This window comes from Rhodophyticola sp. CCM32 (genome assembly GCF_004751985.1).
Taxonomy (GTDB): domain Bacteria; phylum Pseudomonadota; class Alphaproteobacteria; order Rhodobacterales; family Rhodobacteraceae; genus Rhodophyticola.
Genome location: NZ_CP038492.1, coordinates 914,866 through 1,026,837, shown reverse-complemented (window position 1 = coordinate 1,026,837; position 111,972 = coordinate 914,866). Strand labels below are relative to the sequence as shown.

Sequence of the window (111,972 nt, the reverse complement as noted above, 5' to 3'; positions counted from 1 at the left end):
AGGCATGCCCGGCAATCACCGGGTACAGCAACCCGTCGATGAAGAAGAACCAGGCCAGAAAGGTGAACGGGTCAGCCGCCGCGCGGATGCCATAGGCATCATAGGTGGTGTAAAGCGCCACGAAGAGGCCGGTCAGAACCGCCAGCCACAGGGCCGGGACCAGACGATCCCGATCCACGGTGATCGTGCGCATGTTGTAGATCGCCAGCCCGTATATGCCGGTCAGCAGCACCCCGACGCCCAGCCATTGCAGCAGGCTGAAGCTTTCGCCGAACACAAGCCCGGCGCCGATAACCGTGAAAAGCGGGCCGGTGCCGCGCATCACCGGATAGACCACCGTATAGGCGCCGCGCCGATAGCTGGCCAAAGCCGCCCATTTATAGAGCGCATGGATCACAAAAACGCCTGCGAAAATGGGCCACATATGGGGTTCGGGCCAGGGCACGACGAACAGCGCCACAGGCGCGGCCATCAGCCCATAGCCTGCATCAATCGCGCCCCGCGACAATAACGGATCATGGCGCCCCTTCTGCAACGCGCCAAAGACCGCATGCAGAACCGCCGCCAGAAGCGCCAGGCAAAGCGCCAGCCATTCGCCCGCCGCCGTGCCTTCAAGCGAAAGGAACCAGGTGCTCATTCCTGCGGCGCGGCGCTGCGGTCCATTCCCCGGCAGGGTTGGAAACCGAACCGGGTGTAAAGCGGCGCGGCGCGTTCGCTGGAGACAAGGCTGACATGGCAGCTGGCAGGCAGATGCGCTTCGCACCAGGTCATCAGCCGGATCATGATTGCGCGGCCCAGCCCCTGCCCCTGCGCATGCGGATGCACCGCCACATCAACGATCTGCACAAAGGCGCCACCATCCCCCACGACACGGCCCATGGCGATCAGATCACCGTCATCGCGGGCGGTCACGGCGTAAAGCCCATGGGCCAGCCCGATCCGCGCGGCGTCTTCACAACGAGGCCCCAACCCGCAAAGGGCCCGCAATGCACGGTATTCCCCGGATTCCGGCGCGGTTTCGAACCAGAGCGCTGTCACGCTTCCGCCCCTGTCAGGGCCTGTGCGAATTCCTCAGGATCGAACGGGGCCAGATCGTCAATCTGTTCCCCCACACCGATCGCATGGATCGGCAGCCCGAACCTGTCGGCCAGCGCCACCAGCACCCCGCCTTTCGCGGTGCCATCCAGCTTGGTCATCACCAGACCCGTCACATCGGCCATCTTCTGGAAGGTTTCGACCTGGCTAAGCGCGTTCTGCCCGGTGGTGGCGTCCAGCACCAGCAGGGTGTTATGGGGCGCATCGGGGTCTTTCTTGCGGATCACCCGCACGATCTTGGCCAGTTCCTCCATCAGATCGGTCCGGTTCTGCAACCGCCCCGCCGTGTCGATCATCAGAAGATCGGCGCCATCAGCCTCGGCCTTCGTCATCGCATCAAAGGCCAGGGCGGCGGGGTCTGACCCCTCGGGCGCGGTCAGAACCGGCACGCCCGCACGCTCCCCCCAGACCTGCAACTGTTCCACCGCCGCCGCCCGAAACGTATCGCCCGCCGCAATCACCACCTGCTTGCCCGCGGCCCTGAACTGGCTGGCCAGCTTGCCGATGGTCGTGGTTTTGCCCGAGCCGTTCACCCCCACCACCAGCACCACTTGCGGGGTCTTCGGGTAAATCGGCAGGGGCCGCGCCACAGGGTCCATCACGCGGGCGATCTCGGCGGTCAGCAAGCCCTTGATATCGGAGGCCGTCATCAGCTTGCCATACCGCCCCTCGGACATGTTCGCGGTTACCCGCAATGCCGTATCCACGCCCATATCCGCCGAGATCAGCAATTCCTCCAACTGCTCCAGCATCTCATCGTCAAGCGCCCGACGCGGCTCGGCACTCCGCCCCATGAGGCGGCCCATGAGGCCGGGTTTCGGTGCCGTATCCGGGGCAGGTTCGGGTGTCAGGTCCACGCGCAACGGCTCAGGCTCAGGCTCAGGCTCAGGCTCAGGCTCAGGCTCAGGCTCAGGCTCAGGAATTGCTTCTGTTACCGGATCTGGCAACCGCTTTTCCTCCGGTTCCGCGGGGGTGCCCGCCTGCGGCTCTGCGTCACCCGGCGCGGCCACCGCCCCGTCCTCGATGATCGCCTCCAACCCTTCGTCGATCTTCGACGAGGATTTGAACATCCGATCCTTCAGCTTCTTGAAAAACGACATCTCTGACTTCCCAAAATCCTCTCTTCACCTATGCGCAACCGCGCCGGGATGGAAGCCCGCCGGCCCCACGAAACGGGAGGATATCTTCACCCATACCGCCCGCGTGCTGAGCGATCTGCACAAGGCCGACTGAAACTGGGAGCTTACCAGAAAGCGGTGCAAACACCTGGCCTGAACCTACTGGGCCAGAAAACCATTTCAGGCAATGCGCCCGGGGAAAGCCGAATGAATTCAGGGCTTTCCCCCTGACGCCTCGCAGTTTTGGCGCGATTTAGAGACCCGGGCCTCAGATCTCCTGCGGGAAATGCTTCATCACCAGACGGATCGGGTTCGGCGCCGCCTGCCCCAGCCCGCAGATTGAGGCATCCTCCATCGCCTGGCACAGGTCTTCCAGCAGCGGCTGGTCCCAGGCATCCGCCTGCATCAGCTTCACCGCCTTCTCACAGCCGACCCGGCACGGCGTACATTGGCCGCAGGATTCCGCCTCGAAGAAGCGCAGCATGTTCAGCGCCGCGGCTTTCGCGGAATCCTGATCGCTCAACACCACCACCGCCGCAGAGCCGATGAAACTGCCCAATGGCTGCAATGTGTCGAAATCCAGCGGCACATCATCCACCGAGGCGGGCAACAGCCCCGAAGATGGCCCGCCCGGCTGATAGGCCTTGAACACATGGCCCCTGGCCATGCCGCCCGCCGCCGCGATCACATCCGCTATCGTCGAACCCGCAGGCAGCAGATACACACCCGGCGCAGCCACGCGGCCAGAGACGGAATAGCTGCGCAACCCCACACGCCCGTTCTTTTCCGTCGCGTTCAGAACCTCCGGCCCCTCACGACAGAGCTTCGCCACCCAATGCAAAGTCTCGACATTATGCACCAGGGTCGGGCGGCCAAAGACCCCCACCTGCGCCACAAAGGGCGGGCGATGCCGGGGCAGGCCGCGTTTGCCCTCGATCGATTCGATCATCGCGCTTTCTTCACCGCAGATATAAGCGCCCGCACCGCGCCGCAGATCGACAAAGCCGGGTGCCACCAGCCCCGCCGCTTCCAATGCCGCGATCTCGCGCCGCAAAATCTCCAGCACCGCCGGATATTCGTCGCGCATATAGATGAAACAGGTCTCTGCCTCCACCGCCCAGGCCGCGATCAGCATGCCTTCCAGAAACAGATGCGGCTCCCGTTCGAGGTAATAACGGTCCTTGAAGGTGCCCGGTTCCCCCTCATCGCCATTCACCGCCAGATAGCGGGGCCCGGCATTGGCCCGCACAAACCCCCATTTCTTCCCCGAGGGGAAGCCCGCGCCCCCAGACCGCGCAGACCAGAGGCCAGCACACGTTCCTGCACCGCCTCCCAGTCGCCATTGTCGCGCAGGGTTTTGAGCGTCTCATACCCGCCATCGGCGACATAGGCCTCAAACCGCTGATACTCCGGTATCACGGCATGGGTTTCTTCCCCTGCAATCGCGGCCTCGACCCTGGCCAGATCCGCGTGATCCACATGGTGATGCCCCAGTTCCAGCACCGGTGCGGTATCGCAGCGCCCCATGCAGGGCGCGGTCACAACCCGCACCTGTCGCGCGTCCAGCCCTTCCTCCAACGCCGTTTTCAACGCCGCCGCCCCCGCCAACTCGCAAGACAGGGAATTGCAAACCCGGATTGTCAGGTCAGGCGGCGGCGCCTCCCCCTCTTTCACCAGATCGAAATGGGCGTAAAAACTCGCCACCTCCCAGATCTCGGCCATGGGCAGGCCCATCTCTTCGCCCAGCGCCCGCAAATGCCGGGCCGACAGATGGCCATGGGCATCCTGAAGCAAATGCAGATGCTCGATCAGCAAATCCCGCCGCCGGGGCCGGTCCCCCAGCAGCGCCTGGACATCCTCCAGCGCCGCATCTTCATATTGGCGGCCCTTGGGCCCGGTCCGGCCCTTGCCACGACCCGATTTCCAAACGCCCGTCCCGTGGCTTTTTTTCTCATCCAGCGCCATAGCCGATCCTCCACATTCGTCTTATATCCTGTCTTATCGCGATGCGCGCGCCTGCGCCTGCCAAAACCGACATGGTTTTGCACTAAAATGCAGACCGGATATGCTCCGGCCCTGCATCGCCAACCGCAAGGAGGCCCCATGCCGGTGATTGCCCGCTACGCCCTGGCCACGCTGACGCCCCTGCTTCTGCTGATCCTTGGCAGTCTTTTCGCCCTGCCCTTCGGGCTGGCCGCGCTGATCTGGCTGACGCTTCTGGCAGCCTTCCTTGATCAGGTTCTGGCGCCCCCGGCCCATGATCCCGACAACCAGAGCCCGTGGCCCGATCACCTGTCACTTGTGCTGGCGCTTGGCCATCTGGCGCTGATCCCTCTGGTTCTGACGGCCCTGGCAGGGCCGGTTCTGGATTTCGGCCAGAAACTCGCGCTTCTCTTCGCCACCGCGTCTTTCTTCGGTCAGGTCAGCCACCCGAATGCCCATGAGCTGATCCACAGGCGTCCGCGCTGGCTCAGCGGGTTTGGCGGGCTGGTCTATATCTCGGTCCTTTACGGGCATCATGCCTCGGCCCATCGTCTGGTCCATCACCGCTATGTGGGCACCGATCAGGATCCGAACACCCCCCTGCCAAGCGAAGGGTTCTGGGACTATGTGCCCCGCGCCTGGAAAGGCGAATTCGAGGCGGGACTGATGGCCGAAAATGACCGGCTGTCACGACGCGGCAAACATGCCTGGTCACCCTCAAACCCGTATATCTATTGGGTAACCGGCGGTATCCTGATGTTGTTTGCGGCAGTCTATATAGCCGGGCTCCCCGGCCTGCTGGCTTTCCTGACGCTTGCCGCGCTGACCCATCTTCAAATCCTGCTCAGCGATTATATCCAGCATTACGGGCTGCAAAGGTTGGAGCGACCGGATGGCCGTCTGGAACCCGTCGCCCCCCATCACAGCTGGAATGCACCCAAAGGCTTCTCCAGCTATCTGATGATGAACGCACCCAGCCATTCCGAACACCATATGCACCCGGACCGCCCCTATAATCAGCTCGACACCGGGGCCAGAGTGCCAATACTGCCCTATTCGGTCCCGATCATGGCGATGCTTGCAACCCTGCCTCCGGTCTGGCATCGGGTCATGGACAAGCGCGCATTACGGGTGATGCAAGCCGCCGAAGCCCGTCTTCATGATCGCAGCCCTGAACCGGAAACCACCCGGATAAATCCGGCTTCATGACGCGAAAGCGCCCCTGCCCTTCTTCTTGTCTTAAATACGCCGGGGGTGTGGGGGCTGGCCCCACGTCTTTCACAGTGTCACACCCCGGCGGCCCGCCAGATCGGTGAAATACTGCCAGGCCACCCGGCCCGACCGTGCCCCGCGCGTGGCCTGCCATTCAATCGCCTCGGCCCGCAACGTCTCTGCATCCATCACCAGTCCATAGGCCGCACAATAGGCTTCGATCATCGCCAGATACTCATCCTGCGAACAAGGGTGAAAGCCCAGCCACAGCCCGAACCGGTCGGACAGGGAGACTTTCTCCTCCACCGCCTCGGACGGGCTGATCGAGGTGGAACGCTCATTCTCGATCATATCGCGTGGCATCAGATGCCGCCGGTTCGAGGTGGCGTAGAAAATCACATTGTCGGGCCGCCCTTCAACCCCGCCATCCAGCACCGCCTTCAGGGATTTGTAATGGGTGTCATCATGGGAAAAGGACAGGTCATCGCAAAACAGCACCACCCGCACATGCGCGGCCCGCAAGAGGGTCAGCAGCCGCCCGATCGACGGCAGATCCTCGCGCTGCACCTCGACCAGCTTGACCGCCAGCCCCCGGGCCAGAACCTCCGCATGCACCGCCTTGACCAGCGAGGATTTTCCCATCCCCCGCGCGCCCCAAAGCAGTGCGTTATTGGCGGGCAACCCCCGGGCAAATTGCAGCGTGTTGTCCAAAAGCGTATCACGCGCCCGGTCAATGCCCAGAAGCAGGGGCAGATCGACCCGGTTCACCTCAGCCACCGGGTCCAGCCGGTCCGGCGCGGCATGCCACACAAACGCCTCTGCCGCATCCCAGTCCGGGGCCGCCGCCGGGGCCGGTCGCAACCGCTCCAGCGCCTCGGCAATCCGGGTCAGCACCGCGTCATTCATGCTGTCCGGTCTTCTTCATCCTCATCATCCAACACCCCCTCGGCCCTGAGCCGGGCATCACGGCGCCTTTCAACCATGCGGACCAGCTGGATGGAAATTTCATACAGCCCGTAGACCACAACAAACAGGATCAGTTGCGTGATCACATCGGGCGGGGTGACCAGGGCCGCCAGCGTCAGAATGGCGACAACGGCCCATTTGCGCATATTGCCCAGACCTTCGGCGCTGACCAAGCCGGCCTTGCCCATCAGGGTCAACAGCACCGGCAATTGGAAACACAGGCCAAAGGCAAAGATGAATTTCATCGCCAGATCGGTCGATTCGCGGATCGAGCCCAGAAAAACCGTGCGCAGTTCCGTCGTGCTGTCCGACAGGGCGGGCGGCTCGGCGCCCGTGAAATACGCCGTCAGCATCGGGATCGCATCGGCAAAGCCGATAAAGAAATTCATCGCCAGCGGCGTCACCACGAAATGGGCAAACGCCGCGCCCAGCAGGAACAACAGGGGCGAGGCAAGGATGAACGGCAAAAACGCATTCTGTTCAGACCGGTACAGCCCCGGCGCCACGAACCGCCACAACTGATGCGCAATGACCGGGAAAGACAGGGCAAACCCGCCGATGACCGAAATCCGCACCAGCACGAAAAACTGCTCCTGCGGGGCGGTGAAAATCAGCTCTGGGCTTTGACCACGGGCAATCAGCACCGCAATCAGGGGCTGTTGAATGAAACTCAGCAAGGGCTGGGCCACGGTGAAACAGGCCACCATCGCCACAACAAAAGCCAGAACCGAGCGGATCAGCCGGGTGCGCAATTCCGCCAGATGTTCGATCAGCGGCGCGGCGCTGTCCTCCATGTGCTCTTCGCTGCTCATCCCTGGTCGGTTCCGGTCCGTGGTTCGGCCGCTGCCTCAGGGGCCGGTTCTGCCGCCACCGGGTCCGCAGTCGCGGCGGGAACGGGTGTCGCGCTTGCTGAGGCATCGCCCGGGGTCACGGCGGCCAGTTTGGCATTGCGGATGTCATCCTCGCGCGCCTTGCGCAGCGCATCGGCCTGTTCGCGGGCAGCCTTGCTGTCCGCAAGACGTTTCTCGGCCATCGCGCGGGTTTCCGAGCCTTCCTCGAACTGTGTCGGATCAATGTCCTTTTCGATCCCGTCAAAGGCCTTGTTCACCGCGTCCATCCCCATCTTCTTGGGGTTGGCCATGGCGCGCAGATCCTTGCCGAGATCTTTCATCCCGGTTTCCCCGGCAGCCTCATCCATCGCGCGGCTGAAATCCTTGGCCATGCCGCGAATACGGCCCGTCACCTGACCAAAGGTGCGGAACATTTTCGGCAGGTCTTTGGGACCGACGACGATCAACGCCACGATCCCGATCACCAATAGCTCCATCATGCCGATATCTGGCATTACCCTGCCTTATTCCTGATCCACTTAGGGATGCATGGCGACCTGCGCCTTTCAGGCGTTGTCACGCTCCCGCTCGGGCGTCACGTCACGTGCAGCCGCCCCGCCATCCTCACTGGTCGACGCATTCTCGATCTCTTCGGTGCTGTCTTTCACACCACGTTTGAACGCGGTGATCCCTTTGCCAACCTCACCCATCAGGTTGGCGATCTTGCCGCGCCCGAACAGAACAAGCACGACAACGGCGATCAAAAGCAGACCGGCAGGTCCGATATTGTTGAGCATGTTTATCTCCCTTGGCGTCTGGCAGGCCAGATCCTGGCCCACACCGCGCAATCACATCTACGATCCATACCTAGGATCATCCGGGGCGGGTTCAAAGCCCCAAAGCCCGTGCCCGGGTTGGTTTTGGGCCGAATTGTCAGCCGGGGCAAGGCATTTCCCCGGTTTCGCCCCGATCAGACGCCTATCTGCGACGCGGGAAGACGAAACACCGGTCGCGGCGGACCGTCAGCCACAGCGCCGTGCCGGGCTTTGGCAGAAACACCGCCGGAACCGTCGCGCGCAACACCTCGCCATTGAAATCCATCCGGAATTCCACAAGGCTTTCATGGCCCATGAACCGCGCCCGTTCGACCACGCCGCGCGCCGGCACCCCATCTTCCGGGGTCGGGTTCGGGCCCCGCCCGCCCCGGTCGAAATCAATCTTCACATGCTGGGGGCGAAAAATGATCTCCACCTCTGAGCTGTCGGGATAACCCGGCGCCAGAAACTGACCAAAGGCCGTGTCGGTCAGCGCCCCGTCGACCCGGCCCCGGATCACATTCACATCGCTGAAAAACGCCGCCGCCGCCTGATCACAGGGCGCATTATAGATGTTATAGGGGGCGCCCTGCTGAACGATCACGCCATCGCGCATCAGGGCGATCTGATCGGCCATGCGCATCGCCTCTTCCGGCTCATGGGTGACCAGAAGAACGGCGGTGCCTTCCTCTTTCAGCAAGTTCAGGGTTTCATCACGGATGCCATCACGAAGACGGTTGTCGAGCCCCGAGAATGGTTCATCCATCAGCATCACCTTGGGACGGGGTGCCAGCGCACGGGCCAGGGCCACCCGCTGCTGTTCACCGCCAGACAGCATATGCGGTGATTTATCCCCATATCCATCCAGATGCACACGGTCCAGCAACTCATTGACCCGCCTCATTTTCTCGGGTTTTCCACCGGTTATCCCAAAGCTGATATTCTGCGCGACGGTCAGATGCGGAAACAGGGCGAAATCCTGAAACATCAACCCGATGCCCCGCGCCTCGGGCGGCAGATGGGTTGTATCATCCGACACCGTGAGGCCATCCACCGCCACCTGCCCCGCGCTTTGCCGTTCCACCCCGGCAATGACCCGCAAGGTGGTGGATTTGCCGCAGCCCGACGGGCCCAGAAGGCACATGATTTCCCCGGGGCCACCCCAAGCGACACATCGCTGACCACCGCGCGCCCATCGAAATGGCACGAGACATGATCGACCTGCAGGCGGAGGGGTGGCGGAAACGTCATGAAAACCCGATCAGTTTCATCGGATTTGGCAGGTAGCAGGGCAGGTAAAGGGTTTCAAGCCTGCCCGGTCTCGCCAGCGGTCAGTGCAAAGCCCATCTCACCCAGTATACGCCCATTGACTTGTGCAGAGATCCGATGCGGGCCCGGATGCAGGGTGAAGGTCGTGGCATTGCCTTTGAAGACATGGGTTTTTGACAGGCGAAGCGGCGCATCAGGTGTAAGAACCGCCTGTTTCAGCTTGAAAACCTTGCAGCTTTCCGCCCCGTTGGGTTTGTGAAACCAGATCAGATAATCCACCAGAACCGGCGTTGCCTCGGCAGCGCTGAGGACAATTTCGATCACCGCCCGGCCGCCGATGGCCACCGGATCGGGGGTAATCGTGATCGCCTCCAGTGTCACCGGCGCATCGGCGCGATAGCCCAGCATCTCCATCGCGCCCGGATGTCCGTCCTTGATCAGCGTTCTGAGCGCATGTTTCGTCATCCAGGCCAGTTCCCTGGCATCCTGCCGGCCCGCCTTTTGCCATTTGCGCAGCCGTTTCAGAACCCGGTCCGGGTCAAGTTTGCTGATATCGTTCAGATGGTTGGCAACCGACCGCGTCACATAGCGTGCCGGGTCTGCATGCAACCGATCCAGAAACCGCAGCGGCACCATCGGGTCCAGCGTGATCGCCTTTGCCCAGGGCAGGCGTGGCCTTGTGCCTTCGCTGACCAGACGGCGCAGATGGTAATTGGAACTGAGGCACCATTGATCCAGCCGGGCAAGGGTTTCCCCGGGCCAGCGGTTCAGAAACGGGCGCAGGTAGAATTCCATCGAAAACCGCTTGGTGGCCGCCTCCAGCAGGTCCAGCGCCCGGTCCCGGTGGTGTTCCAGCCCGTGGCGCACGGCCAGTATGCCCGGCACCGCATGGATGAACCGGCCAAAATCATCATCGGTTTTCGTCGGGTCCAGTTCCGGCGGCATCGCGGCCTCCAGCGCTGCGGCCATGGCGGGGAAATCCTCTGGCAAGCGGGTCTGAAGACAATCCGCGATCCAGTCGAGCCTTTGCATCAGTTCCCGCCCCTGCAGACCCGGCAGCACCTCGGCCAGAAACCCATCGGCGTCGAACCCGGGCAGACCGGCGGCATATTCCGCCGCCAGATCGCCCAGGGACTCTGCGTTAAACAGATGGTCTTTCAGAGAAAACTTCGCACTCATATGGTGAAGTTTGTGCCGCCGCCATCCAGCAGAATATTCTGCCCGACGATAAATCCGGCCTGTTTTGAGCAGAGATAGGCGCACATCTGTCCGAACTCCTGTGCCGTGCCATAGCGCCGTGCCGGGATTGTCGCGATCCGGCGTGTGCGCGCTTCCTCCATGGTGATGCCTTGTGCTTTCGACACGCCACCATCCAGCGCATCGGCGCGGTCGGTCGCATGAATGCCCGGCAGAAGATTATTGATCGTAACACCATGCTGGGCAACCTGTCGCGCCGTGCCTGCCACATAGCCGGTCAATCCGGTCCGGGCCGAATTTGACAGACCAAGTTGCGGGATCGGGGCCTTCACGGATTGCGAGGTGATATTCACCACCCGCCCCCAGCCACGATCGGCCATTCCCGGCATCAATGCGGTCATCAGGGCAATGGGCGCCAGCATATTCGCATCCAGCGCGGCAATGAAATCATCGCGCCCCCAGTCTGACCACAGACCCGGCGGCGGGCCGCCCGCATTGGTGACCAGAATGTCGATCTGGCCCGCAGCCTCCAGCAGCCGGGCGCGGTCATCTTCGCGGCTGACATCTGCGGCAACGGTGGTCACCTCCACCCCATGTGCTGCACGGATCGCCTTCGCTGTCTCCTCCAGCGCATCGACACCGCGCGCATTCATCACAAGATCGCAACCCGCCGCCGCCAGAGCTTCGGCACAGCCACGCCCCAGACCCTTTGATGATGCGCAAACCAGCGCCCGTTTCCCTGCTATTCCCAGATCCATAACACCCTCTTTATTCCATTGGCTTATTCCACTGACGCGACCCAACTCATCCGGCCCGCAAGCCATCGCCGATCTGCCTTGACCGTTGCAACGCCCTGCCTACGCATTTAAGTCAGAGGAGAGATCATGACCAGACGCACCGCACAATTCACCTTTCCCACCTATCCGGCGACAGCCTTCAAAGTCTCTACCGGGGCCCATGAAGGCGACGCGATCGGGTTGATGAAAGATGTGGTGCCGGGGGATTCGTATCGTCTGTCCCGTCAGGTGGCCGCCCGTGATCTGGCAATCTGCGACGGGCCGCAGGGGCAGGAGGTGGCCGATGGGTCCGATATCGGAACGCCCGGTAACAATGTGGTGCTGGATTTATGCCATACCCTTATGGCGCCAGACGGATCCATGGTTGATCTTTTGGTCCTGACCCTCTGGTCTGATGCAAGAACCACGCAACATATCCTGCCGCTGACCCCCCTGCATACCGCCGTTGATTATGAACTGGTCGCCTCGGAAACCGACAGCGTGCCGCGCCGGTTTGCCGATATCGCCAGCGTCAGTTTCATGGCTGGCACCCATCTGACACTGGCCAATGGCAGTCAGAAAACGGTCGAGGAATTGCAGGTCGGCGACAAGATCCTGACCCGCAATAACGGGGCGCAGGGCATCAAGTGGATCGGCCAGCAAACCATGCGCGCCACCGGTGCGCTTGCCCCGATCCGCATCACCGAAGGCACGCTGAACACCGCCCGCGACCTGCGTCTGTCACCCCATCACCGCCTGTTCATCTGGCAGCGCACCGATGAGGTTGGCACCGGGCGGGCGGAACTGATGGTCAAGGCGGGCTATCTGGTGAATGGCGACACGGTGCTGCGCGAGGAAGGCGGCCATGTGGACACTTTTCACATCCTGTTTGACGGCCATGAAATCATCTATGCCGAAGGGATCGCGGTTGAAAGCCTGCTGGTCACCGGCCAGACCCGGGCCACCCTGCCCGAAGATCTGGATATCGCCCTGTCGGAATCCGATCGCCTGAATGCGGCCGAGATCGAAGTGTCACGGGCCGCCCTGGACGGGGAGGATGACGCCGTCGAACGGCTGACCCGGGCCAGCAAGGGGGCCAGCAAAGACTGACACCCCTATAGCTTTTCGGGTTTAATCCGTGCCGAAAAACTCCTCTCTCACGATCTTGCCGCCGGAGACGTGATAGATCGCCAGTTCTTTCATTTTGGTGCGCTCACCGCTTTGCTTATGGGTCGCGTCAATCTCGAAAATCACACCGAATTTGTCGTCACCATGCAAAAACGGCCCCTGCACATCGCCGCCATGCACCTCGAAATTCTCGGCCCACCAGGCGTGTTTGCCCTTGATGGCCTCGATGCCCTGCGCCTCTCGCCCCATGCCCGAGAAATCCGCCGCCTCCACCGAGGCCGCATCGGGGGCATAGTTCTTATCAAGATTGGCTGCTTCATTCTGGGTTTTGCAGGCCTCTACCAACTCATTGGCAATCTGTTCCAGACTCATTGCGTTTCCTTCAATTTGTTCACTCTATGTTCTTTGCATACCCTGAGTCGCATCACAGAGTCACGACAGGGATGCCGATGATTGCGCATAGGCCAAGCCTCGCCTATATCCCGCCCCATGTTGGATAGCCCGAAAAACCGCCCCGATCTTCCGGCCGAGATTGCCCGCCGCCGCACCTTTGCCATCATCTCGCACCCGGATGCGGGCAAGACCACACTGACCGAGAAATTTCTGCTGTATGGCGGGGCGATCCAGATGGCCGGGCAGGTGCGCGCCAAGGGCGAGGCGCGGCGCACACGGTCGGATTTCATGCAGATGGAAAAGGACCGGGGCATTTCGGTTTCCGCCTCGGCCATGTCGTTTGATTTCGGGGAGTACCGGTTCAACCTGGTGGATACGCCCGGCCACTCCGATTTCTCGGAAGACACCTATCGCACGCTGACCGCCGTGGATGCGGCGATTATGGTGATCGACGGGGCGAAAGGCGTGGAAAGCCAGACCCGGAAACTGTTTGAGGTTTGCCGGTTGCGCGACCTTCCGATCTTGACCTTTTGCAACAAGATGGACCGGGAAAGCCGCGATACATTCGATATCATTGATGAAATTCAGGAAAATCTCGCCATAGACGTCACCCCGGCAAGCTGGCCCATCGGCACCGGGCGTGCGTTTCTGGGATGTTATGATCTGATCCGCGACCGGCTGGAGCTGATGGATCGCGCTGATCGGAATGTGGTGGCCGAAAGCATCTCGATCGAGGGGCTGGATGACCCGGTGCTGGCCGATCATGTGCCTGCGGACCTGCTGGAAAAGCTCCGTGAGGAGGTCGAAATGGCGCGCGCATTGCTGCCGCCGCTGGATCGGCAGGCCTTTCTTGACGGCACGCTTTCACCGATCTGGTTCGGGTCGGCAATCAACTCCTTTGGCGTCAGGGAGCTGATGGACGGCATCGCAGGCTATGGGCCGGAGCCGCAGATCCAATCGGCTGAGCCCCGCAAGGTTGCCCCGGAAGAGAGCAAGGTTGCCGGGTTCGTCTTCAAGGTACAGGCCAATATGGACCCCAAGCACCGCGACCGGGTGGCCTTTGTCCGCGTCGCCTCGGGCCATTTCAAACGGGGGATGAAACTGACCCATGTGCGGTCGAAAAAGCCGATGGCGATCAGCAATCCGGTGCTTTTCCTCGCCTCGGACCGGGAACTGGCCGAGGAAGCCTGGGCCGGGGATATCATCGGCATCCCGAACCATGGCCAGTTGCGCATCGGTGATGCCCTGACCGAAGGCGAGGCGCTGCGCTTTACCGGCATTCCCAGTTTCGCACCGGAATTGCTGCAAACCTGCCGCGCGGGCGACCCGATGAAGGCGAAACATCTTGATAAGGCACTGATGCAGTTTGCCGAGGAAGGGGCGGCAAAGATTTTCAAACCCGATATCGGGTCCGGTTTCATTGTCGGCGTTGTGGGCGCGCTGCAATTCGAGGTGCTGGCCAGCCGGATCGAGATGGAATACGGGCTGCCGGTCCGGTTTGAAGCATCGCAATTCACCTCGGCCCGGTGGGTGCATGGGGACAAGGACAAGGTCGATGCCTTCGCTGACGCCAATAAACAGCATATGGCCACCGATAATGACGGCGCCTCGATATATCTGACCCGCCTGCAATGGGATATCGACCGGGTGGGCCGCGATTACCCGGACATTACCTTGAGCGCGACCAAAGAGCTGATGGTTTAACCCCCGATTAACCCTCTGACCCGCAGCATTGCAGCCATGCGGGTTTTCCGGGCTCTTTCCTTTTGCATTCTTGTGACCGCCTGCAATTACGGCGGCACAGGCGGCGCCCTGACCAGTCATGATCTGGGCATGTCCGGCGTCTATTCCCGGCAGGTGCTGATAAGCGATGACATGCATCATGTGCTGATGGGGCATGTGGCCATCGTCACCCGGAATGAGGATGGTGAAACGGAAGCCGGATTGATCATTCATCAACGCCGCGACGGGGTGCATCGGCTGCACTATCGCGCGGCCTGGAGGGACGGGGTTGAGCTGCCCTATACCAGCCTCAGCCACCGTGACAACGGCTGCACCCATGGCCATTGCCTTGATAATGCGGTTGGAATGATCGCGCTGTCCTCCGAAATGATGCGCCATGCGGCGGTCCACGGGTTCCGCGCCCATCTGAGCGGCTGGTCCGGCACAATCGACATCGATGCCCCGCCGGACCTCTTTGTCGAAGCGCTGCACCGTGCGGCGGATATGTAACGCCCGCCGGGCACGCCGCAGCGCGGCATTTGACCTTCGGACAGGATTGCACTATCTGCGCTCTGGATCATGCGGCAGGCGTGTGATCACGCCGCAGAGCGCGCTGATGGATATGCGCTCTATTTTTTGGTCCCGGCCTCTATGGCTGGCGAAATTTGGACGCGTATGACAAAGTTTTCCGATCTCAGCCTTAGCCCCAAGGTTCTCAAAGCCGTTGACGAAGCCGGCTATGAAACCCCGACCCCGATCCAGGAAGGGGCCATTCCCCCGGCCCTTGAAGGGCGTGACGTGTTGGGCATCGCCCAGACCGGCACCGGCAAGACCGCCAGTTTCACCCTGCCGATGATCACCATGCTGGCCCGTGGCCGCGCCCGCGCCCGGATGCCGCGTAGCCTGGTCTTATGCCCGACCCGCGAACTGGCCGCCCAGGTGGCCGAGAATTTCGACACCTATGCAAAACATGTGAAACTGACCAAGGCACTGCTGATCGGCGGGGTCAGCTTCAAGGAGCAGGATCAGCTGATCGACCGGGGTGTGGATGTTCTGATCGCCACACCGGGCCGCCTGCTTGACCATTTCGAACGCGGCAAGCTGTTGCTGACCGGCGTGCAGATCATGGTGGTGGATGAGGCTGACCGGATGCTCGATATGGGGTTCATCCCTGATATCGAACGGATTTTCGGGCTTGTGCCCTTCACCCGCCAGACCCTGTTTTTCTCGGCCACCATGGCGTCCGAGATTGAGCGGATCACCAACACCTTTCTCAGCAACCCCGCCAAGATCGAGGTTGCCCGCCAGTCCAGCGCGTCGGACACGATCGAACAGGTGATGGTCAGCTTCCGCCCTACCCGCCGCGATATGGCCGCGAAACAGAAACGCGACATGCTGCGCGCGGTGATCGAGGGCGAAGGCGAGGCTTGCACGAATGCGATCATCTTCTGCAATCGCAAGGTTGATGTGGATATCGTGGCGAAATCGCTGAAAAAACACGGGCTGAATGCAGAACCGATCCATGGCGATCTGGATCAGTCACAGCGGATGCGCACGCTGGACGGGTTTCGCGATGGCACGATCCGGTTTCTGGTGGCTTCCGACGTGGCCGCGCGTGGCCTCGACATCCCGAATGTCAGCCATGTGCTGAACTATGACGTGCCCAGCCATGCCGAGGATTATGTCCACCGGATCGGGCGCACCGGCCGCGCCGGGCGCAAGGGCAAAACGATCATGTTGCATGTCCCGTCAGATGACAAATATCTGGGCGCCATTGAAACCCTGATCGGCACATCAATCCCCCGCACAGACCCGCCGATCCAGATCGGCAGCACGGCGAAAGACGCGGGGCCCGCAGAAAGCGGCGACAAGCCCGAACGCAAACCGCGCCGCAGCCGTCGGGACGACCGGCAGGAGCAGGACACGAAACCTGCGGAAACCGCTGCCAGTGAAGAGGCTGCAACACCGCATGGGCGCGCGAACGGTGCTGACCGCAGCACCCGCAATGAGCGCAGTGGTGGCCGAGGTCGCGGCGGACGTGACCGGGGGGATCGTGGCGGCAATTCTGTAGTCGGCATGGGCGATCACATGCCTGATTTCATCTCGCTCAGCTTTGACGAACGCCGGGGCGGCCCGGCCCGGCCCGATCAGGATGAGACAGTCTCGAACACACCCGAACCAGCACCTGCTGAGGCAGAGGCAGACGCAACGGATGCACAGGCGCCTGATACACCCGCAGAACCCGTGGCCGAGGAAAAGCCCAAACCCAAACGCCGGCGGGTCAAAAAGGTGAAAGAGACCGAGACCACAGCCGAGACCAGCAGCGAAGACGCAACCTGAAGCGTTTCGGCTAAGCCTTGGATCGAAAAAAGCGGCCTCTCGCCTTTGGCCCGAACGCGTTTTCGATACCGTCTGTTTTATAGCGTTTCGACTTTACATTGAAGCAGTAGAACGGCTTTCGCGTTTGAGCCAAAGGCGAAAGGCAGCGAAAGGCGTTTCAACAGTAAGTCGAAACGCTTTAGGGTAAACCCGAAAAGCTACAACATCCGGCGCGGTTGAAAAGCCGCTCCTTATAGCACTTCCAGCCATGATGCCGGGCGGATCGGTCTTATTCCGCCATCAGGCGGCTGACCAGCACGCTGACCTCGGGTTTCTTGCCAATCTCACTGACACAGACCTGCCGGGCGGCGCGTTTGATCGCCTCTTCCAGCTTGTCATCATCGCCCACGGTCCGGTCATCCAGACGTGGTAACAGCCCGGACAGATCATCCTCGATCATCTCGGCCAGATCCGCCCCGTTATTGGCCAGTTCCGGCAGGCCCCGCAGGGCGACCCAGCTATCCTCCAGCACCTGATCGTTTTCATCCACAATCAGCGCCACGATCACCAGCCCGTTGATCGCCAGTTTCATACGGTCGCGGATCACGCCGTCAAAGGCGCCCACCAGCGCGCTGCCATCCAGATAGGTGCGCGCCACCTCGATATGTTCCACCACCCCGGGCCGGTTGCCTGACAATTCCACCATCGTCCCGTTGGGGGCCACAATGCCCTCAAGGCCCTTTTCCAGCGCCACCCTTGCATGTTCCCGCAGATGACGGAATTCGCCATGGTTCGGCAACAGGATTTGCGGGCGCACAAGATCATGCATCGCCTCCAGATCCGGGCGGTTGGCATGGCCGGACACATGGAAAAAGCCGGAATTTTCATCCACGACCTGCACACCCTTTTCGGCCAGCGCATTCTGGATATAGCCAACCGACACTTCGTTTCCGGGGATGGTTTTGGACGAGAAGAGGAACATATCGCCCTCGGCCAGTTCATGGCCCAGATATTTCCCCCGCGACAGGGCGGCAGAGGCCGCCCGGCGCTCCCCCTGGCTGCCGGTCACGATCAGCATCAGGTTTTCCCGTGGAATATCAGAGGCTTCCTCGGGGCTGACCGTTGACGGGAAATCCGTCAACACGCCGGTTTCCACCCCGGCGGTCACCATGCGTTTCATCGCGCGGCCCATCAGGCAGATGGTGCGGCCATTGGCCTGCCCCGCTTCGGCCAGGGTTTTCAGCCGGGCGATGTTGGAGGCGAATGTGGTGGCCACAACCATGCCTTTGGCGCCCGCGATCAGCGCGCCGATCGGGTCGGGCAACTGGCTTTCACTGCGGCCGGGATTGCGGTTGAACACATTGGTGCTGTCACAGATCAGCGCCCGCACCCCATCCTTGCCGACCTCGCGCCACATCGCCTCGTCAAACGGTTCCCCGACCACGGGCTGATGGTCGATCTTGAAATCCCCGGAATGCACGATCCGCCCCCCGGGCGTGTCAATCACCAGGGCCGAGGCTTCGGGGATAGAATGGGAGATCGGGGCGAACTGCACGCGGAACGGCCCCGCCTCAACCGTCTCGGGATAGGCTTCGACCACCTGCACCATATCCGGGTCCTGCCCGGCATCCTCCATCTTCCGGCGGGCATGCCAGGCGGTGAAGACACGGGCATAGACCGGCGCTTTCAACTGCGACCAGAGATGGCCCACCGCGCCCACATGATCCTCATGGGCGTGGGTGATGAAAATCCCGTCCAGCCGGTCGGCACGTTCCGCAAGCCAGGCGATATCGGGCAGGATCAGATCAACCCCCGGCTGGCCATCCATATCCGGGAACGCCACCCCCATATCCACCAGAATGAACCGTTCCGCCCCTTCCGGCCCATAGCCATAGAGATAGCAGTTCATCCCGATCTCCCCCGCGCCACCGAGAGGGAGGTAGATCAGCCTTGCGCGATCGCTCATATGCTGCCCTGGTCCTTGTTATATGTGTATATGACCGTCAGGCCATGCATGGTGAGGTCATCTTCGATCAGGTCAAATAACACATCCCCGGTGGAGAACAACGGCGCAAGCCCGCCGGTGCCCACAACCCGCATGGGCCGGTCATATTCGCCACGAATCCGTTCGAGTATGCCGCGCACAAGGCCCACATAGCCCCAGAAGATACCCGATTGGATGCAGGCCACCGTATTGGTGCCGATCACCATCTGCGGCCGGGTGATATCAACATGGGGCAAGGCTGCGGCCCCCTGATGCAGGGCCTCAAGGCTCAGGTTCACGCCGGGCGCGATGACCCCGCCCAGATAGGCACCATCCTGGGCCACCACATCGAAATTGGTCGCGGTGCCGAAATCGACGACAACCACATCCCCGCCGTGACGGTCAAAGGCGGCGGCGGCATTGGCCAGCCGGTCGGGGCCCGGGCGCACGCCCTCCTCCACCCTTGGCGGGACGGGCAGCAGGCAATCGGGTTTGCCCACCACCAGCGGCCGTGTCTCGAAATACCGGTCGCAAAGCACACGCAGGTTGAACACCACGCGCGGCACGGTGGAGGCGATGATGCAATCGGTGATCTCCACATCCAGTTTCTGGTTCTGCATCAGGGTCGAGAACCAGACGAAATACTGATCCGCCGTGCGCTGATGTTCCGTCGAGGTGCGGAAGGTGGCCAGAAACTGCCGCCCATCCCAGACCGAGAAAACCGTGTTGGTGTTGCCGCAATCAATGCAGAGAAGCATCTGTTCGCTCCTGTCAGAAATAGATCTCGGCCGCCGGGATCGCCCGGCGGCCCTTGGGGGTCTCTAGGACAAGGTTACCTGTCTCGTCCACCGTGTCGAACACGCCGGTGATCTCATCCTGCGCGGTACGCGCGGTGATAGCCTCGCCCAGACGCGCCGCATGGGCCAGCCATTCGGTGCGGATCGGGGCAAACCCATAGGTGATGAACTGCGCCTCGATCCGGGCGAAGGCGCTGGCCAGAAGGGTCAGAAACGGCTCCGGCGTGATCTCGATACCGGTATCCGCTTTCAGGCTCACCGGTGGGGTGGCACGGGGTTCGACATCGGATGGGTCAGGGGCCGCGGCCAGATTGACCCCGATACCGATCACCAGATGCGACAGCCCCCTGCCCGCCCCATGGCTTTCCAGCAGGATACCCGCCACCTTGCCGCCATTCAGCAGCACATCATTGGGCCATTTCAGGCTGATTGCCTGATCGGCGGCGCCTGCGGCCAGAAACGCCTCCCTGAGCGCGAGCGAGGCCACGAAGGACCGCAAAGCCGCCTCTGCCGGGCCACCACCCTCGGGGCGCATCACAAGTGAGGCTGCGAAATTCCCCTCAAGCATCACCCAATGCCGCCCGCGACGGCCTTTGGCCGCGGTTTGGGACAGGGCCAGAACCCATTCAGGCCCGGCAAGGGTGGGCGCCAGCCGCGCGGCTTCGGCCATTGTGCTGTCCGTCTCGGCCAGCCTCCGGCGGCCAATGCCGTCCGGCCAGTCTGGGATTTTAACGGACAAGTGTTGCAGCAGCGGCTTCGGCCAGACCATCAATGCCGAACAGGTTGATCACCCCAAGCAGCATGATCGCCGCTGACACCATCAGACCGGCCCAGGGCAGCGGCCCCATTTTGCCATCCAGCCCGTCAACCTCTTCCCCGAAATACATGAAATAGACGATGCGCAGGTAATAGAACGCCCCGATCACCGAGGCGATCACACCGGCCACCGCCAGCCAGATCAGCCCCGCATCCACCGCCGCCAGAAGCACGGCGTATTTCCCGAAAAAGCCCAGAAGCGGCGGCACACCCGCAAGGCTGAACATCAGCAGCAGCAGCGCCAGCGCCTTCAGCGGCTCTTTCGCCGAGAAATTCTTGAGCGCCGAGATATCAGTGACCGGGTGGCCGTCTTTCTCCATCGTCAGGATGAAGGCGAAGCTGCCGACATTCATCGTCACATAGATCGCCATATAGACCAGCATGGCGGTCACGCCCTGTTCGGTGCCCGCCGCTAGACCCATCAGCGCAAACCCCATATGCGAGATCGAGGAATAGGCCATCAGGCGTTTGATATCGGTCTGGCCGATGGCCGCGATGGCGCCCAGGAACATCGACAGAACCGCCAGTGCCGCCAGAACCTGCTGCCAGTCGGCCACCGCATTGCCAAAGGCGTCATGCATCACCCGCGCGAACAGCGCCATCGCCGCGACCTTGGGCGCGGTCGCAAACAGCGCCGTCACCGCCGTGGGGGAGCCTTCATAGACATCCGGCGCCCACATATGGAACGGCACGGCGGAAATCTTGAACGCAAGCCCGGTGATCAGGAACACAAGACCGATCAGCAGGCCGATCGGCAATTCGCCATCCATGGCCGTCTCGATAATACCGGAAAACAGCGTGGTGCCTGCAAAACCATAGATCAGCGATGCCCCATAAAGCAGCAGGCCGGAAGACAAGGCGCCAAGAATGAAATATTTCAGCCCCGCCTCGGTCGACCGCACACTGTCACGACGCAGGGCTGCGATCACGTAAAGCGACAGGGATTGCAGCTCCAACCCCATATAAAGGGCCATCAGATCGCCTGCCGAGACCATGACCATCATGCCGATGACCGCAAGTGTGACCAGAATTGGAAACTCGAACCGAAGCAGATCGGACTTCGCCATGTAATCATGACTGATCAGCAAGACCGCGGCGGCGGCCAGAAGGATGGCGCATTTGGCAAACCGCGCAAAGCCGTCCGCAATGAACATACCGTCAAAGGCGATGCGCGTGCCGGACCCGCCGCTGACCCCGATATAGAAGGCCATGGCCACGAACAGCAGCGCCGTGACATAGGTCAGCATCGAGGCCAGCCCGTCCTTGCGGGTATAGACCGCTGCCAGAAGCCCGGCCATCGCATAGATGGCCAGAACGATCTCGGGGATCAGAATGGACAGATCCGTACCGATCATGGCGTTACCTCAATGGCTGGCGACTTGCGCATCGGGCACGTGATGTACCAGCGCAAAATCGTAATTGGTCAAAAGCATCTCGACCGAGGGGCCGATGATATCGGTCACAAGGCTGGGATAGACGCCCAACAGAAGGGTCATGACGATCAGGGGCGCAAAAATCGCGCGCTCGCGACCTGTCATATCGGTGATGGATTTCAGGCTCTCCTTGATCAGATCGCCGAACACCACCCGGCGGTAAAGCCAGAGCGCATAGCCCGCCGACAGGATCACACCGGTTGCGGCCAGAACCCCGATCCAGGTGTTGACCTGAAAGACGCCGATCAGCGTCAGGAATTCGCCGACAAAACCCGAGGTGCCGGGCAGGCCCACATTGGCCATGGTGAACAGCATGAAGACCGCCGCATAGGCCGGCATCCGGGTGACCAGCCCGCCATAGGCGGTGATCTCCCGGGTGTGCATCCGGTCATAGATCACACCCACGCACAGAAACAGCGCGCCCGAGACAAAGCCGTGGCTGATCATCTGGAAAATCGCCCCGTCGACACCCTGTTGATTGGCCGCGAAGATGCCCATGGTGACAAAGCCCATATGGGCGACCGAGGAATAGGCGATCAGCTTTTTCATATCCTCCTGCACCATCGCCACCAGCGAGGTGTAGATGATGGCAATGACCGACAGCCACATGACAAACGGCGCCATGATGTCGGACGCCACCGGGAACATCGGCAGCGAGAAGCGCAGAAACCCGTAGCCACCCATTTTCAGCAGGATCGCCGCCAGCACGACAGACCCCGCCGTGGGCGCCTGCACATGGGCATCGGGCAGCCAGGTATGGACCGGCCACATCGGCATCTTCACCGCGAATGAGGCGAAGAAGGCCAGCCAGAGCAGCATCTGCATGCCGCCTGCAATCTGCCAGCCAAGCAGGGTGATCGGCCCGGCACTGAACTGATGGGTCAGCAGGGTCGCGATATCCGTGGTGCCCGCATCCACATACATCGCGATCATCGCGACCAGCATCAGAACCGAGCCGAGGAAGGTATAGAGAAAGAACTTGAAGCTCGCATAGATCCGGTTCTTGCCACCCCAGATACCGATGATCAGGAACATCGGGATCAGCCCCGCCTCGAAGAACAGATAGAACAGCACCAGATCCAGCGCCACGAAAACACCGATCATCAGCGTTTCCAGGATCAGCAGCGCGATCATGTATTCCTTGACCCGGTGCGTCACATCCCAGCAGGCGGCGATGACAAGCGGCATCAGGAAGGTTGTCAGCATCACGAACAACACGCTGATCCCGTCCACGCCCAGCTTATAGGTCAGGCCGAACAGCCAGTCATGTTCCTCGACCAGTTGAAACCCGGTCTCACCGGCGTCGAATTCCCAGAGGATGGACAAAGACAGCAAAAAGGTCGCACCAGTGGCCAGAAGGGCCAGCCATTTGGCATTTGATTGCGCCGCGTCATCATCCCCGCGCAGGAACAACGCCATGATCAGCGCCGCCACCAGGGGGATGAAGGTCACAACGGAAAGAAGGGAATTGAAATCCATACTGCTCTCTTAACCCCCGACCGACAGGGAGGCCCAGGTGATCAGGATCACGATCCCCAGGACCATCGCAAAGGCATAATGGAAGATATAACCTGACTGGGCCCGCCCGGCGAGCCGGGTAAAGAAGGGGATGATCCCCATCGCCAGCCCGTTGATGCCGCCATCAATCACATCGCCATCGCCGCGTTTCCACAGGAACCGGCCCAGCCACCGGGCAGGGCGGACAAAGACGGCGTCATAGATTTCGTCAAAATACCATTTGTTCAGCAGGAACAGATAAAGCGGGCGCATGACCTCGGCCCATCTGCCCGGAAGGCCCGGGGCCACCAGATAGAACTGAATCGCCACAACCAGCCCGGCAATCATCGCAATGAAGGGGGAAAGTTTCACCCATTTCGGCACTTCATGGGCCATGTTCATCACGGTGTTATCGGGCGCCATATGGATCGCCCCTTCCCCCGGCGCGCCGGTGAAGACATAGTGATGCTCCCCCTCTTCGCCATGGCCAGAATCTTCGCCATGGGCGGCCTCAGCGGCATGGGCATCAGCCTCCCCATCATGGGGGGCCTCAGAAGACGCATCCGCATGGCTGTCCTCCGCGCCATGGCTGTCCTGTGCCGCGCCATGCGCATCCTCTTCCCCGTGATGCCCGGCCTCGGCGTAAGAGACACCAAAGAACTCCGCCACATGATCGGTATGGCCGAAAAAGCTGTTATACCAGACAAAGCCCGAGAATGTGGCCCCAAGGGCCAGCACCCCAAGCGGGGCCAGCATGGTCCAGGGGCTTTCATGGGCATGGTCATGGGTATGTTTGTCACCCCGCGCCGTGCCGAAGAAAGTCATGAAGATCAGCCGCCAGCTATAGAAACTGGTGAAGGCCGCCGCGATCACCAGCATCCAGAACGCATAGGCGCCAAGCCCGTCGCCAAAGGCAAAGGCGCTTTCGATCACAGCATCTTTCGAGAAGAACCCGGCAAAACCGATATGGGTCAGCGGAATGCCCACACCGGTGATTGCCAGCGTACCCACCAGCATGGCGGCAAAGGTATAGGGAATCTTTTTCCGCAACCCCCCGTAGTTCCGCATATCCTGTTCATGATGCATCGCATGAATGACCGAACCTGCGCCCAGAAACAGCATCGCCTTGAAAAACGCATGGGTCAGCAGGTGGAACATGGCCACCGAATAGACGCCGACACCCGCCGCCACGAACATATAGCCCAGTTGCGAGCAGGTCGAATAGGCGATCACCCGTTTGATATCATTCTGCACAAGCCCGATTGTGGCCGCGAAAAACGCCGTGGCGGCCCCCAGAATGATGATGAAATTCGTCGCGAACGGCGCGTATTCCAGAATGGGCGACATCCGGCAGACCAGAAACACACCCGCAGTGACCATGGTGGCCGCGTGGATCAGGGCGGAAACCGGTGTCGGGCCCTCCATCGCGTCGGGCAGCCAGGTGTGCAGGAACAGTTGCGCCGATTTCCCCATCGCGCCGATAAACAGCAGCATGCCAATCGTGTTGGCCGCGTTCACCTCATAGCCCAGAAACCCGAATGTGGTTTCCGCCAGTTCCGGCCCCTTGGACAGGATCACATCGAAACTGATGCTGTCGGCCATCCAGAACAGCGCGAAAATACCCAGCAGGAAGCCGAAATCCCCGACCCGGTTGACGATAAACGCTTTCATCGCCGCCGCCCCGGCAGAGGGTTTGCGATAATAGAATCCGATCAAAAGATAGGAGGCGACACCCACCCCTTCCCAGCCGAAGAACAGCTGAAGCAGGTTGTCAGCGGTCACCAGCATCAGCATCGTGAAGGTGAAGAAGGACAGATAGGCAAAGAACCGGGGGCGATAGCTTTCCCCCTCTTTGAAATGATCGTCATGGGCCATGTAGCCAAAGCTGTAGAGATGGACCAGGGCCGACACCGTGGTGATCACGATCAGCATGATCGCGGTCAGACGGTCGATGCGAATGGCCCAGTCGACGGCCAGTGAGCCGCTTTCGATCCAGGCAAAAAGCGGGTGAATGACGGTTTCCCCGTCAAAGCCCAGAAACACGATCCAGCTTAGCAGGCAGGATGCGAACAAAAAAACGGTCGCGGTGATGCAGGCCCCCTGCTCTCCGATCAGGCGCCAGGAAAACCCGCAGATCAGGGCCCCGACCAGTGGCGCGAATAAAAGGATCGTTTCCATGGCGCGCTAGCCCTTCATCACATTGACATCTTCCACCGCAATCGTGCCGCGGTTGCGGAAGAAACAGACCAGAATGGCCAAGCCGATGGCGGCCTCGGCGGCGGCAACGGTCAGCACGAACAGGGTGAAGATCTGGCCGGTCTGATCACCCAGAAAGCTGGAAAACGCGATGAAGTTGATATTCACCGACAACAGCACCAGTTCGATCGACATCAGAATGATGATGACGTTCTTGCGGTTCAGGAAAATCCCGAAAATGCCGATGACGAACAGCGCGGCGGCCACTGTCAGGTAATGTTCCAGTCCGATACTCATCTCGTCCCTCCGGGGCGCATCGCTCGACCCCAAATGTTCATTCAGCTTTGCCGCTTATGGGCGGCAGGCGAGGTCTTACAACCCCTGCCCCGGTTTCACGTCTTTGAGTTCCATCGCCTTGGCCGGGTCGCGCATCATCTGGGCGATCACGTTCTGGCGCTTGATGTCCTGACGGTGGCGCAGTGTCAGCACAATCGCCCCGATCATCGCCACCAGCAGGATCAGACCGGCCAGCTGGAACAGCAGGAAATACTTGTCATAGAGCAGAAGCCCCAAAGCCCGGGCGTTATGAACCTCGTCCATCGGCGGGATCGGATTGCCCAGCCGCGCGTCGATCCCGTCAGAAAACTGCCAGGTGCCAAAAGCCATCGTAAGCTGCATCAGCAGCACAACACCGATCAGCCCGGCAAGCGGCACATATTTTGCCATTTCCGCCTTCAACTCGGCGAAATCCACATCCAGCATCATCACCACGAACAGGAACAACACCGCCACCGCGCCCACATAGACGATGATCAGCAGCATCGCGACAAATTCGGCCCCCAACAGCACGAACAGACCGGCCGAGGACAAAAAGCACAGGATCAGCCACAAGACCGAATGCACCGGATTGCGTGACACCACGACGAAAAGCGCGGCCGTCACAACCGTGATCGCAAAGACATAGAAGGTGAAATCGGCAATGCCCATGGGTTATTCCTCAGCCTCGTCGATGGCGGATTTGGCCCATTCCATCGCCTTGTTCATCGCGGGCACACCGGCAAAGACCGCTGCGTGACCGATGGTCTCGGCAATCTCCTGCTTGCTGGCCCCGGCCTCGACCGCGTGGCGCACGGTCAGGCGGATCTGCGGCTCGGCCACGGCGCCCTGAATGGTCAGGCCCTGCAAGGTCAGCAGCAGCCGGGTTTTCGCATCCAGCCCGTCGGGGTTGAACTGCTTGCCCCAGAACGCCTCCAGCACCTCGGAGGGGATCGTGGGCCAGATTTTGTCAAAGCCCTGGGGTGTGAAATGCGCCATGGCCGGATTCATCGCCTTGACCCAATCCTGGGCCATTTCCTGGGTCTGGGCGAACATCGCCTCGAACGGGTTTGGGGGGCTGTCACTCATCTGTAGGGCGCATCCAGTTCCAGATTGCGGGCAATCTCGGCTTCCCATCGCTCGCCGTTTTCCAGAAGCCTGGCCTTGTCATAGAACAATTCTTCCCGGGTCTCGGTGGCGAATTCGAAATTCGGCCCCTCGACGATGGCATCCACCGGGCAGGCTTCCTGGCAGAACCCGCAATAGATGCATTTGGTCATGTCGATGTCATAGCGCGTGGTCCGGCGGCTGCCGTCTTCGCGCGGCTCCGCGTCGATGGTGATGGCCTGCGCCGGGCAGATCGCCTCACACAATTTGCAGGCGATGCAGCGTTCTTCGCCATTGGGATAGCGGCGCAGCGCGTGTTCACCGCGGAAACGCGGGGAAAGCGGGCCCTTTTCATGGGGGTAGTTCAGCGTGGCCTTGGGGGCGAAGAAATACTTCATCCCCAGTTTGAAGCCTTTGAAGAAATCCACCAGCAGGAAGTATTTGGCCGCGCGGGTATAGTCGATCTGGGTCACATTAGCCTCCAATCGCCCAACGGGCATAGAAACTGCCAAACACTTCGAATTTCGCCATGAAAGCCACGAACACCACCCAGAACAGGCTGAACGGCAGGAACACTTTCCACCCCAGGCGCATCAGCTGATCATAGCGGTAGCGTGGCGTGATCGCCTTCACCATCGCAAATAGGAAGAAGAAAAAGCTCATCTTCGCAACCATCCACAGCGCCCCGTCGGGCAGGCCCGGGATCGGGCTGAGCCAGCCACCGAAGAACAACAGCGTGATCAGTGCGCACATCAGGAAGATCGCGATATATTCACCGGCCATGAACAACAGGAAGGGTGTGGCGGAATATTCCACCTGATAGCCCGCAACCAGTTCCGATTCCGCCTCGGGCAGATCGAAGGGCGGGCGGTTGGTTTCCGCCAGAGAGCTGATGAAGAACAGGAACACCATCGGCAGATGCGGCAGCCAGTACCAGTTGAAGAACCCGGCAGCGCCATCCTGCGCCCGCACGATATCCCCGAAATTGAGCGACCCCGTGGTGATGATCACCCCGATGATGATCAGCCCGATCGACACCTCATAGGAAATCATCTGCGCGGCAGAGCGGAGCGAGCCCAGAAACGGGTATTTCGAGTTCGAGGCCCAGCCCCCCATGATCACGCCATACACCTCAAGCGAGGACATGGCGAAGACATAGAGAATGGCAATGTTCAGATCCGCCAGAACCCAACTGTCATTGAAAGGGATCACCGCCCAGGCCAGAATCGCCAGCACGAAAGAGGTCATCGGCGCCAGCATGAAAACGGCCTTGTCCGCCCCGGCGGGCACCACCACTTCCTTGACGATGTATTTCAGCGCATCGGCCACCGATTGCAGCAACCCGAAAGCGCCCACCACATTGGGGCCCCGGCGCATCTGCACAGCGGCCCAGATCTTGCGGTCGCCATAGACCAGGAACAGCAGCGAGATCATCACGAAACCGATGATCAAAAGGCTTTGCGCAGCCATGATCAGAATGATGCCAGGAGTGGTAGAAAAGAAGCCGTCCATTGGTCCTCACACCGTCGGTATACCTTGCTCGGCGCAGGCCGCTGCCACCACTTCGGCGTCAAGCGTCTGCAACCCTCGCGGGAGCGCCGGTGAGATGGTGTAAACCGCATCTCCACGCCAAACGCCACCCTCTTCCTGCACATTTGTGCGCACATGTCGCGCAAAACCATAGCCCCGGATCAGGGCATATTGCGCTGCGGCACATTTGGCATAATCCTCAACATCCGCCCGGGTTGCCATGCCGGTCATCTGTACATGAAAGTTCACCAGATCGTCATCCAGCAACCGGGTCTCGACCCCGTCATAGAATGCCGCCCGGTTCGGGTCGTCGACCGGAAAACTGCTGACGCATCCCGCCAGCCCGCAACAGGCGACAAAACCCGACAGAGGAAGACAGCGGCGGTTCATGCCCGGCGGGCCTTACTCTGCCGCGATCGGTGGGGCGGCCCGTGCCTTCGCATTGGCGCTTAATTCGGCCATCAACACGCTGGCCCGGGTGATCGGGTTGGTCAGATAGTGATCACCGAACGCGCTTGCGAATACTGCCCTGCCAAGGGGTTTCACCTCTGGCAGGTGCCACGGGTTTTCCGGCACCATGTCGATCTTCGCCAGATGCGGAACCTCGGCCACCAGCGCCATGCGCAGCGCCGCCAGCGTGTCAAACGGCAAGACCGCCTCCATCTCGGCGGAAAGCGCGCGCAGGATGGCCCAGTTTTCTTTCGCCTCGCCCGGTGCAAACCCGGCCCGAAGGGCCAGTTGCGGACGGCCTTCGGTGTTGACGAACAGGCCCTGTTCCTCGGTATAGGCCGCGCCCGGCAGAATGATATCGGCCCGATGCGCCCCCCGGTCCCCATGGGAACCCTGATAGATCACAAACGGACCAGCGGGCAGATCACATTCATCGGCGCCAAGGTTATAGATCACCTCGGCCCCGTCCAGCGCCGCTGTCATGCCACCTTCGGTCACGCAGCCTGCATCCATCGCGCCAACGCGCCCCGCCGCTGAATGCAGAACCAGAAGGCCCGCGCCCGCTTTCTCGGCGATATCCATCGCATAGGCCAGAACGGCCTCGCCATCGGCGTCACGCAACGCCCCCTGCCCCACAATCACAAGGCCCGGCCCGCTGGCCTTCAGATTGTCGATGGCGCAGTCACGATTGGTGGTCAAAGCGTCCCGACCGGGGCCGAAATGCGCATAGTCATAGGTCAGATCGACCGCCGGCCCGACCAGCCCCACAGACGCCCCGCCCAGCCAGGCCTTGCGGATGCGCGCATTCAGCACCGGCGCTTCAAGGCGCGGGTTGGTGCCGATCAGCAGGATGGATTTTGCATCGTCGATAGCTTCAATCGCGGCAGTGCCCACATAGGCCGACCGGTTGCCCGCAGGCAGTTTCGCCCCATCGGTGCGGCATTCCACATGGCCGCCCTGCCCCTCGATCAACTGTTTCAAGGCAAAAGCCGCCTCAACCGGGGCCAGATCGCCCACCAGACCGGCCAGTTTCCGGCCTTTCATGGCGGACGCGGCGGCTGTCAGTGCCTCGGCCCAGCCTGCAGGGCGCAATTTGCCGTTTTCGCGAATATAGGGCCGGTCCAGCCGCTGCCGGCGCAACCCGTCCCAGACATAGCGGGATTTGTCGCTCAACCATTCCTCGTTCACCCCGTCATGATTGCGCGGCAGAATCCGCATCACTTCGCGGCCCTTTGTGTCCACACGGATGTTGGACCCCAATGCGTCCATCACGTCGATGGTTTCGGTCTTCGTCAGTTCCCACGGGCGGGCCGTGAACGCATAGGGTTTCGAGGTCAGCGCCCCAACAGGGCAAAGATCGACGATATTTCCCTGCATTTCGCTGTCAAGCGTCGCACCCAGATAAGAGGTGATCTCGCTATCCTCGCCGCGCCCGGTCTGACCCAGTTCAGGAATGCCCGCGACCTCAGTGATGAAGCGCACGCAGCGGGTGCAGGAAATGCAGCGTGTCATGGCGGTGCCGACCAGCGGCCCCAGATCCATGTTGTCCACCGCGCGTTTCGGCTCCCGGAAGCGCGAGAAATCAACGCCATAGGCCATGGCCTGATCCTGAAGGTCGCATTCGCCACCCTGATCGCAGATCGGGCAATCCAGCGGGTGGTTGATCAGCAGAAACTCCATCACCCCTTCACGGGCCTTCTTGACCATGGGGGAGTTGGTTTTCACCACCGGTGGCTGGCCTTCGGGGCCGGGGCGCAGGTCTTTCACCTGCATCGCGCAGGAGGCGGTTGGTTTCGGCGGGCCGCCCACAACCTCGACCAGACACATCCGGCAATTCCCGGCAATCGACAATCGCTCGTGATAGCAGAACCGGGGGATTTCCACCCCCGCCTGTTCACAGGCCTGGATCAGGGTCATCGCCGGATCCACTTCAACTTCATTTCCGTCGATGACGATGGTGCGCAGGTCGCTCATGGCTACGGGTCCTTCACTGTCCGGGGGCCGGTTCGCTCTGCCCTCCGGTGTGCCGTTCCATGCCTTCTAACCCTCTCGAAGCAATCTGCCAATTGGAGAACCGGCGGAAATTTCGTCGCGCCCCACCTGACAGATGGTTTCCGGCGCGGATTCCGAGGCGCCACGCTCCGCCAGCCATTGCCGTGCCTGGGCGCGGACCCGCTCTTTTTCGGTCTCATCGTCGATATAGGCGAAAATCTCGGAGCGCGAATAGCCCAGCGATACAGCCCGGTTATAAATCGGAATGACCGCCAGCCGCGCCCGCCCGTTGCGGCGTTCAATATCAGTGCAATTATCCTCAACAATCCGCCCGATGGCGGCGACCAGAACCCCGCTTGCGATCTGTGGATCGTCGCGCAGACCCTGCCAGCGTTCATTCTGTGCCATCGCCATCGAGGTCAGCAGGCCAAAGCCGGACACCAGCAGGCAGACAATCAGCACTTTCCCATAATGTCGCATTTCAAATCCCTTACAAAATCGGGTCTTACCACTGCTCTGATCTGGGTGTCGGGGGGCATGATATTCAATAACACGCCCCGGCCAAAGCAGGATCAGGCCTGAAATTGCTCCTTGTAAGGGAACAGGCCTGAACAGCCCGTGAAGACAAGTCACCACCGCCTTTCCCTGCCCGAAAAGGGCATTCGCGCCAAGATGGGATGCAGGCCGCCGGCACAAATATATGTGTGCCAGACAGCTCTGCCCGACTGCCTGTTTACAGCGCGCCAGCAGGCCAAAAACCTGTGACTCAGATGCCGCGCCCGGCACAGGGGCGAATCAATTTACAGGCCACATGCCGTCCCTGACATCCGCATGCTGTATCCGGTATTTATTATTCGAAACGCTATGGGGGTGAGCTTACCATGGCAGACGGATGTTATTCCGCCGCGATGGCCGCCCCGCGTTTATGCCTGATCCGGTCTTCGATCTCGTCCCGGAAATGGCGGATCAGCCCCTGGATAGGCCAGGCCGCCGCATCGCCCAGGGCGCAGATCGTGTGACCTTCCACCTGTTTGGTGACGTCCAGCAGCATGTCGATCTCTTCAACCTCTGCCTCGCCTCTGACCAGCCGGTCCATGACCCGCATCATCCAGCCGGTGCCTTCCCGACAGGGCGTGCACTGGCCACAGCTTTCATGCTTGTAGAACGCCGCCAACCGCCAGATCGCCTTGATGATATCCGTCGAGTTGTCCATCACGATGACCGCTGCCGTGCCAAGGCCCGAGCGTTGTTCGCGCAGCCAGTCGAAATCCATGATCGCATCCTTGCGCATCACCTCACCGGGCAGGCAGGGCACCGAGGACCCGCCGGGGATCACCGCTTTCAGATTGTCCCAGCCGCCGCGGATACCGCCGCAATGGCGATCAATCAGTTCATCAAAGGGGATGCTCATCGCCTCTTCGACGACACAAGGGGTGTTCACATGGCCCGAGATCGCAAACAGCTTGGTGCCCACATTATTGGGGCGGCCAAAGCTTGAAAACCATTCGGCCCCGCGCCGCAGGATCGTTGGCACAACGGCAATCGATTCCACATTGTTCACTGTCGTCGGGCAGCCATAAAGCCCCGCGCCGGCAGGGAATGGCGGCTTCATGCGCGGCATGCCCTTCTTGCCTTCCAGGCTTTCCAGAAGTGCCGTTTCCTCGCCACAGATATAGGCCCCTGCCCCATGGGCCAGATAAAGGTCAAAATCCCAGCCCGATCCGGCGGCGTTTTTGCCAAGCAGCCCATTGTCGTAACATTCGTCAATTGCGGCCTGCAGCGCCTCGCGTTCGCGGATATATTCACCCCGGATATAGATGTAGCTGACATTGGCCCCCATCGCGGAACTGGCGATCAGACACCCCTCGATCAGCGTATGGGGGTCATTGCGCATGATCTCGCGGTCCTTGCAGGTGCCGGGCTCGGATTCATCCGCGTTCACAACCAGATAGGACGGGCGACCATCGCTTTCCTTGGGCATGAACGACCATTTCAGACCAGTCGGAAACCCGGCTCCGCCGCGCCCGCGCAGCCCGCTGGCTTTCATGATCTCCACAATCTTGTCCCGGCCAAGCTGCACGATCTTGTCGGTGCCATCCCAATGGCCCCGCGCCCTGGCCCCTGCCAGCGTCCGGTCATGCATGCCGTACAGATTGGTGAAAATCCGGTCTTTGTCCTGGAGCATCTATTTGTCCTTGTCTGTCGCGCCCTGCGAGGTTTGACCGCGCCGCGCCTTATGCACCTGATACGTCACAAACATAGCCCAGACCAGAGCCGCGATTGCCGCAAGGTCGAACAAAAACACATAGCGCACGGGCAGGCCCAGATTGCGGCCAAGCAGTTGCGCACCCATCCAGATCACCATGGTTGCAGCCATGACAATCGCCGCCAGACGAATCTGGCGCAGATTGCGGCGGTCGGGGTCAGGTTGGCCTTGCATGTGTCACGTGACCCCGTTGCGCTTTTTCCATTCCTTCACAACGTCACCCATTGTCTTGTCCGTCCCATCCTTGATCCAAGACATGAATGGACGGTCAAATTTAAAATCACCCCCACATTCCGAAATGAGAAACCGGCGGACATTTTGAGTATTCCTGTAGTGAACGGTTACAGATGTCTCACGGAAAATCGGGTCGGAATGCCAGTCAAAAGTCATAGCACGCTCCTGATCCGCTTGGTGCGGGGTCGTATCCCCGGGCCGTTGATGCAAGCTCGGGTATGGCATGGGGGGCCTTGCGACCCCGCCAATATGTGAATCACCCTGCCGTCAGATCTTTGGCCTGCCCGATCAGATCGAACCGCGCCACAAGCGCCTTGAAACCCGATTGCTGATTGTTCAGCCAGTCGATGCCCGTCTCATCCAGCGTGGCGATCTGGTCATAATGATAGATGCCGAATTCATTCAGCGTCAGGGCCAGTTTCGCACCAATGCCTGAAATTGATGTCAGATCATCGGCAACGCCGCCCCGGGGCGCATCCAGAAGATGCGGGCTGGACATGGCCACCGGCTCAGGCATCGGGGGGGATGGTGCAGCCTCTTCCGGCGGGGCTGTGTCCAGCGGGGTTGTGTCCAGATTGGCTTCCCGGGGCGCATCGACCCGCGACAGGGCGGACCAGAAATTCAACGGGGCGCTTAAGCCCAGATTAAGCCCCTGCAAGGCCGCCGTGCCATAAAAGGCGCCGGAAAAGTTGACGATGTGAAGAAGGTTTTGCTGGGCCGTTAACGCCCCCAGCCACAGGTTTTCTGCCATTTTCATAGCGCTCTCCTAAAGCGGTGGTCACAGATACCCTCCCATAGCAGCCTAGTATACATCCCCTTCGTCAACTTTCTTAGAGAATTCTGTCTCACCCCCTGCGGCCAACAGCGTCGCCTGTTCAACCCAGTTGTCGCGGCTGACCCGGCCCTTGAAGCCTTTCAGATTGTCATCGACCCAGGCGACCTCTGCTGCGGTCCAGGCGGCGATCTGGTCGAAATGGTGAAAGCCCAGCGAAAACAGTTGCTGCTCCAGCTTCGGGCCCACCCCCTTGATCCGTTTCAGATCATCAGGCTGGCCACCGCGTGCGGTATCCATACCAGCGGGGCGTGTGCCAGCTTCGGCAGGATCAGGCGCAGAACTCGCAGCCGGTGGTGTGGTGGCTGCAGGCGCCGGTGCAGGTTCAGGGGCCGACGCGGGAGGAGGCGGTACCGGCGTTTCCGGGGCAGGCATTGGGGCCTCGGATGCGGCTGGTGTTGAGGTTTCGCCACAGAGGAACATCATGAACCCGATGCCCAGAACCGCACCGATGACAATCGCGACAAGAAGGGCCGACAACAGCCTCCAGTCACCAAAAATGATCAGCAAGACACCCAGGGAAAGCCCGATCGCCCCACCGATTATAAAACTCAAGACCGGGCAGCTCATACCGCTGTCTTTTGAAGTCATCCCATCACTCCTCGCAAATATGATCCGCCATCATGCGATCACGGGTTTAATACAGGAAGTTTGAAGCGTCTTCTATGCAGATGCAAGGCTTTGGGCCTGAGAGACCCAATCATCCCGTTCGATCCGGCCTTTGAAGGTCAGCCGCGCATCGACCCAGGCGATCTGTTCCGGGGTCCAGGCGGCGATCTGGTCGAAATGCCAGAACCCCATTTCGTTCAGCAGTCCTTCCAGTTTCGGGCCAACGCCGGTGATTTTCTTGAGATCATCGGCCACACCGCCCCGGGGCGCTTTCAGAGTCTCGGGCGCGCTTTCTGCCACACTCGCAGGCGCAGCAGGCTTGGGCGCAGGTTTTGGGGCCGCTTTCCGTTTGGTTGCAGGCTTCGCAGGCGCGGGTGCAGTGGCCACATCCCCGGACTGGCGGCCCCAATTGGCGATCAGCGGCACTTCGGTCCCGTCGATCCGTTTGATCGTGTCGCCGATATCCGTGGCCCGTCTGGCCGAGATGTTCAGGCTGTCCCGGCCCGTCTCATGGGCTTTCAGCGAGGTCAGCCCGCTGGCCGGTTCCGACGCGTAGCGCCCGTTCTGCGGCCCCGGTGTGGGCACCCGGCCTGCGGCCATCTCGTCAAGGATCCAGACCAGTTTTTCAGATGTCAGATCCTCGTAATAATCCTTGCCGATCTGCGCCATGGGCGCGTTGGTACAGGCGCCAAGGCATTCCACCTCTTCCCAGGAGAACCTACCATCAGCAGACAGTTGATGGGGCCGTTTGGCGATCTTGTCCTGGCAGGTGCCGATCAGGTCTTCGGCGCCGCAGATCATGCAGGAGGTCGTGCCGCAGATCTGGATATGGGCAACAGATCCAACCGGTTGCAGCTGGAACATGAAGTAGAAGGTCGCAACCTCAAGCCCCCTTATATGGGCCAGCCCTAGCATATCGCAGACATGTTCGATTGCGGGCCGGGTCAGCCAGCCCTCCTGCTCCTGCGCGCGCCAGAGCAGCGGAATGATCGCGCTGGCCTGACGGCCCTCGGGGTATTTGGTGATCTGCGCCTCGGCCCAGGCCTGATTGGCGGGCGTGAAAGCAAAACTCTCGGGCTGATCCGGGTGAAGACGACGGAGCATGTCAGGCGCGGTCCTTATGCATCAAGCCGGGGCTTGCGTGGCATGCGCAGATGCCTCCGGCGGGGATATTTATCAAGCAGAGAAGCATGGGGAATATTACCGATCCACCTCGCCAAACACGATATCGAGCGAGCCCAGCACTGCCGACACATCCGCCAGCTGGTGCCCCTTGCAGAGGTAATCCATCGCCTGCAAATGCGGATAGCCCGGCGCGCGCAGTTTGGCGCGGTAGGGTTTGTTGCTGCCATCGGCCACCAGATAGACGCCAAACTCGCCCTTGGGCGCCTCGACGGCGGCATAGACTTCCCCCTCGGGCACGTGGAACCCTTCGGTGTAGAGTTTGAAATGGTGGATCAAAGCCTCCATCGAGGTTTTCATGTCGCCGCGTGTGGGCGGGGTCATCTTGCCGCGCGCCATCACCTCGCCGGGTTCATTGCGCAGTTTCTCGCAGGCCTGATGGATGATTTTGATCGATTCCCGCATCTCGGCCATGCGGCAGAGATAGCGGTCATAACAATCGCCGTTCCTGCCCACGGGGATCTGGAAGTCGAACTCGTCATAACATTCATAGGGCTGCGCGCGCCGCAGATCCCAGGCCAGGCCCGAGCCGCGCACCATCACCCCCGAGAAGGCCCAGTTCTGGATATCCTCTTCGGTGACAATGCCGATATCGGCGTTGCGTTGCTTGAAAATCCGGTTCTCGGTCAGAAGCTCATCAATATCATTCAGCACTCTGGGGAATTTTTTCGCCCAGCTGTCAATATCCTCCACCAGATCCGGCGGCACGTCCTGATGCACGCCACCGGGCCGGAAATAGGCCGCATGCAGCCGGGCACCGCTGGCGCGTTCATAGAACGTCATCAGCGTTTCGCGTTCCTCGAACCCCCAGAGCGGCGGGGTCAGCGCGCCCACATCCATCGCCTGGGTGGTCACGTTCAGCAGATGGTTCAGAATCCGCCCGATCTCGCAATACAGGACCCGGATCAGTTGCGCCCGGCGCGGCACCTCGGTGCCGGTCAGCCTCTCGATGGCCAGACACCAGGCATGTTCCTGGTTCATCGTGCCCACATAATCCAGCCGGTCGAAATAGGGCAGGTTCTGCAGATAGGTCCGGCTTTCCATCAGCTTTTCGGTGCCCCGGTGCAAGAGGCCGATATGGGGATCGCAGCGCTCCACAATCTCCCCGTCCAGTTCCAGCACCAGCCGCAGCACACCATGGGCCGCCGGGTGTTGCGGCCCGAAATTGATGTTGAAATTGCGGATCTGCTGTTCACCGGTCCGCGCGTCCTGATAGCCGCGCCCGATATCCTTGCCGCCATCCATCATTTCGCTGCCTCCTCGGATTTCTCATCGCCGGGAAGGATGTATTCGGCCCCTTCCCAGGGGCTCATGAAATCGAACTGCCGGTATTCCTGCACCAGGTTCACCGGCTCATAGACCACGCGTTTCAGCTTCTCGTCATACCGCACCTCGGTATAGCCCGTGGTCGGGAAATCCTTGCGCAGCGGATGGCCGCGAAAGCCGTAATCGGTCAGAATCCGCCGCAGATCGGGATGGCCTGAGAACAGGATGCCGAACATATCGAACACCTCACGCTCATACCAGTCGGCCGAGGGGTGGATACCGGTGATCGACGGCACGATCTGATCGGCGCGCAGCTGCGCCGTCACCCGGATGCGGTGGTTTTGATACATGGACAGGAAATGCCAGACCAGATCGAACCGTTTGTCCCGGGTCGGATGGTCCACCGCGGTGATGTCGATCAGGGTGGAAAACCCGCAATTCCGGTCGGCTTTCAGAAACTCGATGAATTCATCCGCCTCGGTCGCGGTGATCTCGATCGACAATTCCCCAAAGGCAATCGACGTCCCGACCACGGCATCGGCCTGTTTCTCGGCAATATACTCGGCCAGTTCGCGCAGGGCATCGCTCATATCAGTCATTCCTCAGAGGCGTCAAACGCCTTAACGCGTGATGGTTCCGGTGCGGCGGATTTTGCGTTGCAGTTGCAGGATTCCATATAGAAGCGCCTCGGCGGTCGGCGGGCAGCCGGGCACATAGATATCCACCGGCACGATCCGGTCGCAGCCCCGCACAACGGAATAGCTGTAATGGTAATAGCCGCCACCATTGGCACAGGACCCCATCGAGATCACATAGCGCGGCTCGGGCATCTGGTCATAGACCTTGCGGAGTGCCGGGGCCATTTTATTGGTCAGCGTGCCGGCCACGATCATCACATCGGACTGGCGCGGGGATGCCCGCGGTGCGATCCCGAACCGTTCCGCATCATAGCGCGGCATGGAGGTGTGCATCATCTCGACCGCGCAGCAGGCCAGCCCGAAGGTCATCCAGTGCAGCGAGCCGGTGCGCGCCCAGTTGATGATATCCTCGGTCGAGGTCAGCAGAAACCCCTTGTCCTGAAGCTCCCGGTTCAGATCCTGGGTCGCCACCTCGCGGTCGCCGCCCGCCGTATTCGCGCCGGTCATCACTCCCATTCCAGCGCTCCTTTCTTCCACTCATAGGCAAAACCGATGGTCAGCACCGCCAGAAACACCATCATCGACCAGAACCCGACCATCGAGATATCCGCGAAGGCCACCGCCCATGGGAACAGGAACGCGACCTCAAGGTCGAAAATGATGAACAGGATCGCCACAAGATAGAACCGCACGTCAAATTTCATCCGCGCATCGTCGAATGCATTGAAACCACATTCATAAGCGCTGACCTTTTCGGGGTCCGGGTTGCGAACGGCAAGAACCACCGCAGCCAGAATCAGCACAATCCCCAAACCGATGGCAAGACACATTAAAATGAGGATCGGGGCATAGTCTCTAAGCAGGTCTTCCACCTGTGATCTCCTGGGCCGTTACGCACGCCTGAGGACCATCGGTCCGGTTAGGGTCACGTCTATCCCCGGCACGCAGGCCGGTCAACCAAAGGAGCTGCGGCAAAGGCGCGTTTCCCGGAGGCAGGTTTGCGGCATCACGGCCTCCAGCGATCCAGTTTTGGAATTGTGCGCGTAAAGGCCCAGGCCATGATGCGCGGCATGCCCTTGGCCGTAAGTGCATCGACACAATGGGCCTGAAATTCCTCAACGGAGACATCGGGATGCCGAAAAGAGCCTGCGTCATAGCATAGCGAGCAATATGTGGCACTGCGGCGGCCATCCGCCTCGCGCCCCCCACCTTCGGGGTCTTTGTTCAGGGGCATTCCACAACTCTGGCACCGCTGTCCCACATATCTCTCCTTGATCCGCTGCTGCAAAACAGTAAACTATAAACAATGGACAACAGTCAACGGTTTTAGACATGCGGATCGGCGAACTTGCAAAACGCAGCGGATTCAGCCGCGATGCCATACGGTTTTATGAACGCAATGGGCTTATCAGCGCTGACACACGTGAGGGTGAGAACAACTACAAGTCTTATCCCGAAGAGGCGGTTCTGACTTTGGAGGTCGTGCGTGATGCACAGGCCGCAGGCGTAAGTATCGGGGATCTGTCGATCATTCTATCTCAACTGGCGGCCGAAGATTCAGACAGTTTCGATGGCGACGCCTTTCTTGCGGACAAGATTGCCGAGGTGGAAGACCGCATTGCCGCGTCCCAGAGATTTCTGGAAACACTGCGCGTGACCCGCAAGGCCCTGTCGATCGCCCCGTTAAATACCCAGACGTCTCACATTACAGCAAGATAGAACCTGAACAGAGCCAACTGAAGACCGCGGGAACTCAGGAGGCAGGTGGCTTTGTTGCACAAATGGCTTAGGGGTTCACTGTATGAAGCCAGCATGATAGCTGGGGATCATGAGCAGTTGGGTCCCGTCGACGTACAAGCCCAAGAACTGGCCGTCGTATAACGCAGCTTTGAAGCAACGCGGATCGCTTTCGATCTGGTTTGACCCTGAGATGATCCGGATGCTGCCACCGAGTGGTAAGCACCTCGACAACGGTGCAACGCGCCTTTGTTGGTAGTGTATGAATATCCATTTGACCTTGACTTAAGTCAGAACTCGAGTGGACACTCACACAGTGTCGCTGTGCCGTATCATCCAGCCAGAAAGAACGTGCAGGCTTAATTTTAGACCGAAAAAATGGAGAGCATTCATGGCCCTTAAACCAGGACCAAAGCCGATAGCAAAATCAACAGGGAAACCAGATCAGCGCCGTCGTGACAACAAAACCACACCAGGGAATACACCGTCTCTCAAGCCTAGCAAATCTAGCAAGCCGCCAAAAAAGAAATGAAAGAGGACCCTCGCTAATTTGGACTTCTAGGCAGCGTACTTACAAAGAGCTTCACGTTTCCAGCCTGTTATGATTCATTTCCCGCAAGACAATATGCGGAGCAGTGGAATGGCGCGGTCAGATTTGAGCGATTTGGAGTGGGAGTTCATCAAAGCAGTGCTCCCAAATAACAGCCGAGGGGTTAAGCGTGTCGATGATCGGCGTGTGATCAATGGCATCTTCTATGTCTTGCGCACAGGCATCCCGTGGCGCGATTTGCCCGATCAATACGGCCCCTACACAACGATCTACAACCGTTTCAACCGATGGACTTATGCGGGCATTTGGGATCGGGTAATGGAGGCGGTCGCCGATGCGCACAATATCGACACCGTGATGGTGGATGGCACATCGGTTCGGGTTCACCATTCTGCAGCGACGCTCAAAAAAACGACCCGCGTCGTTGCATGGGCCGGTCGCGGGGTGGGTTAACCACGAAAATACATGCACTTACCAATCAGGACGGGTTGCCGATCCGCTATGAACTGACGCCGGGCCAAGCCCACGATGCACCCCCATGCGAACAGCTTTTGGACGGGCTGCAACCTGGCCAATACGTTCTGGCTGACAAGGCATATGACGCGGATTCGATCCGCAAGATGATCTGGGAACAGGGCGCCATCGACGTCATCCCGTCCAAATCCAACCGCAAACTGCCCGCCGAGTTCGACGTCGATATCTATCGCGAGCGCAACAAGATCGAGCGGTTCTTTGGCCGCCTCAAAGCTTCCTTCCGCCGCATCGCAACCCGATACGAAAAGACATCTGCCAACTTCTTGGCGATGATCAAACTCGCATCCGTCAGGCTATGGTGCCAGTTTTATGAGTCCGCTGCCTAAGTCAGGGCCTCATATCAGCGCTCTTCATATTCCTAATTGGACTGGGAATACGTAATACGCTGAAATACCACGGGTAGCATTAGTTACTGTTCCCAGCATTTAGGTAAGCGACTCCAAAAACTCCAACAGCCCCGGCATCTGCCGCTCCCAGGCGATGACCTCAGGGTCGTGCCGGAGGCATGGCTGGCGGGCGGCGGCAATCAAAGTATCGAGGAAACCTTCGAGGTTTGGTGGGGCTGTCACAACATTTGGCAATGAGAGAACGTGTCGATGTTGGGATTTGTCGGTGGTGACCAAGCGGGTACCCGAGGCGTATTGATCTGAGACGACGCCGCTGGCGTATGGAGAAGACGGCGCATCGACCCAGCACCAAAGGAGATCGCACGCGCGAAGGCGGTCGAAGCGCTCCTGGTCGCTCCATTTCTCGTAAGCTAGATTAAGCCTACCAGGGTGCGACTCGCAAAGTACAACAAGCTTTTCTAACAGACCAGGAGAGGGCAGCCTCCAGGGGCTAAGTACGAGAGAAACAGCGACCTCCGGGAGAGCTTTCAGCACTGCCGCGGTAACTATATCGAAGCTACGTTCGTACTTTAGGAATCCGTTGGTTCCAAGGATCAGCTTTTCCTTGGGCAAGCCATACCTTTCGCGCAATTTGGAGCGGGCGGTTCCCGTCCGGAATGTCTCGGAGGGATGCGGGAACCAATAGGATCGTTTGGCCCCGGCGATGAGTTCGGGCGTGAGCGCAACGACGGCAGAAACATCGCCATAAAGCGACCCGCACGTATCGTCGTGCGGCATTAGGACGACCGGCGCGCGGGCTTGGTAGGCAAATGCGCGCAATGTGGCACTTGGCACGAGTTCGCCGTGGTGGTGGACGATAATCACATCGGCTTGCTGTTCGACGAAGCCGTCGACCGTACGCACTTGTGCACCCGCTTTGCTGAGCGCAGTCCCCATCCGCTGCGCGAAATAGCCGATGCCGCAGGGCTCATGCAGCGTTGTAGCGATTTGCAGGATGCGTAACGACGGGGTCATAACCTTTGACCTGAAGGTAGGTTTGCGAATGGCTGAACAACGTTGCCACCGCTGCCTCTCGCGGTGAGATCGAAGGCGAGCGGGGTAACGGCAACGCTCCGCTGGCGCCAGAAAACGTCCAGATCGGAACCTTCCACGATCTGGTCTTCGGTGTAGGCCGCGGCGAAGGTGAATTGGTGCGGCGCAGCCAGATCGCGGACGCCTGGTGCTTGTGGGCGGTAAGGGTCCATTGAGCTTTGCGGACAGACACGCCAGCCGGCACTTGCTTCGGCGTCGCTCGGGATGTTGACGTTAAGGCAAGAGACGCCCGGGCCGAGTCCGTGTTTTAGTGCCAAGAGTACAAGCTCGGTGGTAACGTCAATAGGGTAGGCCCAAAGGGAGTGGTCCAATGCGACCCCGAAATGAGCGCCATCGTCTCCCAAGCTCACGGCCAAGCCGGGCACGCCGTGGTTGGCCGCCTCTGCCGCCGCCGCGACCGTCCCGCTCAAGTGCACTGTATAGCCCAGGTTCTCGCCTTTGTTGATGCCACACAAGCAGATATCTGGCTGACGTGGCGCTAGTTCTATAAGTGCGTGCGAGACGACCTGACAAGGCGCGCCCGAAACAGTATAGCCAGCTACGTCACCGCCCGAAGTTGGGAAGTGGTGTGGGTTGATCGCGCCCGCATTCGGATGCCGCAAGTATGCGCGCGACATGCAAGTCTGGTTCTCGGTTGGGCAGACAACCAGCGGCTCACCCAACCGCCGCGCTACCTCGACAGCGGCCAGAAGACCGGGCGTATCCGGCCCATCGTCGTTCGTCACAAGGATGAGCGGCGGGTTAGACGGCATGAGATTCAGGCCGAACGAAGCTCAATGCCTGCCTCAGTGCTTCGGTCACGTCTTGCGGCCAGATTTGAAGCAGCCCTTTGTCCGTAGTCTCTCCATAAGGATTATTCTCCTGCCCGGTCCAGAGCGTCATGTGTTCTGTGCATTGCGCCGGGGGACCCCAGCAGGCAGGCGGGACTGGGCCGAAAAGCGTCACTGCACGGGTGCGCAGGGCAGTAGCCAAATGCGCTACGCCGCTGTCGACTGAGACGACACAGGTGGCACCAGCGACAAGGTCCAGCATGCCACAGGCCGTCGTTTCGCCCGCAGCAATGCACTGCTCACTCAGCAGCGCAAGTTCTGCAATTCTGGTGATGCGCGCCCTTTCGCGCTCGGTACCCGTGAGTAAGACCCCCCAACCGTCCGCGGCAAGCCATTGGATGACCTCAGCCCAACGATCCTCCGGCCACAACCGGGCGGGGCTACCAGCGCCGGTATGAATAATTACAGGAGCGCTAGGATTGAGCGGCTGCAGTTCACGTAAAAACAGTTCTTTAGGATTCGGATGGACATCCCACTTGATCAACAGCCGTGCCCAGCGAGTATGAATGGGGTCGGCAAAATCGAGGTCAGGAGAGGTCCGAGCTTGGGGTAACAAGGGGTAACGATAACTCAGAACGTGCTTAGGTGAGACTGCATCGATCAGCGGCAACAATTCGGGCCCAGGGGTGCGGAGCGAGACAAGCCGGTCCACTCGGCCCTTAAGCGCGGAAACTTTTGCTAGGATTTCGGGGTCGGCAGCCTGATGATCGGTCGGACCGATAGTGCCTTTATGCGGTTGGTCTTGAATGAACTCATCCGCGCACTCTAGGCGCCGCGCCAAATCGCATAGCCAAGATGGGCAGGTCGTAACGAGCCAGTGGTTTGGGTAGGCGCGCCGCAACGCCCGCAGCGCCGGTTGTGCCGTCATCAGGTCACCCAAGCCATGGTGGCGAATTACCAGCACGATATCGCGGTCGCCCATGGCTCAGGAAGATCCTTTGGTAAACGCAAAAGGAGCGAGGCAAACCTGCCGCACGATCTGCGCCACCTGGTGTGCTCCACGGGCTCCATCGCGGTCGAAGAAAGTGCAGGTGTGACCTTCGGCTTGAATCGGGTTGAATGCGCTACGCAGGTATTCAGTGGTCTCATTACTAAGCAACTCATCCCGCCGAGCCTTGGAAAGGGCAGAGTAGATGGCATGAACGACGGCTTCTTCGCCCATGGGTCGCAGCGCGGCAATTGAGGGCATCGAGAGCACGCTTTCGGGCCACGAAAAGGCAGTGCTGTCGGCCCTAAGGTAGAGCTGCGCGTTCAGTATTTGGCTGAGATTCTGCGGCGGAAGAAGCAGTGTAGGCAAGTCGATCTGCATCGCATGCAAGACAGTGGTACTGCCGGGCGATGTCACCAACAAGTCGCAGCTCTTGAGAAGACGCTCAAAGACAGAACCGCTCTGCACGCCAGTGGCGACAGCATTACCGAAGCGCACTTTCACCTCAGCCTCCCAGTCGCCACCGATGTTGCCGCACACACCAGCCACCTGCACCCCGGCTTCCGCGAGACCGTCGAGGACACCAGGCAACACAAGCTCCACATAGTCGAACGTGTTATCTCCCGAAAGGTGGCTGTGCACCCCGCCAACGTTGACCAACACTCCTGCTCCGCCCGTCCGGCGGTGCGAGCCTGGGACTATAGGATCAACCCAGCGCAAATCTGGCCGTGAGGCAAGGCAGGCGGCGAGCGGCAGCACATCCTTCGGGTATCGCTGCGCGCAGTAGACAACAGTGGTACCGGCCGCGGGCACTTCATCCACGCTCGCCCACATATAAGGCAGACTGTCGACGTAGACGACAGCGAGGCCAAGGCCGACCAAAGCATTGGCCTGGCCTGGATCATTAATGACGAGTGCAGCGTCAGCTGTCGCGGGCGGACTGCTGACAATCTCGTGGTGCATAGCTTCTAGCGAAAGGATTTTTGTGGTCATCGGCGGCATATCGTACAGTATCAACCGATGCGGCGGAAGCTCTTCGAGTATCAGCCTGAGCTTGCCAAGACTGCCCCAGCCAAAGTGGCAGGCAGCAATGACGAGTGTCTTAGCAGTGCGTGATAGGGGGCGGGACATAAGGGTTTACGAGCCCGAATTGGCAAAGTGGCGCCAGACTTTGAGTGCTCCTTCGCAGCTTACGGCGACCTCTGGAGGAGGAAGATGGGGCCCTGTTTCGAGCTCGATAAGGCGGGGATGGGCATCACGAGCGATCGGGCAGTCGTCAGCAGTCATCAAGGCACCTTTTTCTTGAAGGTAGGCATTCAACCATTCAATCCGGAAAAGCGGGCGGTGCGGGATGCGGCAGCTAATGTTCTCAGCACCAATGGCCTTGACTAGTTCCCCGCGGATTTTCTTTGCGGAATCCGGCACCATGACCGGACACTTGAAAAAAGCACTTCTACCCCAGGCTGGGTCGACCACAGGCTCCAGCCCTTCGCGGGGCAGAACTTGGGCGTAGCAATCACCGGCATATTGACGCGCAGCGATCTCGTCATCGAGGCGCGCAAGTCCATCTAGGCCCACAATGGCTGGAAACTCCGCCATTCTGTAGCTGAAACCGGCGCTGTCGTAGTCATCCCAATCTGGACCCTTGCCGTAGTTAGCCAGCACGCGCAATCGCTCGTGATGCGCTTCGCCATTGCACATGACCATGCCGCCTTCGCCGCAAGAGATGTGTTTGCGCACCGAAAAGGCGTAGGTTACGAAATCACTAAAGGTGCCGACAGATTGACCAAGAACCTGCGCGCCGAAGGCCTGCGCACAGTCTTCGATTAGGTTCACGCCATTATCATGGCAGAGCTTGGTGATGGCATCCATCTCTGCAGGGTGGCCCCAGAAGTGTACGACCAGAACGGCTTTAGTACGCGGAGTAATCAACTCCTTGATCCGGTCGGCGGACATTGTCAGTGAAGCGGGTTCGGCATCGCAGATCACAGGAATAGCGCCATTCTGGACGATGGCTGTCACCGCCGCGACGAAACAGAATGCCGGGACGATGACCTCATCACCCGAGCCAATGTCCGCAGCTGTCAGTGCAAGGTGCAGCGCCGATGTGCCGGAGTTGACAGAAACGCCTCGATACTCCGGACCAAAATAGGCAGCAAAGGCACGTTCAAACTTTCGCGCCCATGGACCAGAATAGTAATTCGAAAGTAGCCCCGAGTTCATCATCTCAGCAACCTGAGCGCGCGCATTATTTGATGGCCAAACACCGGTAAAGATTGCCTCGGCACGTGCGGGAGTGCCCCCATGAATTGCAAGACCTTCATCGGCTTGGAAAATTGGGTCGGTGGTCTTTTGTCGCATCGAGTGTTTTCCCAGAATTTTTGGTTCAGAAGGCGAGGTCCGCTATCTCGTCGCCCGTATCTACCGCATCGCTATAACCTGCCGCCGTTGTTGAGCAGCCCTTGCAACCACGGTGCCCTGTCGAGGCGTAGTGGCTCACATGATCAAGCCAAGCCGAAGAATTCAGAGACCAAGCGCCATCCGGAGTACGAATGATCGCGCCATTGGCCTTACCGTCTCCTGTGCGGTGCGGCAGCAAGCTGCAGCCAAAGGCACGGTCTACTTTGGGGTCGAAGTAGATTACGTCGCCCATTAGGTTGCACCGCTGACCGCTAGGCTTCGGGCAAGTGCCGAGATTAAAGAAGGCGTTTTGTGCTTCGCGGGTCTCGCCGTAGAATCGGTGACCGGTCGGTACCAGCAATCCAGGGGGAGATTTGTAGATTGGCTCACAAACGGTGATGACGTCCTGCCTATCACTGTAGGCAATGTGCCGATCCAACTTAATTGCGGAGAGTTCCCACTGATCGACGCCGAGATCGGTCAGAATACGTTGCAAGGCCGGCATGTCGCGGTAGTTGTGCGGGCCCACCACGGTGTTCACCCTCGTTCTCATACCTAATGACTTGGCTTTCGTCAGGCCTTCCGCGCAACGGTTGAAAAGGCCAGCGAAACCGCGGATATCGTCATGAGAGCTGTCGAGCCCATCAATGCTGACGATAATCTGGTAAAGCCCGCTCTTGGCAAGTGCGTTTATTCGAGACGGTAATGCGGAGCCATTAGTAATTATCGAACTCTTCATACCAGCACTGGAAATGATCTCGACCAACTCGCAAATGTCTGGATGAATAAGAGGTTCGCCACCGGTCAACCTGACATATTTTACCCCGTATCGCTCTGCTTCGACCAGGAACGTTGAGAGCTCCGCTGGAGTGAAGCGGTAACGGTCTTTCGACAAGGCAAAATCGCACATGAAACAGTTGGCATTGCAGGCCTCAAGGATTCGGACGAAGAGATACTTCTCCCTCATTGCACCGGGTCCCGCGGCGGCTCTACCGCCACCCGCGCCACGCTCTCTATCGCCGAAACGGCAACCTCGGGGTCTTGCAACACAGTGGAGAGAGCAATCTCCTCCACCCGCGCAACTGAACCTAAGCCCTTAATTAAATGGCTGTGCCCAGTGTCGAGGTCACGCACGATGATGATGGGGCGTCCAAGAGACGAAGCCCAACCAAGTTCGACGCAAGTGCCGTCAGTTCGTATAGACACGCCAGGCGCTTCGTTCGGCAAGATCGCCATGAATACATCGCACGACTGCATCCACGCAAAATCGCGTTGCGTGACCTCAAAGTGTTGGCCGTCGACATCAAGTTCGCCAAACTTCTCGAAGCGATGCGCAGAGAAGACCTGGTATCCAGCGCGCTCGATGGTGCTCAGGACCTCTTCAATTAATACTTTCAACTCGCGCTGGAATTCGCCGCCAGCAATGGCGTATTGAATTGGCCCGCCAATAAAAACCTTTAAATCCAATTCCATACTCCTGAATATGCAATTTAAAGACAACCTAAGTCTTCGCAAATTTGCAATTAGTTGTCATAACAGAATACACCTAAAAGTGTTTCTTGGCTAGGTTCTGGACCTATTAATTTGGTTGCCGTCATCCCGCCTGCGTGATTCATACCCGTGAGTTTCAGGGGTATAACATGAGCAATCTATTCTGGTTGACTGACGAGCAGATGGCGCGGCTTCAGCCTTACTTTCCAAAGAGCCATGGTAAGCCGAGGGTTGATGATCGACGCGTTCTGAGTGGAATTATCTTCATCAATCGCAATGGGTTACGTTGGTCCGATGCGCCGCGCGAATATGGGCCGCCAAAGACACTGTACAATCGCTGGAAACGATGGAGCGATATGGGTGTGTTCGCTCGGATCATGAACGGGCTGGCTGCGCAGGGAACCGATCATAAGGCCATCATGATTGACGCAACATACCTCAAAGCGCACCGCACGGCTTCCAGCCTGCGGTTGAAAAAGGGGGGCGTGGCAGGCTGATAGGGCGCACCAAGGGTGGTATGAATACGAAACTGCACGCTGTTACTGACAGTCTGGGACGCCCCATCCGCTTCTTCATATCCGCTGGGCAGGTGAGCGATTACACGGGCGCCAGGGCTCTGGTGAACAGTCTGCCATCGGCTGACTGGCTGCTGGGAGATCGAGGCTATGACGCCGACTGGTTCCGCGAAGCCCTTAATGACAGGGGAATAAAGCCCTGTACCAGTTGATCGATTGCTCTCTTCTTTTCGGTTCGATCTGGCTTGGTTTTGAGCAGCCTTTTGATCTCTTCACTGATCTGGGTTTCTGAGGAGTTATTGTCGATGCCGCGTACGCGTGCGGGTTCGGAGAGCCGCGAGGCTCTCATTGATACAACATTCATAATGGTTCCTGTAATGGCCCTTTTGGGACCGTTAAAGATTGAAATTTCAGGAAAAACATGGGATATTAATCCCATAAGTTCCTGTACTAAACGGGTGCGGCTGTTTGGTTGGGCCGCGCCCGTTTTTCTTTTTTATGATAGATTCTGGAAATCCAATAAAGGTAACGGGTCATGACCTAAATTGGGTGCCGATCAAATGGCGTCGGCAACTGATTTCAGATGGTCTGACAGAAGTGCTTGCGGGACATTGAGGAAAGCGCAGTCACCTTCCAATGCTGTGTACCAGCGCGCGTCACCAGCCTGATGAAAGCCCGCCATTTTTGCCGCGACCACCGCTGCTTCGGTTCCACAGCCCAGCGCTGTTTCAAGCTGTGCCATAGCTATTTCCACCCCCTCGACATCCGTGTCGCTAAGGGCCTCATACACTGCGTCTTGCAGGGCCTCTGCGCACGTCAGAAGCTCCCAAAGTACGGTACGATGGTCATGCAGAGCGCATTCAAAGGCGCGGGTGTGTGCGGGGTCTGTTGGTTGGTATTGTGTCATTATACTTCCATGATGATTACTCCTGTTCGTCGGGTCCAAGGATATGGGGAAGGCGCTAAATCGGGACCCCAGCGCACGCGCCATTAACGCTGGGATATTCAGTTGTGAGGGAAGTCGGCAACAGGAAGACCTCACATTGGAAGCAAGCCCAAGTCCACCTGTCGCCGGGCCAAGTAGCCATGACCTTTGACGGTCGCACTCGGCTTCCCTCGCATCGCCCAGCCGTCGGAGAAAGGATCAACTGGGCTATTCTTCAACTAGGCAGCGTACTTACAAAGAGCTTCACGTTTCCAGCCTGTTATGATTCATTTCCCGCAAGACAATATGCGGAGCAGTGGAATGGCGCGGTCAGATTTGAGCGATTTGGAGTGGGAGTTCATCAAAGCAGTGCTCCCAAATAACAGCCGAGGGGTTAAGCGTGTCGATGATCGGCGTGTGATCAATGGCATCTTCTATGTCTTGCGCACAGGCATCCCGTGGCGCGATTTGCCCGATCAATACGGCCCCTACACAACGATCTACAACCGTTTCAACCGATGGACTTATGCGGGCATTTGGGATCGGGTAATGGAGGCGGTCGCCGATGCGCACAATATCGACACCGTGATGGTGGATGGCACATCGGTTCGGGTTCACCATTCTGCAGCGACGCTCAAAAAAACGACCCGCGTCGTTGCATGGGCCGGTCGCGGGGTGGGTTAACCACGAAAATACATGCACTTACCAATCAGGACGGGTTGCCGATCCGCTATGAACTGACGCCGGGCCAAGCCCACGATGCACCCCCATGCGAACAGCTTTTGGACGGGCTGCAACCTGGCCAATACGTTCTGGCTGACAAGGCATATGACGCGGATTCGATCCGCAAGATGATCTGGGAACAGGGCGCCATCGACGTCATCCCGTCCAAATCCAACCGCAAACTGCCCGCCGAGTTCGACGTCGATATCTATCGCGAGCGCAACAAGATCGAGCGGTTCTTTGGCCGCCTCAAAGCTTCCTTCCGCCGTATAGCCACCCGATACGAAAAGACATCTGCCAACTTCTTGGCGATGATCAAACTCGCATCCGTCAGGCTATGGTGCCAGTTTTATGAGTCCGCTGCCTAGTTGAGGCGCTGGGCCTGCCTGTCTGCAAGTCCCTCATCCACCTTCTTCTGCAAGTGAGAAACGAGCTTGCCGCTCCGTTCCATGGACATGCGCATATGTGCCGGAAGCTCTGACAGTGCATTCGCCTCAAGTTGCCGTTTCAGCTTCTCGTTCTTACTGTCAATATACGCGCCAAGCCACGGCTCGCTGTCCGCCAATTGCTGGGCCGTGTCTTCAATTGCACAGAGGGGTGTTGCACCCGCTACGCGGGCTTGTACGTCGAGATTGATCGCTGCCCTTGCTTGGATATTGGAAACAACCAGTTCATCAATCTCCCCGTACAGTTCGGCGAGCCTTACCTTGATATCGCTGAAAGTTGCATCGAACTTTGCCCGCTCAGACGGACCCATAGAAGCAAGCTTTTGGCGTCCGCGTTCTGCGTCGTCACTGCGCATCGGCATGCTCCTTCGTCCCAGACATCAATTGGTCAACGATTTCTTCGCCGATACCCCGCTCACGCAACGCGGCCACAATATCGACGAGGCGGTAAAATCGCACTTGGCCCGCTTTGTCTGGGTTCAACCTAAATTCCAGCGCTCGCAAAAGGCCGGAAATCCAATCATTGCGCCGGGGGACAACCCCAGCGATCTGTTCCCGCGTGATAGTAAATTCGCTCGTCAATTTTCTGCTCTCTTTGCCTGTTTTTGCTCAGCACCAGTATAGCACAAGCAAGAGACAGCACCGAATCGCAAAGGGCCATTTCAAGCATATGCTTGTCTACTTTGAAGGCAGTGAAACGCGGCTTCGTTGACGGACGATCCTTGCTCTGCAACAATCAACCCTGAATTGATTTCGAGTTTTTAGTCCATTGCCCAAGACAAAAAGTTATTCCCTCTATCTCGTGAAGGCAGACATCGAGAACTTTGAAGACGTGTTCACCGAGTCCGCCAAAGAGAAAATCCAAGCTGGCGACGCTGTTTTGAGCGACTCCGATGATCTCGGCGACGAAGCAACCGTCTATATCTTTCCTAGCCCACCAAAGCCGCCAAGTTGGTTGGCAGACATCAACACCGTTTTCGCTGGCACTCCTGCTCTGACAAACCGGTCTTCGTGCGCTGTCGTTGTATTCAAACATGTTGATCGTTTATTCGTCACCGCCTTTGCCCATGGATGGCAGTATCTAGACGACACCAAAATCGAGTCCGATTTCGGGTTGAAGGTTGCAATCAATTCGCTTGATGACTCGAAGGTCAAAAGGATCGACAGCAGCCATCTAGGAGAAGCGATCAAAGGTGTTTCTCAGTCGGCATTTCAGCGTGATCTACAAGCGTTCGGCGTGGATGAAGCCCTTGATCTTGTCAGGCGTATTTCGGGCCGTGTCGAAGACGATGAATTCGCAAATAGCATCTCTGGCGCTACTGGTTTGAAAATAACCAGAGAGATGGAGTTCGGGGACCTTCCAGAAACGGCAGAAGAGGCGCTGACGCGCTCGCAGTCCACAGACTACCAAAACACCGGCTTCTACATAATCGACAAGGTACGCCCTATCTTGGACAAGCTTGTGCTTGCAGCGCTCGACCAGAAGGCAGTCGATATCATCAAGGCCGGTGCCGACAACTTCGAACTATCAATGCCCGGATGGTCTGAGGATGACGTGGTGTATTTTGGGCTTCATGGCCCGGGGTTGAAGGGCCGATTTCCGGACCTGCTGATGTCCAATTACCGAGATGCGCTGGGCGCTAAACTCAGTGATCTCGACGTAGAAACCATTCGGAAGCACGGTGTTGTTGCTGAGTTTAACAACGATGCTGCTGTCAAAAAACGTTGGAGCGTGAAGAAAGCACTTGTCGGCTCGGTTGTGGAAGACGGTGGCCTGTACGCAATCAGCGAAGGGGAATGGTACCGCTTAGACCAACAATTCAAGACGGACGTCGATGCGGGCTTTGCGACCCTCAAAGAGGATTGGCCCGACCCGCCTTTGATGATCATCAAAAAGGTATCGGATGACGGCAAGAAAACCGGTTTCGAGAGCGAGCTTTCATACAACGAACGTTGCGCGGAAGAGTACGGTCAGGTTCTTCTTGACCAGAAAATATTGACCGTACCCGCCACACCTTACGGCAAATTTGAAGCTTGCGATCTGCTCGACATCGAAGGCAAGCGCTTGATCCATGTGAAGAAAAGTTCGCGTCAGTCCAGTGTACTGAGCCATTTCTTCAAACAGGGCAGCAACTCGGCTCGTATATTGAAGACCATTCCGGAGGCGCGAGCAGCACTCGTCGAAAAGGTGAAGGATTTGACTGACGAACCGACCGGAAACGCGCTGGAAGCCGCCATGGGCGACGCCATGAACGACTGGAAGGTTGAGTTCCATATTGTCGACGCGCCACGTAACGACGGGACGTTCATGATCCCGTTTTTCAGCCGGATCACGCTGCGAGATGAAAGCCGCACCTTGCGGGGTATGGCTTACAACGTGTCCCTTCGCTTCATACCAACGCCAGCAGCATAGGTTCAGTCAATATCAAGACGCGGCAAGCTTTCGACGATATCCAGCGTGCGAAGGCTGACCGTGATGACGCGTTGGAAGAGTTTGAGCGGATAGGCTGGGTTCGCCCGACAGAGTCGCGCCTGTGGTTCTGTGTGCCTCGTCGCAGATAATCAGGTCGAATTCTGGCAGCCCGTGAACTTGCTGAGCCTCCGAGATCGTCTGGATAGACTGATAGGTTGAGAAGACGACCGTCATCTTGTCTTTGTCGGCCTCGCCTACCTGTTCGGCAATTTTGGCTGGGTCTGTGGTCGCTGGAAAAGCAAGGTCGTGAACTGTGAATTGAATGGCGTCGCCACTCTTCTGGCGCTTGCCGACTTTAACGTCGGAACAAACTGAGAAAGCTAGGAACTCGTCGGCGCAATCGTTTTTCCACTCTCTAACGGACTGGGACATCAGAGCCAGAGATGGAACCATAAAGAGAACGGTCTTGCCTTTGCCTGCAAGGTCTTCCGCTATTTTTAGGCCCGTGAACGTCTTGCCGGTTCCACAAGCCATGAGAAGCTTGCCGCGATCATCCTCAGCAAGCCCAGCGCGGACAGCCTCAAGCGCTTTGACTTGATGGTCGCGCAAGGTCTTGGGCTCAGCGAACGCGATCCGCTCCTCGCGAAGATATGTCGCCCAATCTATCCGACTCTTTTCGAGGTCAGCGAGCGCGATCCGGTGGTATTCGCGATCCACGTTGTCGAAAACCGCTTGAGCATTTGGACTTAAATCGCGAAGCGTTGTGTCCACCAGAACAAGACTTACGAAGTCTTTCGTCGAAGCCGCCGACACAAATGAATCTATGTCAGTTTTTTGGATGCTGTGGTCAGGCGCGTAGAACTTACATTGAACGGCACAGAAACCAGAACCATCCGCGTGGCTTGCGACGAGATCGATCCCGATATCTTTTGCGGGCAGGCCTCTCTCGGTCGCCCAGTCTCGGTAGTGCCAAACCCTGTCATAGAATTGGCTTTGAAGGTCATCGTTTTCCAAGAACACCTTCACGAGGCGTTCAAAATACTCGCCCTTTTCAAACTCGCTTTGCGACCGTAGCCGCATTTGTTCCAATACGTTTGATAAATCAGTCACCACAGAATTCGACCGCTCCCTTTTTTCTTCAATCATTACGCGATGATCCGTGGTTGCGCCACCTTCGCAGCACCGAATTCGCTGCACCCAAGCTTGTGTCGTAGTATTTCGCCAAAACGGAATGACATTCGGCTTAACGAAGGGCTATCGGTAATGATTCGCCCCCTCAAATGCCCCCTCTGGGCGGAAAAAATTCAATAAAATCAGTGTAAATGGTGCCCGGGGGCGGAATCGAACCACCGACACGAGGATTTTCAAACCTAGGCTTTTTGAGAAATCTCAAGCGCTTAAGACTGGGAAATCTGTCAAACCCACAACGGCGCGTCAAGCACTTAACGGCGAATTGTCAAACCTTGTCCCCGCGGCCATCCGATGAGCTGGCGTGTGGCGAATGCGTGTGCGGAACGGAAGTTCGGGAGTGCGACACGCAAGCAGATCATTATGTTTCTGGCGGACAAGGCGTCGGATGATGGCTCGGGCATCTGGTGCTCGAAGGGGACGATCCAGCGGCACACAGAGTTGGGCGGGACGACGGTCAAGCGGACGATGCGGGACTTCCTGAAGGAGGGCATCCTAGTTGAGACCGGAACGCGGAGGAGATGCAAAAACGGCTTCACCGTCGTGTACCGGATCGATTTGGCTCAAATTGAGTTGCTGGAGACCATAGCGGAACCAGACTTTGAGACCGGGGCCATAGTGGACCCGGTCCAGACTGGACCCGGAACGGGGACCACAGTGGCCGGGGTACCGGGGCCACCACGGCCCCCAAACCATCCTAAAACCATCCATAAACCTCCTACGCGCGAGTACGCGGTGGCGGAGGTTGAAGAGGCTGAGAAGATCCTGACCGCCTATCCGCCCGACCGTCTGCGCGGGAAGGCGGCCTGTCTCAGGTGGATTAATGAGGCGTTGGACAAAGGTGTTAGCCCGGAAGACATGGTGCAGGCCGTGAAGGCCTACGCAACCGAGAGCGCGGGTTTCACCCGGTCTAAGGTCTGTTTCTCGGACAACTGGTTCAAGTCAGGACGCTGGCGCAGCTACGTCGAGGACATCGCCATGAACCGGGAAGAGACCAAGACCAAAGAAGCCGAGATGCTGGCGGGCTTGATGAATTGGGTGACGGATCGCCACCCTCTTTGCCGCCACATCACGCCCAGCCAGGTTGATGCGCTCTTGGCCGCAGAACTGGTCACACCGGCTCAAATCCAAGCCGCAGGTCTAAGATCATGAGCCGCGCACCTTCCAGCGATACGCAAACAGCAAGGCGACCCAGTTCTAGGTCTGCGACCTGCGAACCGGGACCTTGCGAGGGGCGGCACGCCTCCCCTTCGAACCCCAACCAGACCGCGCCCGGCGCGGTTTCGGAGAAGCAAGAAGCGGTGTTCTTCTATTGCTCCTCCGAAGAAAAGGCGTTGATCCGGCAGGCGGCTGCGGACCGCGGGCTGTCAATGTCCGCTTTACTTCGGCAACTCGCCACGGGTGCGGCTCCAAAGCGACGAAAGCTTACACCTCGTGTCGATCCCGCTCTCGTGCTGGCCGTGTCCCGCTATGGCGGCAACCTCAACCAGATCGCACGGTGGCTCAACACGGCGACCCGCGCCGGTCGCGCCAACGACATCGAGGCGATACGTGTCGCAGCGGCGCTCGTGGGCATCGACCGGCGGTTGGCGGAGATCGTCGCGCAGTATCGGAGGCCGCGCGGATGCTGATCAAGTTCTTCCCCAACGGCAAAGGCGGCGGCGCAGGCCCGGTCGAGTATCTGACCGCTCGCACCGTGCTTGCCTATGACGACAACCGCGACCTGATCCGCGATGCAGCGGGCCAGCCGATAACCGTGACGCGCGAACCGCCGCCGGAGGTAGTAAGGGGCGACGCCGACGGCATGATCGACCTAATCGACGCATGCCCGCACAAATGGACCTATCGCGCTGGCGTCGTCAGTTTCGCCCGCGAAGACGCCCCGACCGAAGATCAGCAGCAGGAAGTGATCGACCGTTTCGAGGAGATTGCCTTCGCGGGTCTCGATGCTGACCGCTGCGCCTGCCTCTGGGTCCGGCACACCCACGAGGACCGGGTTGAGCTGCATTTCTGCACGCCACGGATGGAGCTTCAGAGTGGGCGGAGCCTCAATATCGCCCCACCCGGATATGAACGCGCCTTCGACAGCCTCCGTGACCTGATGAACAAGATGCACGGCTGGGCCGACCCCATGGACGTCGAACGCTCGGCCGAGGTGAAAACCGTCACCGAAGCCCCCACTCGGGCGCAAGGTCGGGACGAACTCCACGGCTGGATCCGTGATCAGATATCTTTGGGTCTGATCACGGACCGTGCCGTGATGACCGAAGCACTCAAAGAGGCAGGCTTCGAAGTGCCCAGAGCGGGCAAAAACTATCTGACAGTGAAAGACCCCGACACCGGTGAGAGGTGGCGATTGAAGGGAGAGATTTTCAATGAAGAGTGGACCGCAGAAACCACGGCTGAGCGAGAAGCTGGCAGCCGACATGGAGCAGATGCGCACAGAGAACGCCGCCTTGATCGCCACTCAGTTGCAGAGCTTCAGGAACGATTTGAAGATCACTGCCGAAAGCGCGTTGGCTACAATCAAGACCGATACGGAAGGGTATCTGCTGCGCGTGAGGAAACACCTGCTGCGGCAGAGCGCGAACGCGGCGCGTCCGGAGTGGACGGCGATGATTTATCCAGTGCTGCTGGCCTGCGCGCTGATGATCAGCAGCTCGCTTTCAACCTGGACCGTTCTGAATTGGCTGACACCGAGCATGCAGTCTCTGGGGATCAAGATGATCGAGCGACCAGAAGCGACTTACTTGATCCCTTTCCGGGATACGACGACGCTGACCCGCTGCCGTCTTGGGACGCAGACAGTCGATTGCCTGATGATCGAGGAGCAGTAGGCGATGGATGGTCTGACAGCGTTAGAGCGCGAGTTGCTGAGCTACGTGGAGCGGTTGACCGAAGCGTCGGAAATGTCCGCGCGAGCTTTGAAGGACTTGGAGCAGCACTCCGTCAAAGAGACCCAAACGGACATCGCTTCATTGAAATGTTCAATGGTTTCGCTCGCGCGTTCTCAACAGTCGTTGGTGGTGTCGTTGAAAGGCTGGATCGAGCAACAGATCAGCTCAGAGCAGTTGTCGCCGAGGCTCGCAGAGAGCGCACGACATCTGGATGGGATCAAGATGGACTAGACGACCAGGACGAGACGCGACTGCATCAGGAGGAGCCCCATGGGTTGCGACATTGATGTAGACTTGGTCGATGATCCGTGGGGCCGTTGGTACCCCGGCATCGATCCAGCAACGGACGTTTTGGAACGCGTTTCTGTCCTGATCCGCTCCCGCGAGACTTTGGCTGGTGACTACGCGTTCGAACTGGGAACTCAAATCAGACGCATCGCCAATCAGTGTTCGCCTGGGATACGGATGGGGATTGCCATGATTCTTAACGAACATGGCGATCCTGACGCGATCAGAGGATGGCAGAACGGCGAACACCATCGCCGCACGATCTACGCACTTCACGACAATCAGGATGAGGATGAATAGGATGAGAGCTTTGATCGTAGTATTTTTGTGCATTTCAAACAGTGGCTTGGCGCAGGGTGCTGAAGTGGGTCGCTTTGGATGCGAAATCCTCGACCGACCGGCGGAGCTGACTTTCAACGGCTTTTCCGACGCTTGGCGCAGCATCGCTGCCGACAGGCTCTACAGTCTTACGCGGCATCAGAACGCCGTTGAAGTTGGCACCTGCGACTGTGGGGTTTTGCGTCCAGATTGGACCGAAACGTTAGAGATGTTCGAAGCGCTTGGGTTTTCGACTGGCCCGTCATCGGCCTATCGAGACTGGTCATCTGAAGTCTACAGCCCGCAGATCGCTGACCTCCGCAGAACCGTTCAAGACATGTGTGGGGGAGCAAACTGATGGGAACTGTATCCTTCATCGTGGAAAGAGCCGAAAGCGCCTTGTCCAGCATGGCCTCAAGCCAGTTCGCTCTTGTTGCGGGCAGCATCGGCACAGTCGTAATGCTGGCAGCTACAATTGCTCTGTTGTTGATCATCGCAAACATGATCTTGCAGGTGCATCCGGTTGATGTAGCCACCCTGGTTCCTTTGCTGATCAAGATCGGCCTGATCATCATCTTCGCATTCAACTGGGTACAGTTCGACAGGCTCTCAGGGGCGATCATCGACGGCCTCGACAATATCGCCGGGATGTTGATCGGTTCGATCACTGGCGAGACAGGTTCAGGCCCCACGTTCTTTGCTGCCCGTTTTGATCAACTGGCCGATGACCTCGCTGATCATGCGAATGCCATCGGCGAGAACCTCAATTGGGTCGGCGGTGCCGTGATGAGCGTGTTCATGGCGGCGCTCTTGGCCGTGTTCAGCGGTTTCGCGGCACTGATGTTGGTGCTGTCCAAGATGGTCGTGACGCTCTTGATCGGTCTTGCACCCATCATGATCAGCCTGACGCTCTTCCGGGCGACAGAAGGGTTTTTCCAACGATGGCTGTCTGCGCTGATTGCCTGGTCCTTATATCCTGTCGTGATCGCGGGAGTCTTTTCCATCACGTTCGGGCTGTTGAACCAAATGCTTGCCGCGGTTGGTGATCCCAGCGACATGCAGAACATCGGTGCCGCCTTGCCATTTCTGGCCATGATCATGCTCTCACTCGCACTGATCGCAGGTATCCCGGTGATCGTCCGGACGATTTCCGGCGACATCAATTCTGGTTTCGCGGCGGTTGCGACCGGTGCAATCATGCGTGGGGCCTACCAGCGCGTGACGCCATTCAGCAACTTAAGCCGGACGACACGATCTGCGCCTCGCGAGGTTCAACAGCCGCCTCGCCAGCCAGAAAGCAACACCAACATGGGACAAGTCTACCTCCAACAATTAGAGAGGGTCCGACGGCTGAGCCAGAACCGTTGATGTCGTCCGGGCATTTTCATCTTGCCCGAAATATCCTCGGGGGAGCGCCCGCAGGGCGCGGGGGCGGATAGCCCCCAACAAAGTGGTTGTTTGCTTGGATGGCGGGCCATTTACATGCGGCTTCTTGGCCGAACATCACTGGTAGGAAAAGGCGATGACAAAGCTCAGAAACCGAGTGCACCCTGGCGAAATCATCAAGGACGAGTTCGTCATTCCACTGGCGCTCGACGTGACGACTCTCGCCCAAGATTTGGGCATATCTATTGCTGACTTCTGGGATGTTCTGGATGGCCAGCGGGCCTTAACTGCCGACCTATGTCGTGCCCTTGGTGGCCGCTTCCGCACGACCCCTGAATTCTGGGAACACTTGCAGGCCACATACGATGCGCCCGTACTCGACAAGAAAGCCGATGACCCGGCCTTTGCGAATGACCTTGAGGCGCAACTGGAAACGATCACGGACGCATACGCAAGCGGTGACGCTCATGAGATTGATCAGGCGCTACAGCATGTATCCTCGATCCGCCGGATGAAGAAGCAGGGGATCCTCGATCTGCTTAACGATTTCGACGATCCCGCCGAGCCGGACTGACTCAACCCCGGGGCGGTGAACATACCATCCGTTCAGCGACGTGCGCATTTCGTTAAGGCTGTGCCAAACATTCATGGGTTGCGATGATCCGGACGCTGTAACGGAACCGCAGCGCCCGGATTGACGTCAAATTCCTAGCTGTCGTCTTCTTTAGTTTCAGCGAGCGACTTGTCCATGGCCTCGAAGAGGAGCTGCTCCATGCGGAGTGGCATTTCATAGACGCTCCAGGCTCGCCGCGGGTCTGGCCAAAGCTCGTCAAACAGTTCCTCGGTCATAACCACATGGGTCACGCGCCCTGCGTGGCGCAGGAAAGTCGGACCATCATTTGCCTGTTTCATCAGGCTTATCGCATTGTACTGAAGCGTTTCGAAATCGAAGCGTTTGCCTTGGATCGGGGGTGGTTTGGAAGTTTCATATGTTTGCCTTTCATTTGCGCAACCCAAGCGTCACGGAGACCTCCGTGTTGAGTGCGGCTAGAAGGAGAACAGTCAGATCATGGCTTCAGTTAGCATGTTGATTTGTGGCTGTCAGCAAGCTTCCAGGAACTCGTAAACCCGACATTGGGTCGGTCTCAACGAACTGCTGCAATGCGGGACTTTGCTGCCGTTCAATCCCGAAAGATCAACGCCCGCTTTCAGTCAGTAGTTTTCACAGCATCGACAAACCGAGCGATCTCATCGTGTGTGTTGAAGTAATGCACCGAGGCCCGGATCATTGCCGGGAGGTTCCGGGCTTCGAAATCAAGACGAGCTGCGGTGACTGGTGCGACAGATACGTTTATCGTCTGTTCTCTGAGGTTTGCGGCAATCGCTTTGGAGTCGGTGCCATCTTTCGTGAATGTGACGATGCCTGATTTATTTTGGCCCAGGTCATGCACCGCAATACCTTTGATCGTTGAGAGTTCATCGCGGAGATCTTGCGCAAGTTCGGCAACGTGAGCCTCAATATGAGCCACGCCTACGGCGCGGGCGTATCGCACGGCTTCCATCAGACCAACGCGACCCGCGACGTAGCTTTCCCAGTTCTGGAACCGCCTCGCATCTTTCGCCAGTTCGTATCCGTTTGTCTCGGTCCAGGTCGCGGAATGCAGATCAACAAATGGCGGGTCGATCTGATCGAGGATGTCCTGTCGGACGTAGAGAAACCCCGTCCCTCTGGGGCCGCGCAGAAACTTGCGTCCGGGGCCGGAGAGAATGTCGCAGCCGATCTCTGCGACATCGACCTTGATCTGCCCGACAGATTGACACGCATCCAGCATGTAGAGGACGCCATGCTTCTTTGCGACCTTCCCGACTTCGACAGCAGGGTTCACCAGACCGCCTTGCGTCGGCACATGGGTGATCGCGATGAGTTTTGTCTTTGGACCGATCATTTTGTCCAAAGCCGCAACGTCGATCTGGCCTGACGCATCAGACGGTACAAGATCAATTTCGAATCCAAGACGCCGTGACTGTTGCAAAAAGGCGAGATAGTTGGACGCATATCTGCCAGAGCTGAGCAAAGCGTTTCGGATCATTTCGCGATCAACCGAAGTGATTGCACCTGCCTTGACCGGTCGAAAGCTTCAGATTGGCATTGGTGACGATCTGCGGGGCTACCTGCCTGAAGGCTGGCCGCGAGGCTTTGCTGACCTTCACACTCACATCGCGCTGCCTGTGACCTCGAACGATCCAGAGGACGTCCGCGCAGGGAAGCTGGACGGGCTTCTTCTTTTGCAGCAGGTTCACGCCCCCGGGCTGAGCAACGAAGCGGTTGCAACGATCGTTTCGGGCGATGATCGGCAATACATATACTTTGTGTGTTCCGTGGGGCTGGCTGGGTGCAGACAATCCCGTGCTTTGGCAAATGGCCTAGCGGCGATCTTTCTCCCTAATGCCTGACCGGAGGACAAGTGTATTGCGGGCATGCTCGACCCGATGCAAACGCTGAGCGGACGTTCGTCGATGGCGCAGCATTCGGGAGGTAAGGGTTCGAAGCAGATGTCCAATGGATTTACGTTACGGTTAGCGGAGGGTAGCCTTTTGTTATAGGCACTCTCTCGGTCATGCTGAGCCAGCAGTTCCAGCAGTTAGGGGCTGTCTGCCCCCGCGCCCTGCGGGCGCTCCCCCGAGGATGTTAGGGCAAGATGAAAAACCCGGATGGTGTCAACGGTTCTAGCAAACTGACTATAGAATAGGATACGGATGCCCAAACAGTCTGAAAGCGCAAAGTTGGATGGGGTACCTTGGTTCGCTGAAACTCAGGAAGAGCATCTTCGTAAACTGCAGTCTGAAGGCGCTCATCTGGTCCAGAGACGCGAAGATGGAGAGTGGGTCAGGGTTGCGCCCGATGGCACTGAAACACTATTGGGATATCGGGACATCTGACATTCTGAGCATAGAAAGCTTCTATTGACCAAGTGGCTCCCTGCAAGATAGGGTGTGGAAAGTTAAGAACAAATAGAGAACAAATTGAGACGTTCAAGACAGACTTTACAAGATGTGTCAGTCCACGAGAGCTGCCTACGTGTAGCACTCGCGCTGAAAATGAAGCAGCGGTTCTATGGCTATGGGACTGTTTTTGCTAGTGAAGTGCGATACGGGCCGATAGACCGAAGAGCTGACTTTCTTGTTGTTGAAGAATCCAGCCATGCTTTTGAAATCAAGTCGGATTTCGATAGCTTGAGCCGCCTCCCTGACCAAATATCAGACTACGTTTGCACTTTTGATTTCGTATCTGTCGTTACCACCAACCGTCACCTTGGCAGCGTGCGCAGTATTGTTCCGCCAAAAGTTGGGCTTAATGTCCTCAGCAAGGGAGAGCTTACCCAAGTCCGACAACCGAAGAGATTTGCTAGGTTATCAAAAGTGCACTTGGCGATGGGCTGCGACAAAGGCGGGCTCTTACAACATGTCCCAAATGCAAGATCATCTTCTTCCCTTCGTGACCTACAGATTGCCGCAATCAAAGTCCTTAGCGCCACTGAACTGAGAACGGTGTTTCTGAATGGACTACGGGAACGCTACAAACGCTCATCCGAAGCTTTTTTGGCGGAAACAGACGGTAAATTGAATAGAGAAGACCTGCTTCTACTCAGGCGGGTTGCAAAAATCGCAGCCTAGTCAAATCGGGTCCAGCTGCAAGTGCCTCAACAATCTCACAATGTGAATTTCCATTCGCACTGATATCCAGTGTGACGGCGAATTGCTCGGCACATCGCCCAAGGCGGCGGCTTTTATCTCATCACATCCCCAAGACATTGGTAGATCCTCGTAGTAAGGGCTGTGCTGACGGACTTTTCCCGCCACTGAACGGTAGTGCCGCGAGTACGGAGCAAGAATGTTTTTTCGGGTTCGCGGGTCCTTACCCAAGACGTCGCGCTTCTCTCGAAAATAGTAGGTCTGTAGACCCTCGTGCGCCGATACGTAGTCAATTCGGGGGCGCCAACCTTGAGTGATGATAACTTCATCGTTTCTAATTGGGTTGATCGAGCCGTAGTCACCATATTGCACGTTTTCGTGTTCACTGGCGATCATATTGTAAAGGTAGCTCTCCTCAACCGGAAAGATATCGTAGTCCTCATCTCCTATGTCCGTCACCGATTTTGGAAAAGAAGTTGCAAGGCAAATTATCTCGACGCTTGGGGCGGCCTCCAAGACTGAAGTGATAATCTGCGAGGTCCGTTTCGCGTGGACCTGGCCATTTCTCGGCCGTATATATTCGTGATCGAGGGCAACAAAAAACGTACCGCCGTCCTCTACAAATGAGCTGATCTTATCGCTCAGCAGCCTAATATCATAGATGAATTCACTGTCTTCAAGAACTGACACGCGGTAGAGGATCTTCCCAAATGCAGCAGCGAGTGCGTCGAACTGGCCAGCGAGGTTTTCCCCATACTGGGCTTCATCTTCGTCCTCAGAAGGATTCACAATCAGCGTAGGAACAACGTTCGGCCAATCGTTCTGCAAGTTTGTCAAAAACTTCACCCAAACGGCATATCCATCTGCTGATAGACTAAGTTTATCCGTTTCGAAACAACTCAGGCTGGGTTCGCGAGTAAGGTCGACGAAGACCTCCTCACAAGGTTTCATCAAATCGAGTGTGGAACGGTAATTCTTCTCGAAACCATAGATATTCGCAGTGTTGCGAAGCTCTTCAGCAGTTAGGGGCTTACCATCAGCGTCTTTGCCAGCACCCCGGTTCTGTTTGCCGCGTGTGAGCTCGATGATGGGGAACAGCGCCTTCTTCCGCTCTTGAGCTAGGTTTCGCCATGCCCGCTTTTCTGCGTCGGCAGTCTTGAACAACAGAAAGTAATTTTCAGACACCGTGCCCTCTCATCCCGAGGTTCTTAGCCCGATATCTTAGTGCAAGTGTTGAGACACCAAAGCGCTTCGCGAGTTCATCAACATCGCCGCCCGTGCGCCGGACCTCTTCACGAAAATGATCCTCAGGCATCAAAATCTCAGCTGCAAAACTATTGGCCTGCTGTTCCAAGATATTCCACTCGTCCGAGCGATGGAGGATACGTTCACCTTCAGCCAAGGCAGCCAGGTTACCTTGATGCAACCTATAATGAGCATACTCGTGAGCCATCGAGAACTTTTGCCTCGTGGCGCTGTGCTTTGAGTTCACGCCTATCTGAAATTTGCCGGGGGTGGTTTCCTTAATGAAAGCATCAACGCCATCTGGAAGTGGTACCTTTACCAGTTCAAGGTTAGGGTCCCGTTCAATAAGACCTTCTATGTTTGTGCTGACGCCATCGATCAGTCCATTCTGAACGCAAAAATCAATGACTCGCTTTGTGGTATCGAGTGCGTCAATGTCCAGCGGTGGCGTGGATGCTGCCGCTTGAGAAATCGGTCTTCTGGGAGCTTTTCTCATCATTCAATTTTTCCCTCCGCTGCCGGTTCATCGTCCTCAATCGTTTCTTCGGGTGCCTCATCGTTAAGTTCCGCAACAACCGCTCTCAGAGCCTCGTACTCACCCTGCAACCCATAAAAATTCTCCTCGAGAGTTGAGAGCTTATCTTGAAGCTCAGTTGTCCGCTGGACGACTGCTTGCTCGATTGCAGTCCCGCTCACTTGGCCGACAACAACCTCGATCTCCGAAGCTGCCTTAGTCGTTCCGAAATATGCTGGAAGCTGGATCTCAACTTCGTCTTCAATGGCTCTTCGATTTGTGCTCCGAACGAAGACAAAGGCTAGCGTCGAGACTAGAGCTTGGACCGCTACCAAAAACCCGATAACAGTCGAATAAAACCCGCTGACGGCCGACAGATACGTGGACTCGTCCCAATCCTCTCCATAGAAGCAGTAGGTGTACGCAGACCTATTTCCGGTCGCATCAATGTGGCGGCAGGAAGCCTCCGACAAGAAACTGATGTCCACGTAGTGCAAGAACACTAGAGCCAAAAGGCCAAGCAGTAGGATTGAAGTCACCACCGCGCACAGTAGATACCCAAAAAATACCGGCCGCGCTGGCGACGAAGAATTCTGAGGCCGTTCGTTCAAAAGAAATTTCCTTGAGCCGCAATCAAAACTGACGCTCATCTTCAGGAGTGATCGAAGTAAAACGGAGATGAAGTCTTCGGACGCACCGAATAACTGTTGCCAGGCCGAGACACAGCACAAAAACGATCAAAAGAAATCCGGCCGCAAATCCGGCGTCCGAGTGCTCCGATTGATGTAGTGCTAGAGAAGCAGGCAATGCAATCCCGCCAGCAACAACCGCCCCCAATTCAAGCCGTGTGGTGTTTCGTGCTAGTTGGCGATCACTCTCGCGTCGCATTTCGTTTGGCTCACTTAGCATTTTCACTCCTAATCAACTCAAAGACTGCTCTTGCTTCATGCGACGGGATCGAAACCTTTACTCGGCTTTGATCAAGAACGTACTCAAAGAATTTGACGTAGCGTTCTATGCTCATGGGCTTCTCTTTGAGGTCCGTTGCCAGCGCATACGTTGCCTCACTGGTTTGTACCGCCAGATTCATTAGCTTTGCGTCTTTTGGTTGCATCTGATCTCCAAAAACTAGCCAATCGAACTCAACTTCGAACTCTTGAGCGAATTTGATCAAAGTCGACAACGGGACCTCTCGTTTACCTAGCTCATAGTTTTTGTATGCGCGATCAGACAGCCCCAGCATGGCTGCAAATTTGCTTTGCGAATGTCCCGTTCCTTCACGTGTTTCGCGCATCCGCTGCCCTATGGGGACGTTTTGGCTTGTCATGGTAACATACGTGCCCTACTATTGGTAACGTTCGCGCCTTGCTGCATTCTGAACAAATGTTACCGCCTTGTGCCGAGAAGAGGAAGTGAAATGTCCAATTGTGCACTACTTTCCCCAAAAGAACTTGCCGAGAAAAGTGGTTGGCCCGAACGTCGCATCCGTTCGTTGATTGCCTCTAAGCAGATCAAACACCTAAAGATCGGATCCACGTTTTTCCTACCTGAAGATGCCGTTTCTGACTTCGTGCAAAGAAACATGGTCGTACCCGGGCAGCAGAACGCTGAGCGGTGAGGATGCCATTCGCTACAACTCAAGCGCAGCTGGAACAGGTTGATGCAGATACGTGGAGTAGGGAGGTCAACTAATGCCGACGACGAATCTCAATATCAGTGTGATCGACAAGCGTATGTTGAAGCAGTCTGAGGCTGCGAGCTATGCCGGCTTACCAGTAAGGCATTTCAAAGCCACCTGCCCGGTTCGACCGGTGGAGTTGAAGCAAGGTATGCAACTCTGGGATCGCCGCGATCTCGATCTCTGGATCGATGATGTTAAATCCGGGGCTGTGACCGAGACGCGCGACACTATTCTGGGTCGCCTTTGATGACACAGGTGCGGGTCAAAGGGTTCAAGATTTTCAAGGACCGACATGGGAAGCAAAGATGCTACCATCGCAAAACTGGCCACAAGGTGGACCTGACCCACGCGCCTGTCGGCTCAGCCGAGTTCTTCGCCGAATGTGATACAATCCGAGCTATTGCCGAGGCACAGAGAGCGAAAGCGCCCAAAGCCGGAACTCTTGGCGGGTTGATCCAGTCCTACTTCGAGACAGAACACTACCAGGATTTGGCCGAAGCCACCCGGCGCGACTACCGCAAGTGCGCCGACTTCCTAGAGCCAATCCGCGACACGCCGATCCACGTGATCGATACACCCTTAATCGCAGGTATCCACGACAAAGCCGCAAAGAAGATTGGTTGGCGACGGGCAAACATGGTCCGCACGCTTCTGAGCGAGGTTTTTCGCTACAACATCCCTAAGGGTCTGATCTCTGCCAACTTTGCCAAAGATGTCATTCCAAAGCGCCGCCCGCGCGGCCGCGCTTATGCCAACCGCCCGTGGACGATTGAGGAACGAGACACCGTCTTGGGGAAGGCAAAGCCTCATGTGCGCGTCGCCCTAGCCTTGATGATGAACACCGGCCTCGATCCATCCGACGCCCTGCGATTACGGAAGGATCAGGTCGATGGGGGTACGATCTGGGGGGTGCGCGGCAAGACGGGCGAGGAAGTCGCGATTCCGGTCAGCCCGACGCTTCAAGCGGCTCTTGACCGCATGCCTAACCACGACGCCGCAACCGTGCTTTCCAATTCTCGCGGCGAGGCGTGGACGTACAACGGCTTTTCAACCGTTTGGCACCGCTTCAAATCCGTCCTTGAGAAAGAAAGCCTCATCGAAAAAGGCTTGACCCTCAAGGGCTTGCGGCACACGGTCGCCACGACTTTGCGCGAGGCGGGGCTGGATGAACGGCGCATCGCGGACCTTCTGGGGCAGAAAACACCGTCCATGGCGCGGCACTATTCGCGGTCAGCAAACCTTGCCGACAAGAACCGCGAGACGATGGCGACATTGGAAGAAGAGAACCGAAGACGGGCGGAAAGTGTCAAACCTTCGCAGAAAAGCGTCAAACCTGACCGAAACGAGGATCAGTCATGAGCAGAAAACACATACATATCAGCTTGTTAAGTGGTGCCCGGGGGCGGAATCGAACCACCGACACGAGGATTTTCAATCCACTGCTCTACCCCTGAGCTACCCGGGCACGGGTTTGGCGGATCAGCCCGCCAAGGGTGCAGGCGTTCTAGGGGTTTGGGCGGGGGCTGTCCATAGGTTGGGGGGCGTTTTTTTCGCCTCTTGGGCCAGGTCGTCAATGAGGGCGGTCGGGAGAGGATTTTGCTGCGTTTTCCATGGCCTCGGGCAGGTCATCCGCATCTTCCGGGTCGGTCGAGGGGATCGCATAGCCACCAGTCAGCCAACGGCCCAGGTCAATATCTGCGCATCGGCGTGAGCAGAAGGGGCGGTATTTCGGGTCGGTCTTTTTTGTACAGATCGGGCAGGTCATCCGGGCCAAAGCTCCGTCAGCGGCCATCGGTCGCGTTTGCGTTGCAGTTCAAAATGGCCCAGCGGCGTCCAGCCGGCAAGGACCGTGTCGGTGGCATCGCCGCGAAAGGCCCGGCGCAGGGCATCCTCGAACTGGCGGCGGTCCTTCTTCGGCATCGGGGCTACATCCAGGGTGATCTGCCCGGCCAGCCCGCGCAGGCGCAATTGCCGCGGCAGGTCGCGGGCCAGGGCAAAATTGGCCTTCAGACCGGCCGCCAGCGAGGTATCGGGGCCGGTATTCACATCGACAGCGACAAGTGCCGAGGTTGGTTCAACCATTGCCGAGGCGCCGCCGGGCAAGGGCATCTGCGGGACCAGCAAAGCCTCGACTGCTTCCAGAACACCGGCATCGGCGAAACAGCCGGGCTGCTCCAGCACGTCGTCCGGGTCAGGAACAGACCAGTCCCGCCAGGCGGTCAGATGGGCGTCTGGCGCATCCAGCAGGCATTCCGGCGGGCCGTCCCTGTCATCCAGAACCGCCTTGGCCAGACCCGCCATGGCGGTGATGTCATCGGCGAGAGCCTCCTCGGCCACGCCCTCCGCCGCGCTGCGCAGGATCAGCCCGAGGTCTTCACCGGCTTCCATCGAGGCATGGGCAATCTCCAGCAGCCGGTCCCGCTCTGCCTCATCGCGGATCGAACGGGCGATGTTCAACCCCGGCGCCCCGGGCGTCACAATCGCATAGCGGCTTTTGAACAGCAGGCGGGTGGTGACCGGCGTGGCTTTGCCATCCTCCCCCAAACCGGTCACCTGCACCAGAACCGGCTGACCGGGCCTGAACCCCTTGCCCTGACGCAGAAACCCCGCGCCATTGGGCAGTTTGAGGATCATCCCGCCCTGTCCTTTCAAGGGACGGTCACAGATCGCGCGCAGGATGGTTCCGGGGGCTGGCGGCGCCCCTTCCGTTGGGTCCAGCGCAAATTCCTCCAGCCGCCCATCGACCATCAGCGCGGCGGCCTTACGGCCCGCCACCTCATCCAGCAGAACAATCCGGCCTTTCATGCCTGCCGCCAGACCGGCCAGCCCGCCGCCTGTAGCAAAGCGGCGGTTTCAGCCAGGGGCAGGCCCATGATCGCCGAATGGCTGCCGCTGATCCAGGGAATGAAGGCACCCGCAGGTCCCTGGATCGAATAAGCGCCCGCCTTGCCCTGCCAGTCATTCGTGGCCAGATACCCGTTCAGTTCCACATCGCTGAGGCGCTTCATCTGCACCCGGCTTTCCACATCCCGTTCCCAAAGCCTGTCGCCCTTGCGCAATGCCACAGCGGTGATCACCCGATGCCGCCGCCCGGAGAGCGCCAGCAGAAACGCCGCCGCGTCCCCCGCATCGGAAGGTTTGCCGATGATCCGGCGCCCCATGGCAACGGTGGTATCGGCGCACAGCACCATATCCTCCGGCCCCGCGGCCACTGCCAGTGCCTTTTCACGCGCCACGCGGCGACAATAGGGGCGTGGCAGCTCACCCGGGTCGGGGTCTTCGTCGATATCCGGCGGGGCGATGGCATCGGGCGTCACACCCAGAACCGCCAGAAGCTCTTTCCGGCGAGGGCTGCCCGATCCGAGGATCAGTTTCATGGTCCGATCCCACGACATATTCCAGAACCAAACCCCAGTTTACGGGCCACGGTCATGTTTATTTAAAGCGATAGTTGATGCGGCCCTTGCTCAGGTCATAGGGCGTCATTTCCACCTGAACCTTGTCGCCTGCCAGAACCCTGATCCGGTTCTTGCGCATCTTTCCTGCCGTATGTGCGATGATCTCATGGCCGTTTTCAAGCTCGACCCGGAATGTCGCATTCGGCAGGAGCTCCTTCACGACGCCGGGAAATTCGAGCATTTCTTCCTTGGCCATAGTCTCTCCATACATATCGACCCGCCAATTTTGCGGGTAGCGGCTAAATGCGCCCTGAGCGTCCGGTTTTCAAGGCAAATCTGCACCCGCGTCGGGTTTGGCCTGCTGATCACCCTGTAGGTCGCACGCTCTGCCCAAGCATGTATGAAGGTGGCAACGGGATGAACAGGGGGATCACAGCCATAGCGCGCAGCTTGTCGCGCGTCCCATGGCAGGACCCGGGGGCCTTCCTTGAAGCGGTTTGCCTTTGAACTGCATCGCAAACCGCTGCCGCTCAAGCGCCCGCCCCAAGTTTTGAAACGTATACATATATGCATTGCGCAGAGGGCAGCGCCCGCCCCGTGGGGGCGGTACGGGCGCTGCCCGGCGGTGCCGCCGGGCGGGAAGATGCTGCGGGTTGGCACGGAATTTCAGTCCGAAGCCATCACCTTCGGTTCAAAGGCAGTTTTAAAGATGGGACTGCCTCATATAAAAACGCAAACCGCTATCGTCAGAGAGCCCGCAGTGCGGTCAAAGATCACTCTGAGGTCTCTTCCACCTCGGTTGGCGGGCCGAACCGGTCCTGCATGCAGGTGACGATCTGGTCGCGGGTCTGACGGTAGGCATCCAGTTTCGCCTCGCGACTCTCCCCCAGCCCGGTCGGGTCCATGATCGGCCAGTATTCGACATGCAGATGGTAATGGCGCGTAAACTCAAGGGCTTTGCGTTGACTGGCAGGCGACAGCGCAACCACCAGATCAAAGCCGGACAGGTCATCGCCCCATTGCTGCATCTCGTCAAAGCTGCGCACCTGATGGCGGGCCAGTTCGATCCCCAGTTCCTGACTGACAGCCACGGCGAAACCGTCAATCTCCAATTCATGTTTCACCCCGGCAGATTGCACATAGGCCCGGTGGCCATAGAATTTCTTCATCAGGCCTTCGGCCATGGGGGACCGGGTGGCGTTGTGGTCGCAGCAGAACAGAACCGAATTTGGGAAGCCCGCAAACACCGCGTCCTAGACCCCGAAATGCAGAACACAGATCAGCGTGAACAGGCGTCTTGCCGTGTCCATATCCACATCCGCCTTGCCTTCCAGCCGTTCCTGCAGCACACGCGCACCTTCGTTGTGGATACCGCGCCGCGCCATATCAATGGCCTCGATCTGGCTGGGAGGCAGTTTTTTCACTGCATCGAAATAGCTTTCGCAGATCTGCCAGTAATCCTTGACCACCTGCCGGAACGGGCTGAGCGACAGGTGAAATTCGCTGGCAGCCTGACCGTCATCGGTTGTCACACCGAAGACCAGCCGCCGCTCGCGGATCGCCAATACCAGACGGTAAGGCCCGGCAGGAACCGCACGGTCCTCACGGGTGGGCAGATTGAAGGAGTTTTCCTCCAGCAGGTCGAAAATCGCGACTTTGCGCTCCTGCTCGATCTCGGGCGTGGGAGCGGGCAAGCCGGTGGTATCAATCTCGATATGTGTCAAATGCATTGTCATCACTCTCGGCCTCTGTCCTGGGGGCCTTCATTCAAACGGTCCAGCCGCGCCCGCACGGACAATCCATGCGCCTCCAGGCTTTCTGATCGTGCCAGAAGCTCGGCCGCCGGGCCTATGACGCGCAAAGCCGCAGGTGTCATTTCTGCCAGAGTGGTGCGTTTCAGGAAATCCATCACGCTCAGACCTGACGAGAACCGGGCCGAGCGCGCGGTGGGCAGCACATGGTTCGGCCCGCCGATATAATCGCCAATGGCCTCCGGCGTCCATTGCCCCAGAAAAATCGCGCCCGCATGTCTGATCTGCGCCAGCAGCGCATGGGGGTCGGCCACGCAGAGTTCCAGATGTTCAGGGGCGATGCGATCAGACAGGGCGGCGGCCTCGGCCAGATCGCCCACAGTGATGACCGCCCCATACTCGCGCCAGCTTGGACCGGCGATAGCCCGCCGCGTCAGGGTTTGCAGCCGGGTTTCAACGGCTGCCGCAACCGTCCGGCCAAATTCCGCATCATCGGTGATCAGGATCGCCTGTGCGCTTTCGTCATGTTCTGCCTGGCTCAACAGATCGACGGCAATCCAGTCCGGGTCATTGGCTTTATCCGCAATCACCAGAATCTCGGACGGCCCGGCAATCATGTCGATCCCGACCTTGCCGAAAACCCGGCGCTTGGCGGCGGCCACATAGGCATTGCCCGGCCCGGTGATCTTGTCCACAGGCGCGATCGTTTCCGTGCCATAGGCCATGGCGGCAATGGCCTGCGCACCGCCGATGCGATACACGGTGTCGACCCCTGAAAGACGGGCGGCCAGCAGCACCAGCGGGTTCACCGCCCCATCAGGTGTCGGCGCAGAAATCACCAGATTTTCCACCCCCGCCACCTGCGCCGGGATCGCGTTCATCAGAACCGAAGACGGGTAAGAGGCAAGCCCCCCCGGCACATAAAGACCGGCCGCGTCCACCGGCGTCCAGCGCCAGCCAAGGGTGGCGCCCTGCGCGTCTGTCCAACTGGCATCACCGGGCATCTGACGCGTGTGATAGGCGCGGATCCGGTCCGCCGCCAGTTCCAGCGCCGCCCGTTCATCGGCGGGCACATGCGCAATCGCCTCGTCGATCTCGGCACGGGTATAGGCCAGCGTCCCGGCGGTCAGTTTCAGCCGGTCAAACTGCTCGGTCAGCGCAATCACTGCTGCATCGCCCCGCGCCCGGACATCCGCAATGATGCCGGCCACCACATCATCCACCTCGGGCGCATCTTCGCGCTTCATCTCAAGAAGTGCTGCAAAGCGCGCCTCAAACCCGGCATCGCCACTGTTCAGAAAAACCGGCATCTCAACGCCTCCTGACCGCCCGCGGGAGCCATACCGCGCCGCAGCAGCAGCCTCAACCGCTTAACCATTGGCCTGCCGATGGTCGGATGTCTTGCCCCTCTCATCGCTCACGCGCGGGGCAGAAGCGTCTCGGCACCGGGCTCAAACAGCTTCTGCATCATGATCTTGTCGGAATAGACCCCGTCATGGCAGAGCGCCCGGGGGCAGCGGCCCAGTTCGGTATAGCCAAGGGCCAGATACCCTGCAAAAGCGGCGGGTTGGCTGACCGAGACATCCAGGTCCAGTTGCAAGACGCCCTCGGCCCGGGCATCCGCCTCAAGGGCGGCCATGATCTGCCGGAACAGGCCCTGACCGCGTGCTTCCGGCCGTGTATAGACCGCAATCACATGGCCCCGGTGGCTGACAGTATCGCCCTTGAAACGATGCCATGCAGCCGTGGCCAGACATTGATCCCCCTCCATCGCCGCGAAAAGATGCATCATCTCGATCCAGGCCTTGATCTCGGCCATGGGCTTGGCGGCCCAATCCGCATAGGTGGAGCCAAAGGCCGCGGGGTCGGTCTGAAGCATCAGCAACCGGATGTCGCGGAACGCCGCCGCATCCGCCGCTGTCAGCCGCCGGATTTTCATTCCGGGTGGGTCGGCATCTTTTTCGAGGGTGCGCCATAAGGCCGGGTCACGTCTTTCAGCGTGACCTCCAGCGCTTCAACCTCGACCGCGACAATCCCGTCACCGGCCAGCACCAGTGTTATACGGCCCATGCCATCTTCGCCCGGGGTCCAGTCCAGTGACAAAAACGACAGGATCAGATCATGATCGCTCTGGTCCAGATCCTGGCTGCTGACCGCCATCACATCCTCGAAAACCAACACTGCCTGCACCCGTTCCGGTGCCCGGGCGCGGCCCCTGTCTTCCCAGCGGAACCGGTTGAGCAGAACCGCGAAGCGGCGTTTGCTGCGGTCCCAGGTCATCTCGGTGATCGGGAATACCGCATCCTGCACCAGCGCCGAGATCACCTTGAGATCCTCCGCATCCAGCGCTTTCAACGCCAGCGGCATGTCCCCGCCATCTTCAAACCGCGCATCTTCACCCATCAGACCGCACCCGCTCAATTCTGGCACCCACGGCTGACAGTTTCTCTTCAATCCGTTCATACCCGCGATCAAGGTGATAGACCCGCGCCACCGTGGTGTCCCCCTCTGCCGCCAGACCCGCAAGGATCAGGCTGACACTGGCCCGCAAATCAGTCGCCATCACCGGCGCGCCGGTCAGGCCCGCGACACCGGTCACCGTCGCGGTGCCGCCATGAACATCAATATCGGCCCCCATGCGGATCAATTCGGGCGCATGCATGAACCGGTTTTCAAAGATCGTCTCTTCCAACACGCAAACCCCTTCAGCGGTACACATCAGCGCCATGAACTGCGCCTGCAAATCCGTCGCGAACCCCGGGAATGGCGCCGTTGTCACATCAACCGCTTTCACCGGCCCGTTTTTGCGGGCGACTTTCAGGCCCAGGTCAGTCTCGGCAATCTCGATCCCGGCGGCTTCCAGCTTGTCACAGAATGCCGATAGCAGATCGCGCCTGCCGCCGATCAGTTCCACCTCGCCACCGCAGATCGCCGGGGCAATCATGAAGGTGCCCAGCTCAATCCGGTCGGGGATCACCTGATGGGTGGCTGCATGCAGCCGCTCCACCCCTTCAATGGTGATTTCGGAGGTGCCCGCCCCACTGATCTTCGCCCCCATCGCGCTCAGGCATTTCGCCAGATCGACCGTATCGGGTTCCCGCGCGGCGTTCTTGATCACCGTGGTGCCCTTGGCCAATGTGGCGGCTGTCAGCGCGTTTTCCGTGGCCCCGACAGAGACAAACGGGAAGTCGATCACCGCCCCGGTCAACCCGTTTGGCGCCGTGGCATGGACATACCCCTCTTCCAGCACAATGCTGGCGCCCAGTTTTTCCAGCGCCATCATATGCAGATCAACCTTGCGTGCCCCGATGGCACAGCCGCCGGGCAAAGACACAATCGCCTCCCCCTCGCGGGCCAGAAGGGGCCCAAGCACATTGAAGGACGCGCGGAGCTTCCGCACAATCTCATAATCCGCGCGCCGGTTGGTGATCTGCCGGGCGGAAAGTGCCATCACCCGACCGTCCTGCAGCAGCGCCACCTCGCACCCATGGGAGGCCAGCAGCGTGCTGAGCGTGCGGATATCGGACAGGCGGGGCACATTGGTCAATGTCAGCGGTTCCTCGCTGAGAAGCGCCGCCGTCATCAGTTTCAGACAGGTGTTCTTGGCGCCCGAGATTGGGATCTGCCCTGAAAGCGGCCCGTTGCCCTGTACAACAATCGAATCCATAATGTCCTGCCTCTAATCTTTGGTGTCCTGCTCCGCCGCGGTGATACGCGCACGCGACTGTGCCTTGCGGCGCTGAAGGTTTGCTTTCAACGCCGATTTCAACCTGTCTTCGCGGGTCTTGCCTGTGGATTTGGCCCTGTCGGACCGCCCGGGTTTTGAGGTCTTCCGCTCCATAACCTTTCCTCTACCGCAGCCGCGCGACAGGGTCCAGATTGCGCTTGCGTCATTGGGCAATAGCGTCTAATCCACCGCCCACACGAGGCAGCGCCGCAGTAGCTCAGTGGTAGAGCGCGTCATTGGTAATGACGAGGTCGGGAGTTCAATCCTCCCCTGCGGCACCATTCTTCAAATCACTCCCAATTCGGTCGTGTGCAATGGGGCTCTGGAAGGCGCGTTTGAGCACCAATCGCTTCGTTGCGACGTGATCTCTTTCCCAAAGTTTCCAAGGGTTTGAGAGGAATTGCAGAGCGAGTTCTAGTTTTTCTTCGAACGCTCCCTGAGGTGGCCGCTGATTTGTCAGAGTGTCGCCTGACCGTTACATCCGAAAACTGCTGATCATCGGAATGACGTCGCGCGCACTCATGGCCAAGAACAGCCCGGAGAAAGCCGACACCTGGACGGCGAAGCTTCTAGACGAAAAGCCGTTCCGGCTGGCGACAGTCGCCATGGCCAACAAATCCGCCCGGGTCATCTGGGCGCTACTGACGAAACAAGAGGAATAACCCTATTTGGACCCATAGGCGCTGACGGCAGACAATTCAAATAGCTACAGCACCCCGCCTTGAACCTGCATCCCCAATACCCTGCCACGCCCTCGCGTTCCGGGGCACATTGGCGATACGTCATGGCTCAAGTTCAAGGCAGGTCGTTGTAAGAAATAGCGCTCTGCGACAGCATGACATGTAAACATAAGCCCGTGTATGATCTTTCAGGTCAAATCTCAGCTTTTTGATGTCAGCCTGCTTACCAATTCCATTTCATGCGCATCATAGGGTGACCCGTCTTCACGCAGGACATCATGGAACCAGGGGCTTGTCGTCGCGTCGAAATTCCGGATTTTCGCTTTCAGGTTCGGCCAGGGGATATTTGTCTGGCTGCGCCCGTTCACAAAACCCCATTGATAGGCACCGATCCGGTGGTCATGCATCAGCGGCAATTGTTCCGACATGATGCTGCCAGCGGGGCGTGCCAGCCATTCGGTACACATGATGGGCCGACCGAATTCCTGCAGGGTTCCGATGATTTTGGTGAACCAGGGAAGCGGGCAATAGGCATGGAAGCTGATGATATCAGACGCATCCAGAAGGAACTGGTCAATCTCGTTCTGATAGGCCGTGCCGATGCCTTCTTCGTTTTCCCAGGCATGCTCCAGCATCCAGGCCGCCGATGTGACCGGCTGGCTGGGGTTGATCGCACGTGCCTCGGCAAAGACCTTCTTGCATAGGGCAAAGGATTTGGCCCAAAGCGCATCGCTATACCGGTCTTCGGTCACATCAGTCAGAAAAATACTGTCATTGCCGGGCTCGTTATACAGATCCCAGAACAGAATACGCGGGTCATCGGCAAAGGTCGTGACCACGTCTTTCACATAATCCAGATAATCCGGCCATTGGGTCTCATCCAGCACCGCATCGCGCCCGGGGCTGGCAAGCGCGCGACTGTTATGTTTATCTGGTACCGGGTCCGGCTGCACCCCGGCAGTTGGTTCCACCCCGGAAAACCCGCAATCGTCGAACAGGCACAGAACCGTTGAAACGCCATGTTTCGCGGCGATGTCCATAAAGCGATCTACCCGCGCAAGTACCCCTTTCGGGTCTGTCTTCCACTGAATGAACTGGATATTCACCCGCGCCGAATTATAGCCAATGGCCTCGGCCCAGCCCATCTCTGTCGCGATGCGATCCGCATCAAATGTTTCAGCATGCCACATATCGGCGAAATTCACCGCTGTACTTGGCATGTAATTGAACCCGCAGGGCCAGTCCTGGGCATCATACCAGGCATTTACCCGATCAGCAGACCAGCGGTTCGTCTCCAAAACTGTCATATAAACTCTTCCTGATTATCTGTGTCCAACCCGACCTGTCAGATCGGTCGCGTATGGGGGCAATTCATTGTGGCGAAGCTGCAAGTCTGCCCCGAAAAGTGCAAGGCAAAACTGAGGCCTACAGCACCCCGCCTTGACCCTGCCTCCCCAATACCCTGCCCCGCCTTCGGCGCTCTGGGGCACATTGGCGATACGTCATGGTTCAGGTTACAGGCGGGGGGCTGCAAAGCCGAACGCCCAATCCGCCACCACCCCCTTGCACAGATGTGACCGCCTGTGAAAGATGCGGCATCTGGAACATTAGAACCTCGCATCCGGTCTGGAAATGACGTGATCGTTGCGGCGACTGGAAGCTTTTGCATGACCGACAAACCAAACATTGTTTTCATCATCACCGATCAGCAAAGGCTGGATACGATCGCGGCCAATGGCTTTGACCACATGACCACCCCGCATCTGGATGCGCTGGTGCATCAGGGCGCGGTCTTTGAAAACATGTATGTTACGGCGCCGGTCTGTTCCCCGTCCCGCGCCTCGCTGTTCTCCGGCACTTATCCGCACACAAACGGCGTGTTCCGCAATGATGAACCCTGGAATTATTCCTGGGTCGGCGCGCTGGCCGATACAGGCTATCACTGCGTGAATGTCGGCAAGATGCATACCTGCCCGATGGAGGCATCCTTTGGGTTCCACGAACGTCATGTTGTCGAAAACAAGGATCGTGATCATCCCGGGCTGCCCTTCTTCCTCGACAATTGGGACAAGGCGCTTCAGGCGCGCAAGGCCTATAAACCCTCGCGATATGTCCATTACCCGGATCTGCCGGATTATGAGGAACGGCTTGGCGCCTTCATCTGGGAACAGGATGAGGATCTGCACCCGGATGTGTTTGTGGGCGAAACCGCCTGCTGGTGGCTGGATCGCTTCCGCGGCGACAAACCGTTCTTTCTGCAGATCGGGTTTCCGGGGCCGCACCCGCCCTATGATCCGACGCAAGGTTATGTCGACCTATATGAGGGCCGCGACCTGCCCAAACCGATCCGCGATTATGATCTGGACACGCAGCCTGCGCCGCTGCGTCAATTGCGCAAAAACCACACGCTGCATGCTCATGACGCCGTGGTTCATCTGGAAAATCCCACAGATGAGCAAATGTACCGGCAACGGCAGTATTACTATGCCAATATGACGATGATCGACACACAGGTCGGCCAGATCGTGGCAAAGCTGAAGGCCATGGATGTGCTGGACAATACGGTCATCATCTTCACAACAGACCATGGCGATTGCCTGAATGATCACGGCCATTCGCAGAAATGGAACATGTATGAACAAAGCGTTCATGTGCCGGCGGTCATGTGCTGGCCCGGCAGGATCTCCGGCGGGGTGAAGGTGCCTGAACTTGTGTCGCTGATGGATTTCGGCCCCACCATTCTGGAGATTGCAGGCTGTGACGTACCAGACTGGATGGAAGCGCAATCACTCTATGATGTGGTATTTCGGGAGCGCGATGTTGACCGCCCCCGCGTCTTTACCGAAGCCGCCGATGACGGGCTGCTGAATGGCACCAATTTCATGACGATGGTGCGTGAGGGGCCCTGGAAACTGGTGCATTTCGTCGATCACGAGGATGGCCAGTTGTTCAATCTGGAGGATGACCCGGGCGAGCGTGTGTCGCTTTGGCATGACCCGGAATATCAGGATGTCAGATTGCGCCTTGAAAAGGAAATCCTGACATGGCGGATCGAGGCGGCACGAAAAACCCAGGGCTTCGTGCGCCATCTGGCAGATGCAACGCGCAGATAGCCGGCAGGGCCGTGGACCCTGCCCTTTTCCGGGCAGACCCGCATCGGTTTTGCCTGCGTGAGGGCAGGCTTCAGCAAAGCGAACCGCAGATTATTTGAACCCTTTCCCCGCTCAGACGTTCTTACAGAAACGGCTGAAGGAGAATGGAAATGTCTGCACCAATGGTTCTGATGTATGGCGGGTTTTTAACCGGGATGGCTTTGGGCCTGATCGTGGCGCTGATGGTGTGATGTCTTTTGCGGCTTCAGTGAAACTGACACCGCAAAATATCTGACAGAAAAATCGTTTATTCTGCTTTAGCTCGTGGGTTCCGGCTCCATCCCGCCATCTTCGGGTTTCGACTTGGGCTTCGTCTTCGGAATGGCCGTGATCGAGGTGGTGCCACCGGTATCGGGGTCATCATCGTCTTCACCCCGGTTCAGGGGTTCGCCGGAAATCACCTTGGAAATCTCATTGCCGGTCAGGGTCTCATATTCCAGCAGACCCTGGGCCAGCCGTTCCCATTCGTCGTTCTTCTCGGTCAGAACACGTCTGGCGGTTTCATACCCTTCGTCGATCAGCTCTTTCACCTTGTCGTCGATCAGGCGCTGTGTGGTGCTGGAATGGGTGACCCCGCCACCATAGGCGCCAAGATAGCTTTGCTGCTCATTGGCGTAATCCACATAGCCCAGTTCCTCGGCATAGCCGTATTGGGTGACCATGGCCCGCGCCATCTGGGTGGCCTGTTTGATGTCCTGTGAGGCGCCGGAGGTGATATTCTCCTTGCCGAATTTGATCTCCTCGGCCGCGCGCCCGCCCATCGCCATCGCAATGCGCGAGGTGAACCAGGTATAGCTGGCCGAAATCCGGTCGCGCTCCGGCAGGCTGAGAACCAGACCCAGGGCGCGCCCCCGGGGAATGATGGTCGCCTTGTGGATCGGGTCATGCTGCGGAACATTCAGACCGACAATGGCGTGCCCCGCCTCATGATAGGCGGTCAGCGTCTTCTCTTCCTCGGTCATCACCATGGACCGACGTTCCGCCCCCATCATGACCTTGTCCTTGGCATTCTCGAAATCTTCCATCGTCACGAAACGACGACCGAAACGGGCCGCCATCAGGGCGGATTCATTGACCAGATTGGCCAGATCCGCGCCAGAGAACCCGGGCGTCCCGCGCGCGATGATCCGCAGATCCACATCCGGCCCCAGGGGCACTTTGCGGGAATGGACAGCAAGGATTTTCTCACGGCCCTTGATATCGGGGTTGGGCACCTGCACCTGGCGGTCAAACCGGCCGGGGCGCAAAAGCGCGGGGTCAAGCACATCCGGGCGGTTGGTGGCCGCAACGATGATGATGCCCTCATTGGCCTCGAACCCGTCCATCTCGACCAGCAACTGGTTCAGTGTCTGTTCACGTTCGTCATTGCCGCCGCCATAGCCAACACCGCGCGACCGGCCCACGGCGTCAATCTCGTCAATAAAGACAATGCAAGGCGCGTTTTTCTTGGCCTGTTCAAACATGTCGCGCACGCGGGAGGCACCCACACCGACAAACATTTCGACAAAATCGGATCCGGAAATGGTGAAGAATGGCACCCCCGCCTCACCCGCGATTGCACGGGCCAGAAGGGTCTTACCGGTGCCCGGCGGGCCGACCAGCAATGCGCCTTTGGGGATCTTGCCACCCAGACGGGAAAATTTCTGTGGATTGCGCAGAAACTCGACAATCTCTTCCAGTTCTTCCTTGGCCTCATCAATGCCCGCCACATCATCAAAGGTCACGCGGCCCGCTTTTTCGGTCAAAAGCTTGGCCTTGGATTTTCCAAAACCCATTGCACCGCCACGTCCGCCGCCCTGCATCCGGTTCATGAAGAAAATCCAGATTCCGATCAGAACCAGAACCGGCAGCCAGAGGGACAGAACACTGAGGAAACCGGATTGTTCCTGGGGGCGGGCCTCAACCCGCACATCATTGTCCAGAAGCACTTCGGTCAGATCACTGCCATCGGGGCGGATCGTGGAAAATGTGCCCTCACCGGTGGTGAACTGGACGGTTTCGCCGTCAATCGTGGCCGAGGCGACAGAGCCGTTTTCAACCTGCTGGATGAAGTCGGAATAGGCGACACCACGCTGGTTCACATTCGACTGTCCACCACTGAACAGGTTGAACAAAGCAAGGATCAGCAGGAACAGGATGACCCAGAAAGCGATATTTCGCGCGTTGCCCAAAAGAATTCTCCTCAAATCAGCGCCGGGGAAGGCCCACGCAGGCACATCTCAGTAAGATAGCCACGCATTCATCAACTTCAATGCGGTAATATGGTTCGGTGGAACCCCGCTTGCGGCGCATAGATCGCCTGACACAGCGCCCCATGCCAGAGGTTTGGCGCCGCGACAAGGGTCTCTGCGCTCCAGACCCCCGGATATGATATGAGCGCCGCATGGGGCAGGCCGGGCGGGCGGTCGATTTTGCTGGCCCCGGCAGCCCCAAGCGCGCGAATGGTGCAGCCCTGCAGACGGGTGCCGCGCACCTGCCAGCGGCTGTCCCATTTGGCATGGCCATCGGCGGGAACCTCCAGATCCGCCACAGCGGCATGTTCCCGGGTCACAAGGATATCGGTGCCGGTGGCCAGGATGTGCCCGCCATGCAAAGTGCTGCCCTTGCCGGTCAGCGCATCATCAAGGGCCGTTTCCAGCGATTTCAACCGCGGGCGGTAGGCGGCAGAGGCCAGGCGTTGCAGCCCATGGGCCAGCAGGCGAAGCTGGGTTTCACGATCCGTGGCCGCGAAAGCCGGGCGGTCGAACAGGATCACACCGGGCAGTGGCTCGGTCACGATGCGGGTGGCGGTGTCTGCGGCATGGGCTTCCAGCCCTGCGCGGGCGCGGGACATATGGCAGGCGGTGTCTGCCAGCCGGTCGGCTGTCACGCCAAGAGGTCCAAGCAGATCAAGGGCCTGCCGAACCCTGATCCGGTCAAATTTCGGATCGTCGTTGGAGGGATCGTCAAGCCAGGTGAGCCCCTTGTCGTTAAGGACGTCCCGAAGGGCTTTGCGCCGTTCCGACAGAAGCGGCCTTAGAAACCTGACCCCATCGCTGTCACTGGTTTCTGCCATCGCGGCCAGCCCATCAACGCCCGAGCCTCGGGCAAGCCGCATCAGAAAGGTTTCGGCCAGATCGTCGCGTGTATGACCCAGAAGGATGACCGGCATATCCGGCCGCTCGGCCCGGGCCCAGTCCCCCATCAGTCGATACCGGGCCGCGCGGGCCTCTGCCTGAAGGTTGCCCTGCCCGTCCCAGCCCTGCCAGCGCAGTGTTACGTGATCCGCGCCAAGCTCAGCGGCCCGGGCAGCAACCCATGCGGCTTCGGCCCCGCTATCCTTGCGCAGGCCATGGTCGACGGTGATTGCCTGAATCTGCGGAACAACATCAGGCCCCCGGGCCCGGGCCCAGCCCATGGTCAGCATCAGCAGCGCCAAAGAATCGCCGCCGCCGGACACCGCAACCCCGATGCAGCCCACAGGGGTCTCCGGCAGAAGCCGGTCAAGCGTTGCGGCGAAACGGCTTTCGGGGGTCAAGAGCAGCCAAGGCTGGCCATCGCCGCGCGGGCATCCGTGACCGCCTGCGAGGACGGGTAGCGCAGTTCAACCTCGGCCAGGGTCAGGCAGGCTTCTTCGCTCTGGCCCAACTGGCCCAGACTGGTGCCCAGTTTGGTCAGGCTTTCCGGTGCGCGCGGTGCGTCCGGCGCGCCGGAAAAACTGTCCAGATAGGCCCGTGCCGCAGCACTCCAGTTGCTTTGTGCGGCCTCGGCCTCGCCGCGCAGAAAATGCGCCTCGGCACTCAACGGGCCGCCGGGATAGGTTTGTGTGAAGGCGGCGAAAAGCTGCGCGGCCTCGGGGTAATCCCCTGCATCAAAGGCGGCTTGCGCCCGGTCGAAATCCGTCTGCTCCCCCACGGCCAAAGCCGCGCCGCCGGTAGAGGGCACAACAGGGGTCACCGGGCCTGACCCTGCGGGTTCTTCACCGCCAAGGCTGGGTGTATCGCCCAGATCGGCAATGTCGCATTCCGCTTCCAGCTCACAAAGGCGGAATTCCAGATCGCCAACACGGTTGGTGCCATCCCGGACAACCCGATCAATCCTCAACTGCAATTCTTCGGTCAGGCTGGTCATCCGGCGCAATTCGGCCTCGATCGCATCCAGCCGTTGCAGCGGCCCGCCCTCTGCCCCGGTGCCGGTCGCGCCGGAGGTTGTGTTCAACTCCCCCCGCAGGCGTTGCAATTCGACAAAGAGAACCGACAGTTCCTGACGGATGTCAGCCAGGGTTTGGGTCTGATCCTGCGCCGTGGCGGTCACGGGCAGGATCAGGGCAACAGACAGGGCCAGCGCGCGCAGCATCTTCGGTCAGACCCCCGCACCGGCAGCAATCACCGTCACCGCACGGCGGTTCTGCATGTAGCAGCTTTCGTCCGAGCAGATCTCCAGCGGGCGTTCCTTGCCATAGCTGATGGTCCGCAGGCGGTTGGCGGCAACGCCCCGGCTGATCAGGTATTCCTCAACCGCATTGGCCCGGCGGGCCCCCAGGGCAAGGTTATATTCACGGGTGCCCTGCTCATCCGCATGGCCTTCGATCAGCGCGGTATATTCGCTGTTGCTTTGCAACCATTGCGCCTGACCGTCCAGCACTGACTGGGATGCCGGGGAAAGCGTTGATTCGTCGACCGCGAACAGTACCCGGTCTCCGATGGTCTGGTTGAAATAGGCAGGCGAGGTCGGGTCCTGCCCGCCCGTATTGCCGTTCAGACCTGCGCCGTTACCGCCGCGCAACCCGCCCTGGGCACAGGCCGACAGGCCGAGAGCCGCCACCAGCAGGATCGTTTTTGTCAGAATTTTCATTATGCTCTTTCCTCATTCCTCAAATAAATTGCGCTTTTGTCGCGCAGGGTAACATGGGCGGGCGTTCGTGCAAATCACATCCGCCCTAAGGCAGCAATGGCGACCAGGACGGATCAGACGCCATGCCCGGTGTCGCCACCCGTTGCAGGTTCCGCCCCGAGATATCGACCGAATAAAGCGCAGGCGCCCCATCCGCCCCGGCGGTTTCCCTTGTAAACATGATCACCCGACCATTGGGCGCCCAGGTCGGCCCCTCATCCAGGAACGAGGCGGTCAGCAACCGTTCCTCTGACCCGTCCGTGCGCATCACACCGATATGGAAGCGGCCCGCATTCTGGAAGGTGAACGCAATCAGATCGCCGCGCGGCGACCAGACCGGCGTGCCATAACGGCCCACCTCACCCTGGCTGATCCGACGCGCCTCCCCCCCGCTGGAAGGCATGACATAGATCTGCTGGCGGCCCGACCGGTCGGACTCGAACACGATCTGGGAACCATCCGGCGAAAAGCTGGGGCCGGTTTCGATCGAGGGTGCTTCGGTCAGGCGGGTGCGCTGGCCCGAGTTCAGATCAAGCAGATAGATATCGGTATTGCCGCCGGCTTCCTCGGAATAGACCACGCGATTGCCATCGGGGGAGAAACGCGGCGCAAACGACATCGTATCAGGCAACGCATCCAGCGGGCGGTTCTGCACAGTCGCGACATCCATCAGATAGACCCGGGGAAACCCGCTTTCATAACTGGTATAGATCACCCGGTCGCCATTGGGCGAAAAGCGCGGCGCCAGCACGATGTTCCGGCTATCGGTCAGGTACTGCACATTCGCACCGTCGTAATCCATGATGGCCAGGCGTTTCAGACGGGCATTCTTGGGCCCGTCTTCCGAGATGAAGGCCACACGCGTATCGAAATACCCGCCCTCGCCCGTGATCCGTTCATAGACCTGATCGGCCACATTATGGGCCATGCGCCGCCAGCTTTCCGGGGTGCCGACAAATTGCAGCCCCTCCCCCAGGGGCTGATCGGAAAACACGTCGAACAGACGGAACCGGACGACTAGTTCCCCATTGGCGGTTTGCTCCACCGAACCGGTGATCAGGGCCTGCGCGTTGATCGCCTTCCAGTCGGCATATTGCACCGGGCTGTCAAAGCTGGTGATCGTGGAGATATGGGCGCTGGCCGGGATTTCGCGGAACAGGCCGGTGCCACGAAGATCGGCCGAGATCACGCGGGTGATATCCTGCGCCACATCCGAGGCCGCCGCGTTTTCAGCGATGAAAACCGGCACCGCGAAAGGAAGCGGTTCAATGACCCCTTCGGTGATTTCAATCCTGAGAGGGCCGGGGCTGGTCTGTGCCATGGCGGGGGCGAAAAACCCCGCAATCAACAAGGCCAATAGAGTCAGGGGGATCAGCAAACGGGTCATCTCAACCTCATTCCGTCTGGGGGTAAATATGTCATCGGACAGGTCATCGCAGCCTCATACCATCAGGGTTGAACACTGCTTCGACCTCACGCCAGTATTCATAGCTTTCTTCCGGCAGGTCATAGCCGTTCCGGGCGCAACGGATAATCGCGCGGCGGGCGGCCTCAAATGCGCTTTGGGCGCCAGCCTCGGTGCCTGACACGATGCTTTGCAGGCGGATCGTATCATTGGCCGGTGTGCCGTCGCGGTTCATGCCAAAGGCCACGATGATGGTGGTCTGCAACCCCTCGCTGGACAGAGAGCCCACATTCCAGCAACTGCCCACCGCCAGGCGAAACCCGTCCTCCTGCCCCCGTGTCAGCGGCGGGCCCGAGGGTTGCGCGGGCGCGGCGGGGGCCTCTGTCGGGGTGGCGGGCTCATTGGCCTCTTCCACGGCCGCCTCGATCGCCGCGGCCAGCGGGTCTTCGGCGGGTGGCTCTGTCACCGCCTCGGGTGCGGGGGTGGCTGTCTCCACCACCGGGGCCGGACGATCCGGGCGGGATGTGGGGCGCACCGAGGTCGCAGGCCCCGCATTTCCGGCGGATGGATCCTCTGCTTCCGTCACAATCTCGGTTGTGGCCGCTTCGGGTGCGGTGGGCGTGACCTCATCGGCTGGGGCCTCGGTCGGCGCATCTGTGGTGGGCTGCTCCACCACATCGGGTGCGGTCTCCACCTCGGGTTCCGGGATCGGCGCAGGCTGTGGCGCGACACGCGGGATATCCTGCGGCGTGGGTGTGTCGGACGGGGCCGCCGCCGGATCCCCCTGGGGCGGGCTGGGCAGGACCGCGACCTGATCGGTGACCTCGGCCTGGGGTGTTTCCAACTCGCTGACATCCGGCGTGGCCTCCGCCTCGGGCGGTGTGGGTTCCGCCGGTTGCGCCACCTCGGGCGGCGCCGCCTCAGCCTCGGGCGCGATGGCGGTTTCAACCTCGGGCGTCGGTTGCAGGGCCTGCGGCGCCTCGGCCACCTCGGGCACCTGCGGCTGTTGGGTCAATGCCTCGAAATCCGACGTGCTGAGGATCGACACGCCGGTCACCTGAAATTCCACCGGGTCGCTGGTGCGCACAAGCCCGCCAATGGCCATCCATAACAGGATGCCCAGATGAAGACCCGCCGAGGCGTAAAGGGACCGGCGCATTGCCACCTCACCCCCCGGACCCGTCAAGCGCGGGGCCGCCGGCATCCGTGACCAGCCCGATCTCGCGGAAACCGCCCGCGTTCAGCGCCCCCATGACCTGCATCACCTGTTCATAGGGAATGCCACCATCGGCGCGCAGGAAAACCTGATTGCTGTCCCGCTCGGCCGCGATTGCCTGCAGGCGCGGGATCAGATCGGCCAGCGTCACCTCGGTTGTCTGGATCATCACCCGCCCATCGGCGGCCAGCGTGATCGACAGCGGCTCCTCGTCGGCGGTTGGCAAAGCTTCCGCCGCGGTTTCCGGCAGTTCCACCGGCACCCCCACCGTCATCAGCGGTGCGGCCACCATGAAAATGATCAACAGGCACAGCATCACATCCACAAAGGGTGTGACGTTGATTTCCGACATCGGGCGCGCCCGGCCACCGCCCCTGCGGCCCCGTCTCCGACCACCGGACCCTTTTGCAGCAACAGAGGCCCCCATCAGTCAAGCTGCCGCGACAGAAGGGTGGAAAACTCATCGGCAAACCCCTCATAGCCGCCGATCAGCCGATCCGCGTCCGAGGACAGCTTGTTGTAGAAAATCACCGCCGGGATCGCCGCCAGAAGCCCCAGCCCCGTGGCCAGAAGCGCCTCGGCGATACCGGGCGCCACCACCGCCAGCGACGTGTTGCCGGAAATCGCGATCTCCTGAAACGACCGCATGATGCCCCAGACCGTGCCGAACAGCCCCACAAACGGCGCTGTGGCCCCGGTCGTGGCCAGAAAATTGAGCCCCGAGGTCAGGCGCTCATTCTCCCGTGCGATGGCCACATCCATGGACCGGTCCACCCGCTGCTGCACCCCGGGGATCAGCGCCCCGTCATCGCGCAGCGACCGCCGCCATTCCGTCATCCCCGCCACGAACACCCGTTCCGACGCGCTGCGCGGGGTGTCGGCCACCTGATCATACAACTCATCCAGCGGTTCGCCCGACCAGAAGGCCGCGTCAAACGCCGCCGCATTCCCCCGCGCCCTGCGATAGAGCGCATATTTCGAGAAAGTGATCGCCCAGACCCATACAGAGGCCACCAACAGCGCCACCATCACCAGTTGCACCGTGATGGAGGCGCGAAAGAAAAGTGCCAGAAGGGTAAAATCCGCCTCCTGCGCAATACTCAGCGTCTCAGATTCCATTGCCTGATCTTCCTGCTCTGCCCCAGCCCAATTCGGGCGCGGTTCTCGTCATCGCGCCTCATTAAGGCCACATAATACCATCTTGTAAGGGGAACACCAATGATTGTGCGTCACCGGCCCGTGATCACCGAAATTGTTTCAAGCTTTTGGCGAATATCCGCCGGAAGACGCCCTGCGCGGCCTTCAGCGCCAATGCAGACAATGCTGACACGGGCCTGAAAAATCAGCTCTTTGTCGCGAAACACCTTTTGCGGCATGTCGAACCGGGCGCCTTTGAGCGTATCAACCCTGGTTTCAACCACAAGCTCATCATCATAGCGGCCCGCCGCCAGATACTCGGCCTCAACCCGGCGGACGGCAAACACCACCCCCGGTCGCGTTTCATCTCCATCTGGTCGATGCCCACCTCCCGCACCATTTCCGAACGCGCCCGTTCGATGAATTTCAGGTAATTGGCATAATAGACCAGACCCGCCAGATCGGTGTCTTCGTAATACACGCGGATCGGCCAGCGATGGATCATTGCAGGGCTCCGATCCGGGCGGCCAGACGCAGGGCATGGGAGGGATCGCGGGCCATGGCCGGCATCACCGGATCATAACCCGCCCGGATCAGGGCCGCGATCCCGGGTTTCAGCATCGCAGGGCCGCCCTCGTTCAGGATCGCCAGCGGCGAAGTGCCCAGAAATGCCGTGTCGGACCAGAGCAGAATGGTCTGGACCATCTGGCTCAGTGCGATGGTTTCGGCCGGGGTCCCGGCCATGGCGCGGTCCATGCGGATAAAGACGAAAGCCGCCTTGATCGCACCCGCCTCATCAAAGCGGAAACTGCGATACTGGTTGGCATCGGCCTGTTGCAGACGGGGGACCAATGACCCCAGATCCGGGATCAGCCGGTCCAGATTGGGGGTCTGGGTCAGTTCCGCCCAGTCGCGCAGAAAGAACACCATCAGGTTCGCGCCCAGTTCCGGGTCGGTCTCGGCCATCTGATGTCCGGCCAGGGTCACCACCGCCTCCACCGCGCCTTTGAAAATCGCAACTGTCGCATCCTCAACCCCGAACACCACAGGCGCAATCGGCCTGCCCCAGCGGGCAAAAAGATACCCCCCGTCAGAACGGGAAAACAGCGCCGTCACCTCTTCAGGGCCTGGATTTCCGCGTTCCTGCACCACCTGCTTCTCTATCTCAAAAATACTTCCGCCGGAGGCATCCGACATCAGCCTTCGAACAAATCCGTCTGATCCCCTGGTCCCGGCATCTCCAGCCCCAGATGCTGCCAGCCCTTCTGCGCCAGCATCCGCCCGCGCGGCGTGCGCGCGATCAGACCCTGCTGCAACAAAAACGGCTCGATCACCTCTTCAATCGCATCGCGGCTTTCCGACAGGGCCGCCGACAGTGTTTCCACCCCGACCGGGCCGCCGCCGTAATTCTCCGCCATCAGCCGCAGATAGCGCCGGTCGGCCCCGTCAAGGCCCAGATGATCGACCCCAAGCCGGGTCAGGGCGCTGTCGGCAATCTCGCGGGTCAATGTGCCATCGCCCTTGACCAGCGCGAAATCGACAACCCGGCGCAACAGCCGCCCGGCAATGCGCGGCGTGCCACGGGCGCGGCGGGCAATCTCCAACGCGCCATCCGGCTCGGCCGAAATCTTCAGAAGCCGCGCGCCCCGGGTCACAATCTCATGCAGTTCCGGCACCGTGTAGAAGTGCAGCCGCGTGGGGATGCCGAAACGATCCCGCAGCGGCGTGGTCAGAAGCCCAAGCCGGGTTGTGGCCCCCACCAGGGTGAAGGGCTGCAACTCGATCCGCACGGTGCGCGCGGCGGGCCCTTCGCCGATGACCAGATCAAGCTCGAAATCCTCCAGCGCCGGGTAGAGCACCTCTTCCACCGCCGGGTTCAGCCGGTGAATCTCATCAATGAACAGAACATCCCGGGGTTCCAGATTGGTCAGGATCGCGGCCAGATCCCCGGCCCGGGCCAGAACCGGGCCGGATGTCATTCTGAAATTCACCCCCAGCTCGCGCGCCATGATCTGCGCCAGCGTGGTCTTGCCCAGACCGGGGGGCCCATGGAACAGCACATGATCCATCGCCTCGCCCCGCATACGCGCGCTTTCGATGAAGACGGCCAGATTGGCCCGCGCCTCTTCCTGCCCGATAAATTCCGACAGAACCTGCGGGCGCAGCGCCCGGTCGGGGCTGTCCTCGCCCGGTTGCCGGTCGGGGCGCAGAGTGGGATCAGGTTCGGTCATCTGCATCGGGTTATGGCGCAGGTCGGGCGGTTCTGCCAGAGGCAGGTTTGCCCGGCCCGTCAATCACTCCTTCGGGGCCAGCAGGCGCAATGCGGCACGGATCAGGGCCGGGGTATTCGCTTCGGGCAGGTCACTTGCCGCCGTAGCGACCGCATTTGCCGCCTCTGACGGGGCATAGCCCAGGTTCTGGAGGGCCGAAAGCGCCTCAGCCTGGACGGGGGCCCGGGTGGCTCCCTGCCCGGTCGATCCGGGCGCGGCAACGGGTTGAGAGGCAGGCTCGGCCCTGTCGATCACCTCGACCGGGGCCTCGCCAAGCGCCTCATGCACGCTGCCCCCAAGGGCCATGGTGGCCGGGGCCTTGTCTTTCAGCTCATTGACCACGCGCTGGGCGATTTTGGGCCCGACACCGGGGGCGGCCTTGACTGTGGCCCAATCCCCGATGGCGATCGCACGCGCAATCCCTTCGGCCCCAAGCGTGCCGAGAATGGCCATCGAGGCCTTGGCCCCGATCCCCTGAACCGAGATCAGCAGGCGGTGCCATTCGCGTTCATAAAGGGTCAGGAACCCGAAAAGCTGCAACAGATCCTCGCGCACCAGCAATTCCGTATAAAGCGCGGCCATCTCGCCCACCTGCGGCAGGGCGGCAAGCGTCCGGTCAGAACAATGGATGATATAGCCGACGCCATTCACATCCAGCAGCACATGATCCGCCGCCCGGTGATCCACCCGGCCTGTCAGCTTGCCGATCATGAGGCGGCCTGCACGGCCCGGGCCAGCCGCCCGGCGGTCTGGGTGTGAAACGCATGGCAGATCGCAATCGCCAGCGCATCGGCCGCATCGGCGCCTGCGGGCACCGCACCGGGCAGTTGCATCCGCACCATATGATCGATCTGGCGCTTATCCGCATGGCCGACCCCCACAACCGTCTTTTTCACCGCATTCGGCGCATATTCAGCGACGACAAGGCCAAATTGTGCCGGAACCAGCATGGCAATGCCCCGGGCCTGACCCAGTTTCAACGTCCCCGCCCCGTCACGATTGACGAATGTCTGCTCCACCGCCGCATGGGTCGGCTGATGGCTGGCCAGAATATCGGTCAACTGCCCGTGCAGCGACAACAGCCGCGGGGCCAGATCGTTGCCCGCGCTGACACATTGGCCATTTGCCACATGCCGCAGGCGCGATCCGTCAACCTCGATCACCCCCCATCCAAGGCATCGAAGCCCCGGATCAATTCCAATTATCCGTATCACTGCCCGTCACCACCTGTTTCGCGCCTGTTTTGCGACTTTTGCGCACCACTAGCACGAAACGCGAACATTGGCCAGCCAAAGACGAAAAACGGCACCGGGATGTCGCTTTTTGAGGCAGTGTCAGAAAAACGGTCTGAAACCGTCTTGGAAAACGCTGGAAACGACAGGTTTCAGATGGAATTTACCATGTATTAATATGGCTTAGGATGTTTTCAAGACATGCACAAATTGCATGCGTCCCATGCAAAAAATGATGCTTGATTGGGCGGTTTTTCCGCCTTAATTGCAGTTTATGAGCAAATGCTCAACTGGACATCACATGAGATCGGAAAGGACGACTCAGATGGCAACCATCACAAACCGCCCGTTGGGCACTGGCTTCACTGCTACGACTCTTTTCGCTGGTCTTGTGGCCAAACTTGGCAGTTGGAATGACGCGCGCGTGACCCGCGCAAGCCTGTCGCGCCTGAGCAATCGGGAACTGGACGATCTGGGTCTGGTCCGGGGTGATATCGACGATATCGCAGCAGGCAAGTACCGCCGCTGAAACATCCTCCCCTCTAAGGGGGTGCCAAAGGCCGCGTCTGACCTGTTCAGATGCGGCCTTTTTCGTTCCGCCCCGGCCGGCGCATTTACGACTGGCGCATGAAATTCACCAGTTGAGTACAGACTTCCGACAGCCGCAGTGATGCCCAGTCAGGCATCAGCACATAGGCCGCGGCCTGTTCATAGGCCACGCCTGCCAGCATCGCCTCTATCCGGGCGCTATAGCTGTCCTGACCCAGATGGTAGATCAGGGCACCTTTGATCAGGATAATCATGACGAGCCCTGATATCAGGCCGCGAAACGGAAACCGGAACCGCAGGCGGCTGCGCACACACGGCACGACCAGCCCGTCTTCGGATATAGAGAACATACCGGGGATTCGACCGGAATACGCCCGCTCGATCCGGCTAATTCTTTGATTGAAATGGTGAATTTGGCGACTCATTTTGGACAACTCGTATTACGTATTACCCCCACTTGCGCATTGGTTAACAGAAGTTAAGGAAGCTTTCCAGCCTTTCAGTGACCTAAGGTCAACGTGGCCCAATCGCCCAGTTCCGCCCGGCGGATCAGTGTGAACCCTGCCGTGACATAGGCGGCAATCACATCATCGGCCTGTGCCAGCAAAAGCCCCGACAGAATGACCCGCCCGCCGGCTGCGGAATGCCGCGCCATATCCGGGGCAAGGGCGATCAGCGGGCCTTTCAGAATATTGGCGAATATCAGGTCAAACGGCGCGGCTTCGACAAGCCGGGGATGATCGAACCCCGCCGCCTCGATACAGATCACGCAGTCACCCAGATCATTGGCCCGGGCATTGGCGCGGGCCACGTCAACCGCCACCTGATCAATATCGCTGGCCAGAACCGGCGCGGGCCAGGTTTTCGCCGCGGCCAGCGCCAGAACGGCGGTGCCACATCCGATATCTACGGTGTTTTCGGCCACGAACCCCTCGGATATCAGCGCATCCAGCGCCTCAAGACAGCCCTGGGTGGTGCCGTGATGACCGGTGCCGAAGGCCATCGCCGCCTCGATCAGCAAGCCCACCGCATCCTCGGGCAACAGATCCGCATCATGGCTGCCATAGACAAAGAACCGCCCGGCGGAAACCGGGTGCAGTTCGCGGCGCACCTGCGCCACCCAATCGGTTTCCGGCAATTCCGAGACCGCGAAATCGCGGGCGCCATGGGCCGCAGCCAGAAGCGCCAGCGCCACCTCATCCGGGGCGGCCTCGAAATACCCGCCCACTTCCCAGAGGCCCGAACCATCCTCAATCTCGAACACGCCCACACCGGTGGGCTCCAGCGCCTCAAGCGCCTCACTCAACGCATATGCGGCGGCTTTGCCGGGCAAGGTGGTCAGGGCTGTGAAGGTCGGCATCGCAATGTCCTATTCGGCAGCGGCCGGCAGGGGCCGCATAAAGACGGTTTCCTGCCCCGGTTGGGGGTGGCGCGGGATCAGAAGCGAAAACATCAGCGAAACGGCCGCCATCAGCGCCGCCAGCACAAAAACCGACATCGGCGAGCTGAGCCAGAGAAAGCCAAGGCCCACCGGCAAAAACACCGCCGCGATATGATTGATGGTGAACGCAACCGCCGCCGTGGGCGCGATATCCCCCGGATCGGCGATTTTCTGGAAATAGGTTTTGATTGCCAGCGCGAGGCTGAAGAATAGATGGTTGATCACATAAAGAGCGGCGGCCATCCATGGCCCCCAGTCAAAATAATACAGGCCCGCATAAAGCACAAAAACCAGCGTCAGCCCGGCATATTCAAAGATCAGCGCCGCGCGTTCCCCGAAGAACGCAACCGCCCGCCCCAGAACCGGGGCGACACCCATGTTGATCAGCAGGGTCGTCATGAACAGCCCGGTGATCTGATGCACCTCATAGCTGTAATGTTCGACCATCATGAAGGCAGCGAACACCACGAAAATCTGCCGCCGTGCGCCCGACATGAACTGCAACACGTAATACAGCCAGTAGCGCCGCCGCAGGATCATCTTTTTGGCCTGCGGATTGGGACTTTCGAATTGCGGATAGACAATCAGCGAAATCAGCGCGATGGCCGCTGTGACGCCACCGGCCAGCCAGTAAACCGTGTCATAGCTGAGATCATAGGCCCGCCAGGTCAGCACGATCAGCACATAGGCCAGAAGCGTCGCCGCCGAACCCATGCTGAGCAACCAGCCAAGCATCTGCGGTGCGGCTTTCTTGTCAATCCATTGCAATTGCAGGGACTGGTTGATCGTCTCGTAATAATGAAACCCGACCGAGCTGAGCAGGGTGACGAACAGCAACCCGCCAAGAGATGGGAAATGCGCGGTCAGGGCCGTGGCAAAGCCAAGCAGGATTAAGGCAACCAGACCCAGCACCTGCTCGCGGATCACCAGGATCAGGGCAATGACCCCGATGGCCAGAAACCCGGGGATCTCGCGCACCGTATGCAGCCAGCCGATGTCAGAGCCATCAAACTGCGCCATCTCGATCACGAAATTATTCAACAGCGCCGACCAGGTGGCGAAGGCAATGGGCATCGCACAGGCCATCACAAACAACAGCGTCTGAGGCCGCCGCCAGCGGGGCAGCGTTTTTGCCTGTTCCATCGTGATGATGCGGAAACTGTCGCCAAGAGCCATAGCCCGGCTCCTATCGCAGAACGAAGAGATTGGCGAGGGTGATCCCATGTTGCTTATAGCGGTTTGCGTTTGATCTGAATCGAAAACCGCTTTGATGCAGATCGGCGGTGGCAGATTGCACAGAAAAACCGTCTGTCATAAACCGCATCAAGCCATCCGGCCCGAGCGGTCTATGGCAGAAATTACCCTCAGAAGACGAAATCTTCTGCGCCCAAAGACCCGTCCAGACCGGTGAAGATAATCGTGTCACCATTGCCCAGATCCAGCAGCGCCTGATCTGCGGAATAGGTGATCAGCGCATCAATCTGATCAAAAGATGTAAAGCCGAAATTGCCCAAAGCCACCTGATCAGTACCAAGCTCGAAATTGTCGATCACGTCATGGCCATCACCTGCCAGAAAATAAACTATATCCACATCCCCATCGTCGATCAGAAAGATGAAATCGTCATCTATGCCGCCAGAGATATGGTCAGCACCGTCTCCCGCGTGGATCGAGTCATTCCCGGCCTCTCCGTAGAGGAAATCATTGCCATCATCCCCCACGACAACGTCATCACCCGCATTGGCATAGATCGTGTCATCGCCGAGACCCCCGAAGATCCTGTCATCCGCGTAACCGGCAGTGATCTCGTCATCACCGGCAAACCCATAGAGGTTTTGACCGATCCCGACTACGAAATGGTCGATTTCATCATCGCCGCCTGTGCCATGCACCTCTGTCGAAGAAGGGATGCCGCCGGGATAACCGTCATGGCTGCCATCTCCGATCGTCAGATCACGGGCGGGTTGAAAGATCACATGGCTGTAGATGGGGCCGTCATCGGTTTTGCGATCATCGGTGGTGACGTTGATCGCGGCAAACTTCCTGGCTATCGCATACATAACATGGGCTCCTTCGATTGGGATGTGTCCCTTATGGGTCGAAGGGCGGATGCCGCCGGTTCAAAATACTGCACCGGAACAAATGCAACGCATCACAGCAAAAGGGCCGCGCCAGTATCGGCACGGCCCTTATAGCAGAACACGGGGTGGGCAGCGCCCACCAAGCGCTTAGTTCTTGGCGTAATATTCCACGACCAGGTTCGGCTCCATATGTACCGGATAGGGCACATCGCCCAGGCCCGGGGTCCGGGTGAAGCTGGCGGTCATTTTGGAATGGTCGGCCTCGATATAATCGGGCACGTCACGTTCGGGCAGTTGCACGGCTTCCAGAATTGCGGCCATCTGTCTGGATTTCTCGCGCACCTCGATCACGTCGCCTTCCTGCACACGGTAAGACGGGATGTTGACGCGTTTGCCGTTCACCAGCACATGACCGTGATTCACGAACTGACGTGCGGCAAACACGGTCGGCACGAATTTCGCGCGGTAGACCACGGCGTCCAGACGGCGTTCCAGAAGGCCGATCAGGTTTTCACCGGTATCGCCTTTGACCCGCTCAGCCTCGGCATAGATGCGGCGAAACTGTTTCTCGGTCAGATCGCCGTAATAGCCTTTCAGCTTCTGCTTGGCGCGCAGCTGGATACCGAAATCGCTGAGCTTGCCCTTGCGGCGCTGGCCATGCTGGCCGGGGCCGTATTCACGGCGGTTGACCGGGGATTTCGGGCGACCCCAGATGTTTTCACCCATCCGGCGGTCAAGCTTGTATTTGGCAGACGTGCGTTTGGTCACGGCTGGTCTCCTTCGTTTTGAGCGGCTCTGCACATGATCCTAAAACCGGTTCACAGGTTTCGGGGCACAGATACCAATGAAGGGCGTTGTCCTTTGCCTTGCGGGATACCCCCGTTCCGGCCGACAGGCGATCCCTTGCGGGGGCCACCAACACCAATGGATATCCCGCCAGATATCCGGCGGAACAGAACGCGCCTTTTAGACGACCCGACGGGGGTGTCAATGGGCGGCGGCACTTGCCTTATGCATCAGAATTGCGGCCTCGGCCCGGCTGACCATACGCCGCGCCGCGGGGCCATAGCTGTGCGGGTCGTCCAGCAGGCCTGGCCGGGTTTCCAGCAACAGATCACGCTGATCTGTTTCAAGATGGCCCAACCCCATGAACCCGGGGTGAAAGGTTTCCACCTCCAGCCCGTTGGCCCAGACCACCTGATGCCGGTCCAGCATCAGATGCACATAGAAGGTTTCGCGCAAGGAATGGTCGACCGTGATGAACCGGTCCCCCACCAGATCAATGGCACGCACCAGAACCTCGGGTTCTGCCCAGAGATCCATCGCCGCGCGGCCCTTGACCAGAACGCGATGTTCCGGCGACACAATCAGGTCTTCATCAGGCCGGTCGATACCAAGCGCGCCTGCGCGCATGCGGATCGGTCGCTGATCGGGCATCGCGAACAGGCGGGCGCCCGACATCCGGCGGTGACCGGACCATAACACCTCTTGCGGGCCGTCATCGCGGGTCAGGACCCGGTCACCGGGCCCCAGATCCTCGATCGCAACCTCACCGTTTTCAGTGCGCAGCCGCGTGCCGGGTGTAAAACAGATGACCGAAGGCTGATCATCGCCCACAGGCGGCACAATCTTCTGGCTGGCCTGAATGATCGTCAGATTGCGCCCGACAGGCGGGATATCTTCGGGAAAAAGCAGGATCGGCAGGCGGCCATCGGCGGGCACAACCGGCACCGCCGTATAAAACCGCGTCTCATCCGACAAAATGAAAGCCCCGCGAAACAGCGGATCGGCATCATCGGCGGCCTGTTCCTCGGGCGTTGGTGTGGCCTGTTGCAGCATCTTGCGCACGACCCCGGCGGCGCGGGCGCGCAGTTCATCATGGTCGCGGCTGGCGCCCAACAGCATGACCGCATGTTCGCCCTCCAACGGCAAGGCACGCCCCTGCCAGCGCCAGGTCATCCCCTCGGCCAGGTCATCATTCTGCTCTGCCGGAAATCCCTCGATAAAGGTTTGCGCCCATGAAATCATGAACGCACCCCGAAAGCCCGTGCCCATCTGTCCCGCCTCATACGTGTTTTTATTCGGCCTTTTCAGCCTGTTCTGCGGAAAAATTAACAGAACACACAGATTTGGGGAAGTCTGATTATATCTAAAATATCCAGCCGATAGAGAGCGAGCCAACAAACTGCCCTTCGGGTTGACCGACAAATTCCTCGGACAGATAGGTCGCCCCGTAGAAAATATTCGCGTCATTACGCAGCCGGTAATTTATACCAAACCGCAAACGATAGCGGGTGTCTTCCACCTGGTATCCACGCTCTTCCGGCAGATATTTCGAACTGTCGACATAGGCGACATCACCCCCAAGAAGAAAGGAAAAATCCTTTCCTTCCAAACCATTAATTGCATTTACTCGCTGACCGGAGACCACGTCGCGCACCCGCAGGCCACCGTCGCCAAAGCCGCCGATTGTCACATCGACACCGGCGCGTATCATATCTTCGGCACCAACCTGAAGCTCAACAAACGGGCGTACCGACCCACGGGAAAATTGCAGATCTCGGGCAACTTCAAGCGTGCCATGCAGGTAAAATGCATTGTGGATCTGGAAATTGTCTATGTTGATCTGTTGCAGACCAACCACATCATGGAGCGCTGACTGAAACTCATCAATCCTGGTCTGTTCGCCCACCGCAATCAGATCGGCCCCAGCGGTCACGTCATATCCGTGGAAGTCAAAATGCAGATGGGCCCCGAAGCTGAGAATACCTGCATAGAGCCTGTCTGAGGGGCTGGGGTTTTGCAGATTATCAGGCGAGATGGCCTCCCCTCGGAACCGGTATTCAACCACATCGCCCAGATGCGGGGTCAGTTGCCCCTGCCATTCCGGGCCGCGAATGAAGGATAAGGCGTAAGACCCTGTACGCCAGCGGTCATTGTCGGGAAAATCATTGGTGATGACGGTGCCGACGCCAAGCGTCTGGCGCTGCTGCGCAAAGGCGGGGCTGAGAGTCATTAAAACAACAATGGTTATACCCACAAAACGCGCGACCAGTGACATGTATGAACGGCTCCGTATAAGACACCGTTATGCTAAATGCGGCGTAAGGCAGAATTATGATGAAATAACGACAGGTTTGTAGATTGCCCCATAGTATTGCCATTTCACTTTTGTAAGCCTTTGAATTCATTCAACCCAGATTTCGGCATTATATGTGGTTTTACCATTCATGACCCCATAAAACTGCCATTCAAGGGCAAAATCCGAAATTCTGGTCAATTACCTGTTCTGATCGGGTGTCCCTGCTCTTGAAGCGTACCAATTGCCTGCAGCATGGTTTCAAGTTCCGTTCTGACCACATCCAGGCTGGCAAACACATGCGCCTCGCTGCGTCCCGCAAGAGAGAGCACCGCTAAAAATACGGCATCAGAGTTTCTCATCAACTCGACCAGATGTTCTCCTGCCGGCGCATGAGTGCCTGAAATCCAGTTTCTCGCGGTCCGCTCACTTACGCCTGTCCACCGCATCGCCGTCTTGGTCGCCTGATGTGTGCCGCCCAACTCACTCGTCAATGCCCTCCAAACTGCGTCACGGTATTCTATCTGCGCGTTCTCTTTTGCGCCTCCATTTTGAAAAGTGTTGCCTGTCTTCGGAAACATCTTGCCGCCCTTCCCATGCTAAAAATGGAACAAGGAATCGCAAAGATCCCGCGCAGGTTTAAGAATTTGGATGATGGAGGGCCGCAGCATTGAGCTGGCCAGATGTTGATCAAGAAGAAGGAAATCGCCGCAAAGCTGCGCAATATGTCCGCATGTCGACGGAGCATCAGCGCTACTCGACAGCAAACCAAGCGGATGAAATCCGCCGATACGCCGATGAGCGCGGGTATCAGATCATCAAGACCTATTCGGATGCGGGAAAGAGCGGTCTGCGTATTCAAGGCCGCGCTGGCCTTACGCAGTTGATCGACGATATTGAAAGCGGCCGCGCCGACTTCAAGACCGTTTTGGTCTACGACGTCAGCCGCTGGGGTAGCTTTCAGGACGCTGATGAAAGTGCCTACTATGAGTATGCCTGCAAGCGAGCGGGCATTTCTGTCGAATACTGCGCCGAGCAATTCGAAAACGATGGCAGTACGATGTCAACTGTCGTCAAAGGCTTGAAGCGTGCGATGGCTGGTGAGTACAGCAGAGAGCTGTCGCAAAAGGTTTTTGCTGGCCAATCCCGCCTCATCGAATTGGGCTACAGGCAGGGCGGTGCGCCCGGATTTGGCCTAAGGCGCATGCTGATTGATGAAGCGGGCAATGCAAAAGGCATTCTAACGCGCGGCGAGCACAAAAGCATTCAAACAGATCGCGTCACCTTGGTGCCGGGGCCTGATGATGAGATTGCAGTTGTAAACCAGATCTTCGAGAGTTTTGTCCGCGACGGTCAAGCCGAGGCGGAAATCGCCGCCGACCTCAATGCGCGCGGGATCAAAACCGATCTGGACAGAAGCTGGACACCAACCGTTGTGCGCCAAATCCTTACCAACGAAAAGTATATCGGCAACAACATCTGGAACCGCAACTCATTCAAACTGAAGAAACGCCATGTCCGCAATGATCCCAGCAATTGGGTGCGCGCAGTTGGTGCCTTTGAAGCCATCGTCAGTACAGACCTTTTCGAGGCTGCGGGGGCCATTATCGGCGCACGTTCTCAGCGGATGTCTGACGAAGAAATGCTTGAAAGTCTGAAAGAAACGCTGGAACAACACGGATTTCTCTCTGGTTTTGTGATCAACGAAGCCGCAGGTCTACCGTCAAGCGGCGCGTATCAAAGCCGGTTTGGCAGCCTGCTGCGAGCCTACAGTCTTGTTGGTTTCAAACCGGATCGAGACTATCGCTACATTGAAATCAACAAACGCCTGCGTGGCGTCCATGCTGATATCGTAAGTGATACCATTTCTGGTGTTGAGGCGGTCGGCGGACTGGCCAATCGCGCCCCACAAACCGACATCTTAACGATCAATGACGAGTTCACAGTGTCTATTGTCATTGCGCGCTGCATGCAGACCGGCGCTGGTGCGTTTCGATGGAACATTCGCCTCGATGCAGGGCACTTGCCCGATATGACGATCGTCGTCCGGATGGGACAGATGAACGAGCTGCCACTGGACTACTATTTGCTGCCGACCTTCGACATGACGCAATCCAAGTTGCGCCTGTCAGAGAACAATGGTCTCTCGCTTGACGCATTCCGTTTTGATGATTTGTCACATTTCTTCGCGATGGCGGCACGCGCACCGCTTCTGGAGGTGGCTTGATGAGCGACACCGATCTCTGAGCCAGGCAAAACAAGCGAAAGCCTCAATCAAGCGTCAACACAAAGAGTTGGACAAGCAACAAGACACGCTTGTTGAACGCATGGTTGAAACGACGAATCCAAAGGTCATGGCGGCGCTTGAAAGCAAGATCGCGAAACTCGAAGAGGAGAAGCTTTTGCTCACGGATAAGCTGTCCCACACCACGAAACCCACACGCAGCCTCCGTGAAATTATCGAACTCTTGCGCGGCTTCCTCTCAAACCCTTGGAATATCTATGAAAACGGATCACTTCTCGTGAAGAAAACCATCATTAAAGCGGCCTTCAAAGCCCCATTGGCACATGACCGCCAAAGCGGCTATCGAACTCCGCAAACATCTGTAATCTATGAGTTTTTAGCGGATTTCACATTGAAATGTAAAATGGTGCCCCCACACGGACTCGAACCGCGGACCCTCTGATTACAAATCAGATGCTCTACCAGCTGAGCTATAGGGGCAAACCGTCTCTTCGTCTCTTTTCCGAGCAGGTTTTGGGGATATAGCAATCAACATTGATCTGATGCAACACAGAAAAAAGCCGCGACCGGCCTTTCGCGGCTCCGGCAGGTCAAAGGGCACAATGAACCGCGCCCATTCCCGCCCTTGACGCAAATGTCGGACCACATCTCCACCATGCGGGTTGTGCACAGCTTGTCCTTCCCTTCGTATCACTAATATCTTACGAAAGATGGTATTGAAAATCTCAGAGTCCTGCGAACCGCGCAGGCGGGTTTGACTATACACAGATCATATTGAGGGAGGACCGATGGACGACACACAGATATCGCCACGGGTCACTGGCAAACCGGGCCGCCGGAAACGGGCCGGCAAGGCCCCGTCGCTGACCGAAAAGGTCTATACCCGTCTGCGCAGTGAAATCCTCAGCTGCAAGCTGGAACCGGGAATGGAGATCTCGGAATCCGAGTTGGCCGACCGCTTTGACGTCTCCAAAACCCCGGTCCGGGAAGCGCTTGCCAGCCTGCGGCAGGAAGGGCTGGTGCGGACTTTTCCGCGCCGGGGCTATCAGATCACGCCGATCACTTTCGGCGATATGAATGAACTGTTCGACCTGCGCACAATCATCGAGGCGGGCGCGGCGGAACTGGCCTGCGAACATATCACCGATGCGGAACTGGATGAGCTGCGCGGTCTGGCCAATGTTGTGTATCTTCAGGGCGAAACCCCCACGATCGAGACCTTCATCGCCGCCAACCGCGATTTTCATCTGGCCATCGCGCGGGCCTCCCGCAATGCGCGGCTGCACGATATTCTGGCCAGGCAGATTTATGAGCTGGAGCGGTTCTTTTATCTTGGTGCACAATTGCGGGATGTGAATACCGAAACGAATACCGACCATATCGACATCGTCAACGCATTGGCCGCCCGCGACGGGGCCACGGCGCGGGCGCTGATGATCCGGCATAACGATGTTACCCGGCAGGGCCTGTTTCAGGCGCTGGCCACATCGCGCCGCTTCGGGTCGATCGGAATCTGAGACCGCGCGCAAAAGGGCAGAAACAGGTTTGACTTACTGAAATATCACAGCCAATATTTCTGAGACGTCCTGTAAGATTGCACCCGGAGCCACCATGCCCCAAACACCCGTTTCCACAACGGCCCCGCCTGATGGCGACCGGGCGGCAACGGCGTTTTCCACCCTTCTTTCACCGATCACTCTGGGTCGCCTGACACTCCGCAACCGCCTGTGCATGACCGGCCATGGCACCGGCATGCCCACCGACGGCACCCCGAATGACCGGATGATCGCCTATTACGAGGAACGGGCGCGTGGCGAGGTGGGGCTGATCATGCTGGGCTCGCAACAGGTGCATCCTTCCTCACCCGGGATCACCGGGCTGTTGTGCAACTATGATGCCCGTATCATTCCGGGCCTTGCGCGGCTGGCACGCCGGGTACAGGCCCATGGCACACGCATTTTCGGCTATCTGTCGCATATGGGGTTTGCCAGTTCCGCCCGCCCCGGGCCGCTCTGGTCCGCCTCCCCCGGATATGAGGAGAAATACGGAGAGGCCGCCCATGCCATGACCGGGGCCGAAATCATCGAACTGGTCGAGGCCCATGCGGATGCCGCCGCCCGCTGCATCGAGGCCGGGCTGGACGGGATCGAGATTCATTGCGGCCACGGCCTTCTGGTCCAGCAATTCCTGTCGCCCCTGACCAACAAACGCAGCGATGGTTATGGCGGCAGCGTGGAAAACCGCCTGCGCTTCGCAACCGAGATACTGGCGGCTGTCCGCGACCGGATCGGGGCGAAGGTGCCATTGGGCATCCGCTGTTCCGGGGACGAACTTGTGCCCGGCGGGTTGACCGGCGCCGATATGGCGCGGATCGTGCCGCATCTGGTGGCAGCCGGGCGGCTGGATTATGTGGATGTCAGCGCGGGCAGCGATGGCAATCTGGTGTCCAACATGCTGCATGAACCGCCCATGGGCCTGCCGCCCGGCCCGTTCCGCCCGCTGGCACGCCGCATCCGGGAGGCTGTCGATGTGCCCGTCATCCACGGCACCCGTATTCCCACCGCCGGTTTCGCCGAAGAGATGCTGGCGGCGGGTGACGCGGATATGGCCGGGATGGCGCGCGGTCTGATTGCTGATCCGCATCTGGCACGAAAGGCGCGGACCGGCCGGATGGCAGAGATTGTGCCCTGCATCGGCTGTGAACAGGCCTGTTTCGGGCGGCTGTTTCGCGGCAGGCATATCAGTTGCGTCGGCAACCCGGCGACAGGGCGGGAAAGACCATTTCACCAGGCCGATACCGCAAGGCATGTGGTTGTGGTTGGCGGCGGCCCGGCGGGGATGGAGGCCGCACGCCTTGCGGCGCTGCGCGGTCACCGGGTCACGCTGCTGGAACGCGGCGACCAGTTGGGCGGTCGCCTGAATCTCGCTGCCCTGCCACCCGGGCGTGCCGAATGGCGGCGTCTGGTCACCCATAAGGCGGCAGAACTGACCCGGCTGGGCGTGCGCATCATCTATGGCAAGGCCGCAGACGCGACCCGTATCGCGGGCCTCGCCCCCGATGCCGTGACCCTCGCCACCGGGGCGCGGCCCCGTCCCTTTGCCCTGCCCGGCGATGACAGCATACCGGTTCTTTCCCTGGATGCTGCTGTTGCGGGATGGGCCCGGGGGGCGGGGCCGACCGGGCGTATTCTGGTCGTGGATCAGTTGCACCGTGCCCCCGCCATCGCTGCGGCCATCGGCTTTGCGCAGGCCGGTCATACCGTCACTCTCTGCGCGACGACACCGCATGTGGGGCAACATCTGGAAATCCAGAACCTCACGCATTTCTACCGCGAGGCTCTCTCTGCCCGGGTGAACCTGCTGCCGATGGTCAAACCCGTTCGGATCGAGGGCGGGCAGGTGACGTTCGAGAATATCTTCACCCGCGATACGGCCCTCTCCATCGCCTTCGACAGCCTTGTTGCGGCGATCCCCGGCCTGCCGGATACGGCGCTGGCCGATGCGCTTGCACCCATGGGCATACCCGTCATGGTGATCGGCGATGCCTACGCCCCCCGCGATGCCGAAGCCGCACTTCTTGACGGGTTCAAGACGGGGGCGGCGCTATGAGCCTGCCCCCCTCCCTTTGGGCCGAGCTTGCCCCGCCCGCACCGGCCTGCCCGCCGCTGGAGGGCGAAACGCAGGCCGATCTGGTGATTATCGGCGCCGGGTTTCTGGGACTGTCAACCGCGCTTCACGCCGCGCAGGCGGGGCTGGATGTCCGCCTGCTGGAGGCGGCACAGCCCGGCTTCGGTGCATCGGGGCGCAACACCGGTTTCGTCGTGCCCAGCCTGAAATCGGGGCTGGGGCCGGCCGAGACACGCGCGCTTCTGGGCGACACCCATGCCGACCGCCTGTTGCGGCTTGTGGCCGGCTCCGGCGATGCGGTCTTTGATCTGATCGCGCAGCACGGCATCAAGGCTGCGGCAACCCGCAGCGGCTGGTTGCAACCGGGCCACAGCGCCGAGGCCGAAAAAAGGCTTCTGTTGCGCCTGCCCGACCTGCGCGACAGCGGCGTCGATGCGGCCTTCCTCGACCGGGACGAAATGCGGGCGCGCACTGGTCTGCCCGGTCTTCATGGCGGTCTGCGCGTTGCCTCCGGCGGGCAGCTTAACCCGCTGGCCTATGCGCGCGGCCTGGCCCGGGCGGTGATCGCCGCAGGTGCGCGGGTTCATGGAGAAACCGCCGTCACCGCCATGACCCCGCAGGGCAAGGGCTGGCGGGTCACAAGCGCCAAAGGGCAGATCGACGCGCGTCAGGTCCTGTTGACGACAAATGCCATGGTCGGGGTGCTTTGCCCCCGGATGCGGCAGTCAATCATACCGGTGAAGGTCTATCAGGTCGCCACGCAACCCCTGCCCGCAGAGATCCGCGCCCGTCTGCTGCCGGACGGGGCACCCGTGGCCGACACCCGCCGCCATACATTCGCGCTGCGCTGGTCCGAAGATCACCGCCTGCTGACCGGCGGCATGGCCCTGCCCCTGCCCGGTCGCGCGCACCGCGCGCGCCGCCGGTTCATCGCGCGCATCGCCGGCTTCGCCCCGGACCTGCCGCCGCTTGAAGCGGAATATCTGTGGTCAGGGACAATCGCCGCTACGCTTGACGCTTTGCCCCGGATGATCCGGCTGGAACCGGGTCTCTACGGGGCCATCGGCTGCAACGGGCGTGGCGTGGCACTGGCGACCGCGCTTGGCCGGGCCATTGCCGGGCTGATGTCAGGCCGAACCGCAGAGGCCGATTTCCCCCTGCCCGTCACCCCGCCGCGCGTCGTGCCCTTTTCACGGCTGTCGGGGCTGGGCCCTTATCTCTGGCTCCCCTGGAGCGAATTGCGCGACCATATCGACGCGCACCCCAACCGGAAGGCGAACACATGAGCGAACAGAAAATCCAATGGTCCCGGCAAGAGGATGTGGCCCTGACCTGGGTGCATGAGGGGCAGGAATTCAGCCACCGGCTGATCACCAACAAGCTGCATGGCGCACCGATGTCATTTCATATCACAACCTATATGCCGCATTTCGACACTATCGTCGAAGGTGACGGGAAACATGAGGTGATCCTCTACTGCCTGCATGGCTGGTCCGAGCAGATCGTCGAGGCCACGGGCGAGACGCACAGATTCAGGCCCGGCGACGCGATGTATCTGCCAAAAGACTATCGCTATCGCCATATCATCGGTGAGGCAGGGCTGGTGATCGCGGTCTGTGCCACCCCCTCCAAAGAAGCAGGTGACATGTGAGCGATACCCCGCTGATCTGGGCCTCCATGACCCGCACAGAGCTGGCCGAAGCCCGCGACCGCAAGGCTCTTGTTCTCGTGCCCACCGGGTCGATTGAACAACATGGCGATCATCTGCCGGTGGATACCGATGTTCGGCTGGCGACCGAGATGGCCACCCGCGCCGCCGCCCGGATGACGGACATGCCGGTTGTTGTCGCCCCGTCCGTGCCCTTCGGCTTCGCCCCGCATCATCTGAGCCTGCCCGGCACGATCAGCCTGCGGCTGGAGACCTATCTGGCGCTGCTGGGGGATATGGCCCGGTCGATCATCGGCGCAGGTTTCGGGCGGGTCATGTTCGTCAACGGCCATGGCGGCAATTCCGCGCCGCTGCGGGCGCTGGCGGGGCAGTTGATCACCGACGGGCTGCCGGTGGGAATGGTTGATTATTTTGCCCCATCCGAACGTGACTTGCCCGGATATCTGCATGGCACCCTGCCCCGCCCCGGCCATGCCTGCGAGCAGGAGACAGCCTTGATGCTTCATGTCTGCCCCGGGGCCGAGGCCGCAGATATCGCGGATCGCGTGCAGGGCCTGCCGCCCCGTGACACGCAGCCCTGGATCGCACCGGGCCATGAGGAGGATCCGATCACCGCGTTTGGCGCAGGCTGGGCCGCGATCTTTCAGGCAGATGATTGCGGGTATTTCGGCGATCCCGGCGCCGCCACGGCCAAGACCGGAGCCGAGATTGCAGAGATCACGGTTGACCGTCTGGCCGCCTTCCTGACGGCTTTTGCCCGCACCCCCCTGCGTCTGGGCGTGGCCAGCGACCCGGCGGCTCCACAAATCGCGCCACCGCTGGTCTGACCCGGCAGGTCGATCCGGTGCAGGCCCGAACGGCTACAGGTTTGCCAAAGCGTTTCGGGCAAGCCTTGGATCGAAGAAGCTACCTCTCGCCTTTGGCTCGAACGCGGTTTTCGATGCGGTCTATTCTAGAGCATCGTCCATGTAATATGCACCGCACATGCATTTCGTGGAGGGCATCGCCCGAACCGAGGGGCAGGAAGCGAAGCGCCCGCGCCCCGTGGGCGCGGCCCGGCGGTGCCGCCGGGCGGGAGCATGGTGCGGGGTGGTGAAGGATTTCAGGCCGAAGCTTTAGGGTAAACCCGAAACGCTATAGCCGGTCAGAAAGACGATCCATCAGCAGATCGACCTCTGCCGCCGACACCGCATCCAGCCCGCCTCCGGGCGCGCGCAGGGCGGGCGAGGCGATGGCGCTCCGCCGGGCCAGCACATGTTTGCGCACGGCAAGGCCCAGACCCGGTTGCGCCTCGTAGCGGATCAGCGGCAGATAGGCATCGAACAGATCCATCGCCCGCACCGCCTCCCCCGCCGCTGACAGGGCCACGATCTGCACCAACATCTCAGGATAGCCAAAGCCGGTCATCGCGCCATCAGCCCCACGGGCCATTTCCTCGGGCAGGAAATTGCCGCCATTGCCGCAAAGGATCGAGATGCGCCTCTGGCCCTCCGCCTCGGCCGCGCGGATGCGGCTGATCTTCGACAGGCCGGGCCAATCCTCGTGCTTGAGCATGACGATTGAGGGGTAATCCCTGATGATCCGGCCCAGCACCTCGTCACTGATTGCAACCTTGGTGGCCAGCGGGAAATCCTGCAGGACCACAGGTATATCCGCGCCCACTTCGCGCACCACATGACCGTAATAGGCGTGGATCTGCGGGTCGGTGGCCAAGCTGCCGGGCGGGGCCACCATCACGCCCGCCGCCCCCAGATCCATCACCGCACGGCCGAGAGACCCGATCGCGGCAAGCCCCGGGGCCGAGACGCCGACGACAACCGGTGCATCCCCCGCCCGCGCGATCACCCGTTCAGAGATCGCCAATGCCTCCTCCTGGGTCATTTTCGGGGCCTCCCCCATCATCCCCAGAATGGTCAGGCCATCGGCGCCCGCCTCCAGATAGAAATCCGTCACCCGGTCCAAACTGTCCCAGTCGATGGCCCCTTCCGGGGTAAAGGGCGTGACCGAGATGACAAAGACGCCCCGCGTCTTGCTGTGGATAAGGGCCATATCAAGTACCTCCCGTCGGGGCGAACCAGCCCCCTGTCATACGTTTCACCAGCCGCCCGTCACCGGGCGCATTCACAATCTTGCTGCCATCCCAGGCCATCGCACCACGCAGATAGGTGGCGACAACGCGCGCATCGAAGATATCGCCGTCAAACGGGCTCCAGCGCAGGCCATCATGGGCGCGGGATGCCTCAAAGGGAAAGCTGCCGGTTTCCAGCACCGCCAGATCAGCCTCACGCCCGACGGCGATCCGGCCCTTGGCATGGTCGATCCCGAAGAACTGCGCGGGCCGGTCCGACAGCATCGTGGCACAGAGCCGCGGCGCATCAAGACCCCGGCGTTCGGCCAGGGTCCAGAACAGCGGCAGCAGCGTCTCGACCCCGGGCACGCCTGCGCCTGCATCAAAGATCGAGGCGGTCAGCTTGTTGTCGATGGGCCAGCTTGAATGATCCGATGAGATCAGCGCAACCTTGCCCCCCGTCACCGCCCGCCACAGCCCGTCAATGGCCCCGGCCCGGATCGGCGGGTTCACCTTCATCCGCGCGCCCAGCCGCGCGCCATCCTCCGCCGCGTCAAGGGCCAGGTAATGCACGCACAGCTCACCGGTCGCGCGGGCGCCACGGGCGGTGAAGGAGGCGACCAGATCGAACCCCGCCTGTGCCGTCAGATGCACCGGGTGCACATGCGCGCCCGCCGCCTCACCCAGGGCCATGAAATGCCCGGTCGCGGCCAGTTCGGCAGCCAGCGGGCGGGCTCTGGCATGGGCTTCGATCCCGTCCTCCCCGGCCGCACGGGCCGCCACCATCCGGGCCAGCACAATTTCCTGATCCTCGTTATGCAGACCAATCGGCAGATCGGTCGGGGCCAGCGCCTCCATCAAATCCAGCATCAGATCCGCAGGGATGCGGGGGAACCGTGTCGGGCTGCTCTCGAAAGACGAGATTTTGAAGGCCACCACGCCGCGCGCGCGCAGAGCCTGCAACTGGCCTGTCCCGGTTTCGGTGGTGAGCGTCCCGTAAAGCGCCATATCCGCATGGGCATGGGTGGCAATCGCCTCGGCCTTCGCGTCGAACCTTTCGGGCCGGTCCAGCGGCAGGGGGTTGTCATAGGGCATGTCGACCAATGTGGTCACACCGCCCGCCAGCGCCCCTTGTGTCGTTTCCTCGATCCCCTTGAGGCCCTGGCAACTGGTGGCATGGGTCTGGCCATCGACCACACCGGGCAGGATATAATCCGTGCCGTGATCGACCGTCTCGCGCGCCTGCGCTGCGGTGCCCTGGCCGATTTCGGCGATGCGCCCGTCAGTTACCGCAACCCAGCCATCGTTCAGAATATCCGCATCCGTGACGATCCGGCCCTTGATGATCCTGTCATACATGCAATGTTTCCGCCCCGTATCCCATATCCAGCGCTGTGACCGCGGCAGAGACCGCAGCCTGCACCGGGTCCAGCACGACGCAGCCCAGATCGGCCTGCAACGCCGCGCGCTGATTGCCCATGCCCGCGCATCCCAGGATCAAAACCTGCGCCCCATCCTCGATCAATGCAGCACCGGTGCGGGCGATGGCCGCATGTGCGGCATCAAAATCATTCGCCTCGGCCACCGACATATCAACGGCCCGGTCCCCCGCCAGCCGCGAGAGCAGGCCGAAACCCTCGATCATCCGCCGGTGCCGCGCCACCGATGACGCCCCCAGCGAGATCACCCCGAACCGGTCCCCATGCAGAAGCGCGCCCACATAGGCCGCCTCGGCAATGCCGAAAACCAGCGGCATGCCCGCCCGGCGCAGGCCCGCCACCCCCGGGTCAGAGAAACAGGCGATCACATACGCATCCGCCGGTGTGGCACGCACGAACCCTTCAACCATCGGGCCGACCTGATTCACATCGGCATCGGTTTCGATCCCGATCGGGGCCCCGGCCAGGGTGTGGCAGGTGATATGATGGGCCGTCAGCGTCCTTTGATGCGCCAGACAGGCATCCATCGACGCGGTGACATCGGTGGAACTGTTGGGGTTGAGCACAACAACCTGCCGCGTGCCATGGCCCGCATCCATCGCATCAGGTTTTATGAGGTCGCGAATGGTTCAGCCTCCCAGATATTTCTGCCGGAACGAGGTATCATTCATCAGATCCGCCGCCCCCATTTCAGTTTGGACCGCGCCCTGTGACAGGACAATGGCGCGATCGGTGATCTTCAGGGCCATGCGCACATTCTGCTCGGCCAGAATGATTGACACCTTGCTGTCTGACAGGCCCCCCAGATAGGTAAACACCTCCTCCACCATCAGGGGCGACAGGCCCAGAGACGGCTCATCCACCAGCAAAAGACGCGGCCGGGCCATCAGGGCGCGGGCGATGGCAAGTTGTTGCTGCTCCCCCCCGACAATGTGCCGGCCTGCCGTCGCGCCTTTTGTCTGAGAACCGGGAACTTGTCGAAATAAAGCGCCATATCCGCGTCGATACCTTCGCGGTCCGAGCGCGTATAGGCCCCGACACGCAAATTCTTCTCCACGCTCAATTGCGGAAAGACATGGCGGCCAGCGGGCACCTGCGCCACACCGCGCCGTACCCGGTGTTCCGGCGCGATCCGGTCAAGCCGTTCACCATTGATCCGCACCTCGCCCTTTCTGGGCCGGATCTCTCCGGTGATCGCTTTCAGGATCGTGCTTTTGCCAGCGCCGTTATGACCGATCAGGGCGATGCGTTCGCCCGGTGTGACGGTCAGGCTGAGATCGTTGAGGATCATCCGGCTGCCATAGCCCGCCGTCACATTGCACATCTCAAGTGTCATGCGGCCCCCGTTCCCAGATAGGCCTCGATCACCCGCGTATCGCTGACAACCTCTGACGGCGTGCCCTCGACCAGCTTGCGACCGGCCTCCAGCACAACCATCCGGTCTACGAAACGCGACAGGATCGGCACATTATGTTCGATCACGATCAGGGTCAGGTCATGGCGGTCGCGCATGGATTGCACCAGCGTCAGAATTTCATCGGCCTGCACATCGTTCATACCGGCCGTGGGTTCGTCCAGCAGCAGGATACACGGTTCGGCGTTGAGCGCACGGGCCAGTTCCAGCCGCTTGGTCTGGCCATAGGACAGCGCCGCCGCCCGCGCGCCCTCATACCCTTCCAGCCCCACTTCGGCCAGACAGGCACGGGCCCGGTCGCGGGCCTCTGCCTCGCTCCGCCGCACCGCCCCGGTCTGCAAAATCTGCCCCATAAGCCCCCGTTCGGCATTGCGGTGGCCGCCGCAGATCACATTCTCAAGCGCGGTCATGCCGGTGAACAGGCGCAGGTTCTGGAAGGTCCGCACCAGCCCGTGATTGACGATCCGGTGCGGTCTCTCTCCGGTGATCGCGCGCGCCTCCAGCATCACCTGCCCCGCATCCGGGCGTTCCAGCCCCGAAATCACGTTGAACAGCGTCGTCTTGCCCGATCCGTTGGGTCCGATGATGCCCAATGTGTCACCTGCGGCCACGTCGAAAGACACCTCTGACAGGGCCTGAACCCCGACATAAGCCTTTGAGATATCCTGACAGCTGAGCAGGGTCATCGCATGTCCCGCTCCCGGCCCATGGCCCTGTCGATCAGCCGTTGGATGCTGCGCGGCATTTCCCCCATCCCCAGCAGGCCATGGGGCCGCAGAATCATCAGCAGAACCAGCGTCGCACCGGCCACGCCGGGCCGGATGGTGATCAGCCAGGGTTCAGATGACCGCAAGGCCTCGGGGATCATGATCATCAGGAACGCGCCCAGTGCCGCGCCCGGCGCGCTGGCCAGACCGCCCAGGATCGCCATCTGCATGATGATCAGCGACTCCTCCAGCTTGAACATGTCGGGTGAGATGAAACGCATGTAATGGCCATAGATGCTGCCACCCAGACCGCAGAGACCGCAGCCGATGGCGAAGGCCAGCACCTTGGCCCCGGTCACATTGACCCCCAGGGCGCCTGCGGCAACCTCATCATCGCGGACCATCTTGAGGGTGCGGCCCAACTGCCCGCGCATCAGCCGGGAGATCATTGCATAAAGGATCACACACACCCCGAGGATCAGCCAGAACTGCTCTGCCGGGCGGTCGGCGCGCCAGCCCAGAACATTCATCGCGGGCACGGCGGGGATGCCCATCGGGCCGCGCGTGACATCCATCCAGTTATTGGCAACCACAAAGAATATCTGATTGAAGGCGATGGTCACCAGCGACAGGAAATCCGACTTGACCCTGAGACAGGGCAGCGCCAGCAATGCCCCCGCCCCGGCAGAGGCACCACCCGCAATC

Annotated in this window: 116 protein-coding genes, 3 tRNA genes and 9 pseudogenes (2 of these 128 cut by a window edge); 32 read left to right on the top strand and 96 right to left on the bottom strand. The window is 59.6% G+C overall.

The annotated features are described in order from the left end of the window. The 4 genes and pseudogenes from E2K80_RS05045 to E2K80_RS05030 form a co-directional block, all read right to left on the bottom strand. Window positions 1-637 (bottom strand): annotated as a pseudogene (locus E2K80_RS05045) (EamA family transporter) (it extends 256 nt beyond the left edge of the window). Then, window positions 634-1,038, bottom strand: coding sequence for a GNAT family N-acetyltransferase (locus E2K80_RS05040; RefSeq protein WP_135373358.1), 405 nt, complete (start codon window positions 1,036-1,038; stop codon window positions 634-636). The pseudogene E2K80_RS05045 and the gene E2K80_RS05040 overlap by 4 nt, the downstream one beginning before the upstream one ends. Continuing rightward, on the bottom strand, window positions 1,035-2,195 hold the full coding sequence (gene ftsY / locus E2K80_RS05035) for a signal recognition particle-docking protein FtsY (RefSeq protein ID WP_135373356.1): 1,161 nt from the start codon (window positions 2,193-2,195) through the stop codon (window positions 1,035-1,037). Before ftsY ends, E2K80_RS05040 begins: the two co-directional genes overlap by 4 nt. A gap of 286 nt (window positions 2,196-2,481) precedes the next feature. Further along, window positions 2,482-4,178: pseudogene (locus E2K80_RS05030) on the bottom strand (NAD(P)H-dependent oxidoreductase subunit E). 138 nt (window positions 4,179-4,316) lie between these two features. Between E2K80_RS05030 and E2K80_RS05025 the strand changes: the two are divergent. Further along, window positions 4,317-5,405 (top strand): alkane 1-monooxygenase, encoded by a 1,089-nt coding sequence (locus E2K80_RS05025; protein ID WP_135373354.1) that lies wholly within the window; start codon window positions 4,317-4,319, stop codon window positions 5,403-5,405. A gap of 69 nt (window positions 5,406-5,474) precedes the next feature. Here E2K80_RS05025 and E2K80_RS05020 read toward each other — a convergent pair whose 3' ends face one another. The 7 genes and pseudogenes from E2K80_RS05020 to E2K80_RS04990 all read right to left on the bottom strand — a co-directional run bounded on the left by E2K80_RS05020 (window position 5,475) and on the right by E2K80_RS04990 (window position 11,243). Then, window positions 5,475-6,314, bottom strand: a complete 840-nt coding sequence (locus tag E2K80_RS05020; RefSeq protein ID WP_135373352.1) for an ATP-binding protein — start codon at window positions 6,312-6,314, stop codon at window positions 5,475-5,477. Continuing rightward, the gene (tatC, locus tag E2K80_RS05015) at window positions 6,311-7,186 is read right to left on the bottom strand and encodes a twin-arginine translocase subunit TatC (RefSeq protein ID WP_135373350.1); all 876 of its coding nucleotides are present in this window, start codon (window positions 7,184-7,186) and stop codon (window positions 6,311-6,313) included. The genes E2K80_RS05020 and tatC overlap by 4 nt, the downstream gene beginning before the upstream one ends. After that, window positions 7,183-7,704: a Sec-independent protein translocase protein TatB gene (tatB, locus tag E2K80_RS05010; protein ID WP_238475662.1), complete on the bottom strand. Its 522-nt coding sequence runs from the start codon at window positions 7,702-7,704 to the stop codon at window positions 7,183-7,185. The genes tatC and tatB overlap by 4 nt, the downstream gene beginning before the upstream one ends. Before the next feature lie 66 nt (window positions 7,705-7,770). Next, on the bottom strand, window positions 7,771-8,001 hold the full coding sequence (gene tatA / locus E2K80_RS05005; RefSeq protein WP_135373346.1) for a twin-arginine translocase TatA/TatE family subunit: 231 nt from the start codon (window positions 7,999-8,001) through the stop codon (window positions 7,771-7,773). Window positions 8,002-8,182: 181 nt separating this feature from the next. Further along, window positions 8,183-9,270, bottom strand: a pseudogene (locus tag E2K80_RS05000) (ABC transporter ATP-binding protein). Window positions 9,271-9,324: 54 nt separating this feature from the next. Then, complete coding sequence (locus tag E2K80_RS04995) at window positions 9,325-10,467, bottom strand: hypothetical protein (RefSeq protein WP_135373344.1); 1,143 nt, start codon at window positions 10,465-10,467, stop codon at window positions 9,325-9,327. After that, complete coding sequence (locus tag E2K80_RS04990) at window positions 10,464-11,243, bottom strand: SDR family oxidoreductase (protein WP_135373342.1); 780 nt, start codon at window positions 11,241-11,243, stop codon at window positions 10,464-10,466. The genes E2K80_RS04995 and E2K80_RS04990 overlap by 4 nt, the downstream gene beginning before the upstream one ends. A gap of 126 nt (window positions 11,244-11,369) precedes the next feature. On the opposite strand from E2K80_RS04990, the gene E2K80_RS04985 reads away from it, so the two are divergent. Then, window positions 11,370-12,371 carry a Hint domain-containing protein gene (locus tag E2K80_RS04985; protein WP_135373340.1) on the top strand — a complete coding sequence of 334 codons (1,002 nt, stop codon included), beginning with the start codon at window positions 11,370-11,372 and terminating at the stop codon, window positions 12,369-12,371. A gap of 21 nt (window positions 12,372-12,392) precedes the next feature. Here the strand turns inward: E2K80_RS04985 and E2K80_RS04980 are convergent, their stop codons facing one another. Beyond that, window positions 12,393-12,761 (bottom strand): SnoaL-like domain-containing protein, encoded by a 369-nt coding sequence (locus tag E2K80_RS04980; RefSeq protein WP_135373338.1) that lies wholly within the window; start codon window positions 12,759-12,761, stop codon window positions 12,393-12,395. Window positions 12,762-12,878: 117 nt separating this feature from the next. On the opposite strand from E2K80_RS04980, the gene E2K80_RS04975 reads away from it, so the two are divergent. The 3 genes from E2K80_RS04975 to E2K80_RS04965 all read left to right on the top strand — a co-directional run bounded on the left by E2K80_RS04975 (window position 12,879) and on the right by E2K80_RS04965 (window position 16,844). Continuing rightward, window positions 12,879-14,486 (top strand): peptide chain release factor 3, encoded by a 1,608-nt coding sequence (locus tag E2K80_RS04975; protein ID WP_135373336.1) that lies wholly within the window; start codon window positions 12,879-12,881, stop codon window positions 14,484-14,486. Between the two features lie 36 nt (window positions 14,487-14,522). Then, the gene (locus E2K80_RS04970) at window positions 14,523-15,014 is read left to right on the top strand and encodes a hypothetical protein (RefSeq protein WP_135373334.1); all 492 of its coding nucleotides are present in this window, start codon (window positions 14,523-14,525) and stop codon (window positions 15,012-15,014) included. A gap of 165 nt (window positions 15,015-15,179) precedes the next feature. Next, a complete protein-coding gene (locus tag E2K80_RS04965) occupies window positions 15,180-16,844 on the top strand; it encodes a DEAD/DEAH box helicase (protein WP_135373332.1) in 1,665 nt (554 codons plus the stop codon). A 268-nt stretch (window positions 16,845-17,112) separates the two neighbouring features. Here the strand turns inward: E2K80_RS04965 and E2K80_RS04960 are convergent, their stop codons facing one another. The 25 genes from E2K80_RS04960 to E2K80_RS04840 all read right to left on the bottom strand — a co-directional run bounded on the left by E2K80_RS04960 (window position 17,113) and on the right by E2K80_RS04840 (window position 39,228). Beyond that, complete coding sequence (locus E2K80_RS04960) at window positions 17,113-18,789, bottom strand: ribonuclease J (RefSeq protein ID WP_135373330.1); 1,677 nt, start codon at window positions 18,787-18,789, stop codon at window positions 17,113-17,115. After that, window positions 18,786-19,565, bottom strand: coding sequence for a type III pantothenate kinase (locus E2K80_RS04955; protein ID WP_135373328.1), 780 nt, complete (start codon window positions 19,563-19,565; stop codon window positions 18,786-18,788). The genes E2K80_RS04960 and E2K80_RS04955 overlap by 4 nt, the downstream gene beginning before the upstream one ends. 13 nt (window positions 19,566-19,578) lie before the next feature. After that, on the bottom strand, window positions 19,579-20,331 hold the full coding sequence (locus E2K80_RS04950) for a biotin--[acetyl-CoA-carboxylase] ligase (protein WP_274379277.1): 753 nt from the start codon (window positions 20,329-20,331) through the stop codon (window positions 19,579-19,581). 1 nt (window position 20,332) lies between these two features. After that, the gene (gene nuoN, locus E2K80_RS04945; RefSeq protein ID WP_135373324.1) at window positions 20,333-21,775 is read right to left on the bottom strand and encodes an NADH-quinone oxidoreductase subunit NuoN; all 1,443 of its coding nucleotides are present in this window, start codon (window positions 21,773-21,775) and stop codon (window positions 20,333-20,335) included. Window positions 21,776-21,784: 9 nt separating this feature from the next. Then, a complete protein-coding gene (locus E2K80_RS04940; protein WP_135373322.1) occupies window positions 21,785-23,332 on the bottom strand; it encodes an NADH-quinone oxidoreductase subunit M in 1,548 nt (515 codons plus the stop codon). Window positions 23,333-23,341: 9 nt separating this feature from the next. After that, window positions 23,342-25,528 (bottom strand): NADH-quinone oxidoreductase subunit L, encoded by a 2,187-nt coding sequence (gene nuoL / locus E2K80_RS04935; RefSeq protein ID WP_135373320.1) that lies wholly within the window; start codon window positions 25,526-25,528, stop codon window positions 23,342-23,344. A gap of 6 nt (window positions 25,529-25,534) precedes the next feature. Further along, a complete protein-coding gene (nuoK, locus tag E2K80_RS04930; RefSeq protein WP_135373318.1) occupies window positions 25,535-25,843 on the bottom strand; it encodes an NADH-quinone oxidoreductase subunit NuoK in 309 nt (102 codons plus the stop codon). Between the two features lie 75 nt (window positions 25,844-25,918). Next, complete coding sequence (locus tag E2K80_RS04925) at window positions 25,919-26,527, bottom strand: NADH-quinone oxidoreductase subunit J (protein ID WP_135376481.1); 609 nt, start codon at window positions 26,525-26,527, stop codon at window positions 25,919-25,921. Window positions 26,528-26,536: 9 nt separating this feature from the next. Continuing rightward, window positions 26,537-26,950, bottom strand: a complete 414-nt coding sequence (locus tag E2K80_RS04920; protein WP_135373316.1) for a carboxymuconolactone decarboxylase family protein — start codon at window positions 26,948-26,950, stop codon at window positions 26,537-26,539. Beyond that, a complete protein-coding gene (gene nuoI, locus E2K80_RS04915) occupies window positions 26,947-27,441 on the bottom strand; it encodes an NADH-quinone oxidoreductase subunit NuoI (protein ID WP_135373314.1) in 495 nt (164 codons plus the stop codon). Before nuoI ends, E2K80_RS04920 begins: the two co-directional genes overlap by 4 nt. Window position 27,442: 1 nt before the next feature. Further along, window positions 27,443-28,480 carry an NADH-quinone oxidoreductase subunit NuoH gene (nuoH, locus tag E2K80_RS04910; protein WP_135373312.1) on the bottom strand — a complete coding sequence of 346 codons (1,038 nt, stop codon included), beginning with the start codon at window positions 28,478-28,480 and terminating at the stop codon, window positions 27,443-27,445. A 6-nt stretch (window positions 28,481-28,486) separates the two neighbouring features. Then, window positions 28,487-28,888, bottom strand: coding sequence for a hypothetical protein (locus tag E2K80_RS04905; protein ID WP_135373310.1), 402 nt, complete (start codon window positions 28,886-28,888; stop codon window positions 28,487-28,489). 12 nt (window positions 28,889-28,900) lie between these two features. Beyond that, window positions 28,901-30,922 (bottom strand): NADH-quinone oxidoreductase subunit NuoG, encoded by a 2,022-nt coding sequence (gene nuoG / locus E2K80_RS04900; protein WP_135373308.1) that lies wholly within the window; start codon window positions 30,920-30,922, stop codon window positions 28,901-28,903. Window positions 30,923-30,988: 66 nt separating this feature from the next. Beyond that, the gene (locus E2K80_RS04895) at window positions 30,989-31,420 is read right to left on the bottom strand and encodes a DUF5333 domain-containing protein (RefSeq protein ID WP_135373306.1); all 432 of its coding nucleotides are present in this window, start codon (window positions 31,418-31,420) and stop codon (window positions 30,989-30,991) included. 415 nt (window positions 31,421-31,835) lie between these two features. Then, on the bottom strand, window positions 31,836-33,125 hold the full coding sequence (nuoF, locus tag E2K80_RS04890) for an NADH-quinone oxidoreductase subunit NuoF (RefSeq protein WP_135373304.1): 1,290 nt from the start codon (window positions 33,123-33,125) through the stop codon (window positions 31,836-31,838). Beyond that, window positions 33,126-33,380 carry a DUF5337 domain-containing protein gene (locus tag E2K80_RS04885; protein WP_135373302.1) on the bottom strand — a complete coding sequence of 85 codons (255 nt, stop codon included), beginning with the start codon at window positions 33,378-33,380 and terminating at the stop codon, window positions 33,126-33,128. It abuts the gene before it with no gap. Window positions 33,381-33,383: 3 nt separating this feature from the next. After that, window positions 33,384-33,596: a DUF6434 domain-containing protein gene (locus tag E2K80_RS04880; protein ID WP_135373300.1), complete on the bottom strand. Its 213-nt coding sequence runs from the start codon at window positions 33,594-33,596 to the stop codon at window positions 33,384-33,386. A gap of 100 nt (window positions 33,597-33,696) precedes the next feature. After that, window positions 33,697-34,197 carry a hypothetical protein gene (locus E2K80_RS04875; RefSeq protein WP_135373298.1) on the bottom strand — a complete coding sequence of 167 codons (501 nt, stop codon included), beginning with the start codon at window positions 34,195-34,197 and terminating at the stop codon, window positions 33,697-33,699. A gap of 45 nt (window positions 34,198-34,242) precedes the next feature. Then, window positions 34,243-34,842, bottom strand: a complete 600-nt coding sequence (locus tag E2K80_RS04870; RefSeq protein ID WP_135373296.1) for a DUF2273 domain-containing protein — start codon at window positions 34,840-34,842, stop codon at window positions 34,243-34,245. Between the two features lie 93 nt (window positions 34,843-34,935). Next, the gene (gene nuoE / locus E2K80_RS04865; protein WP_135373294.1) at window positions 34,936-35,985 is read right to left on the bottom strand and encodes an NADH-quinone oxidoreductase subunit NuoE; all 1,050 of its coding nucleotides are present in this window, start codon (window positions 35,983-35,985) and stop codon (window positions 34,936-34,938) included. A gap of 96 nt (window positions 35,986-36,081) precedes the next feature. After that, window positions 36,082-37,308 (bottom strand): NADH-quinone oxidoreductase subunit D, encoded by a 1,227-nt coding sequence (locus tag E2K80_RS04860; protein ID WP_135376480.1) that lies wholly within the window; start codon window positions 37,306-37,308, stop codon window positions 36,082-36,084. After that, window positions 37,308-37,919 carry an NADH-quinone oxidoreductase subunit C gene (locus E2K80_RS04855; RefSeq protein WP_135373292.1) on the bottom strand — a complete coding sequence of 204 codons (612 nt, stop codon included), beginning with the start codon at window positions 37,917-37,919 and terminating at the stop codon, window positions 37,308-37,310. Before E2K80_RS04855 ends, E2K80_RS04860 begins: the two co-directional genes overlap by 1 nt. A gap of 30 nt (window positions 37,920-37,949) precedes the next feature. After that, window positions 37,950-38,474 (bottom strand): NuoB/complex I 20 kDa subunit family protein, encoded by a 525-nt coding sequence (locus tag E2K80_RS04850; protein ID WP_168193256.1) that lies wholly within the window; start codon window positions 38,472-38,474, stop codon window positions 37,950-37,952. Further along, window positions 38,474-38,839, bottom strand: a complete 366-nt coding sequence (locus E2K80_RS04845) for an NADH-quinone oxidoreductase subunit A (RefSeq protein WP_135373288.1) — start codon at window positions 38,837-38,839, stop codon at window positions 38,474-38,476. Before E2K80_RS04845 ends, E2K80_RS04850 begins: the two co-directional genes overlap by 1 nt. A 134-nt stretch (window positions 38,840-38,973) precedes the next feature. Next, on the bottom strand, window positions 38,974-39,228 hold the full coding sequence (locus E2K80_RS04840) for a zinc ribbon domain-containing protein (RefSeq protein WP_210405426.1): 255 nt from the start codon (window positions 39,226-39,228) through the stop codon (window positions 38,974-38,976). A 71-nt stretch (window positions 39,229-39,299) separates the two neighbouring features. Here E2K80_RS04840 and E2K80_RS04835 point away from each other — a divergent pair, with 71 nt between their 5' ends. The 3 genes and pseudogenes from E2K80_RS04835 to E2K80_RS04825 all read left to right on the top strand — a co-directional run bounded on the left by E2K80_RS04835 (window position 39,300) and on the right by E2K80_RS04825 (window position 41,114). Then, window positions 39,300-39,686 carry a MerR family transcriptional regulator gene (locus E2K80_RS04835; RefSeq protein ID WP_135373284.1) on the top strand — a complete coding sequence of 129 codons (387 nt, stop codon included), beginning with the start codon at window positions 39,300-39,302 and terminating at the stop codon, window positions 39,684-39,686. Window positions 39,687-39,795: 109 nt separating this feature from the next. Further along, window positions 39,796-39,927 (top strand): annotated as a pseudogene (locus tag E2K80_RS04830) (IS5/IS1182 family transposase); the annotation flags it as partial. 378 nt (window positions 39,928-40,305) lie between these two features. Continuing rightward, window positions 40,306-41,114: pseudogene (locus tag E2K80_RS04825) on the top strand (IS5 family transposase). 99 nt (window positions 41,115-41,213) lie between these two features. Here E2K80_RS04825 and E2K80_RS04820 read toward each other — a convergent pair. The 7 genes from E2K80_RS04820 to E2K80_RS04790 form a co-directional block, all read right to left on the bottom strand. Then, window positions 41,214-42,149, bottom strand: a complete 936-nt coding sequence (locus E2K80_RS04820) for a hypothetical protein (RefSeq protein WP_135373282.1) — start codon at window positions 42,147-42,149, stop codon at window positions 41,214-41,216. Then, complete coding sequence (surE, locus tag E2K80_RS04815) at window positions 42,146-42,979, bottom strand: 5'/3'-nucleotidase SurE (RefSeq protein WP_135373280.1); 834 nt, start codon at window positions 42,977-42,979, stop codon at window positions 42,146-42,148. The genes E2K80_RS04820 and surE overlap by 4 nt, the downstream gene beginning before the upstream one ends. Then, window positions 42,969-43,979: a glycosyltransferase family 9 protein gene (locus E2K80_RS04810; RefSeq protein ID WP_135373278.1), complete on the bottom strand. Its 1,011-nt coding sequence runs from the start codon at window positions 43,977-43,979 to the stop codon at window positions 42,969-42,971. Before E2K80_RS04810 ends, surE begins: the two co-directional genes overlap by 11 nt. A 3-nt stretch (window positions 43,980-43,982) precedes the next feature. Then, window positions 43,983-44,978 (bottom strand): hypothetical protein, encoded by a 996-nt coding sequence (locus E2K80_RS04805; RefSeq protein WP_145988581.1) that lies wholly within the window; start codon window positions 44,976-44,978, stop codon window positions 43,983-43,985. A 144-nt stretch (window positions 44,979-45,122) separates the two neighbouring features. Continuing rightward, window positions 45,123-46,346, bottom strand: coding sequence for a DegT/DnrJ/EryC1/StrS family aminotransferase (locus E2K80_RS04800; protein WP_135373274.1), 1,224 nt, complete (start codon window positions 46,344-46,346; stop codon window positions 45,123-45,125). Window positions 46,347-46,371: 25 nt separating this feature from the next. Continuing rightward, on the bottom strand, window positions 46,372-47,352 hold the full coding sequence (locus E2K80_RS04795) for a radical SAM protein (protein ID WP_135373272.1): 981 nt from the start codon (window positions 47,350-47,352) through the stop codon (window positions 46,372-46,374). After that, on the bottom strand, window positions 47,349-47,858 hold the full coding sequence (locus E2K80_RS04790) for a nucleoside 2-deoxyribosyltransferase (RefSeq protein WP_135373270.1): 510 nt from the start codon (window positions 47,856-47,858) through the stop codon (window positions 47,349-47,351). The genes E2K80_RS04795 and E2K80_RS04790 overlap by 4 nt, the downstream gene beginning before the upstream one ends. Before the next feature lie 167 nt (window positions 47,859-48,025). Between E2K80_RS04790 and E2K80_RS04785 the strand changes: the two are divergent. Continuing rightward, window positions 48,026-48,594 (top strand): annotated as a pseudogene (locus E2K80_RS04785) (IS5 family transposase); the annotation flags it as partial. 353 nt (window positions 48,595-48,947) lie between these two features. On the opposite strand, the gene E2K80_RS04780 reads toward E2K80_RS04785, so the two are convergent. After that, the gene (locus E2K80_RS04780) at window positions 48,948-49,133 is read right to left on the bottom strand and encodes a hypothetical protein (protein ID WP_135373268.1); all 186 of its coding nucleotides are present in this window, start codon (window positions 49,131-49,133) and stop codon (window positions 48,948-48,950) included. 465 nt (window positions 49,134-49,598) lie between these two features. Here E2K80_RS04780 and E2K80_RS04775 point away from each other — a divergent pair. Then, window positions 49,599-50,407: pseudogene (locus E2K80_RS04775) on the top strand (IS5 family transposase). On the opposite strand, the gene E2K80_RS04770 reads toward E2K80_RS04775, so the two are convergent. Then, on the bottom strand, window positions 50,404-50,841 hold the full coding sequence (locus tag E2K80_RS04770) for a hypothetical protein (RefSeq protein ID WP_135373266.1): 438 nt from the start codon (window positions 50,839-50,841) through the stop codon (window positions 50,404-50,406). The pseudogene E2K80_RS04775 and the gene E2K80_RS04770 sit on opposite strands and share 4 nt — an antisense overlap. Beyond that, complete coding sequence (locus tag E2K80_RS04765) at window positions 50,831-51,067, bottom strand: hypothetical protein (RefSeq protein WP_135373264.1); 237 nt, start codon at window positions 51,065-51,067, stop codon at window positions 50,831-50,833. Before E2K80_RS04765 ends, E2K80_RS04770 begins: the two co-directional genes overlap by 11 nt. Before the next feature lie 220 nt (window positions 51,068-51,287). Here E2K80_RS04765 and E2K80_RS04760 point away from each other — a divergent pair, with 220 nt between their 5' ends. Further along, complete coding sequence (locus E2K80_RS04760; protein WP_168193104.1) at window positions 51,288-52,898, top strand: TIGR04141 family sporadically distributed protein; 1,611 nt, start codon at window positions 51,288-51,290, stop codon at window positions 52,896-52,898. Between the two features lie 12 nt (window positions 52,899-52,910). On the opposite strand, the gene E2K80_RS04755 is transcribed toward E2K80_RS04760, so the two are convergent. Next, window positions 52,911-54,044, bottom strand: a complete 1,134-nt coding sequence (locus E2K80_RS04755) for a restriction endonuclease (protein ID WP_168193103.1) — start codon at window positions 54,042-54,044, stop codon at window positions 52,911-52,913. Window positions 54,045-54,449: 405 nt separating this feature from the next. On the opposite strand from E2K80_RS04755, the gene E2K80_RS04750 reads away from it, so the two are divergent. The 7 genes from E2K80_RS04750 (at window position 54,450) to E2K80_RS04720 (ending at window position 59,549) form a co-directional block, all read left to right on the top strand. Then, window positions 54,450-55,238, top strand: coding sequence for a hypothetical protein (locus tag E2K80_RS04750; protein WP_238475661.1), 789 nt, complete (start codon window positions 54,450-54,452; stop codon window positions 55,236-55,238). Then, complete coding sequence (locus E2K80_RS20010) at window positions 55,235-55,717, top strand: plasmid mobilization protein (protein ID WP_443216547.1); 483 nt, start codon at window positions 55,235-55,237, stop codon at window positions 55,715-55,717. The genes E2K80_RS04750 and E2K80_RS20010 overlap by 4 nt, the downstream gene beginning before the upstream one ends. Continuing rightward, entirely contained in the window at window positions 55,711-57,270 is a 1,560-nt protein-coding gene (locus tag E2K80_RS04740) for a relaxase/mobilization nuclease domain-containing protein (protein ID WP_135373258.1), read from the top strand. Before E2K80_RS20010 ends, E2K80_RS04740 begins: the two co-directional genes overlap by 7 nt. Further along, window positions 57,254-57,571 (top strand): hypothetical protein, encoded by a 318-nt coding sequence (locus E2K80_RS04735; protein WP_135373256.1) that lies wholly within the window; start codon window positions 57,254-57,256, stop codon window positions 57,569-57,571. Before E2K80_RS04740 ends, E2K80_RS04735 begins: the two co-directional genes overlap by 17 nt. 1 nt (window position 57,572) lies before the next feature. Next, on the top strand, window positions 57,573-57,947 hold the full coding sequence (locus E2K80_RS04730; protein WP_135373255.1) for a hypothetical protein: 375 nt from the start codon (window positions 57,573-57,575) through the stop codon (window positions 57,945-57,947). Beyond that, complete coding sequence (locus tag E2K80_RS04725) at window positions 57,947-58,957, top strand: type IV secretion system protein (protein ID WP_135373253.1); 1,011 nt, start codon at window positions 57,947-57,949, stop codon at window positions 58,955-58,957. Before E2K80_RS04730 ends, E2K80_RS04725 begins: the two co-directional genes overlap by 1 nt. Before the next feature lie 154 nt (window positions 58,958-59,111). Beyond that, entirely contained in the window at window positions 59,112-59,549 is a 438-nt protein-coding gene (locus E2K80_RS04720) for a HigA family addiction module antitoxin (RefSeq protein ID WP_135373251.1), read from the top strand. A 134-nt stretch (window positions 59,550-59,683) separates the two neighbouring features. Here E2K80_RS04720 and E2K80_RS04715 read toward each other — a convergent pair whose 3' ends face one another. Together E2K80_RS04715 and E2K80_RS04710 are read right to left on the bottom strand one after the other, a co-directional pair. After that, window positions 59,684-59,887 (bottom strand): hypothetical protein, encoded by a 204-nt coding sequence (locus tag E2K80_RS04715; protein ID WP_135373249.1) that lies wholly within the window; start codon window positions 59,885-59,887, stop codon window positions 59,684-59,686. A gap of 296 nt (window positions 59,888-60,183) precedes the next feature. Next, a complete protein-coding gene (locus E2K80_RS04710) occupies window positions 60,184-61,008 on the bottom strand; it encodes an aminotransferase class V-fold PLP-dependent enzyme (protein ID WP_238475660.1) in 825 nt (274 codons plus the stop codon). A 13-nt stretch (window positions 61,009-61,021) separates the two neighbouring features. On the opposite strand from E2K80_RS04710, the gene E2K80_RS19055 reads away from it, so the two are divergent. Both E2K80_RS19055 and E2K80_RS04700 read left to right on the top strand, forming a co-directional pair. Beyond that, window positions 61,022-61,429 (top strand): hypothetical protein, encoded by a 408-nt coding sequence (locus tag E2K80_RS19055; RefSeq protein ID WP_168193042.1) that lies wholly within the window; start codon window positions 61,022-61,024, stop codon window positions 61,427-61,429. A 600-nt stretch (window positions 61,430-62,029) separates the two neighbouring features. Beyond that, window positions 62,030-62,650: a sce7726 family protein gene (locus E2K80_RS04700; protein WP_274379250.1), complete on the top strand. Its 621-nt coding sequence runs from the start codon at window positions 62,030-62,032 to the stop codon at window positions 62,648-62,650. On the opposite strand, the gene E2K80_RS04695 is transcribed toward E2K80_RS04700, so the two are convergent. The 4 genes from E2K80_RS04695 to E2K80_RS04680 all read right to left on the bottom strand — a co-directional run bounded on the left by E2K80_RS04695 (window position 62,651) and on the right by E2K80_RS04680 (window position 65,721). Continuing rightward, complete coding sequence (locus E2K80_RS04695; protein WP_135373241.1) at window positions 62,651-63,853, bottom strand: beta family protein; 1,203 nt, start codon at window positions 63,851-63,853, stop codon at window positions 62,651-62,653. Then, window positions 63,846-64,412 (bottom strand): ImmA/IrrE family metallo-endopeptidase, encoded by a 567-nt coding sequence (locus E2K80_RS04690; RefSeq protein ID WP_135373239.1) that lies wholly within the window; start codon window positions 64,410-64,412, stop codon window positions 63,846-63,848. The genes E2K80_RS04695 and E2K80_RS04690 overlap by 8 nt, the downstream gene beginning before the upstream one ends. Beyond that, entirely contained in the window at window positions 64,409-65,077 is a 669-nt protein-coding gene (locus E2K80_RS04685; RefSeq protein WP_168193102.1) for a hypothetical protein, read from the bottom strand. The genes E2K80_RS04690 and E2K80_RS04685 overlap by 4 nt, the downstream gene beginning before the upstream one ends. Window positions 65,078-65,325: 248 nt before the next feature. Beyond that, window positions 65,326-65,721, bottom strand: coding sequence for a helix-turn-helix domain-containing protein (locus E2K80_RS04680; RefSeq protein WP_168193101.1), 396 nt, complete (start codon window positions 65,719-65,721; stop codon window positions 65,326-65,328). Between the two features lie 397 nt (window positions 65,722-66,118). Here E2K80_RS04680 and E2K80_RS04670 point away from each other — a divergent pair, with 397 nt between their 5' ends. Then, on the top strand, window positions 66,119-66,355 hold the full coding sequence (locus E2K80_RS04670; RefSeq protein ID WP_135373231.1) for a hypothetical protein: 237 nt from the start codon (window positions 66,119-66,121) through the stop codon (window positions 66,353-66,355). Then, window positions 66,355-67,467 (top strand): tyrosine-type recombinase/integrase, encoded by a 1,113-nt coding sequence (locus E2K80_RS04665; RefSeq protein WP_135373229.1) that lies wholly within the window; start codon window positions 66,355-66,357, stop codon window positions 67,465-67,467. Before E2K80_RS04670 ends, E2K80_RS04665 begins: the two co-directional genes overlap by 1 nt. 31 nt (window positions 67,468-67,498) lie before the next feature. On the opposite strand, the gene E2K80_RS04660 is transcribed toward E2K80_RS04665, so the two are convergent. The 12 genes from E2K80_RS04660 to E2K80_RS19050 form a co-directional block, all read right to left on the bottom strand. After that, window positions 67,499-67,573: transfer RNA gene (locus E2K80_RS04660), tRNA-Phe, on the bottom strand. A gap of 105 nt (window positions 67,574-67,678) precedes the next feature. After that, window positions 67,679-67,873: a DNA gyrase inhibitor YacG gene (locus E2K80_RS04655; protein WP_135376477.1), complete on the bottom strand. Its 195-nt coding sequence runs from the start codon at window positions 67,871-67,873 to the stop codon at window positions 67,679-67,681. After that, window positions 67,870-68,913: a ribonuclease E/G gene (locus E2K80_RS04650; RefSeq protein ID WP_135373227.1), complete on the bottom strand. Its 1,044-nt coding sequence runs from the start codon at window positions 68,911-68,913 to the stop codon at window positions 67,870-67,872. Before E2K80_RS04650 ends, E2K80_RS04655 begins: the two co-directional genes overlap by 4 nt. Beyond that, window positions 68,910-69,485, bottom strand: a complete 576-nt coding sequence (locus E2K80_RS04645; protein ID WP_135373225.1) for a Maf family protein — start codon at window positions 69,483-69,485, stop codon at window positions 68,910-68,912. The genes E2K80_RS04650 and E2K80_RS04645 overlap by 4 nt, the downstream gene beginning before the upstream one ends. Window positions 69,486-69,543: 58 nt before the next feature. Then, window positions 69,544-69,762, bottom strand: a complete 219-nt coding sequence (infA, locus tag E2K80_RS04640) for a translation initiation factor IF-1 (RefSeq protein WP_055681185.1) — start codon at window positions 69,760-69,762, stop codon at window positions 69,544-69,546. A 517-nt stretch (window positions 69,763-70,279) separates the two neighbouring features. Next, a complete protein-coding gene (locus E2K80_RS04635) occupies window positions 70,280-70,753 on the bottom strand; it encodes an arsenate-mycothiol transferase ArsC (RefSeq protein WP_274379249.1) in 474 nt (157 codons plus the stop codon). 6 nt (window positions 70,754-70,759) lie between these two features. Further along, window positions 70,760-71,242: a UPF0262 family protein gene (locus tag E2K80_RS04630; RefSeq protein WP_135373223.1), complete on the bottom strand. Its 483-nt coding sequence runs from the start codon at window positions 71,240-71,242 to the stop codon at window positions 70,760-70,762. Continuing rightward, on the bottom strand, window positions 71,242-72,567 hold the full coding sequence (gene hisD / locus E2K80_RS04625; RefSeq protein WP_135373221.1) for a histidinol dehydrogenase: 1,326 nt from the start codon (window positions 72,565-72,567) through the stop codon (window positions 71,242-71,244). The genes E2K80_RS04630 and hisD overlap by 1 nt, the downstream gene beginning before the upstream one ends. A gap of 107 nt (window positions 72,568-72,674) precedes the next feature. Further along, window positions 72,675-73,196, bottom strand: a complete 522-nt coding sequence (locus tag E2K80_RS04620; RefSeq protein WP_135373219.1) for a GNAT family N-acetyltransferase — start codon at window positions 73,194-73,196, stop codon at window positions 72,675-72,677. Further along, complete coding sequence (locus E2K80_RS04615; RefSeq protein WP_135373217.1) at window positions 73,193-73,660, bottom strand: DUF2948 family protein; 468 nt, start codon at window positions 73,658-73,660, stop codon at window positions 73,193-73,195. The genes E2K80_RS04620 and E2K80_RS04615 overlap by 4 nt, the downstream gene beginning before the upstream one ends. Further along, window positions 73,653-74,924 (bottom strand): UDP-N-acetylglucosamine 1-carboxyvinyltransferase, encoded by a 1,272-nt coding sequence (gene murA, locus E2K80_RS04610; protein ID WP_135373215.1) that lies wholly within the window; start codon window positions 74,922-74,924, stop codon window positions 73,653-73,655. The genes E2K80_RS04615 and murA overlap by 8 nt, the downstream gene beginning before the upstream one ends. A gap of 12 nt (window positions 74,925-74,936) precedes the next feature. After that, entirely contained in the window at window positions 74,937-75,098 is a 162-nt protein-coding gene (locus E2K80_RS19050) for a hypothetical protein (protein ID WP_168193100.1), read from the bottom strand. Between the two features lie 92 nt (window positions 75,099-75,190). Between E2K80_RS19050 and E2K80_RS04605 the strand changes: the two genes are divergently transcribed. Both E2K80_RS04605 and E2K80_RS04600 read left to right on the top strand, forming a co-directional pair. Next, window positions 75,191-75,265: transfer RNA gene (locus E2K80_RS04605), tRNA-Thr, on the top strand. Window positions 75,266-75,505: 240 nt separating this feature from the next. Beyond that, on the top strand, window positions 75,506-75,646 hold the full coding sequence (locus E2K80_RS04600) for a hypothetical protein (protein WP_238475659.1): 141 nt from the start codon (window positions 75,506-75,508) through the stop codon (window positions 75,644-75,646). Window positions 75,647-75,864: 218 nt separating this feature from the next. On the opposite strand, the gene E2K80_RS04595 is transcribed toward E2K80_RS04600, so the two are convergent. Next, entirely contained in the window at window positions 75,865-76,971 is a 1,107-nt protein-coding gene (locus E2K80_RS04595) for a cellulase family glycosylhydrolase (protein WP_135373213.1), read from the bottom strand. 360 nt (window positions 76,972-77,331) lie between these two features. Here E2K80_RS04595 and E2K80_RS04590 point away from each other — a divergent pair, with 360 nt between their 5' ends. Continuing rightward, window positions 77,332-78,777 (top strand): sulfatase family protein, encoded by a 1,446-nt coding sequence (locus E2K80_RS04590; protein ID WP_135373211.1) that lies wholly within the window; start codon window positions 77,332-77,334, stop codon window positions 78,775-78,777. Window positions 78,778-79,073: 296 nt separating this feature from the next. Here E2K80_RS04590 and ftsH read toward each other — a convergent pair whose 3' ends face one another. From ftsH to ruvC, 13 genes and pseudogenes are all read right to left on the bottom strand, one after another. Continuing rightward, on the bottom strand, window positions 79,074-80,987 hold the full coding sequence (gene ftsH, locus E2K80_RS04585) for an ATP-dependent zinc metalloprotease FtsH (protein ID WP_135373209.1): 1,914 nt from the start codon (window positions 80,985-80,987) through the stop codon (window positions 79,074-79,076). A 77-nt stretch (window positions 80,988-81,064) separates the two neighbouring features. Beyond that, entirely contained in the window at window positions 81,065-82,333 is a 1,269-nt protein-coding gene (gene tilS / locus E2K80_RS04580) for a tRNA lysidine(34) synthetase TilS (RefSeq protein ID WP_135373207.1), read from the bottom strand. Continuing rightward, entirely contained in the window at window positions 82,330-83,151 is an 822-nt protein-coding gene (gene ybgF / locus E2K80_RS04575; RefSeq protein WP_135373205.1) for a tol-pal system protein YbgF, read from the bottom strand. The genes tilS and ybgF overlap by 4 nt, the downstream gene beginning before the upstream one ends. Before the next feature lie 6 nt (window positions 83,152-83,157). Continuing rightward, window positions 83,158-83,649, bottom strand: coding sequence for a peptidoglycan-associated lipoprotein Pal (gene pal / locus E2K80_RS04570; RefSeq protein WP_135373203.1), 492 nt, complete (start codon window positions 83,647-83,649; stop codon window positions 83,158-83,160). A gap of 85 nt (window positions 83,650-83,734) precedes the next feature. Then, window positions 83,735-85,075 (bottom strand): Tol-Pal system beta propeller repeat protein TolB, encoded by a 1,341-nt coding sequence (gene tolB, locus E2K80_RS04565; protein ID WP_135373201.1) that lies wholly within the window; start codon window positions 85,073-85,075, stop codon window positions 83,735-83,737. Between the two features lie 43 nt (window positions 85,076-85,118). Then, window positions 85,119-86,252, bottom strand: coding sequence for an energy transducer TonB (locus tag E2K80_RS04560; RefSeq protein WP_135373199.1), 1,134 nt, complete (start codon window positions 86,250-86,252; stop codon window positions 85,119-85,121). A 7-nt stretch (window positions 86,253-86,259) separates the two neighbouring features. Continuing rightward, entirely contained in the window at window positions 86,260-86,736 is a 477-nt protein-coding gene (gene tolR / locus E2K80_RS04555; protein WP_135373197.1) for a protein TolR, read from the bottom strand. Then, the gene (tolQ, locus tag E2K80_RS04550; protein ID WP_135373195.1) at window positions 86,736-87,428 is read right to left on the bottom strand and encodes a protein TolQ; all 693 of its coding nucleotides are present in this window, start codon (window positions 87,426-87,428) and stop codon (window positions 86,736-86,738) included. Before tolQ ends, tolR begins: the two co-directional genes overlap by 1 nt. A gap of 110 nt (window positions 87,429-87,538) precedes the next feature. Beyond that, window positions 87,539-87,951: pseudogene (gene ybgC, locus E2K80_RS04545) on the bottom strand (tol-pal system-associated acyl-CoA thioesterase). Continuing rightward, window positions 87,948-88,643: a DUF2927 domain-containing protein gene (locus tag E2K80_RS04540; protein ID WP_238475658.1), complete on the bottom strand. Its 696-nt coding sequence runs from the start codon at window positions 88,641-88,643 to the stop codon at window positions 87,948-87,950. The pseudogene ybgC and the gene E2K80_RS04540 overlap by 4 nt, the downstream one beginning before the upstream one ends. Next, the gene (gene ruvB, locus E2K80_RS04535) at window positions 88,643-89,677 is read right to left on the bottom strand and encodes a Holliday junction branch migration DNA helicase RuvB (RefSeq protein ID WP_135376474.1); all 1,035 of its coding nucleotides are present in this window, start codon (window positions 89,675-89,677) and stop codon (window positions 88,643-88,645) included. The genes E2K80_RS04540 and ruvB overlap by 1 nt, the downstream gene beginning before the upstream one ends. A gap of 63 nt (window positions 89,678-89,740) precedes the next feature. Next, window positions 89,741-90,427: a Holliday junction branch migration protein RuvA gene (gene ruvA / locus E2K80_RS04530; RefSeq protein ID WP_135373193.1), complete on the bottom strand. Its 687-nt coding sequence runs from the start codon at window positions 90,425-90,427 to the stop codon at window positions 89,741-89,743. Then, complete coding sequence (gene ruvC, locus E2K80_RS04525; protein WP_210405463.1) at window positions 90,424-90,927, bottom strand: crossover junction endodeoxyribonuclease RuvC; 504 nt, start codon at window positions 90,925-90,927, stop codon at window positions 90,424-90,426. Before ruvC ends, ruvA begins: the two co-directional genes overlap by 4 nt. A gap of 346 nt (window positions 90,928-91,273) precedes the next feature. Here ruvC and E2K80_RS04520 point away from each other — a divergent pair, with 346 nt between their 5' ends. Further along, window positions 91,274-91,477, top strand: coding sequence for a DUF1127 domain-containing protein (locus E2K80_RS04520; protein WP_135373187.1), 204 nt, complete (start codon window positions 91,274-91,276; stop codon window positions 91,475-91,477). 85 nt (window positions 91,478-91,562) lie between these two features. Here E2K80_RS04520 and E2K80_RS04515 read toward each other — a convergent pair whose 3' ends face one another. From E2K80_RS04515 to E2K80_RS04480, 8 genes are all read right to left on the bottom strand, one after another. Continuing rightward, a complete protein-coding gene (locus E2K80_RS04515) occupies window positions 91,563-91,751 on the bottom strand; it encodes a hypothetical protein (RefSeq protein WP_135373185.1) in 189 nt (62 codons plus the stop codon). A 245-nt stretch (window positions 91,752-91,996) separates the two neighbouring features. Continuing rightward, window positions 91,997-92,857: a 50S ribosomal protein L11 methyltransferase gene (locus E2K80_RS04510; RefSeq protein ID WP_135373183.1), complete on the bottom strand. Its 861-nt coding sequence runs from the start codon at window positions 92,855-92,857 to the stop codon at window positions 91,997-91,999. A gap of 9 nt (window positions 92,858-92,866) precedes the next feature. Continuing rightward, complete coding sequence (locus tag E2K80_RS04505; RefSeq protein ID WP_135373181.1) at window positions 92,867-94,114, bottom strand: MFS transporter; 1,248 nt, start codon at window positions 94,112-94,114, stop codon at window positions 92,867-92,869. Between the two features lie 188 nt (window positions 94,115-94,302). Next, window positions 94,303-94,998, bottom strand: coding sequence for a calcium-binding protein (locus E2K80_RS04500; protein ID WP_135373178.1), 696 nt, complete (start codon window positions 94,996-94,998; stop codon window positions 94,303-94,305). 168 nt (window positions 94,999-95,166) lie between these two features. Then, on the bottom strand, window positions 95,167-95,787 hold the full coding sequence (rpsD, locus tag E2K80_RS04495) for a 30S ribosomal protein S4 (protein WP_135373176.1): 621 nt from the start codon (window positions 95,785-95,787) through the stop codon (window positions 95,167-95,169). Window positions 95,788-96,006: 219 nt separating this feature from the next. Then, entirely contained in the window at window positions 96,007-97,074 is a 1,068-nt protein-coding gene (locus E2K80_RS04490; RefSeq protein ID WP_168193099.1) for a Hint domain-containing protein, read from the bottom strand. Between the two features lie 94 nt (window positions 97,075-97,168). Next, a complete protein-coding gene (locus E2K80_RS04485) occupies window positions 97,169-98,035 on the bottom strand; it encodes a lipid A-modifier LpxR family protein (protein ID WP_168193098.1) in 867 nt (288 codons plus the stop codon). 260 nt (window positions 98,036-98,295) lie between these two features. Then, window positions 98,296-98,679 carry a hypothetical protein gene (locus E2K80_RS04480; RefSeq protein WP_135373169.1) on the bottom strand — a complete coding sequence of 128 codons (384 nt, stop codon included), beginning with the start codon at window positions 98,677-98,679 and terminating at the stop codon, window positions 98,296-98,298. 89 nt (window positions 98,680-98,768) lie between these two features. Between E2K80_RS04480 and E2K80_RS04475 the strand changes: the two genes are divergently transcribed. Continuing rightward, a complete protein-coding gene (locus tag E2K80_RS04475) occupies window positions 98,769-100,325 on the top strand; it encodes a recombinase family protein (protein WP_274379248.1) in 1,557 nt (518 codons plus the stop codon). 422 nt (window positions 100,326-100,747) lie between these two features. Here the strand turns inward: E2K80_RS04475 and E2K80_RS04465 are convergent. Continuing rightward, window positions 100,748-100,823, bottom strand: a tRNA-Thr gene (locus E2K80_RS04465). A 308-nt stretch (window positions 100,824-101,131) separates the two neighbouring features. On the opposite strand from E2K80_RS04465, the gene E2K80_RS04460 reads away from it, so the two are divergent. The 5 genes from E2K80_RS04460 to E2K80_RS04440 all read left to right on the top strand — a co-directional run bounded on the left by E2K80_RS04460 (window position 101,132) and on the right by E2K80_RS04440 (window position 106,466). Beyond that, window positions 101,132-101,860, top strand: coding sequence for a GntR family transcriptional regulator (locus tag E2K80_RS04460; protein WP_135373167.1), 729 nt, complete (start codon window positions 101,132-101,134; stop codon window positions 101,858-101,860). Window positions 101,861-101,954: 94 nt separating this feature from the next. Further along, the gene (locus E2K80_RS04455) at window positions 101,955-103,952 is read left to right on the top strand and encodes an oxidoreductase (protein ID WP_135373164.1); all 1,998 of its coding nucleotides are present in this window, start codon (window positions 101,955-101,957) and stop codon (window positions 103,950-103,952) included. Beyond that, window positions 103,949-105,256, top strand: coding sequence for an NAD(P)/FAD-dependent oxidoreductase (locus tag E2K80_RS04450; protein ID WP_135373162.1), 1,308 nt, complete (start codon window positions 103,949-103,951; stop codon window positions 105,254-105,256). The genes E2K80_RS04455 and E2K80_RS04450 overlap by 4 nt, the downstream gene beginning before the upstream one ends. After that, window positions 105,253-105,621, top strand: coding sequence for an ectoine synthase (locus tag E2K80_RS04445; RefSeq protein WP_135373160.1), 369 nt, complete (start codon window positions 105,253-105,255; stop codon window positions 105,619-105,621). Before E2K80_RS04450 ends, E2K80_RS04445 begins: the two co-directional genes overlap by 4 nt. Continuing rightward, window positions 105,618-106,466 carry a creatininase family protein gene (locus E2K80_RS04440; RefSeq protein WP_238475657.1) on the top strand — a complete coding sequence of 283 codons (849 nt, stop codon included), beginning with the start codon at window positions 105,618-105,620 and terminating at the stop codon, window positions 106,464-106,466. The genes E2K80_RS04445 and E2K80_RS04440 overlap by 4 nt, the downstream gene beginning before the upstream one ends. Before the next feature lie 307 nt (window positions 106,467-106,773). On the opposite strand, the gene E2K80_RS04435 is transcribed toward E2K80_RS04440, so the two are convergent. From E2K80_RS04435 to E2K80_RS04410, 7 genes and pseudogenes are all read right to left on the bottom strand, one after another. Further along, window positions 106,774-107,688 carry a dihydrodipicolinate synthase family protein gene (locus E2K80_RS04435; protein ID WP_135373158.1) on the bottom strand — a complete coding sequence of 305 codons (915 nt, stop codon included), beginning with the start codon at window positions 107,686-107,688 and terminating at the stop codon, window positions 106,774-106,776. Between the two features lies 1 nt (window position 107,689). Further along, window positions 107,690-109,066, bottom strand: coding sequence for a dihydroorotase (locus E2K80_RS04430; RefSeq protein ID WP_135373156.1), 1,377 nt, complete (start codon window positions 109,064-109,066; stop codon window positions 107,690-107,692). Then, a complete protein-coding gene (locus E2K80_RS04425) occupies window positions 109,059-109,745 on the bottom strand; it encodes an aspartate/glutamate racemase family protein (RefSeq protein ID WP_135373154.1) in 687 nt (228 codons plus the stop codon). The genes E2K80_RS04430 and E2K80_RS04425 overlap by 8 nt, the downstream gene beginning before the upstream one ends. A gap of 30 nt (window positions 109,746-109,775) precedes the next feature. Next, entirely contained in the window at window positions 109,776-110,033 is a 258-nt protein-coding gene (locus E2K80_RS19450; RefSeq protein ID WP_238475656.1) for a hypothetical protein, read from the bottom strand. 21 nt (window positions 110,034-110,054) lie between these two features. After that, a pseudogene (locus E2K80_RS19445) lies at window positions 110,055-110,437 on the bottom strand (ATP-binding cassette domain-containing protein); the annotation flags it as partial. Window positions 110,438-110,478: 41 nt separating this feature from the next. Further along, window positions 110,479-111,246: an ABC transporter ATP-binding protein gene (locus tag E2K80_RS04415; protein WP_135373152.1), complete on the bottom strand. Its 768-nt coding sequence runs from the start codon at window positions 111,244-111,246 to the stop codon at window positions 110,479-110,481. Beyond that, on the bottom strand, window positions 111,243-111,972 hold the 3' portion of the coding sequence (locus E2K80_RS04410; protein ID WP_135373150.1) for a branched-chain amino acid ABC transporter permease. The gene runs 284 nt beyond the window's last position; only the last 730 of its 1,014 coding nucleotides appear in the window; its start codon lies off the right edge, out of view; it ends in the stop codon at window positions 111,243-111,245. The genes E2K80_RS04415 and E2K80_RS04410 overlap by 4 nt, the downstream gene beginning before the upstream one ends.

Bases quoted from the DNA above. Each gene is read 5' to 3' on its own strand.
- ftsY (WP_135373356.1), bottom strand. From the start codon at position 2,195: ATGTCGTTTTTCAAGAAGCTGAAGGATCGGATGTTCAAATCCTCGTCG.
- E2K80_RS05025 (WP_135373354.1), top strand. From the start codon at position 4,317: ATGCCGGTGATTGCCCGCTACGCCCTGGCCACGCTGACGCCCCTGCTT.
- E2K80_RS05020 (WP_135373352.1), bottom strand. From the start codon at position 6,314: ATGAATGACGCGGTGCTGACCCGGATTGCCGAGGCGCTGGAGCGGTTG.
- tatC (WP_135373350.1), bottom strand. From the start codon at position 7,186: ATGAGCAGCGAAGAGCACATGGAGGACAGCGCCGCGCCGCTGATCGAA.
- tatB (WP_238475662.1), bottom strand. From the start codon at position 7,704: ATGATGGAGCTATTGGTGATCGGGATCGTGGCGTTGATCGTCGTCGGT.
- tatA (WP_135373346.1), bottom strand. From the start codon at position 8,001: ATGCTCAACAATATCGGACCTGCCGGTCTGCTTTTGATCGCCGTTGTC.
- E2K80_RS04995 (WP_135373344.1), bottom strand. From the start codon at position 10,467: ATGAGTGCGAAGTTTTCTCTGAAAGACCATCTGTTTAACGCAGAGTCC.
- E2K80_RS04990 (WP_135373342.1), bottom strand. From the start codon at position 11,243: ATGGATCTGGGAATAGCAGGGAAACGGGCGCTGGTTTGCGCATCATCA.
- E2K80_RS04985 (WP_135373340.1), top strand. From the start codon at position 11,370: ATGACCAGACGCACCGCACAATTCACCTTTCCCACCTATCCGGCGACA.
- E2K80_RS04980 (WP_135373338.1), bottom strand. From the start codon at position 12,761: ATGAGTCTGGAACAGATTGCCAATGAGTTGGTAGAGGCCTGCAAAACC.
- E2K80_RS04975 (WP_135373336.1), top strand. From the start codon at position 12,879: ATGTTGGATAGCCCGAAAAACCGCCCCGATCTTCCGGCCGAGATTGCC.
- E2K80_RS04970 (WP_135373334.1), top strand. From the start codon at position 14,523: ATGCGGGTTTTCCGGGCTCTTTCCTTTTGCATTCTTGTGACCGCCTGC.
- E2K80_RS04965 (WP_135373332.1), top strand. From the start codon at position 15,180: ATGACAAAGTTTTCCGATCTCAGCCTTAGCCCCAAGGTTCTCAAAGCC.
- E2K80_RS04960 (WP_135373330.1), bottom strand. From the start codon at position 18,789: ATGAGCGATCGCGCAAGGCTGATCTACCTCCCTCTCGGTGGCGCGGGG.
- E2K80_RS04955 (WP_135373328.1), bottom strand. From the start codon at position 19,565: ATGCTTCTCTGCATTGATTGCGGCAACACCAACACGGTTTTCTCGGTC.
- nuoN (WP_135373324.1), bottom strand. From the start codon at position 21,775: ATGATCGGTACGGATCTGTCCATTCTGATCCCCGAGATCGTTCTGGCC.
- E2K80_RS04940 (WP_135373322.1), bottom strand. From the start codon at position 23,332: ATGGATTTCAATTCCCTTCTTTCCGTTGTGACCTTCATCCCCCTGGTG.
- nuoL (WP_135373320.1), bottom strand. From the start codon at position 25,528: ATGGAAACGATCCTTTTATTCGCGCCACTGGTCGGGGCCCTGATCTGC.
- nuoK (WP_135373318.1), bottom strand. From the start codon at position 25,843: ATGAGTATCGGACTGGAACATTACCTGACAGTGGCCGCCGCGCTGTTC.
- E2K80_RS04920 (WP_135373316.1), bottom strand. From the start codon at position 26,950: ATGAGTGACAGCCCCCCAAACCCGTTCGAGGCGATGTTCGCCCAGACC.
- nuoH (WP_135373312.1), bottom strand. From the start codon at position 28,480: ATGGACGGCTTCTTTTCTACCACTCCTGGCATCATTCTGATCATGGCT.
- E2K80_RS04905 (WP_135373310.1), bottom strand. From the start codon at position 28,888: ATGAACCGCCGCTGTCTTCCTCTGTCGGGTTTTGTCGCCTGTTGCGGG.
- nuoG (WP_135373308.1), bottom strand. From the start codon at position 30,922: ATGAGCGACCTGCGCACCATCGTCATCGACGGAAATGAAGTTGAAGTG.
- E2K80_RS04895 (WP_135373306.1), bottom strand. From the start codon at position 31,420: ATGCGACATTATGGGAAAGTGCTGATTGTCTGCCTGCTGGTGTCCGGC.
- nuoF (WP_135373304.1), bottom strand. From the start codon at position 33,125: ATGCTCCAGGACAAAGACCGGATTTTCACCAATCTGTACGGCATGCAT.
- E2K80_RS04885 (WP_135373302.1), bottom strand. From the start codon at position 33,380: ATGCAAGGCCAACCTGACCCCGACCGCCGCAATCTGCGCCAGATTCGT.
- E2K80_RS04880 (WP_135373300.1), bottom strand. From the start codon at position 33,596: ATGACTTTTGACTGGCATTCCGACCCGATTTTCCGTGAGACATCTGTA.
- E2K80_RS04875 (WP_135373298.1), bottom strand. From the start codon at position 34,197: ATGAAAATGGCAGAAAACCTGTGGCTGGGGGCGTTAACGGCCCAGCAA.
- E2K80_RS04870 (WP_135373296.1), bottom strand. From the start codon at position 34,842: ATGAGCTGCCCGGTCTTGAGTTTTATAATCGGTGGGGCGATCGGGCTT.
- nuoE (WP_135373294.1), bottom strand. From the start codon at position 35,985: ATGCTCCGTCGTCTTCACCCGGATCAGCCCGAGAGTTTTGCTTTCACG.
- E2K80_RS04860 (WP_135376480.1), bottom strand. From the start codon at position 37,308: ATGGATGGCGGCAAGGATATCGGGCGCGGCTATCAGGACGCGCGGACC.
- E2K80_RS04855 (WP_135373292.1), bottom strand. From the start codon at position 37,919: ATGAGCGATGCCCTGCGCGAACTGGCCGAGTATATTGCCGAGAAACAG.
- E2K80_RS04850 (WP_168193256.1), bottom strand. From the start codon at position 38,474: ATGACCGGCGCGAATACGGCGGGCGGCGACCGCGAGGTGGCGACCCAG.
- E2K80_RS04835 (WP_135373284.1), top strand. From the start codon at position 39,300: ATGCGGATCGGCGAACTTGCAAAACGCAGCGGATTCAGCCGCGATGCC.
- E2K80_RS04820 (WP_135373282.1), bottom strand. From the start codon at position 42,149: ATGACCCCGTCGTTACGCATCCTGCAAATCGCTACAACGCTGCATGAG.
- surE (WP_135373280.1), bottom strand. From the start codon at position 42,979: ATGCCGTCTAACCCGCCGCTCATCCTTGTGACGAACGACGATGGGCCG.
- E2K80_RS04810 (WP_135373278.1), bottom strand. From the start codon at position 43,979: ATGGGCGACCGCGATATCGTGCTGGTAATTCGCCACCATGGCTTGGGT.
- E2K80_RS04805 (WP_145988581.1), bottom strand. From the start codon at position 44,978: ATGACCACAAAAATCCTTTCGCTAGAAGCTATGCACCACGAGATTGTC.
- E2K80_RS04800 (WP_135373274.1), bottom strand. From the start codon at position 46,346: ATGCGACAAAAGACCACCGACCCAATTTTCCAAGCCGATGAAGGTCTT.
- E2K80_RS04795 (WP_135373272.1), bottom strand. From the start codon at position 47,352: ATGAGGGAGAAGTATCTCTTCGTCCGAATCCTTGAGGCCTGCAATGCC.
- E2K80_RS04790 (WP_135373270.1), bottom strand. From the start codon at position 47,858: ATGGAATTGGATTTAAAGGTTTTTATTGGCGGGCCAATTCAATACGCC.
- E2K80_RS04780 (WP_135373268.1), bottom strand. From the start codon at position 49,133: ATGGCACAGCTTGAAACAGCGCTGGGCTGTGGAACCGAAGCAGCGGTG.
- E2K80_RS04770 (WP_135373266.1), bottom strand. From the start codon at position 50,841: ATGCGCAGTGACGACGCAGAACGCGGACGCCAAAAGCTTGCTTCTATG.
- E2K80_RS04755 (WP_168193103.1), bottom strand. From the start codon at position 54,044: ATGATTGAAGAAAAAAGGGAGCGGTCGAATTCTGTGGTGACTGATTTA.
- E2K80_RS04750 (WP_238475661.1), top strand. From the start codon at position 54,450: ATGTTTCTGGCGGACAAGGCGTCGGATGATGGCTCGGGCATCTGGTGC.
- E2K80_RS20010 (WP_443216547.1), top strand. From the start codon at position 55,235: ATGAGCCGCGCACCTTCCAGCGATACGCAAACAGCAAGGCGACCCAGT.
- E2K80_RS04740 (WP_135373258.1), top strand. From the start codon at position 55,711: ATGCTGATCAAGTTCTTCCCCAACGGCAAAGGCGGCGGCGCAGGCCCG.
- E2K80_RS04735 (WP_135373256.1), top strand. From the start codon at position 57,254: ATGGGTTGCGACATTGATGTAGACTTGGTCGATGATCCGTGGGGCCGT.
- E2K80_RS04730 (WP_135373255.1), top strand. From the start codon at position 57,573: ATGAGAGCTTTGATCGTAGTATTTTTGTGCATTTCAAACAGTGGCTTG.
- E2K80_RS04725 (WP_135373253.1), top strand. From the start codon at position 57,947: ATGGGAACTGTATCCTTCATCGTGGAAAGAGCCGAAAGCGCCTTGTCC.
- E2K80_RS04720 (WP_135373251.1), top strand. From the start codon at position 59,112: ATGACAAAGCTCAGAAACCGAGTGCACCCTGGCGAAATCATCAAGGAC.
- E2K80_RS04715 (WP_135373249.1), bottom strand. From the start codon at position 59,887: ATGAAACAGGCAAATGATGGTCCGACTTTCCTGCGCCACGCAGGGCGC.
- E2K80_RS04690 (WP_135373239.1), bottom strand. From the start codon at position 64,412: ATGATGAGAAAAGCTCCCAGAAGACCGATTTCTCAAGCGGCAGCATCC.
- E2K80_RS04685 (WP_168193102.1), bottom strand. From the start codon at position 65,077: ATGAGCGTCAGTTTTGATTGCGGCTCAAGGAAATTTCTTTTGAACGAA.
- E2K80_RS04680 (WP_168193101.1), bottom strand. From the start codon at position 65,721: ATGCGCGAAACACGTGAAGGAACGGGACATTCGCAAAGCAAATTTGCA.
- E2K80_RS04670 (WP_135373231.1), top strand. From the start codon at position 66,119: ATGCCGACGACGAATCTCAATATCAGTGTGATCGACAAGCGTATGTTG.
- E2K80_RS04665 (WP_135373229.1), top strand. From the start codon at position 66,355: ATGACACAGGTGCGGGTCAAAGGGTTCAAGATTTTCAAGGACCGACAT.
- E2K80_RS04655 (WP_135376477.1), bottom strand. From the start codon at position 67,873: ATGACCTGCCCGATCTGTACAAAAAAGACCGACCCGAAATACCGCCCC.
- E2K80_RS04650 (WP_135373227.1), bottom strand. From the start codon at position 68,913: ATGAAAGGCCGGATTGTTCTGCTGGATGAGGTGGCGGGCCGTAAGGCC.
- E2K80_RS04645 (WP_135373225.1), bottom strand. From the start codon at position 69,485: ATGAAACTGATCCTCGGATCGGGCAGCCCTCGCCGGAAAGAGCTTCTG.
- infA (WP_055681185.1), bottom strand. From the start codon at position 69,762: ATGGCCAAGGAAGAAATGCTCGAATTTCCCGGCGTCGTGAAGGAGCTC.
- E2K80_RS04630 (WP_135373223.1), bottom strand. From the start codon at position 71,242: ATGACAATGCATTTGACACATATCGAGATTGATACCACCGGCTTGCCC.
- hisD (WP_135373221.1), bottom strand. From the start codon at position 72,567: ATGCCGGTTTTTCTGAACAGTGGCGATGCCGGGTTTGAGGCGCGCTTT.
- E2K80_RS04620 (WP_135373219.1), bottom strand. From the start codon at position 73,196: ATGAAAATCCGGCGGCTGACAGCGGCGGATGCGGCGGCGTTCCGCGAC.
- E2K80_RS04615 (WP_135373217.1), bottom strand. From the start codon at position 73,660: ATGGGTGAAGATGCGCGGTTTGAAGATGGCGGGGACATGCCGCTGGCG.
- murA (WP_135373215.1), bottom strand. From the start codon at position 74,924: ATGGATTCGATTGTTGTACAGGGCAACGGGCCGCTTTCAGGGCAGATC.
- E2K80_RS19050 (WP_168193100.1), bottom strand. From the start codon at position 75,098: ATGGAGCGGAAGACCTCAAAACCCGGGCGGTCCGACAGGGCCAAATCC.
- E2K80_RS04600 (WP_238475659.1), top strand. From the start codon at position 75,506: ATGGCCAAGAACAGCCCGGAGAAAGCCGACACCTGGACGGCGAAGCTT.
- E2K80_RS04595 (WP_135373213.1), bottom strand. From the start codon at position 76,971: ATGACAGTTTTGGAGACGAACCGCTGGTCTGCTGATCGGGTAAATGCC.
- E2K80_RS04590 (WP_135373211.1), top strand. From the start codon at position 77,332: ATGACCGACAAACCAAACATTGTTTTCATCATCACCGATCAGCAAAGG.
- ybgF (WP_135373205.1), bottom strand. From the start codon at position 83,151: ATGCTGCGCGCGCTGGCCCTGTCTGTTGCCCTGATCCTGCCCGTGACC.
- pal (WP_135373203.1), bottom strand. From the start codon at position 83,649: ATGAAAATTCTGACAAAAACGATCCTGCTGGTGGCGGCTCTCGGCCTG.
- tolB (WP_135373201.1), bottom strand. From the start codon at position 85,075: ATGACCCGTTTGCTGATCCCCCTGACTCTATTGGCCTTGTTGATTGCG.
- E2K80_RS04560 (WP_135373199.1), bottom strand. From the start codon at position 86,252: ATGCGCCGGTCCCTTTACGCCTCGGCGGGTCTTCATCTGGGCATCCTG.
- tolR (WP_135373197.1), bottom strand. From the start codon at position 86,736: ATGGGGGCCTCTGTTGCTGCAAAAGGGTCCGGTGGTCGGAGACGGGGC.
- tolQ (WP_135373195.1), bottom strand. From the start codon at position 87,428: ATGGAATCTGAGACGCTGAGTATTGCGCAGGAGGCGGATTTTACCCTT.
- E2K80_RS04540 (WP_238475658.1), bottom strand. From the start codon at position 88,643: ATGTCGGATGCCTCCGGCGGAAGTATTTTTGAGATAGAGAAGCAGGTG.
- ruvB (WP_135376474.1), bottom strand. From the start codon at position 89,677: ATGACCGAACCTGATCCCACTCTGCGCCCCGACCGGCAACCGGGCGAG.
- ruvA (WP_135373193.1), bottom strand. From the start codon at position 90,427: ATGATCGGCAAGCTGACAGGCCGGGTGGATCACCGGGCGGCGGATCAT.
- E2K80_RS04520 (WP_135373187.1), top strand. From the start codon at position 91,274: ATGGCAACCATCACAAACCGCCCGTTGGGCACTGGCTTCACTGCTACG.
- E2K80_RS04515 (WP_135373185.1), bottom strand. From the start codon at position 91,751: ATGATTATCCTGATCAAAGGTGCCCTGATCTACCATCTGGGTCAGGAC.
- E2K80_RS04510 (WP_135373183.1), bottom strand. From the start codon at position 92,857: ATGCCGACCTTCACAGCCCTGACCACCTTGCCCGGCAAAGCCGCCGCA.
- E2K80_RS04505 (WP_135373181.1), bottom strand. From the start codon at position 94,114: ATGGCTCTTGGCGACAGTTTCCGCATCATCACGATGGAACAGGCAAAA.
- E2K80_RS04500 (WP_135373178.1), bottom strand. From the start codon at position 94,998: ATGTATGCGATAGCCAGGAAGTTTGCCGCGATCAACGTCACCACCGAT.
- E2K80_RS04490 (WP_168193099.1), bottom strand. From the start codon at position 97,074: ATGGGCACGGGCTTTCGGGGTGCGTTCATGATTTCATGGGCGCAAACC.
- E2K80_RS04485 (WP_168193098.1), bottom strand. From the start codon at position 98,035: ATGACTCTCAGCCCCGCCTTTGCGCAGCAGCGCCAGACGCTTGGCGTC.
- E2K80_RS04480 (WP_135373169.1), bottom strand. From the start codon at position 98,679: ATGTTTCCGAAGACAGGCAACACTTTTCAAAATGGAGGCGCAAAAGAG.
- E2K80_RS04460 (WP_135373167.1), top strand. From the start codon at position 101,132: ATGGACGACACACAGATATCGCCACGGGTCACTGGCAAACCGGGCCGC.
- E2K80_RS04455 (WP_135373164.1), top strand. From the start codon at position 101,955: ATGCCCCAAACACCCGTTTCCACAACGGCCCCGCCTGATGGCGACCGG.
- E2K80_RS04450 (WP_135373162.1), top strand. From the start codon at position 103,949: ATGAGCCTGCCCCCCTCCCTTTGGGCCGAGCTTGCCCCGCCCGCACCG.
- E2K80_RS04445 (WP_135373160.1), top strand. From the start codon at position 105,253: ATGAGCGAACAGAAAATCCAATGGTCCCGGCAAGAGGATGTGGCCCTG.
- E2K80_RS04435 (WP_135373158.1), bottom strand. From the start codon at position 107,688: ATGGCCCTTATCCACAGCAAGACGCGGGGCGTCTTTGTCATCTCGGTC.
- E2K80_RS04430 (WP_135373156.1), bottom strand. From the start codon at position 109,066: ATGTATGACAGGATCATCAAGGGCCGGATCGTCACGGATGCGGATATT.
- E2K80_RS04425 (WP_135373154.1), bottom strand. From the start codon at position 109,745: ATGGATGCGGGCCATGGCACGCGGCAGGTTGTTGTGCTCAACCCCAAC.
- E2K80_RS19450 (WP_238475656.1), bottom strand. From the start codon at position 110,033: ATGGCCCGGCCGCGTCTTTTGCTGGTGGATGAGCCGTCTCTGGGCCTG.
- E2K80_RS04415 (WP_135373152.1), bottom strand. From the start codon at position 111,246: ATGACCCTGCTCAGCTGTCAGGATATCTCAAAGGCTTATGTCGGGGTT.